This window comes from Salinivibrio sp. ES.052, from assembly GCF_900141775.1.
GTDB lineage: Bacteria > Pseudomonadota > Gammaproteobacteria > Enterobacterales > Vibrionaceae > Salinivibrio.
The window spans coordinates 308,346-423,688 of record NZ_FSRI01000002.1; the positions used below are offsets into that span (position 1 = coordinate 308,346).

The following is a 115,343-nucleotide window of genomic DNA, read 5'->3' on the forward strand; positions in this document are numbered from 1 at the left end:
GGCGCTCTGTAAGCTCTGCGATATTGGAAAGCATGCGAACACGGGGTTCGGTTTTACCGTTTTCGATATCCAGATAAGTTTGGCGTGCAACATTGAGCAATTTAGCCATTTTTACCTGGGTAATCCCTTTCCACTCACGCGCTTCTTTAATGCGTTTTGCTACTTGGGTCTTGTTATCAATCATTGCTTCCTCTCTACAACTGGTCGATGTTTGTGTCTATACCCTAGGTATGCACAATGTAGGCCAGGTTATTAGGCAACCAACAATTACATATAAATCAATTATTTATAACAAAGAATAGCGTTCTGTTTAAAATTCCGTACGAGATGTCTGGGATCCGGTGCAAAATGATTTGCATTTTGCAACAAACATTGTGCAGATCGCATTTTTATAGCAAGAAAGACGTAACTGATAAAAGATCAACCACGCTCCTAGTCAGAGCGTGGTGAATGTTAGGCAGGCTTACTCAACTGTTACGGCTTTAGCAAGGTTACGAGGCTGGTCAACGTCAGTGCCTTTTATCAAGGCGACGTGATAAGACAACTGCTGCATCGGGATGGTGTAGAACACCGGAGCAATAATCTCATCCGCGTGTGGCATGGCAATGATATTCATCCCTTCTTCAGGGGCAAAACCGGCGTCTTGATCGGCAAACACATACAATTGGCCACCCCGTGCACGCACTTCTTCAATATTGGATTTCAGCTTCTCCAACAGCTCGTTATTCGGTGCAATCACGATGACCGGCATATCGGCGTCAATTAATGCCAATGGACCGTGTTTCAGCTCTCCCGCCGCGTAAGCTTCTGCGTGGATGTAAGAAATTTCCTTTAGTTTAAGCGCTGCTTCAACCGCTATCGGATAAAACTCACCACGCCCAAGGAAGAGCGCATGATGTTTGTCCGCGAAATCCTGAGCAAGCTGTTCGATGGCTTTATCAAACGTCAGGGCTTGCTCAATGCTAGAAGGCAGATGGTGTAAGGCATCAACAATCTCACGCTCCTTGTCACGTCCAATGGACCCCTGCATTTTGCCCAACGCGGTCACCAACATCAGCAAGGCTGAAAGCTGGGTGGTAAAGGCTTTGGTCGATGCCACACCAATTTCTGTCCCTGCGCGAGTCATAAAGGCCAAATCAGATTCACGCACCAGCGAGGAGCCTGCTACATTGCAAATCGCCATGGTGGCCATATAGCCGCGCTCTTTGGCCAAACGCAGTGCTGCTAGGGTGTCCGCGGTCTCGCCGGACTGCGATAAGGTAATCAGTACACTGTTCGGACGGGTAACAAACTGGCGATAGCGAAATTCTGACGCGATCTCCACATCACAGCTTACCCCTGCCAGCGATTCAAACCAATAACGCGCCACCATTCCCGCATTATAGGACGTGCCACACGCGATGATTTGAATATGCTGCGCTTTAGCGAGAATGTCACTGGCCCCATTGCCAATCGCCTCGACAATCACATGATCGCTGCCTAATCGTCCTTCCATGGTATTGGTGAGCGCGGTGGGTTGCTCGTAGATTTCTTTTTGCATGTAATGGCGATATTGCCCTTTATCGGCAGCGTCGTATTGAGCACTGGCTTCATGCACCTCACGCTCAACCCGTGTGCCTTCCTGGCTATAAATCGTCACGTCACGACGACTAATATCCGCCACATCCCCTTCTTCAAGGTAGATAAAGCGACGCGTCACATTCAATAGGGCCAACTGATCCGACGCGAGGAAGTTTTCCCCCACCCCCAACCCAATCACCAACGGGCTGCCTGAACGTGCCGCAATAAGACGCTCAGGCTGGTTTTTATCCATCACCACGGTACCATAAGCGCCTTCTAGCTGCTTAACGGTGCGTTGGAATGCCTCTAGCAAATCACCGCACTGTTGGAGCTCCCAGTCCACTAAGTGAGCGATCACTTCGGTATCGGTTTGCGAGTCAAATTGATAACCACGTGCCTGGAGTTGTTCACGCAATATTTGATGGTTTTCGATAATGCCATTGTGTACCACCGCAATATCATCTCCGGACATGTGTGGGTGGGCATTGGCTTCGCTGGGTTCACCGTGGGTTGCCCAACGCGTGTGTGCGATGCCGGTACCACCGATAGGATTAGATTCAGCCACCGCTTCCGATAACGCGGCTACCTTGCCTAAACGGCGTAAACGGGTTAACTGTCCCTGGTCGTCAGTGATCGCAACGCCAGCAGAATCATAACCACGGTATTCAAGCCGGCGTAAGCCCTCGACCAGAATTTCTGCCACATCACGCTGCGCCACAGCGCCTACAATTCCACACATAGTCTTTCCTTACTGGTCTTATTACTGGTCAGCACAGATCACATCTGTGCCGGTTTGTTCAATCGCACGCTTGAGTTCGTCGTCGAGTTGGCTATCGGTGATCAACGTATCGATACTGGACCACGCAAGCTCTAGATTGGGGATCCGACGGCCAATTTTGTCGGACTCAATCATCACCACCACTTCACGCGCGACCTCTGCCATCACGCGTGTGAGACCGGTCATTTCATTGAAGGTCGTGGTACCGCGTGCCACATCGATACCATCGGCACCGACAAACAATTGGTCAAAGTCGTACGCGCGCAAGGTTTGTTCGGCCACTTGGCCCTGGAAGGATTCCGAATGGGTATCCCAGGTACCCCCGGTCATCAGCAGCGTCGGCTCATGCTCCAGCTCTCGGATCGCATTGGCAACGTGCAGCGAATTAGTCATTACCACCAGCCCACGTTTTTGATCGAGAAGCGGGATTAAGGCGGCGGTGGTGGTGCCGCTATCGACCACGATGCGATTATGATCACGAATACGGGCCGCCGCGGCATCGGCAATGCTCTGCTTTTGTTTTGACACTTTAACGGCCTGCTCCGATACCATTTCTTGCGGTACAGGCACAGCTCCGCCATAACGGCGCAGTAGCAGGCCATTTTTTTCCAACTCAGCCAAGTCTTTACGAATGGTGACTTCGGAGGTTTCAAAGCGTTGCGAGAGCGTATCGACACTGACTTGCCCTTGTTCGGTCAATAAGGTGACGATAGTGTGACGACGTTGTTGGGTATTTCGTTTCGACATATAACCACTAAAGTTTCGATTCGAAACTTATAGTAGGGAAAACAAAACAAAGATCAAGTGAAAGCCAGTGAAAAATGTTGTTCTGTCACGTATCGGCGATTCGCTAGGATGCAGAAACGAAAAAAACCCACCAGCAAATGCTGATGGGTTTAATATGGTGCGGAAGGAGAGACTTGAACTCTCACACCTTGCGGCGCCAGAACCTAAATCTGGTGCGTCTACCAATTCCGCCACTTCCGCAAATTTTTATGATAGCTCGGCGGGCGGGCCGAGTATCAATTGTCTTGGTGCGGGGGGAGGGACTTGAACCCTCACGTCCTTTCGGACACTAGCACCTGAAGCTAGCGCGTCTACCAATTCCGCCACCGCCGCAAATCGGTGTGATCCACTGCGTTAGCAATAAATCGGGATAATGGTGGCTACGACGGGATTCGAACCTGTGACCCCATCATTATGAGTGATGTGCTCTAACCAACTGAGCTACGTAGCCAACCTAAAGTGGCTGGGGTACCAGGATTCGAACCTGGGAATGACGAGATCAAAACCCGTTGCCTTACCGCTTGGCGATACCCCAATTTTCCATGCCGCTTAACAGCCACATGTCTTTAATAAATGGTGCGGAAGGAGAGACTTGAACTCTCACACCTTGCGGCGCCAGAACCTAAATCTGGTGCGTCTACCAATTCCGCCACTTCCGCTTTCCAAATTGTTCATCTCACTTCATGGTAGTTGAAGAAAGATGGCGCGTCCGGGAGGATTCGAACCTCCGACCGCCTGGTTCGTAGCCAGGTACTCTATCCAGCTGAGCTACGGACGCGTTGGCTGGGGTACCAGGATTCGAACCTGGGAATGACGAGATCAAAACCCGTTGCCTTACCGCTTGGCGATACCCCAACTGAGGCGCGCATAATAGGCTGGTTTTTATCGGGAGTCAATACCTGATTTTACCAACCGCATAACTTTTAGCCGTTTAGACTAAAAAGCCGCTTTTACGCGCTCCACAGCCATTATTCTACTTTTTTTTCGGCCGTTGCCAAGCCTCAATTGTTCTTGGTTTTGCACGAGTGATGATAAGTTGACCATCGGCAACATCTTTACTGATCGTACTCCCGGCACCGACGGTCACACCTTTACCAATCACTACAGGTGCCACCAGCTGAGAGTCCGACCCAATAAAGGCATTATCTTTAATCACGGTTTTATGTTTATTGGCACCGTCATAGTTACAGGTGATTACGCCCGCACCAATATTCACATCGCGACCCACTTCGGTATCGCCCAGGTAAGTCAGATGGTTCGCTTTTGACCCTTCACCAAGACGAGACTTTTTCATTTCCACAAAGTTACCGACATGGGCGTCACAAGCCAGCTCCGCTCCTGGGCGCAAACGGGTAAACGGTCCTACCGTACAATCTTCACCAATACTCGCCCCTTCGACCACACTATACGGGCGAATGATCGTGTTATCGTCCACCTCACAATCAATCAGTACACTGCCCGCGCCAATGGTGACGTTATCGCCCAATGTCACACTGCCTTCAATGATCACGTTAGCGTCAATGGTGACATCTCGGCCACATTGCAACTGGCCACGCAAGTCGAAGCGGGCCGGATCGTTGAGCATCACTCCGCTCAGTAAAAGTTGTTCCGCCTGTATTTTTTGGTATTCACGTTCTAAACGCGATAGCTGAAGACGGTTATTCACACCTTCAACTTCCACAGGATTAACCGGATGAACAGCATGAACCGGTCGTCCCTGTTGGTGCGCCAAAGCAATGACGTCGGTTAAATAAAATTCACCTTGGGCATTATTATTATCTAACTGCGATAGCCAATGACGTAAATCCCGCCCTGTCGCCACCAACACCCCAGTATTAATCTCAGTAATCGCAAGCTGAGCGTCTGTGGCATCTTTTTGTTCAACAATCGCCACCACATCGCCATTATCACGAACGATACGGCCATAGCCGGTAGGATCGTCCTGATACACCGTTAATAACCCAATGCCGCCATCAGGCTGGCCATCCAACAAACGCTCCAGTGTCTGTGTAGAAATCAGAGGCACATCACCATAAAGGACAAGCACTTGCTCATTATCATCAAAATATGGCACGGCCTGCTGTACCGCATGACCGGTTCCCAGCTGCTCCGCTTGCAGACACCAATTCACTGGCGAGTGTGCCAACACACGTTGCATGGTGTCGCCCCCGTGGCCATAAACCAAATGGATCTGCGAGGCTCCCAAACCGTGACACGTATCGATCACGTGCTCAACCATCGGTTTCCCTGCTAATGGATGGAGTACCTTGGGTGTTTGAGAATACATGCGCGTACCTTTTCCGGCCGCAAGAATAACTGCACTGTATTGCATAACCTGTCCGTGATGAGATAAGTGGATTGACTACAAAGTTGCGCATAGTGTAGCGCGTTTTTATCGGTGAGCGAATCCTCTTGCGCACCATCCATAGGCGGCAACAATAAAAAAGCGACGCCGAAGCGTCGCTTTTATTCTCACCGTAAGCGCCTGATTAACGCTTGTGCTTGGTCAGCTCGATCACTCGAAGCTTCGCAATTGCCTTAGCCAGGTCACTGGCCGCTTGAGCAAAGTCGACGTCTTTGTGCTGATTATGGATCTTATCCTCAGCACGGCGCTTCGCTTCTTCCGCCTTGGCTTGGTCTAGCTCTTCACCACGGATTGCCGTGTCAGCCAGTACAGTGACTGTACTAGGCTGCACTTCAAGCGTGCCGCCAGAAAGATAAATAATCTCTTCGTCACCGCCTTGTTTGACGATGCGAACCATACCCGGCGTAATAGCGGTCAGCAGCGGTGTGTGTCCTGCGTGAATACCCAGTTCACCTTCGCTACCGGTCACCTGAATGTGCTCAGCACGACCAGAGAACAATTGTCGCTCTGCACTGACCACATCCAGATGGAAGGTTATCGCTGCCATATCGCCTCCTACTCAAGCCTTACAGGTTTTTCGCTTTTTCGAGCGCTTCTTCAATGCTACCGCAGTACAGGAATGCCTGCTCTGGGATATCATCGTACTCGCCACTTAGCAGGCCTTTAAAGCTTGCAATGGTGTCTTTCAGCGAAACATAAACACCTGGTTGGCCGGTGAAGACTTCGGCAACGTGGTAAGGCTGAGTCAAGAAACGCTCAATCTTACGTGCACGTGCAACCGTCAGTTTGTCTTCTTCAGACAGCTCATCCATACCCAGGATCGCAATGATATCTTTCAGCTCTTTATAGCGCTGAAGCACTGACTGTACGCCACGTGCGACATCATAGTGGTCTTGACCAACTACCAATGGATCCAACATACGTGATGTTGAGTCCAATGGGTCGATCGCTGGGTACATCCCCATTGACGCGATGTTACGTGACAATACAACCGTTGCATCCAAGTGGGCAAAGGTGGTAGCGGGTGACGGATCCGTCAAGTCATCCGCAGGAACATAAACCGCCTGTACCGAGGTAATAGAACCGGTACGGGTTGAGGTAATACGTTCTTGCAATACACCCATCTCTTCAGCCAACGTTGGCTGATAACCTACTGCCGATGGCATACGACCCAATAGGGCAGATACCTCAGTACCGGCAAGGGTATAGCGATAGATGTTATCGATGAACAGCAGAACATCACGGCCATCATCACGGAATTTTTCCGCCATGGTTAGACCGGTCAGTGCCACACGCAGGCGGTTACCTGGTGGCTCGTTCATCTGACCATAGACCATGGCCACTTTTGACTCTTCTGGTTTCTCGATGTTGACAACACCGGCTTCCTGCATTTCGTAGTAGAAGTCGTTACCCTCACGAGTACGCTCACCGACACCAGCGAAAACAGACAGACCCGAGTGTTGCAATGCGATGTTGTTGATAAGCTCCATCATGTTGACGGTTTTACCGACACCCGCACCACCGAACAGACCGATTTTACCGCCTTTCGCAAACGGGCAGATAAGGTCGATAACCTTCACGCCGGTTTCCAAAAGTTCGGTCGCGCTCGACTGCTCTTCGTAGCTTGGCGCTTCACGGTGGATAGAGTAACGCTCTTTCTCACCAAGATCGCCACGCTCATCAATCGCGTCACCCAAGACGTTGACGATACGTCCCAGTGTGGCTTCACCCACGGGCACTTCGATTGATTTACCTGTGTTTTCTACTTCGATTCCACGACGTAGACCATCAGATGAGCCCATAGCAATGGCACGGATGACGCCACCACCTAGCTGCTGCTGAACTTCCAGCACCAGACGCTCGCCTTCACGTTTCACATTCAACGCATCATATACTTTTGGTACTGCGTCTTGTGGAAACTCTACGTCGACTACCGCACCGATGATCTGAACGATCTTACCTGTAGCCATCGTTAATCCTCTAAACTAGTTCGTTAACCCTTGCCTTTACACCGCGCTTGCGCCAGAGACTATCTCTGACAGCTCTTGGGTGATCGCAGTCTGACGGGCTTTGTTGTAAACCAACTGCAGATCATCAATAAGATTGCCTGCATTGTCGGTCGCAGCTTTCATCGCCACCATACGTGCCGCTTGCTCACTGGCGAGGTTTTCAACCACACCTTGATACACTTGTGATTCCGCATAGCGGACCAATAAGGTATCGAGCAAGGGTTTTGGCTCGGGTTCATAGATATAATCCCAAGCGTGGCTGCGCTGCATATCCTCATCATCTGATTTTGGCAAAGGCAGCAATTGATCGATCACTGGGGTCTGCACCATGGTGTTTTCGAACTTATTGAAAACTAGGTACAAGCGGTCCAGCTCGCCTTCATCATATTTTCTCAGCATCACCCCAACCGTACCGATCAGGTCTTCCAAGACAGGGGTATCCCCTAAACCAGAAGTTTGTGCCACTACATTGCCGCCGTAACTGTTAAAAAAGGCGGTCGCTTTTGCCCCAACCAGTGCCATATCAATTTCAGCACCTTTTTGAGTCCAGCTTTCCATGTCATTGATGACGCTTTTGAACAAGTTAATGTTCAAACCACCACACAAGCCACGGTCTGTAGAAATAATGATGTAACCAACGCGCTTGGCTTCCCGCTCTTCCAGATAAGGATGACGGTACTCCAAGTTACCCAGTGCAAGATGACCGATCACTTTGCGCATAGTGACAGCATATGGACGTGACGATTCCCTGGCTTCTTGCGTTTTACGCATTTTGGAGGCTGCCACCATTTCCATCGCTTTAGTGATCTTCTGTGTGTTTTTCACACTTCCGATCTTATTACGAATCTCTTTTGCGCCGGCCATAGTTACTCTCCGTTAGTGGGTGACCACCAAGGTGGTCACCTACGTGTTACCAAGTCTGGGTCGCTTTGAAATCGTCCAACAGCTTTCTCAGCTGTGCATCAACGTCATCGTTGTAAGCACCAGACTCATCAATCTGAGCCGCTAAGTCAGCATACTGACTCTTCGCAAAGGCCAATAACGAGCGCTCAAAGTCGCCGATCTTGTTCAGCTCAACGTCTTCCAAGTAGCCTTTTTCAGCAGCAAAAATAACCATCGACTGCTCGAACACAGACATCGGTGCATATTGCATTTGCTTCATCAGCTCGGTCACTTTCTGACCGTGATCCAATTGCTTCTTGGTAGCATCATCCAAATCGGATGAGAACTGAGCAAACGCCGCAAGCTCACGATATTGGGCCAAGGCTGTACGAATACCGCCTGAGAGCTTTTTCATGATCTTGGTTTGCGCCGAACCACCCACACGAGAGACCGAGATCCCTGGGTCTACCGCTGGACGGATACCGGAGTTAAATAGCTCGGTTTGCAAGAAGATCTGACCGTCAGTAATCGAGATAACGTTAGTCGGTACGAACGCCGATACGTCACCGGCTTGGGTTTCAATGATAGGCAGCGCCGTCAATGAACCGGTTTTGCCTTTCACTTCACCCTTGGTGAACTCTTCCACATAGTGCGCGTTGACACGTGCCGCACGCTCTAGAAGGCGCGAGTGCAAGTAGAAAACGTCACCAGGGAAGGCTTCACGACCCGGTGGACGACGTAGTAGCAATGAAATCTGACGGTAAGCAACGGCCTGCTTAGACAGGTCATCGTAGACAATCAGTGCATCTTCACCACGGTCACGGAAGTATTCACCCATTGCACACCCGGAATAAGGCGCCAGGTATTGCAAGGCTGCTGCTTCAGAGGCTGATGCCACCACCACGATGGTGTTTTTCAATGCATCATGCTCTTCTAGCTTACGTACTACGTTGGCAATGGTAGACGCTTTTTGACCAATCGCTACGTAGATAGAGTAGATACCCGAATTTTTCTGGTTAATGATCGCATCGATTGCCAGCGCGGTTTTACCCGTTTGGCGGTCACCGATGATCAGCTCACGCTGGCCTCGGCCGATAGGGATCATTGAGTCAACCGCTTTGTAGCCCGTTTGTACAGGCTGGTCAACCGATTGACGGGCGATAACACCTGGGGCGATCACTTCAACTGGCGAAGTGGTTTTTGCCTCGATCGGCCCTTTGCCGTCAATAGGCTCACCCAGGGTATTCACCACTCGGCCCAATAATTCAGGGCCTGTTGGAACTTCAAGAATACGGCCAGTGCCGGTTACTTTCATGCCTTCTTGCAGATCCGAATACGGACCCATCACAACCGCACCCACTGAGTCACGCTCAAGGTTCAATGCTAGCGCATAGCGGTTACCAGGCAGTTCAATCATTTCCCCTTGCATCGCATCTGCAAGGCCATGGATACGAATGATACCGTCGCTGACTGACACGATAGTACCTTCGTTACGCGCTTCACTCACAACGTCGAATTTCTCAATGCGTTGTTTGATCAGATCGCTTATTTCCGTGGAATTAAGTTGCATGCTCCAATTCCCCAATCAAGACTGCAATGCATCGCTCAGGCGGCGTATACGGCCACTTACTGAGTTATCGATGACCAAGTCTCCAGCTCGAATAATAACCCCGGCAACCAGGGCTTCGTCTACACTACAGTTCAGCTTTATTTTGCGCTCAAGACGCGTCGCGAGCTTATCACTGATGGCTTGTTGTTGCTCTTCAGAAAGAGCCGTCGCTGAAATCACTTGGACCTCAACTTCTTTTTCTAGCTCCAAGCGCATGGCCAGGAACTGTTCACAAACCTCAGGAAGAGCTTTTAGGCGCTTATTTTCCGCCATCACCTTAATTAGGTTCTGACCGAAATCGTTGAGCTGATCACCGCCAACTGTGATGAATATATCGGCCAATTTCTCAGCAGAGTAAGACGCCTCCAACATATGTTGAACGCGTTCATCACGGGCAATCTCAGCAGTAAAGGCGAGCATTTCAGCCCATTGAGCCAACTCGCCCTTTTCTACCGCAAAATCAAAGGCTGCTTTCGCGTAGGGGCGAGCGAGTGTTGTCAGTTCAGACATTGCTGCCCCTCCTTGTTACAGTTCTGCAGTGATTTTATCGAGAAGATCTTTATGAGCATTCTCATCAATCGAACGCTCAATAATTTTCTCGGCACCAATAACAGCGAGCGATGCAACTTGCTTACGCAGCTCATCGCGAGCTCGATTACGCTCGGCTTCTAGCTCGGCTTTACCCTGATTTAGGATATTGTCGCGCTCAGCAGACGCTTCCGCACGTGCCTCATCAAGGATTTGTGCTTTGCGCTTATTGGCCTGCTCGATAACATCAGTTGCAGCGCGCTTCGCTTCTTTTAATTGATCAGAAGCGTTCGCCTGGGCTAAATCCAGGTCTTTGGCAGCACGATCGGCTGCCGCAAGTCCGTCAGCAATTTTTTTCTGACGCTCTTCAATCGCTTGCATCAATGGTGGCCATACATATTTCATGCAGAACCACACAAAGATAGTGAATGCGATTGCCTGGCCTAGCAGAGTTGCGTTGATATTCACAACGGCGCCTCCTTAATCATTAGCTAAAGGATCAGTTCAGCTACAAGCCAGTTTACAGTTGACCCACAAATGGGTTCGCGAAAGTGAACAGCAGTGCGATTACAATACCAATCATTGGCACTGCATCGAGAAGACCTGCGATGATGAACATCTTCACTTGCAGCATAGGAGCCATCTCAGGTTGACGTGCTGCACCTTCAAGGAATTTACCACCCAGCAGGGCGAAACCAATCGCAGTACCAAGGGAAGCAAGACCTACAATGATGCCCACGGCAATTGCAGAAAAGCTCAATAAAGTTTCCATCACTATCTCCAGTTTTCGTTGTCGGCTTTGAGCCAATAATGACTAACAAATTGCTTACTAAAAAATGTCATCAATGATCTGGGTCTTCGTGTGCCTGAGACAGGTACACGACAGTCAACATCATAAAGACAAAGGCTTGAATCGTAATGACTAGAATGTGGAAGATTGCCCACGGCACAGAACCCAGCCATTGTGCCCACCACGGCAACAAGGCCGCGATAAGAATAAATACCACCTCACCGGCAAACATATTACCGAACAAACGCATCCCGAGTGAAATAGGTTTCGCCAACAGCGAGACGATTTCCAACAGGAGGTTAAACGGAATCATGATGGGGTGATTGAACGGGTGCAGCGCCAGCTCTTTGGCAAAGCCACCAACACCTTTTATCTTGATGCTATAAAAAATCATCAAGAAGAACACGCCCAGCGCCATCGCAAGGGTGATATTTACGTCTGCAGTTGGCACCACTTTCAAGTATGGAATGCCCAACCAGTGTTCCGCCGGATAAGGAAGAAAATCGATAGGAATCAAGTCCATCGTATTCATCAGGAATATCCAGACGAAGATAGTCAGGGCCAAAGGTGCGATCAGTGGATTTCGTCCATGGAAGGTTTCGCGGACATTATCATCAACGAATTCAACCAAAATCTCGACAAAACACTGAAGCTTACCCGGAACACCTGTCGATGCTTTCTTTGCCACCGATCGGAAAATGCCTAAGAAGACGATGCCGATGAGGACAGAGAAAAACAGGCTATCAATGTGAACCGCCCAAAACCCCTCACCGCTTGACAAGTGTGTCAGGTGGTGAGTGATATAGCTAGACGGTGTAAGCGCATCACCTGACGCAGCCATAACTCATCCTATTTGTTGTTGTTAATGAATAAAACTGGCGCAAAGATATTAATCCCTAATGCCAGCAAATAGGCCAGTTTGAGGGGAACAAGTTCCACCTCGACATACAGGTAAGCAAGGACAAACAAGACGACGGTCAGTGAAATTTTTAGGACTTCACCACCAAAGAAGGACGCGACTACAAATTTTGCAGCTCTTGCCCCACTAAAAAGGAAAGCACACGACGCAAATACGGCATTGGCTATCACAAAGATACCCCCACCGATTAACGCGGATTTTCCCCAGTCGACATTGATGGCAAGTGCCATCACGATTGCCGTTGCTAATACGACGCCAGCTTGCAAAAGCACCAATTTTGTCGCGATTTCGCGACCCGGCCGCGCGAGCGTCGATACCATGTATTTGTTCCTCGATTCCGTTCCACTTAGCACTGTTGCCGTGCTGGGAAAACAGCAAAAATTATACGTTTCGCCCCAGCTAATGCAATCGCATCGATGTAAAAAAGCAGGGAAAATTTTACAACAGAGTAACCTGATCACAGTAAGCGCTTTTATGTAACAAAAAGCGAATGGCATAGGTCACATTTCTTCGTCGAAAATTGCAAGAATTTGCGCTAACTTTTCAGATTCTTCGAAATTAATCACTAATTTGCCACTACCGTTTTTCTGTTGTGTTAATGCCACACTCACCCCAAACTTGTCACTTAAGCGCTGTTGAAGCGCTTCAACTTCAGGTGATAATTTAGGCTTTTCCGTTTCAACCGGTGGCGAAAGCATCTTTTTTACTAGTTTTTCTATCTGGCGAACCGTCATCTTTTTATTGACAGCGGTCAGAGCGGCATCAATTTGCGTGTCGCCTTCCAGTGCTAATAGGGCACGTGCGTGACCCATCTCGAGTTGTTTATTAAGCAGCAATTGCCGCACGCCGGACTCCAATCCATTTAACCGAAGTAGGTTACTGATGGTGGCCCGGGACTTACCCAACGACTCAGCTAATTGTTGATGGGTAAGTTCAAATTCATCCACTAAACGCGCCAATGCTTGCGCTTCTTCCATCGCATTGAGGTTCTCGCGTTGAATGTTTTCAATCAAAGCAACCGCACTGGCGACTTTATCGGTCATCTCACGCACCAAACAAGGCACACTTTTTAGCCCTGCCTGTTTGGCGGCTCGCCAACGGCGTTCCCCAGCAATGATTTCGTAACGCCCAGAAGCGATTTGACGCACCACTAAGGGTTGAATCACCCCTTGGGCTCGGATCGACTCTGTCAGTTCCTCAAGCGCCTCTTCAGCCATGCCTTGTCGAGGCTGATACTGACCCGGTTCCAGCGCAGTGACCGGCAACTGCTGTAATTCACTGTTGCTGGTATCGGTGGATTCAGGGGCCGCTGTTTGTGAAGACTGTGCTTGTGCACTGGTCGCCAGCAAGGCATCCAGGCCCTTTCCAAGACCGCGTTTCGCTGAATTCATTGTATTCCTCAGGCATTGGCAGCGTCTGGCGAGGAGCGAGCTTGCTCTTCGCGACGCAGAATTTCACCCGCAAGGGCGAGGTAGGCTTTGGCACCGCTCGATAGTTTGTCGTAGTACATGGCGGGTCGGCCATGACTTGGCGCTTCCGCGAGCCGCACGTTGCGGGGAATCACTGTACGATACACCTTATCACCGAAGTGTTTTTTGATCTGATCCGATACTTCGGTCGCTAATCGGTTACGCGGGTCATACATCGTACGTAACACCCCCTCCACATGTAGCTCCGCGTTGACCACACTGGCGAGCTTGCTAATGGTATCCATCAATGCGGTTAAGCCTTCTAAGGCGAAGTACTCACACTGCATTGGCACCAAGACGGAATTAGCCGCTGTCATCGCATTGATGGTGAGCAAGTTTAGTGAGGGAGGGCAGTCAATAAAGATATAGTCGTAGCGATCGATCACAGGTTCAAGCATGGTCCGCAAGCGAACCTCTCGGGCAAACACTTCCATCAACTTGATTTCAGCGGCGGTCACGTCACCATTGGCTGCAATTAAGTGGTAGCTGCCGGTTGTGTCATCAACCACCACTTGTTCGAACGGGGTTTCTTCAATGAGCAGATCGTAGGTCGTGGCATGAACATCATATTTGTCGACGCCACTGGCCATGGTCGCATTGCCTTGTGGGTCCAGATCGATCAGTAGCACCTTGCGATTGGTGGCAGCCAGTGATGCTGCGAGATTGACACTCGTGGTGGTTTTACCCACGCCGCCCTTTTGGTTTGCTACCGCGATAACTTTACCCACGTGCTGTTGACCTCTACTCGTTACTCTTGGCTCTCAAGATTACTAGATGACGCGCCCCTTCCAATCCCGGTACCTTCAAAGCTTTGATATCGGTCACAGAACAATCAGCCGGGAGTGCATCGATTTCTTGCTGGTCGACTTGGCCTTTCAACGCATAAAAACGCCCTTGTGCATGCGGTAAGTGGTGGCACCAGCTCACCATGTCGCTCATCGATGCAAAGGCGCGACTGAGTACAGCATCAAATCCGTGGTCAGGGGTAAAGTCTTCTACGCGACTTTGAACCGGTATCACGTTTGTTAGACCAAGTTCATGCAGGACCTGACGAATAAAGCGGATCCGTTTGCCCAAACTGTCTAATAACGTGAAATGCTTATCTGGGTTAGCAATGGCTAACGGGATCCCCGGCAAGCCAGGCCCTGTCCCAACATCGATAAAATGATCGCCATGAAGATGCGGGGATACAACGAGGCTATCGAGAATATGTTTCACCACCATGTCATCAGGGCGACGGACAGAGGTTAAGTTATAGGCTTTATTCCACTTGTGCAGCAAGCGTACATAATCAATTAATTGTTGCTGTTGAAGCGTCGACAGGCTTAGGCCAGCTTTCGCTAGCCCCTGTTGTAGTTGTTGTTCCATTTTATGCCCCTTTTTTCAGCATGCCTTGCTTTTTCAAGTGGACGAGTAAAATGGAGATCGCCGCAGGCGTTATCCCAGAAATTCGAGAGGCTTTCCCTACTGTTTCAGGACGAGCATCGGTCAACTTGCCTTTCACTTCGTTAGACAACCCTTTGATTTGATCGTAATTCAGATCAATGGGTAACTCGGTATTTTCATGACGTTGAGATTTCGCTATTTCATCTTGTTGGCGATCGATATAACCGGCATATTTGACCTGTATTTCGACCTGTTCACTCGCTTGTTGATCGGCGTGAGCCGGTTCAAAGCTCGGTAATGAAACGATATCTTGATAACGTAGCTCAGGGCGACGCAACAGATCCTCACCATTGGCTTCACGTGTCAGGGGCGTTTTGAGCATCGTGTTGAGCGCGGCCACGTCGTCAGAGTGTGGATGGATCCAAGTGCCGCGCAGGCGCTGACGCTCTTGCTCCATGTTTTCCATCTTCTGGTTAAATCGCGCCCAACGCACATCATCAACAAGACCCAATTCACGGCCTTTTTCGGTCAAACGCATGTCGGCGTTATCTTCCCGCAGTAATAAGCGATATTCAGCACGAGAAGTAAACATACGGTAGGGTTCTTGCGTCCCCATGGTAGAGAGATCGTCAATCAATACTCCCATATAGGCTTGATCACGACGAGGACTCCAACCTTCTTTGCCTTGCGCTTGTAGCGCTGCGTTACATCCAGCCAGTAAGCCTTGTGCCCCCGCTTCTTCATAGCCGGTGGTACCGTTAATTTGTCCCGCGAAGAATAGTCCGCTAATAAATTTGGTTTCTAAGGTGTGCTTGAGATCGCGCGGATCGAAGAAATCATATTCAATCGCATAGCCTGGGCGGATCACTTTGGCGTTTTCAAACCCTTTGATCGATTGAATGATCCCCATTTGCACATCAAACGGCAAGCTGGTGGAAATACCATTAGGATAGAGCTCATTACTGGTAAGCCCTTCAGGCTCAACAAATATCTGGTGCTTGTCTTTGTCGGCAAAGCGCATCACTTTGTCTTCAATTGATGGGCAGTAACGCGGCCCTATTCCTTCAATAACACCAGCATACATGGGGCTACGAGATAAATTATCTCGAATCACATCATGAGTTTTTTCATTGGTATAGGTGATATAACACGGCATTTGTTTAGGGTGATGGCTGACATCGCCTAGAAACGAAAACACGGGACAAGGGGTGTCACCATGTTGCGTTTGCATCACCGAAAAATCGACCGAGCGCGCATCAATGCGCGGTGGCGTCCCGGTTTTAAGTCGATCCACCCGGAAAGGCAGGGCGCGTAAACGATCCGCTAACTTATTTGAGGGGGGATCACCAGCACGGCCGCCTGAATAGTTATCCATGCCGATATGGATTTTTCCACCTAAGAATGTGCCTACGGTAAGCACTACCGTGGTAGCACTGAATTTTAGCCCCATTTCCGTTTCGACTCCAGTGACACGATCTTGATCAACGATCACATCAACAACGGCCTGCTGGAACAGAGATAAGTTGGGCGTATTTTCTAATACGTGGCGAATAGCGGCTTTGTATAATACTCGATCAGCTTGAGCTCGCGTAGCTCGAACCGCCGGTCCTTTCGATGCGTTTAACGTTCGAAACTGGATCCCGCCTTTGTCGATGGCTTGCGCCATTGCGCCGCCTAGAGCATCAATTTCTTTTACCAGGTGTCCTTTCCCGATCCCACCAATCGCTGGGTTACACGACATTTGTCCCAATGTGTCGATATTATGGGTGAGCAACAGCGTTCTTTGATTCATCCGTGCCGCTGCCAATGCCGCTTCGGTACCAGCATGGCCACCACCGACAATGATGACGTCAAAGTGATCCTGGTAAAACATGATTAAAGCCTCAACCTGGTTAAGTGTTTGCGCATGAACTAAGCAAAAGGGGCGACATTCTAGCGCTTTTTCTCTCAACTGGGAACCAAACCTTGATCCTGATCTTCTTTATGCTTTCGCTCTATATATATAAGATCTTTATATAGATCCTTTATTAGATCTACTACTAAGGAAGAGGATCTTAGTGGATAAGTGGAAAAAGATCATTGAGATCAGGGATCTTGATAGGATCACTTTCTGTGGGCGGCCTTGGATCGGATCCTGTATCACCTGGGATCAAAACGACACTTTATCCACAAGGAGGGGGAGGGGGTAAAACTATCAAATGGATAACTAAAGGAAGATCACTGGGTTATTCCTTAGTTATCCACAGATTGATTGGTTAATTATTGCTCAGTTAGACGCGTTGAGTAACGGCATCCAGTCTGTTAACCAGCGTTCAGCTTCATCTTCTGGAACGGGATGCGCTTGTATATCGATGTCTATACGCTCGCCAATTTTAATGGCTCCTAGATCTTGTAATAGGGCATCAGCTTTTGCCCCAGCTTCACAGAAAGTATCGTAGCTGGAATCACCGATCCCGACGACGCCATATTGCACATCACGCAGCATAGGCCGCTCAGAAAGTAACTGATCGATTAATGGAGCAATGTTTTCCGGGAAATCACCAGCACCGTGGGTTGAGGTGATAATCAGCAAGGTGCTAGCACTGAGCACATCGTCCATGATCCCTTCATTAATTACGTTGGTTTGGTGGCCTTTCGCTTGGAGTAATTCTGATAGGTGATCGCCAACGTATTCTGCGCCGCCTAAAGTGCTGCCTGTGATAATGGTTATATTTGCCATATTATCCTCGTCATTAAGGGTCTCGCGTCTAGTATTTAGACCTTACTTCAAGGAGTCAATTGCTGCTTAAACTGCGTGAGTTTCTACGGGTTGACTTAACTGGCATACACATTGATTACCTCCTGCTTGCTTGGCTTCTGCCATGGCTTTGCAGGCTTGATCGATTAGGTTGATGAATGGGCAGATCCCTGAAAAGTGCTGGACGATACCAATAGATACGCTAAACGCATGGGCACCCGCATTGAATGTAAAGGGGGTGTCGGCGATGGCTCGCTGACATTGGACGGCCCACTTGGGAGCGCAGGAACAGTCATTATCTACCAGCATCACCAAAAATTGGTCCGCGTGAGTTCGGCTAAGGATGGCGTTATCTGGAAGGTGGCGTTTTAACACACGGGCAATGAACTGTAAGCTTTCATCGCCTATTTTATGTCCATAGTTAGCATTGAATTGATGAAAGTGATCAAGGTTTATACAGAGCAGCGCCATGGGCTTATTGGGCGAAGAGTGCTGTCGAGCGTTCACTTGGCGATAAAACTGTGTGGCATTCCACGTCTGAGCTAACGGCTCGCGTTGAGCCGATTGGCGAGCTTGTTGGTTGATGGTATAGAGATCATGGAGGTAAAAATCCATCAGAATCACTGATAGTGCAATGAATACTAACACGACACTTAAATAGATTGTTTTTGCGTTTAAACTGGATAAAACAGCCAAAGGATCAGGGGACGGCAGTACCTGTATCGAGAACATCAAGACAATGGCTGTGATGGATAAACCATAGCGAGCAATGCGGTCATGAGGCTCAAAAAGCAGTAAAACGATGGTGGGTGAGACTAACAATAAAAGCTCATTTTGGCTTTGTGCCGCAAACACCCAGTAAGACATGATGAATTGTTGGGCGAAGAATACAAAAAAGAGATAGTAGCGCGCAATATACCAACGTCCTGCTTTCATGAGTCCCCATGTCAACGCATAAAGTGCACCATATACCAGGTTATGCCAGGCTGCCAGTGGGGTCTGAAAAGCCAGCCAATACATGGTGGAAAAGATCAGGGTTCCTACTACGCAAATGAGCGTCAGCAAATTGGTCATCCGGATCTGATGCCGCATTAATTGATTATGGTCGGTCAGTCCAATCGATAATATTGGGTTTAAACTTGCTAGCATTTCACCTCCGTCTACATCTCGTTATAGCGTAGCCGATCGTGGTGAAAACTATGGGGATAACTTATGATCTAATCATGAGGATAAGGACGATCAATGCAGTTATGAGCAGGGATCCTTTGAAAAAGGATCCCGTGATCAGGCTGGGGATAATTATTTACCGATACAAAATGAGGAGAAGATTTTCCCCAATAAATCATCGGCACTAAACTCGCCGGTAATGGTATTGAGATACTGTTGGGTGAGACGTAATTCTTCAGCCAGAATTTCCCCCGCCATATAGCCCTCGAGCTGAGCTTGACCAATATCGAGGTGCTGTGCAGCGCTGGCAAGGGCATCCAAGTGACGGCGACGCGCCATGAAACCACCCTCACTGCCCCCTGCGTAACCCATGCAGGCTTTTAAGTGCTGACGCAATGCATCGACACCCTGACCAGTTTTGGCGCTAAGACGGATAAGGCTTGGTTCGCTGATATCGCATTGTCCCATAGACTCGCCGGTCATATCGGCTTTGTTACGAATGACCGTCATCCCCATTTCTTGCGGTAAGCGGGAGACAAAGTCTGGCCAGATCTCAGCAGGATGAGTGGCGTCGGTTGTCGTACCATCGACCATAAACAAGACACGGTCAGCTTGTTCTATTTCTTCCCATGCCCGCTCGACGCCGATGCGTTCCACTTCATCAGATGCTTCGCGTAAGCCGGCAGTATCAATAATGTGGAGCGGCATACCTTCAATATGAATATGCTCGCGCAGGACATCGCGTGTTGTCCCTGCAATGTCGGTAACAATCGCACTGTCTTTACCTGATAACGCATTGAGCAAACTAGATTTTCCGGCGTTGGGGCGGCCTGCGATCACCACTTTCATTCCCTCACGCATAATTGTCCCTTGGTTGGCTTCTTTGCGCAGTGTGGCGAGGTGCTCGATAATCTGCGTGAGATCGCTGGCGACTTTGCCATCGGAGAGAAAGTCGATTTCTTCATCGGGAAAGTCAATCGCGGCTTCAACGTAAATACGCAAGTGAATGACTTTTTCCACCAGCGCGTTCACCTGACGAGAGAAGGCGCCTTGCAGCGATTGCAAGGCCGAGCGGGCGGCCTGCTCGGAGCTGGCATCAATTAAGTCGGCAATGGCTTCAGCTTGTGCAAGATCTAACTTATCGTTTAAAAACGCCCGTTCAGAAAACTCACCGGGCCGAGCGGCACGCACCCCTGAAAAGGCACTGATACGCTGAATAAGCATGTCCATGATCACTGGGCCTCCATGGCCTTGCAGTTCAAGCACATCCTCGCCTGTGAACGAATGAGGGCCTTTAAAGAATAAAGCAATGCCCTGATCGATAGGTTGACCCTCTTGGTCGAGAAAGGGCAAATAATCTGCACGACGGGGTGCCAGATCACGTCCCGTCATGTTGGTACCAATCTCATGGGCGAGCGGGCCAGACACGCGGACAATTCCTACGCCGCCGCGGCCAGTTGCCGTGGCTTGTGCCACGATAGTGTCGGTTTGAGCCATAGTGCACACTCTTTATTTCAATAACAGGCCCGAAGGCGATAAACGACAAAAAAGGCGACCGCCGGGTCGCCTTTTTATTATTGCTTGACGCGGCCTCAGTTACGAGCGGGAATGCAGGCCTTTTTTCTCCAGCGACTTGTAAATTAAGGTTTGCTGGATCAGCGTAACGATATTCGACACCAACCAGTATAGAACCAAGCCGGATGGGAAGAACAAGAAGAAGACGGTAAAGACCACGGGCATAAAGGTCATGATCTTCTGCTGCATCGGATCCGTGACTGTCGTTGGGCTCATCTTCTGGATAAGGAACATCGATGCCCCCATCAGCAATGGCAACACATAGAAAGGGTCTTGTGCTGACAAGTCTTGAATCCAACCAAAGAAAGGCGCGTGACGCAGCTCTACCGATTCCATCAATGCCCAATAGAGTGCAATGAATATCGGCATTTGCAGGACAAGCGGAAGACAGCCACCCAGCGGGTTCACTTTTTCACGCTTGTACAGCTCCATCATTTCTTGGCTCATGCGCTGACGGTCGTCACCAATGCGCTCTTTCATTTCTTGCAGTTTAGGCTGCAGCATCCGCATTTTGGCCATGGAGGTATACTGCGCTTTGGTCAGCGGGTACATGGCACCACGAACGATGAAGGTCAGCATGATGATGGCCAGACCCCAGTTACCCACAAAGGTCTGGATGGTTGAAAGTAACCAGTGCAGCGGTTTAGCGATAAACCACAGCCAGCCGTAGTCGACCACTAAATCTAAGCTTGGTGCTACCGCGGCCATCTGCTCTTGTAGCTTAGGGCCTACCCACAAGGTTGCTGTCAGCGTCTTGCTGGTGCCAGCGGTAATGGTATCGCTGGTTTTAGTTTGAATATAACCGTATTGTGACGTAGTACGCGTGCTCAACACATTATTGTCCGCACGTGGGATCCACGCGGTAGCAAAATAGTGTTGAATCATTGCGGCCCAACCTTGATCAAAGGTCACGTTGAGATTTTTGCTTTCCATATCATCAAAGCTGTATTTCTCGTAACGCTTGTCGTCGGTTGAGTACGCCCCGCCGCGGTAAGTCGGCATGGTTAAACTACCCCCATCATCAAGCAGGTTTTGCTTGAGCTGGGTGTACATGGTGACACTGGCGTTGGCATCGGTTTGGTTATCGATAGTGTGCTCAACATCCACCGCATAACTACCACGCTTAAACACAAAGGTCTTGGTGTAAGTTATCCCGTCCTTTTCGACTGTCATTGGCACACGTAAGGTGTCTTCTGAGTCTGAAAGAGAGAAGTCGCTTTGCGCCACCTGGTATTGAGCGCGCCCTTCGGCGGTATCAATGCCATTGGCACCAATCAATCCACTTTGAGCCACGAAGGTGTGATCAGGTTTGCTATGCAGCAGGGTGAAGGCATTGTCAGAGTCCAACTCAGCGTCATATTGTGGAAGCTCTGCATGGACAACATCACCGCCTTGCGTATCAATTTTAAGCGTTAATACGTCGGTTTTAATGGTGACGAGCTTGTCAGAGACAGGCTGTGCATCAAGAGACGTGGTATCACTGTCACTGCTGCTTGGCACGTCACTGTGAGTGGTTTGCTGCTGCTCAACGCCCTGTCCCTGCGGCTGCGGGGATTCTGGTTTGCTCCATTCCATGTATAGCATGAAAGAAACGAACAATAGGGCAATCAACAGGATATTGCGTTGGGAATCCATTGTTAATTGTCTCTGTTATGGTGGTCGCAAGGCGGCACAGGATCGTAACCGCCATCATTCATAGGGTGGCATTTTAATAGACGTTTGCCTGCCAACCAACACCCTTTTATCACACCATGGGATTGAATCGCCATGATGGCGTACTGGGAGCAAGTCGGTGTGAACCGGCATCGTGGTCCAATTAATGGACTAATAACCAGTTGGTATCCCCGAATCAGCGCGATGAGCGCTTTTTGCGCGGCGGTCGCGACAAACGTTGCCATAACTTGTCCAATTCGTCTCGTAGCGCTTGATTACTCAGGTTGTTGGCACTTTTTTTCGCGATAACCACAAAATCTTTCGCCGGCAGTTGATGCTGACGTAAACGAAAGCTCTCGCGAACCGTGCGTTTAAAGCGGTTACGATCAACGGCAAGTTTGATTTGCTTTTTCGGTACAGCTTGACCGAGACGTGGGTGGTCGAGCGCGTTATTTCTGGCGAGAATAGTTAAGTGCGGCGAACCTGCGCGATGCGGTTGCTGGAAGACGGCACTGAAATGTTCGGGAGTTAGCAGACGTAACTCCCGAGGATAAGCGAGCTTATTCACAAATCACTGCGGATTATTTAGAAAGCTGCTTGCGGCCTTTCGCACGGCGAGCGGCAATGACCTTACGGCCGTTCTTAGTCGCCATGCGCGCACGGAAACCGTGAGTGCGCTTACGCTTTAGAACTGAAGGTTGAAAAGTGCGTTTCATGGTTTCTACCTTATTACTGATCAGTGTTAGGTTTGTTAACCCGACGTGGGAGGGTAGCAGTATGCTAGTTTCCGACGCCTCTCAACAAAGAGGGCGGATTGTAGCCATTGACTAACGATTAGTCAATCACTAACCAACGCCATTCCGGGGCGTGAATTATAAGCGCTTGGGTGGAGATCGCAAGGATCCTTGTGCATCGTTTACAAATTAAGGCGCAATCCCGACTTGATTCAGAAACTTATGCAAACGAGGATCGTCGCAATGGTTAAATAACCAATCTGGTGACCCTTCCGCGATCACATGGCCGTTATTCATAAATACCACCCGATCGGCCACATCTCTTGCAAACTGCATCTCATGAGTCACCACCAGCATGGTTTGGTGCCGTGTCGCGAGCTTTTTCATTAGCGCCAAGACTTCGCCGACCCATTCAGGATCAAGCGCTGATGTGGGTTCATCAAATAGTAGGAGTTCCGCTTCTAGTGCCATGGCTCGCCCTATTCCAACTCGTTGTTGTTGGCCACCTGAGAGCGAGGCAGGGTAGTGATCCCCTTTATCGCCAAGACCAATATCATCCAAAATTTGCTGGGCGCGTTGGCGAGCCTTATCTTTTGCCCATCCTTTAACGGTGCGTAGTCCTTCGGCTATATTATCGCGCGCATTGAGGTGGGCAAACAAAGCATAGTTTTGAAACACAAAGCCGGTTTGACGGCGTAAGGCTAAAATATCTTGCTTGCGGGTCGCGGTGTTGCCGCTGTCGATACGCTGATCGCCGATTTCAATCACCCCTTGTTCCGCACGCTCTAAAAAGTTAATGCAGCGCAATAACGTGGACTTACCTGTGCCACTGGGGCCGATAATGCAGACAATTTCGCCGCGCTCGATAGTGAGATCGATGCCATCAAGCACCGCGATCCCTTGATAGATTTTTTTCAGGTTTTCTATCTTTATCATCGTTGATACGCCTTGTTCAGGTGTGCCTCGGCCCAATATTGGACACGGGTAAGTGCAACCACGACAGCCCAATAAATCAGGGCAACAGCCAAGTAAGCTTCAAAGAACTTAAAGCTAGAAGACGCTTCCATTTGAGCTTGCGCCATGATTTCTGCGACCCCGAGTGTGAAGGCAAGCGACGTGGCTTTAATCATATCGATGAAATAATTCATTAAAGAAGGCAAAGCAATGCGCACGGCCTGCGGCAAGATAATACGCTGCATCGCCTGACGAGTGGTCATTCCCACGGCGAGACTGGCTTCCATCTGACTGCGGTCGACGCCCGTAATCGCGGCTCGAATAGACTCTGCCATATACGAGGAAAAATGAAGGCTGATGCCAATGACCGCTGCCGTAAACGCTTCCATTCCTACTAAACTAGGGATGACCTGCGGTAAGCCATAATAGAGCAGGAACAGTTGTACCAATAAAGGTGTACCACGGAAGAAGCTGATAAAAACTTGCGCTAAACCGTTAAGCACCGGCACGCGAAAGACGCGGATTAAAGCTATTGCGACCGCTAACGCAAGGGCGAATATCAGTCCTAATATGGCCATTTCCATGGTGATCCCCAAATAGCGAAGCAATAGGGGGAACAAGGAGGCCATGTAATCGAAATCAAACGCCATGAGTGTCCTTTAAACCAAAAAAGCCCGCCAGCGCGGGCTTATAAGTGTTAGTAAATACTTACTTCTGAGTGACGTTACCGCCAAACCACTTGGTTGAGATTTCAGCCAAGGTGCCGTCTTCACGCATTGCCTCTAGTGCGGTGTTAACGTCATTACGCAAGCGTAGCCCACGTTCTGAGTCAACAAACGGCCAAGCGTTAGCAATGGTTTCAAAAGGTTGACCCGCTAATTGTAGGGGCAAGCCCGACTCTTTGATCAATTGTAGTGCGGAGAGGCGGTCCATAATAAAGGCGTCGGCACGGCCCAGAGCCACATCGTGTTCAATCCCGGTTTCATAGGTTTTAATATTGATATTATCAGCCGCTGGGTGCTCGCGTAATAGCTGCTCAAAGTTCGACCCCAAGTTAACGGCAACGGTTTTGCCTTTTAGATCGGACACGGCGTTAATGGCATCATTACCTTTACGTACCGTGATTTGCGCGCCGTCAACCACATAAGGGTCGGTGAACAGATACTTTGCCTGGCGTTCATCGGTAATGGTAATTTGATTAGAGATGGTGTCGATACGACCGGTTTGTAAAAGACCAAATAGGCCGGAGAAGTTAGCGGTCACATACTCCACCTGATAGTCATTACGACGGCCTATCTCATCCCACAGGTCGACTTCAAACCCTTGTAGTTGGTCTTGCTTGACAAAGGTGAAGGGAAAATAGCGGCCAGACATGCCCACTTTTACCGTTTCAGAGGCAAAAGCGGGAACCGAAATAACCATGCTCAGGCTGAGCAGGGTGTTGATAATCCATTTACTCATGAAATGCTCCGTAATAACCACATCAATATTGATAATATGCGTAATATAGAGTGATATCGCGGTCTGCGAGAAATACCTTGTTGTTATGAGTAATAACGTATTAACAGGCTTTCCCTCGATCCGATGAATGCGCACTGTTTTGTGGAAACATCGTGGATTGATGGATGCGAGCGGGATCTCTTGTCGGGTATTATGTGGGCAATATTGTGAGTAAAAAGCGAGTAGGCTGTGGTGATCTCGACGATATCTGTGGGATCTATGTGAATAAGTCGGATCTTATTCACTGATTTCGGGATCTTGTGGGTGGCGATCTGAGTGCGACAGGAGTACCATTATGACCTTTTCCTTTTCGGTATAACTGCGTGGAGTCAAACGTGTCATCATCGCTTTGGTTGCAGTGTCTTGAACGTCTTCAAGATGATTTACCTGCAACAGAATTCAGTATGTGGGTGCGGCCACTTCAAGCCGAGCTCAATGACAATACGTTGACCCTGTTTGCCCCTAACCGTTTTGTGCTTGATTGGGTGCGAGATAAATATTTGCATCAGATAAATCAACTACTGAATGAGTTTTGTGGCGTCGACGTGCCCATGCTGCGCTTTGAAGTGGGCAGCAAACCCGTCGCGGCCGCTCCGCAAGCAGCGCCTGCAGGGCCGGCTTCTGCCCCTGCTCCTCAGCAAATGGCCCCGGCGCCCAACCGAGGACGTGTGTGGGAGCCTGCGCCATCACCTGTCCAATCGGATGTGAACCATCGTTCTAACGTTAACCCAAAGCATCAGTTTAATAACTTTGTGGAAGGTAAATCGAACCAGCTCGCGCTGGCGGCTGCGCGCCAGGTCTCGGGAAATCCGGGAGCAGCGTATAATCCGCTGTTTTTGTATGGTGGGACCGGCCTGGGTAAAACGCACTTACTGCATGCCGTAGGCAATGCCATCTCTGATCGAAAAGCGGATGCACGCGTGGTGTATATGCACTCCGAGCGCTTTGTGCAAGATATGGTTAAGGCGCTGCAAAATAATGCTATCGAAGAATTTAAACGTTACTACCGCAGCGTCGATGCTTTGTTGATCGATGACATTCAATTTTTTGCCAATAAAGAGCGCTCGCAGGAAGAGTTTTTCCATACCTTTAATGCGTTGCTAGAAGGCAATCAGCAAATCATCCTGACATCTGATCGTTATCCGAAAGAAATTAACGGGGTGGAAGACCGATTGAAGTCGCGCTTTGGTTGGGGGTTAACGGTCGCAATAGAGCCACCTGAATTGGAAACGCGTGTGGCGATCTTGATGAAAAAAGCCGAAGACCACGCGATTCGTCTGCCGGATGAAGTCGCCTTCTTTATTGCTAAGCGGTTGCGCTCGAATGTCCGTGAGCTAGAAGGGGCGCTTAACCGTGTCATCGCCAATGCCAACTTTACCGGCCGTGCGATCACTATTGATTTTGTCCGCGAGGCATTACGCGATTTGCTCGCGTTGCAAGAAAAGCTGGTCACCATCGATAATATTCAGAAAACCGTCGCTGAATATTATAAAATCAAGATGGCGGATTTGTTATCCAAGCGTCGGTCTCGCTCGGTGGCACGCCCACGGCAAATGGCGATGGCGCTGTCGAAAGAGCTGACCAACCACAGCTTACCGGAAATTGGTGATGCATTTGGCGGTCGTGACCATACCACGGTGTTGCACGCGTGCCGTAAGATTGAGCAGCTGCGTGAAGAAAGTCACGATATTAAAGAAGATTACTCTAACCTGATTCGAACATTGTCGTCCTAATTATGAAATTTATTCTTACGCGTGAGCAGCTACTTCAACCGCTGCAACAAGTCTCTGGGGCTTTAGGTGGGCGCAGTACCTTACCGATCTTAAGCAATCTTTTGATTGAAGTCGCCGACCAGCAACTGAAGCTAACCGCCACTGATATGGAGGTGGAGCTGAATGCAACGGCACCGTTGGAAGGGGAGCATCTAAATGGTGCTGTCACCGTGCCTTCGCGTAAGTTCATGGACATTATTAAAGGGCTACACAGCGAAGCCCGTATCACGGTGACTCAAGAAAGCGATCGCGTGGTGGTCCGTGCGGGACGAAGCCGCTTTACCTTGTCAACGCTGCCTGCCAGTGACTATCCCAATATTGAGGACTGGCAAGCTGAAGTCAGTCTACAGCTTGCGCAAAACAAGCTCGGTCATTTGATCGATGCAACGCAATTTTCCATGGCCAACCAAGATGTTCGCTATTACCTGAACGGTTTGTTGTTTGAAACCGATGGCCAGACACTACGCACCGTGGGGACGGATGGTCACCGGATGGCAGTCTGTCATCTGATGATGGAAGACAGTGTTCCCGCACAACAAGTGATTGTTCCGCGTAAAGGGGTGAGCGAGCTGGCGCGTTTGCTCGATGATAGCGATTACCCGGTTAATATTCAGATTGGGTCATCTAATATTCGCGCGGTGGTCGGTAATGTCACCTTCACGTCTAAGCTGGTGGATGGGCGATTCCCTGATTACCGTCGGGTGCTTCCCCAGTCAACATCACGAACATTGGAGGTTGATTGCGCGGAGATCAAACAAGCCCTTTCCTTGGCGGCCGTGTTATCCAATGAGAAGTTTCGTGGTGTGCGGATGAACATCGACGGCAGTGAGCTTCGGATTTCCGCCAATAATCCAGAGCAAGAAGAAGCGGAAGAGTTCTTAGAAGTCGATTATCAAGGGGAACCGATTGAAATCGGCTTTAACGTCAGTTATGTCCTCGATGTGCTCAATGTCTTGCGCTGTGACAAAGTGCGCTTTTCGATGACCGATGCCGTGGGCAGTACCTTGATTGAGGATTGTGATCGCGATGACGCCATGTATGTCGTGATGCCAATTCGCCTCTAGGTTATGGCGCTCACCCGATTGGTCATTCATGACTTTAGAAATATTGAAGCCTGCGATATCGAACTGTCGTCAGGCTTTAACTTTTTAATTGGTGCCAATGGCAGCGGTAAAACCAGTGTTTTGGAAGCCATTCACTTTCTAGGCCACGGTCGCTCGTTTCGTAGTGCCCTCAACAGCCGCGTCATTCGTCATCAACAGCCTAGCTTAACCGTGCATGGACGGGTAAGAACCCAAGATGGGATCTTGCTTCCGGTCGGCATTCAAAAGCGCCGAGATGGCAGTACCGATGTTAAAATAGGCCAAGAAAAAGGGCAAAAGCTGGTGGCCTTGGCCAAAGTGCTGCCGTTACAGTTGATTACCCCTGAAGGATTTGAACTGTTAACCGATGGGCCAAAGTTTCGCCGATCCTTTATCGATTGGGGCGTTTTTCACTCCCAACCAGGCTTTTTTGATGCTTGGACGCGGGTGAAGCGGCTCACTAAGCAGCGGAACGCTGCGCTAAAAACCGCACGTCACTACCGTGATATTCAAGTCTGGGATACAGAGCTTGCTAGCCTTGCTGAGCAGATTAGTCAATGGCGGGAAGCCTATGTGGAGGCCGTTTCCGCGCGTGCCACCGCACTATGCCAGGCGTTTTTGCCGGAGTTTTCCATTCAGTTTCGGTTTTATCAGGGCTGGGAGCGAGGCGCAGATTACCAAGCGTTGTTGGCTGCGAATTTTGAGCGTGACCAACAAATGGGCTACACGGTATCGGGGCCACACAAAGCAGATTTACGCATTAAAGTCGCGGGAACTCCGGTCGACGATGTGCTCTCTCGGGGGCAATTAAAATTGATGGTCTGTGCGCTTCGGCTCGCACAAGGCCAGTTATATAGTGAAGAGCAAGGCATCGCCTGTATCTACCTGATCGATGACTTTGCGTCTGAATTAGACAGTCGCCGTCGGGCACTGCTGGCTAGCGAACTCACCCGTATCGGGGCCCAGGTCTTTGTCAGCGCCATTAGTGCCGATCAAGTCGCGGAAATTTGCGACGAAAAGAGTAAGATGTTTCATGTGGAACATGGCAAAATTAACGCAGGATAAATAAGCGAGAGTAACTCAATGTCCAACGAATACGATTCATCGAGTATCAAGGTACTGAAGGGCTTGGATGCCGTCCGTAAGCGTCCGGGAATGTATATCGGCGACACCGACGACGGTACCGGCCTACACCATATGGTGTTTGAGGTGGTCGATAACTCGATCGATGAAGCACTGGCCGGACATTGTAACGATATCGTGACCACCATTCACGAAGACGGCTCTGTGTCGGTCCGCGATGATGGTCGTGGTATCCCTGTTGATATCCATGAAGAAGAGGGGGTGTCGGCCGCCCAAGTTATCATGACCGTGCTGCACGCCGGGGGGAAATTTGATGATAACTCTTATAAAGTCTCTGGTGGGTTACACGGTGTGGGTGTCTCGGTAGTTAACGCTCTGTCAGAAAAGCTTGAGTTAACGATTTGGCGTAATGGCCACGCCCACCAACTCAATTTCTCTCACGGTGAGCCACTTGGTCCCTTGGTGGAAATGGGAGAAACTGAGCAAACCGGTACCCGCATTCGCTTTTGGCCGAGTGAAGAAACTTTCACGGATATTAACTTCAACTACGAGATTTTAGCCAAGCGTTTACGTGAACTGTCCTTCCTTAACTCGGGTGTGTCGATTCGATTGGTCGACGAGCGAGAAGAAGACAAATCAGATCACTTTAAATATGAAGGCGGTATTCGAGCATTTGTTGAGCATCTTAACAACAAAAAAACATCAATCCACCCCTCTGTTTTTCATTTTGAGCACATGCGCGAAGACGGTGTGAGCGTCGAAGTGGCTATGCAGTGGAATGATGGCTATCAAGAAAACATCTACTGCTTTACCAACAATATACCTCAGCGCGATGGGGGGACGCACTTGGCGGGGTTCCGTGGGGCACTGACGCGTACCTTGAACAGCTTTATGGATAAAGAAGGTTATTCAAAGAAAGCCAAAGCTGCGACCTCGGGCGATGACGCGCGAGAGGGGCTGACCGCCGTGGTATCGGTTAAGGTTCCGGACCCTAAATTCTCGAGCCAAACCAAAGACAAGTTGGTGTCATCCGAAGTGAAGTCAGCGGTCGAGTCGGCGATGAGCAGCCACCTTTCTGACTTCTTGATTGAGCATCCAGCGGATGCCAAAGTGGTTTGCACCAAGATTATTGATGCAGCACGTGCACGTGATGCAGCACGTAAAGCACGCGAAATGACTCGCCGTAAAGGCGCGTTGGATTTAGCGGGCCTTCCCGGCAAGCTTGCTGATTGCCAGGAAAAAGATCCGGCGCTATCTGAACTCTACATTGTGGAGGGTGACTCTGCAGGCGGCTCAGCCAAGCAGGGGCGCAACCGTAAGAACCAAGCTATTTTGCCGCTCAAAGGTAAGATCCTCAACGTCGAGAAAGCCCGCTTTGATAAAATGCTCTCTTCACAAGAAGTCGCAACACTTATCACGGCTATGGGGTGTGGTATTGGTCGCGAAGAGTACGATCCCGATAAACTGCGCTATCACAGCATTATCATCATGACCGATGCTGACGTCGATGGCTCGCACATTCGTACGTTGTTATTGACCTTCTTCTATCGTCAAATGCCTGAGTTGATCGAACGCGGCTATATCTATATTGCCCAGCCACCGCTTTATAAAGTGAAAAAGGGCAAGCAAGAGCAATACATCAAAGATGATGAAGCGATGGAGCAATACCAAGTCGCATTAGCATTAGAAAATGCGTCCTTGTTTGTTCACCCAGAAGCGCCTGCGATGCATGGCGAATCGCTTGAAAAACTGGTCAAGGAATACAACGGTGTGCTGAAGCTTATCCAGCGGATGAAGCGTCGTTATCCAGCCTCCTTGCTGAATGAACTCCTTTATCAACCACGCTTGTCAGTCGATGGTTTACGTGATGAATGGGCAGCCAAACAATGGGTCGAAAACATTGTCGGAATTCTAAACCGCAAGTCGACAGGGGAGAGCCACTACCAAGCATCATGCCGGTTGGATGAAGAACACCAAGTGTGGGTGCCTGAGCTGGTGGTTCGGACCCATGGTGTCGATTATAAATACCTGGTTAGCTACGACTTCCTCAATTCGAAAGAGTACGGCCGCATCGCCAGCCTGTCGGAAACGCTGAATGATTTACTGAATGAAGGTGCTTACGTGAAACGTGGCGAGCGCACGCAGTCGGTTGAAACATTTGAGCAGGCGTTAAATTGGTTGATCAAAGAGTCGACGCGTGGTGTATCACGTCAACGCTATAAAGGTTTGGGTGAAATGAACCCTGACCAACTATGGGAAACCACCATGGATCCTGAAGGGCGTCGAATGATGCAGGTCACCATTCATGATGCGGTTGCCGCTGACGAGCTCTTTACTACTTTGATGGGTGATCAAGTAGAGCCACGTCGTGCCTTTATTGAGAATAATGCACTGAAAGTGGAAAATCTCGACGTTTAGATCGACTAATCAATCGTTTATACCTCTATTAAGGCCAGCTTTGCTGGCCTTTTTCATGCTTGTTTGCGACTAAATTCTCATATTGTTACTGTTTTTATATACAGTTGTTATGGGGCGAGTAAACTCATCATTCCCTTAACGGCAAAGTGATAGGAAGCCTTATGTCTATTAAAACACGCGCTAATCTCCAATTGGTTTATGTTTCTGATATTGACCGCTCTGTAGGTTTCTACCAGCAACTCTTTCAATGTGAGCCTGTCTTTACCAGTCCCAGGTATGTGGCCTTTTCTGCCTCTGAACAGGGAGATGCCTTGTTTGCATTGTGGACAGGCGGCGAGCAGCCATCACCATCAATCACGCGTCTGAGTGAAATCGGTATTATGGTGCCCACCAATAATGACGTTGATGCGGTTTTTGACCAATGGTCGAACAACTTAACCATCGATGTTGTACAACCTCCTTACGATGATGTGTTTGGCCGAACCTTCGTGATTCAAGATCCTGATGGGCATCTCGTGCGTGTTGCACCGCTTGATTAGTCTGATAGGAGGGATGTGTTTGAGAGGCTCGCTATCGAATAGTACGCCTTCCCCGAGAGCAAAAAATGTTAAAGCTGCTATTGAAATCAAATTACGCAACCCTATATAGAGTAATGAGGCGATGCCATTGGGTCGCCGGGGGCTTGTCCAAGTAGGAAAGCCGTTCGTTAAAGACATTTTATTGCTTCATAAGAAGGGTAAGATTATGCGTAATTTTGATTTCTCTCCACTCTATCGTACTGCTATTGGCTTCGACCGTTTATTTGATCTAGTCGAAAACAGCAACACCAATAATGCGGGTGGGTTTCCTCCTTACAATATTGAGCAGAGTAAGGAAAACCAGTACCGTATCACTATGGCCGTAGCTGGGTTTGGCCAAAACGAAGTAGACATTACTCAGCAGAAAAACAGCCTGACGGTTGCCGGCAAGAAATCAAGCCGTAGCCAAGAGACGAAGTTCTTGTATCAGGGCATTGCCGAGCGTGATTTCGAGCGCAAGTTCCAGCTCGACGATCACATTAAAGTGACCGGTGCGGAAATGGAAAACGGCATGCTTCATATTGATTTAGTGCGTGAGGTGCCTGAAGAGGAAAAACCTCGTCGCATCGAGATTGGCAGCCGACTACTCGAAAACGCGGAGTAAACCGGGAACGGTAGATACCCAACCAGATGGGTAAGGAGAGGGCAGCGTTGCTGCCCTTTTTGTTCCTGCCAGCCATCACTCTTTTAAACCTTCTATCAAGTCTAAGTGTGTGCCTCTAAACACACCTGATATAAGTTTTTTCATTACAGTCTTACCGTCTTGGGTGACTTAATATGGCTTTTTCTTCCTCTATTAGTCAGGTATAAGCTCTGCATTACGAGGTGGGTGCGTTGTCGATATCTTGTATTCGGAGGTGTGGGAGTGTTCCACGTGAAACATCATGCGCAAGTGTTCCACGTGAAACTAAGGCTTATTCCTCGTTGTAGGCGCGCGCGACTTCTTCAGCAATCACCTTAATGCCTTGTTGCATGGCGTCATCATCTTGGACATAGTTCATGCGAATACATTGTTTAGCATGATCCCAGCCTTCGTGCTCCACACCAATAAAGAAGTACTCTCCGGGTACAACCAGTACACCGCGTGCTTTGAGGCGCTTATATAATGTTTGCGTGGAAATGGGGAGATCGTTAAACCAGAGCCATAGGAAGATGGCCCCCTCTGGTTTATGAACACGAACACGCTCATCATTAATGGTTTCAAGCACCATATTTAAGGTGCGTTGTGACTTTTGGTGGTAGAAGGGGCGCACGACGTCTTTGCTTAAACGTAATAGGTCGCCACGCTCTATCATCGCTAGCGCCATGGCCGGTCCCACACTGTTTGGTGACAGGCTGACGATACCGTTGATATTGGACATCGCACTGATCACCGTTTCATTGGCAATCACAATCCCACAACGCACACCAGGCAACCCAAGCTTACTCAGGCTTGAGCAAAGTATGGTGTTGTCATTCCAGAACGGGGCGACGTCCTCAAAAATAATATCCGGGAAGGGCGTGCCATAGGCATTGTCTATGATCAGTGGAATATTGTTGTCGCGAGCGAGTTGGTCAAGTTGTTGGATTTCGTTATCGGTTAGCACATTGCCGGTTGGGTTGGTCGGGCGTGAGGCACAGATGGCGCCAATACTTTCATCAATTGTTAGGCGGCTAAAGTCGACGTGGTATTTAAACTGTCGGTTTTCTAGCAACTCAATGTCAGGTTGATAGCTAACAAAGATATCGTCATTGATGCCGGCGTCGCCATAACCGATATATTCAGGTGCGAGGGGCAGCAAGATTTTTTTGTGGCTGCCATCGGAGTAGCGCCCAGCTAATAGGTTAAATAGATAAAAGAAAGCACTTTGGCTGCCATTGGTTAGCATGATGTTTTTGCTTGAGAGCTGCCAGCCATAAGTCTGATTAAGCAGCTCGGCGAGGGCATTCAGTAATGCCGATTTTCCTTGTGGACCATCGTAGTTTGCCATGGCGTGAACGAGACTACCGTCGTCGAGCATTGATTGGCTTAGCGTCTTAAAGTAGTTGAGCATTTCCGGGATCGCAGCGGGGTTGCCGCCCCCCAACATAATGGCGTCTGGATTACGTAAGCCGTCATTAAGATCGTCCATTAACTGTGTGATGCCCGAGTGATTTGCGAACTTCTCGCCAAAGTGAGTGACTTCCATGATTACTGCCTTTAGATATCTGTATCGATGTTGTGGTTAAGCTGCAATCAACATACAACAATCTATTGTGTAAAAGAAAGCATGGTAAGTTTGTTATCTAGTCGTCATTAAAGGGTATGGTTGACGGGGTTGTTACGTTATCGGTACACACTAGGGGAAAGTCGCTTAGAGGGATAGAAATCCAAGTGTTCCACGTGAAACCAACTCGGCTTGGCTCGACAAACAGGGTGATTAGCGTCATTGAATTGGGTAGCCAACGAGGCTGAGACCTGGTAGTAAGGTAGATGAATGTTGGTAGCGAAGAGGGGCGTACGGGTATAAACACCCAAAAAAAGCCCCGCGCAATGGCGGGGCTGGGTAGCGTATTGTCGATGATTACTTCTGTAGAACAGAGATATCTGCCACGTTGAGGAACTGCTCACGGATAAGGTGAAGCATCGCTAAACGGTTGGCTTTCAGTGCGGGATCATCTGCCATAACCATCACGTTATCAAAGAAGGTATCAACTGGGGTGCGTAATTGCGCCAGTTCTGTCAGGGCTCCTTGATAATCGCTGTTAGCAAACAAAGGTTTAACCGCTGCAACTTTCTCAGCGACCATGTCCGCCAATGCTTTTTCAGCGTCTTCTTGCAGCAGGCTTGCATCGACGCTGCTAGGGAGCTCGCCGTCATATTTGGCCAAGATATTGCCTACACGCTTGTTGGCCGCGGCGAGTGCTTCGGCTTCTTCAAGACTACGGAAGTGCGATACCGCTTTAACGCGGCTGTCAAAGTCAGCCGGCTTGGTTGGACGACGTGCCAATACGGCTTGGATGATATCAACGCTATAGCCCATATCTTGGTACCAGGCGCGGAAACGACCTAACATAAAGTCGAGGACATCCGCCTCTACCTCTTTGTGAGTCAGACGGTCATCGTACTGAGCTTTGGCATCACGGATAAGGTCGACAAGATCAAGCTGATAGCCGTTCTCGACGATAATACGCAGAACGCCTAACGCGGCACGACGCAGGGCGAAGGGGTCACTCCCTTTAGGCGCTTGACCAATACCAAAGATGCCCACGATGGTATCCATTTTGTCAGCCATTGAAAGTGCTGAGGAGACAGGTGTCGTAGGTAGCTTATCACCGGCAAAGCGCGGCCAGTATTGCTCGTTCAGCGCCAGTGCTACGGCTTCGGGCTCGCCATCATGACGCGCATAGTGCATGCCCATCACGCCTTGGGTTTCGGTGAACTCAAACACCATCGAGGTCATGAGATCACACTTAGCCAGTTGCCCCGCGCGCTCCGTGTGTGTCTTGTCGGCACCGATACGCTCTGCAATCTGTCCTGCGAGTGCAGTAATGCGGTCGGTTTTATCTTTGATGGTACCTAATTGCTTTTGGAATACCGCGCTATCAAGCTCTGGCAGGCGCTCAATCAATGGGCGCTTGCGGTCAGTATCAAAGAAGAACTCCGCATCCGCGAGGCGAGGGCGCACGACCTTCTCATTCCCTGAGATAACCTGCGCCGGATCTTTCGATTCGATGTTAGACACGAAGATGAACTTCGGCAGTAGCTCGCCGTTAGCGTCATAGACAGGGAAGTACTTTTGGTCGCCTTTCATGGTGTACACCAGCGCTTCTGATGGCACCTTAAGGAACTTGTTCTCAAACGAGGCCGTCAGTACCACTGGCCACTCCACCAGAGAGGTGACTTCTTCAACCAAGTCTTCATCAAGCTCAGCAATCCCGCCAACCGCGTCAGCCGCTGCTTTGGCATCTTTAATAATCAACGCCTTACGCTTTTCATAATCGGCCATGACTTTACCTTCACGCTCAAGGCGCTCTGGGTATTGGTCAGCATGATCCAGCGTTAAGATCGATTCACCCATAAAGCGGTGACCACGAACCACGCGATCGGACGCCACGCCTAGGATAGTGCCTTCAATCAAGGTGTCCCCATACAGCATCACCAAGGTTTTCACTGGGCGGATAAACTGGGTGTCTTTGTCACCCCAGCGCATGGGTTTAGGAATAGGCAGCTTGCTTAGAGCGTTATCGGCCAGTACCGGCAGTAAGGCGTCAATGGCTTGGCCTGGTACGTGTTGACGATACAGCAACCACTCACCTTTATCGGTTTTTAGACGCTCGGCCTCGCTCACGTCAATCCCGTTACCGCGCGCCCAACCCATAGCCGCTTTGGTGGGGTTGCCGTCTGCGTCAAAGGCGGCGCTGACCGCAGGACCACGTTTTTCAACCACTTTGTCTGGCTGGCGATCGCTCAATGCAGCGACTTTAAGTGCCAAGCGACGCGGGGAGGCGTACCAAGTGACACCTTGGTGGCTCAGATCAGCGTCTTTCAATTGTACGTCGAATTGGCTGGCAAAAGCTTCAGCCAAGGTGCGTAAGGCTGTGGGTGGTAGCTCTTCAGTGCCGAGTTCAATCAGGAAATTTTGCGTTGCCATGATGCTCCCTTATTTGGTGTGTCGGCACATCGGGAAGCCCAGCGCTTCGCGAGATGCGTAGTAGGCTTCGGCGACACGTTTAGTCAGTGTGCGAATGCGCAGAATATAGCGTTGACGTTCAGTCACTGAGATGGCTTTGCGCGCATCCAGCAGGTTGAACGCATGACCGGCTTTTAGGATCTGTTCGTAAGCAGGCAAAGGGAGCGGCTGCTCGAGATCCAGTAGCTTGGTACTTTCAGCTTCGCACTGATCAAAGTAGCGGAACAGAAAATCCACATCGGCATGTTCAAAGTTATAGGTCGACTGTTCCACTTCGTTTTGGTGGAAGATATCGCCATAGGTGACTGTACCAAACGGGCCATTCGTCCAGACAAGGTCGTACACAGAGTCGACTTCTTGGATATACATGGCGAGACGCTCGATACCGTAGGTGATCTCACCGGTGACCGGTTTGCATTCCAACCCGCCTACTTGCTGGAAATAGGTAAACTGGGTGATCTCCATCCCGTTCAGCCAGACTTCCCAGCCTAGGCCCCAAGCGCCAAGCGTTGGGTTTTCCCAGTTATCTTCCACAAAGCGAATGTCGTGGACTTCTGGATCAATCCCCAGCACACGCAGCGAGCCTAAATACAGCTCTTGAATGTTATCGGGTGACGGTTTCAGGATGGTTTGAAACTGGTAGTAGTGCTGCAGACGGTTCGGGTTCTCGCCATAACGCCCATCGGTAGGACGACGAGAAGGTTGAACGTAAGCCGCTGCAATGGGCTCTGGACCAAGTGCACGCAAGCATGTCATTGGGTGGGAGGTACCTGCACCCACTTCCATGTCTAGCGGCTGAACAATGGTACAGCCTTGCTGGGCCCAATAATCCTGCAGCGCGAGGATCATACCCTGAAAGGTTTTGATATCGAATTTATGCATTGTCAGGTTCGCGCGAGTTGATGAATGGAGAAAATAGCTGGCAATTATAACTCGCAGCGCGCTCAAGCAGTAGGGGGCTGGCGGATTTTTGTGCGACTTTGATTCGCTTATTTTCTGCGTGTAGGGGGAGGAGGAATAGAAGTTGCCAAGCGATTGTTCAAATCGTACACTAGCGCCGTCTTGGGGAGTAGTCGACCACTGCACAGTCAGTGGGGCAATCATCAACATAGTTGAAGCAAAATCTTCATGGTGATTGTAAGCCTGCCATTAGGTGCTCTGGGCTTGACGAGACCAACGACAATCGCACGAACCGGGGTGGGGCGTGTGTGTTGTCGTGGTTGAATCATAATAAGCCCTGCCCCAGATGAGCAATGTCATGAGCGTTCTTGCTATTTCTATCTCCACCGTTACCTTGGCGGAAATCGGGGATAAAACCCAATTACTATCGCTGGCGTTAGCGACACGTTTTCGTAAACCCGCGGTGATTATCTTTGCCATTTTCGTGGCGACGTTAGTCAATCACGCCATTGCCGCCTGGCTCGGCGTGGTTGCAGCCGATATTCTGACTGATACCGTATTGCATATTGTTTTAATCATCAGTTTTAGTGTGATGGCGGTATGGATGCTGATCCCTGACAAGCTTGAGGAAGAAGGTATTCAGGGTAAAAGCGCTTTCTGGGCGAGCTTCAGTGCCTTTTTTATCGCAGAAATTGGCGATAAAACTCAGATCGCTACGACCGCATTGGGCGCCCAATTTAATGATGCGCTATGGGTGGTGGTGATAGGATCAACCATTGGCATGTTGTTAGCCAATGTCCCCGTGGTGCTGGCCGGTGATAGAATTCAGCGTCATGTGCCATTTGCGGTGGTACGCGCGCTCGCCGCAGCCATGTTTGCGGCATTGGCTGTACTCGATACCTGGTATCTACTGAGTTAACGCAGGGAAATGATGAATCGATAAGGGTTGGCGTTATGCCAGCCCTTTTTTGATCAAAAATTGAAACGGCACGCTCTCTGTTTGGGCTGCGATAAGGGTGTGATCCATAAAACGACAAAAGCTGGGAATATCACGCGTGGTTGAGGGATCATCGGCGGTAATAAGCAAGGTCTGACCGTCATCCATGTGGCGGATACGTTTACGTACCATCATTACAGGCTCCGGGCAGCGCAGGCCTAAGGCATCAAGTTGAAGATCGGCGTGGTCAAAAGCGAGTGTCATTGTTTTTACCTCAAAAAGTGTCGACCTGATCATACTTATGGCGACAAATTATTCAAACAGGGTTGCGGTTGTAAATGAGTTGTGTAAATTATTTAACAAGTCGTTAACTAAGGGCGGGATCATGAGAAAAGCACAAACGAGCACATTGGGCTTGGCTTATCGACACCGCATCGCTGCTTACACAGGGCTCAGCGGACTCGCTTTTTGGGGATTAACGCATAGTCATGAGCACACTCTCTTGGCAACACTAGCAATCTGCGCCGCAGCTTTGGGGTTATGGGTAGAAGCCTTATCGACCTCAACGCCACGCTCGCAGCCTGACTAGGCTAACTCACTCAACAGCTACACTCACTCCCAGTTTTCTTGGGCTTCCCCGCTCTTCGAGCGGGATTTTTTTGTCCACTGTTTGCTGATCGAAAGTCAAGAAACGGTCCACCCACAATAGAAGGCAGACCGTCAGTTGTGTCCCCCCTTTAACTGGCCATATCAATGACCACGCGGCCTTTCACCTCGCCTTGTATGATTTTGTCCGCATACTCTGGAGTCTGCGCAAGCGTAATCGTGTGGCAGGCCTGTTCAAAGTAACTGGCGGGTAATAGCTTGGTCAGTGACTGCCACGCCGCTTGACGCGGTGCTTTCGGGCAAGAGACTGAATCGATACCTTGCAATCGCACATTGCGCAGAATAAATGGCATTACAGTCGCAGGTAAGTCGAAACCGCCCGCCAGGCCACATGCGGCAACTGTGCCACCGTACTGGATTTGTGAAAGGACATTGGCGAGCATTTGACTACCCACAGTATCAATCGCGCCAGACCACTGCTGTTTATCCAGCGGACGACCGGGTGCGCTAAAGGACTCGCGCGGTAGTACTTCGTCAGCCCCCAGTTGCTTAAGCCACGCTTGATTGGCTTCAAGTCGGCCTGTAACGGCACTCACGCGATACCCTAATGCATGTAATAAGGTAACTGCGACAGAGCCAACACCGCCACTGGCGCCAGTGACTAACACAGGACCATCTTCAGGTTTCACGCCGCCATCGATTAAGGCTTGCACACATAACATTGCGGTAAACCCAGCGGTGCCTACCATCATTGCCTGTTGCTCAGTGAGTCCTTCTGGGAGAGGAACGAGCCAGTCGCCATTCACACGCGCTTTTTCGGCCATGCCACCCCAGTGTGACTCTCCGACGCCCCAGCCGGTCAGCACCACTTTATCTCCGGGCTGATAATTTAGGTGCTGGCTGTCCGCCACTGTGCCCGCAAAATCGATACCCGGTACCATGGGGAATTGGCGAACAATTTTGCCTTTGCCGGTGATGGCCAAGCCGTCTTTATAATTAAGGGAGCTAAAATCGACATTGATGGTGACATTACCATCAGGTAGCAAGTCGTCATCGAGTGAGGTGATTTTGGTGAGGATTTGTTGTTCGTGTTGTTCGAGGACAAGCGCGTTAAACATGGCATTCTCCCGGTTGAAGTCAGTGAGCGGCCATACTAGGCCAGATGATGTTACCACCACATGCGTTACATCAATCACTATGCGATTGTGCACGGGATGACGCATGTCCCGTCCTAATATAGGTTGACAGTTTTTAGGCCAGCTCCAGTAGCTGGCCTTTTTTATTATGCACCTGATTGGGGGTTGCCATACTTAAACTTAGGTGCGGTCTCATTTCGTTGTATATCGCTATCGATTCTTTTACCAGTATTTTAAGCTCTGTCAGTGTCTTACACCGGTACAGTAAAAACTCATGCTTCAGTATGCCATTGACTCTTTCCGCTAACGCGTTTTGGTAGCAATCATAACCATCCGTCATCGACGGCTGGATTTGACTCTCCTGTAGCGCACTCTGATAAACGGCTGAGCAGTATTGCGAACCTCGGTCTGAGTGATGTACCGCATTGCCGATATAGCGCTTATCTTTGACGGCCATTTTCAGCGCTTTCACTACATTGTCGACTTTCATATCTTCGCTAACGTGATGACCCACTATCTTGCGTGAGTTGGCATCGGTCACCAGTGACAGATAGTGCACACCTTGGTCTGATTCAACATAAGTGATGTCGCTGACCAGTACATGCGCAGCATCATGCAGTCCGTCTTCTTTTAGCAGGTTAGGATGCTTCTTCATCCAGTGCTTACTACACGTAGTTTTTGTGTAGCTTTTCTTGGGTTTAACCAGTAAGCCTTCGCTTCTCAGATAGCTAAAAAACCCGTCTCGCCCTAGCTTAATTTCGTGTTCAACTAGCTTGGGCTTTACCAACGCGTAGAGCTTACGCGCCCCTAACCTCGGCATATACTTACGCCAGTATTGGACCCAGTCTCTGATGATTGATAGTTCAGCTCTTCGGCTTTCCATTCGAGCAACGGCTTGATAGACACCTTGCCGAGAAATGCCTGTGGCACGACATGCCGCCGCTAACTTTATTTTACTTTTGGCTTTGGCTTGCCAGATGTACCGGATAAGTACTTTTTTCTGAGGCCGGCTCCGTACTCATTGTCCATGATATCGACCATACCATTGAGGATTTGGTTACGCAGTTTCTCTTCGGCTAACTCACGCTCAAGGCGCTTGATAGTTTCGGATGGGGTTTCTTTTGAATGTGGCATAAGGGGATGCTGAAATGGCTTCGACCAATCGAGTCTACCATGTTTTCTGAGCCAGACGAGTACCGTTGAGCGGCCCTGAATGCCAAAACGGGCTTGAGCTTGTTTGTACGTCATTTCGCCTTTTTCAACACGCTCTACAACGCCTAATTTAAAGGCTAAGGTGTAATCACGTTGCGTGCGCTTACGGCTTGAATTACTTGATGTTGTCATAAAGAAGTCCTCTTTATGTCAACGTATTTCAGGACGGGACAGCAAGCCAAAAAAAAGAGCGGACTCAGCCGCTCTTTATTAACGAAAGATCGCCTTATGGTTAGACGCGTTCGAACACAGTCGCAATCCCTTGGCCTAAACCAATGCACATGGTGGCTAAGCCTAAGGTGGCATCTTGGCGCTCCATTTGATGCAGCAAGGTGGTCGAGATGCGTGCACCGGAACAGCCTAATGGATGACCTAGTGCAATTGCACCACCGTTGAGGTTAACTTTGTCATCCACTTTATCCATCAGGCCAAGATCTTTGACACAAGGCAGAGACTGGGCGGCAAATGCCTCATTCAGTTCGACCAAGTCAATGTCATCGATGCTTAAACCAGCACGTTTTAGCGCTTTTTTGGTCGCAGGAACCGGGCCGTATCCCATAATCGATGGATCGCAACCCGCCACGCTCATGGCGCGGATACGCGCACGGATCGGTAAGCCAAGCGACTTGGCTTTTTCCTCACTCATCACCAACATTGCAGAAGCGCCATCCGATAATGCCGACGACGTGCCAGCGGTTACTGTGCCATTGGCAGGGTCAAAGGCGGGGCGTAAACCGGCGAGGCTCTCTACGGTGGTTTCTGGACGAATCACTTCATCGTCTTCCACCAAGGTGAGTAGGCCATCGGCATCATGGCCTTCGATAGGGGCAATTTCTTCTCTAAAGCGGCCTTCCACGGTGGCGGCATGTGCACGGGCATGAGAACGAGCGGCAAACTGGTCTTGCATTTCACGGCTGATGCCATGCATGCGACCGAGCATTTCAGCGGTAAGCCCCATCATGCCAGCGGCTTTAGCTACCGACTTAGATAAGCCAGGGTGGAAGTCGACACCATGGTTCATCGGCACGTGACCCATGTGTTCGACACCACCAATCAAGAAGGTGTCGCCATCACCGACCATGATTGCGCGAGCCGCATCATGGAGCGCTTGCATCGACGAGCCACACAGACGGTTGACCGTGGTGGCACCCACGCTATGTGGAATGCCAGCAAGGAGCGCCGCATTACGGGCAATGTTAAAACCTTGCTCGAGCGTTTGTTGTACACAGCCCCAGTAGATGTCTTCAATGCTGGTGCTTTCTACCGCAGGATTACGTGCCAATAGAGACTTCATCAGGTGCGCGGATAGATCTTCAGCGCGGACGTTGCGAAACACACCGCCTTTCGAACGGCCCATTGGGGTGCGGATACAGTCAACGATCACTACATTGTTCATTGTTCTCTCCTTAAACTTAGGCTGATTGCGGTGCGTTGACCGGTGTGACATCAAAGTAAGCCTGTTTATCGCCGGCACGACGTTTCATATCCGCTGGGACATGATACAAAGCACCGAGGTCAGAGAATTTGTCTGCCATGGCGACGTAGTTATCAACACCCAAAGTGTCGACATAACGGAAAGCACCGCCACGGAATGGCGGGAAGCCAATGCCATAAACCAAGGCGATGTCTGCCTCAGCCGGAGAGGCGATAATGTCTTCTTCCAAGCAGCGGGCGACTTCGTTGATCATCGGCACCATCATGCGAGCGATAATATCTTCGTCACTGATCTCAGCCTGTCCACCTTGGATGACGGGGGCGAGCAGTTCAGAGACGGCTTCATCGGCCTCTTTTTTCGGCTTGCCTTTTTTATCCGTGGTGTAGCGATAGAAACCTTTGCCGTTTTTCTGACCGAATCGCTCGGCTTCAAACATCACGTCAATGGCATCGCGGCCAGATTTGCTCATGCGATCAGGGAAACCTTCTGCCATCACTGCCTGTGCGTGGTGCGCGGTATCGATACCAACCACATCAAGCAAATAAGCAGGGCCCATCGGCCAGCCAAATTGTTTTTCCATGATTTTATCAATGCGCTGGAAGTCCACGCCGTCACGCAGTAGCAAGCTAAAGGCATGGAAGTAGGGGAACAATACACGGTTGACGAAAAAGCCGGGGCAGTCGTTGACGACCACGGGCGACTTACCCATCTTGGCGGCGTAAGCGACCACGCGTGCGATGGTTTCATCAGAGGTTTTCTCGCCACGAATGACTTCCACTAATGGCATGCGATGAACCGGGTTAAAGAAGTGCATGCCACAGAAGTTTTCTGGGCGGGCCAATGACTTCGCCAGTGTATTGATAGGAATGGTAGAGGTGTTGGACGCAATGACGGTGTCGTCACTGACCTGGGCTTCCACTTCTTTGAGGACGCTGGTTTTCACTTTCGGGTTCTCGACCACGGCCTCGACGATCACGTCACTTTGCTCAATGCCCGCATAGTGAAGACTTGGGGTGATTGACGACAATACTTGGCCCATTTTAAAACCATCGACACGACCACGCTCTAGCTGCTTGTTCAGTAGCTTGGTCGCTTCTTTCATGCCGAGGTCTAGCGAGGCTTGGGCGATGTCTTTCATCATCACCGGAACGCCTTTGAGCGCCGATTGGTAGGCAATACCGCCGCCCATGATGCCCGCGCCTAATACCGCACCACGTTGGGTGTCTTTACCTTGTTTGGCGGCTTTTTTGGCGTTGCCTTTAATGACCTGGTCATTAAGGAAAATACCGACCAAGGCTTGTGCGACATCGGTTTTAGCCAGCTTAACGAAGTAGCGGTTTTCGACTTTGAGCGCGTCGTCGCGTGTCATCCCTGCAGCTTCTTCAATGGCGGTCACGGCGGTCATTGGCGCGGGGTAGTGTTTACCGGCGACCTGCGCCACCATGCCTTTGGCCATGGTGAAGCTCATCGCCGCTTCAGTGCGGTTAAGCTTGAGAGGTTGCTTTTTCTGTTGGCGACGGCTTTGCCAATCAATTTTTTCGTCGATCGCTTGGCCAAGCATTCGAATCGCCGCGTCGCGCAGGTTATCGTTATCGACGACCGCATCTATCAGTCCTTCCTTTAATGCTGCAGACGCGCGCTTTTCTTTCCCTGCGGTGATGATCTCCATTGCCGTATCGGCACCGATCAAACGGGGCAGGCGAACTGTCCCTCCAAACCCTGGCATGATACCTAGCTTGGTTTCAGGTAGACCAATTCGGGCGTCAGTGCTGGCAACTCGTAAATCGGTGGCAAGAATGCACTCGCAGCCGCCCCCTAATGCATGACCGTTAACGGCGCTGATGGTTGGGTAGGGTAAATCTTCAAGACGATTAAAGATTGCGTTGGCGCGAGATACCCAATCAGAGAGCTCTTGGTCGGGCTTGGCGAACAAGCCGAGGAACTCGGTAATGTCTGCGCCGACAATAAAGGCCGATTTAGCAGAAGTGAGTAATAGCCCCTTCACGTCATCCCGGCCAGCCAATGCGTCTAGTGCTTGGTCTAAGCTTTCTAGCGTTGCCAGATCCAATTTGTTGACAGAACCTTGGCTGTCTAAGGTCAGTTCTGCAATGCCGTTATCCAAAGCACGAACTGAAAGGTTATCTCCTTGGTAGATCATGGTTGTTCTCCACGTTGGCAGTACCATCCTGGTTGAATAGTGTTCTGGTTAGACCAGATGCGACCTAGTGTGGATCATTGTTATAATAAATGACAACCAAAAGTTAAACGAATGTTTAAAATATGTGGTGTGAGTTGTTTTTACTGTGGCCGAGTCCCTGTTGTGCTTAGGGGAATATGGTACAGTGCGTCGCTGAGACACAAAGGTTGTACCATGATGCCGATCACCCCATACGCAGTGCCTGCCGAAACCGTAAGGCACGAAATTGAAATTAAAAAGAGCCGGTTTATTACCTATCTCGCCCATACGCCGGGTGAGGAAGAGGCGAAGCAATTTATTCAGTCACTGCGATCGGCGTATCCTGATGCACGCCATCACTGCTGGGCATTTGTCGCAGGCCGGCCTGAATCTTCCGTGCAATGGGGGTGTGGCGATGATGGTGAGCCAGCGGGAACGGCAGGCAAGCCGATGCTTGCGCAGTTATCAGGTGCGAACGTCGGTGAGATTTGTGCCGTGGTAGTACGCTATTTTGGCGGGATTAAACTGGGTACTGGGGGCTTGGTCAAAGCGTATGGCAGTAGTGTGCAGCAAGCCCTGGGCCTTTTGACCACGCGAGAAGTGGCAGTGACAGTCCCTTACACGATAAGCTGTGAATATGCTCACATTGATACGATAGAATCGCTACTCAAGCAGTACGATGGCGTTCAGCTCGATGCAGAATTCAGCCATAATGTGCGATTGAGTGTGCGTATCGATGCGCGCTATATCGATGTGTTTCTTGAGGCACTTAAAAATCAAACCCGCGGGCAAGCACATGCACTCCCGCTGGAGAATAAGATAACGTCAGGCACCTAGCCTGCTTTACGTGTAACGACGAGACGGTAGTAAGCGCTACCGCCGATAAGAGGGCCACGTCAGGCTATGCAATTTCGTTCCATCACCCGCATTGTCGGACTTCTGCTGGCCCTGTTCAGCATTACTATGCTTGCTCCCGCGTTGGTCGCCTTTATCTATCGCGACGGCGCTGGCTATCCCTTTGTATTGACCTTCTTCCTCTTACTTGCTGGTGGCGGGTTGCTGTGGTTCCCAAACCGAGATTATCGGCATGAGCTCAAAGCGCGTGATGGCTTTTTAATTGTCGTCTTGTTCTGGACGGTGATCGGGAGTGCTGGGTCGGTGCCTCTGATGCTGTCTGAACAACCTGATCTTTCCGTGAGTGAGGCGTTTTTTGAGTCCTTTTCTGGCTTGACCACCACAGGCGCAACGGTGATTGTGGGGCTGGATGAACTCCCCAAGGCCATTCTCTTCTATCGCCAGCTTCTTCAATGGTTGGGCGGGATGGGGATCATTGTCTTAGCGGTAGCGATTCTTCCCGTGCTTGGCATTGGAGGCATGCAGCTTTATCGCGCAGAGATCCCTGGACCAGTCAAAGATACCAAAATGACGCCCAGGATCGCCGAAACAGCAAAAGTGCTCTGGTATATCTATCTGACTTTAACCGTGAGTTGTGCTCTAGCCTATTGGTTGGCCGGTATGTCAGCCTTCGATGCGATTGGGCATAGTTTTTCAACCGTCGCGATTGGCGGGTTTTCTACTCATGATGCCAGCATTGGTCACTTTGATAGCACCGCCGTTAATCTCATCACTGTGGTATTTTTATTGATATCTGCGTGTAACTTTTCCCTCCATTTCGCCGCCTTCGCCAATAATGGGCTCAATCTAAAGTTTTACTTGCGCGACCCAGAGTTTCGCGCGTTTTTGGTGATTCAATTCCTGCTGTGGCTGGTGGTGTTTACCATGCTGAGTGGACATCAAGTCTATAACAGCCCTACAGAAACCTTCACCCAAGCGCTATTTCAGTCAGTATCTATCTCAACGACCGCAGGGTATACCACCACCACATTTGCGCACTGGCCACTGTTCTTGCCTGTGTTGTTATTGTTTTCATCATTTATTGGTGGTTGTGCAGGCTCGACCGGTGGAGGGATGAAGGTCATTCGGATCCTGCTGCTGTCACTGCAAGGCACGCGTGAGCTCAAACGTTTAGTTCACCCCCGCGCGGTATACACCATTAAAGTCGGTAATAAAGCGTTGCGCCAACAAGTGGTTGATGCCGTATGGGGGTTCTTCTCCGCCTACGCGCTGGTATTTGTCATTTGTATGTTGGCCTTGATAGCAACGGGCATTGAAGAGCTAACGGCGTTTTCAGCCGTGGCTGCGACGCTCAACAACCTAGGCCCAGGGCTAGGCGAAGTGGCTGCTCACTTTGGCGATATTAATGATACAGCGAAGTGGGTATTGATCCTTGCCATGCTATTCGGCCGTTTAGAAATATTCACATTATTGGTTTTATTTACTCCCACATTCTGGCGGAGCTAGCCGTATGGGGAAGGAGAGGACATGAGCGAGCAAAGCAACGCAACGCAAAAAGTCTTACTGCTACATTCCAGCCGAGAAGGGCAGACCAAGAAAATCCTACACTTTATCGAGCAACAGCTTGGTGCGTCGGCGCGGTGTGAGGTGAAAGATATTCATCAGCGGCCAGACATCGATCTCAACCAATACGATCGGATACTGATTGGTGCGTCTATTCGCTATGGTCATTTTAATAAAAAGCTGTATCAATTTATTGATGCGCATGCAGATCAGCTTAAAACCGTGAAAGCAGCATTCTTTAGCGTCAATCTCACCGCGCGTAAACCGGGAAAAGATACGCCAGAAACCAGCGCCTATAGCCGTAAGTTTATCGATAAGTCACCTTGGACCCCCGAGCTGCATGGTGTCTTTGCCGGCGCACTCTACTATCCACGCTATAAATGGTTCGATCGAGTGATGATTCGCTTCATCATGCACATCACGGGAGGGGAGACGGATACGACCAAAGAGGTGGAATACACGGATTGGCGTAAAGTGGCAGAATTCGGCGAGCAATTTGCCCGCTTTTAGGCCATAACGCTGATTGTTTGACCGAACGGCGGCTTTTTCTAAAAAAAGTCGCTTTTTAGTCTTGCGATGGTGAGTGACTTCTCTATAATGCGCCTCCATCGACACGGCAGGCAGGGCAAGCGCTCATCGGCCATGTCGGGGCAAAAAATCGAATGAAAATAAACGCTTGACGTGAGTGTTCAAACGATTAAGATAGCCCACCTACTTAACGCAGACAACGCGTTAGGGAAGTCAATAAGAGGTTTTGTTTTGGCCGGTTGGCTAAAAAGAAAAGATAAAATTTCTTCTTGACTTTAACGGTAAGGCGCGTAAGATACGCAGCCCTGACCAAGCGAAGCGCAGCTTCGCACAGTCAACGCTCTTTAACAATTTGACCTATGCAATCTGTGTGGGCACTCGTTGAGAATAGACAAAAAGATTTATTCGATGAACTGAGTGACCAAACGATAACTTTTAGTTATTCGGCACAGTCAATTCGTTTGTCTCTTAGGAGACGAACAAAACAGTATTTATCGAGCCGTTTGTCTTTCCTTTTAGGAAAGCGAACAAAAGAACTTTAATTGAAGAGTTTGATCATGGCTCAGATTGAACGCTGGCGGCAGGCCTAACACATGCAAGTCGAGCGGAAACGGCAGTATTGAAGCTTCGGTGGATTTACTGGACGTCGAGCGGCGGACGGGTGAGTAACGGCTGGGAACCTGCCCTGACGAGGGGGATAACCGTTGGAAACGACGGCTAATACCGCATAATGTCTACGGACCAAAGGTGGCCACTACATGTAAGCTATCGCGTTGGGATGGGCCCAGTTAGGATTAGCTAGTTGGTAAGGTAAAGGCTTACCAAGGCGACGATCCTTAGCTGGTTTGAGAGGATGATCAGCCACACTGGGACTGAGACACGGCCCAGACTCCTACGGGAGGCAGCAGTGGGGAATATTGCACAATGGGGGAGACCCTGATGCAGCCATGCCGCGTGTGTGAAGAAGGCCTTCGGGTTGTAAAGCACTTTCAGCAGTGAGGAAGGTAATGTACTTAATACGTGCATTGCTTGACGTTAGCTGCAGAAGAAGCACCGGCTAACTCCGTGCCAGCAGCCGCGGTAATACGGAGGGTGCAAGCGTTAATCGGAATTACTGGGCGTAAAGCGCATGCAGGCGGTTTGTTAAGTCAGATGTGAAAGCCCGGGGCTCAACCTCGGAACCGCATTTGAAACTGGCAGGCTAGAGTCTTGTAGAGGGGGGTAGAATTTCAGGTGTAGCGGTGAAATGCGTAGAGATCTGAAGGAATACCAGTGGCGAAGGCGGCCCCCTGGACAAAGACTGACGCTCAGATGCGAAAGCGTGGGTAGCAAACAGGATTAGATACCCTGGTAGTCCACGCTGTAAACGATGTCTACTTGGAGGTTGAGGTTTTAGACTTTGGCTTTCGGCGCTAACGCATTAAGTAGACCGCCTGGGGAGTACGGCCGCAAGGTTAAAACTCAAATGAATTGACGGGGGCCCGCACAAGCGGTGGAGCATGTGGTTTAATTCGATGCAACGCGAAGAACCTTACCTACTCTTGACATCCAGTGAACTTTCCAGAGATGGATTGGTGCCTTCGGGAACACTGAGACAGGTGCTGCATGGCTGTCGTCAGCTCGTGTTGTGAAATGTTGGGTTAAGTCCCGCAACGAGCGCAACCCTTATCCTTGTTTGCCAGCACGTAATGGTGGGAACTCCAGGGAGACTGCCGGTGATAAACCGGAGGAAGGTGGGGACGACGTCAAGTCATCATGGCCCTTACGAGTAGGGCTACACACGTGCTACAATGGCAGATACAGAGGGCAGCGAGACAGCGATGTTAAGCGAATCCCTTAAAGTTTGTCGTAGTCCGGATTGGAGTCTGCAACTCGACTCCATGAAGTCGGAATCGCTAGTAATCGTGGATCAGAATGCCACGGTGAATACGTTCCCGGGCCTTGTACACACCGCCCGTCACACCATGGGAGTGGGCTGCACCAGAAGTAGATAGCTTAACCTTCGGGAGGGCGTTTACCACGGTGTGGTTCATGACTGGGGTGAAGTCGTAACAAGGTAGCCCTAGGGGAACCTGGGGCTGGATCACCTCCTTACTGACGCTATTCTTGCGAGTGTTCACACAGATTGTATAGGTTGAAGTTGAAAGAGAGCACATCATTGCTTTGATGGGTCTGTAGCTCAGCTGGTTAGAGCGCACCCCTGATAAGGGTGAGGTCGGTGGTTCAAGTCCACTCAGACCCACCAACACATCCCCAAATGTGTTGGTTAACAAAGTAATCAATGTGGGGCTATAGCTCAGCTGGGAGAGCGCCTGCCTTGCACGCAGGAGGTCAGCAGTTCGATCCTGCTTAGCTCCACCACTTTTTAAGTGCATTTATGATGATAAGTGTCTTTAAAAAGTGGTTTGTCGTATTGATAGAATCACATGCTCTTTAACAATCTGGAAAGCTGACAAAGTCATTCTTTAATGAATGACAGTAAAGTTCTCAATCAGTGACATGTAATGTCACTCACACAATCAAGTGTGCTTGGGCTTTGTCTTAGTGATAAGCAAAGTCTCTATTTTGAGTCCGGCAAAAACAAAACCTTAGTTGTTTTCATACAAGACCTTTTGGGGTTGTATGGTTAAGTGACTAAGCGTAGACGGTGGATGCCTTGGCAGTCAGAGGCGATGAAGGACGTATTAACTTGCGAAAAGCCCAGATAAGGCAGTAAAAGCCATTTGAATCTGGGATGTCCGAATGGGGAAACCCACCTGCATAAGCAGGTATCTTAGCGTGAATACATAGCGCTAAGAGGCGAACTCGGGGAACTGAAACATCTAAGTACCCGAAGGAAAAGAAATCAATTGAGATTCCGGCAGTAGCGGCGAGCGACCCCGGAGCAGCCCTTAAGCAGACTTGGCGTTAGGTGAACAGGTTGGAAAACCTGGCAACAAAGGGTGATAGCCCCGTAACCGACGGCGCCATATCTGTGAAAACGAGTAGGACGGGACACGTGATATCTTGTCTGAACATGGGGGGACCATCCTCCAAGGCTAAATACTCCTGACTGACCGATAGTGAACCAGTACCGTGAGGGAAAGGCGAAAAGAACCCCTGTGAGGGGAGTGAAATAGAACCTGAAACCGTCTACGTACAAGCAGTGGGAGCCTCCTTCGTGGGGTGACCGCGTACCTTTTGTATAATGGGTCAGCGACTTAATGTAAGTAGCAAGGTTAACCGCATAGGGGAGCCGTAGGGAAACCGAGTCTTAACTGGGCGCACAGTTGCTTGCATTAGACCCGAAACCGAGTGATCTAGCCATGGGCAGGTTGAAGGTTGAGTAACATCAACTGGAGGACCGAACTCACTAACGTTGAAAAGTTAGGAGATGACCTGTGGCTAGGGGTGAAAGGCCAATCAAACTCGGAGATAGCTGGTTCTCCCCGAAAGCTATTTAGGTAGCGCCTCGGACGAACACTACTGGGGGTAGAGCACTGTTAAGGCTAGGGGGTCATCCCGACTTACCAACCCTTTGCAAACTCCGAATACCAGTAAGTGCTATCCGGGAGACACACGGCGGGTGCTAACGTCCGTCGTGGAGAGGGAAACAACCCAGACCGCCAGCTAAGGTCCCAAAGTTATCGCTAAGTGGGAAACGATGTGGGAAGGCTCAGACAGCCAGGATGTTGGCTTAGAAGCAGCCATCATTTAAAGAAAGCGTAATAGCTCACTGGTCGAGTCGGCCTGCGCGGAAGATGTAACGGGGCTAAGCGATACACCGAAGCTGCGGCAATGCGATTTATCGTATTGGGTAGGGGAGCGTTGTGTAAGCCGTTGAAGGTGTGCTGAGAGGCATGCTGGAGGTATCACAAGTGCGAATGCTGACATGAGTAACGATAATGGGGGTGAAAAACCTCCACGCCGGAAGACCAAGGGTTCCTGTCCAACGTTAATCGGGGCAGGGTAAGTCGGCCCCTAAGGCGAGGCCGAAAGGCGTAGTCGATGGGAAACGGGTTAATATTCCCGTACTGCTGCTTACTGCGATGGGGGGACGGAGAAGGCTAGGTGGGCCTGGCGATGGTAGTCCAGGTTCAAGGGTGTAGGCTGTAATCTTAGGCAAATCCGGGATTACACACGGTCGAGACCCGATGTCGAGCCACCAAGGTGGTGAAGTCATTGATGCCATGCTTCCGGGAAAAGCCTCTAAGCTTCAGGTAAGTAGGAACCGTACTCCAAACCGACACAGGTGGTCGGGTAGAGAATACCAAGGCGCTTGAGAGAACTCGGGTGAAGGAACTAGGCAAAATGGTACCGTAACTTCGGGAGAAGGTACGCTGCCCACGGTGAAGTCCCTTGCGGATGGAGCTATGGGCAGTCGCAGATACCAGGTGGCTGCAACTGTTTATTAAAAACACAGCACTGTGCAAAATCGAAAGATGACGTATACGGTGTGACGCCTGCCCGGTGCCGGAAGGTTAATTGATGTGGTTATCGCAAGAGAAGCCATTGATCGAAGCCCCGGTAAACGGCGGCCGTAACTATAACGGTCCTAAGGTAGCGAAATTCCTTGTCGGGTAAGTTCCGACCTGCACGAATGGCGTAATGATGGCCACGCTGTCTCCACCCGAGACTCAGTGAAATTGAAATCGCAGTGAAGATGCTGTGTACCCGCGGCTAGACGGAAAGACCCCGTGAACCTTTACTACAGCTTGGCACTGAACATTGAGCCTACATGTGTAGGATAGGTGGGAGGCTTTGAAACGGCGACGCCAGTTGTCGCGGAGCCAACCTTGAAATACCACCCTTGTATGTTTGATGTTCTAACTTAGCCCCCTTATCGGGGGTGAGGACAGTGCCTGGTGGGTAGTTTGACTGGGGCGGTCTCCTCCCAAAGAGTAACGGAGGAGCACGAAGGTGGGCTAATCACGGTCGGACATCGTGAGGTTAGTGCAATGGCATAAGCCCGCTTAACTGCGAGAGTGACGGCTCGAGCAGGTACGAAAGTAGGTCATAGTGATCCGGTGGTTCTGAATGGAAGGGCCATCGCTCAACGGATAAAAGGTACTCCGGGGATAACAGGCTGATACCGCCCAAGAGTTCATATCGACGGCGGTGTTTGGCACCTCGATGTCGGCTCATCACATCCTGGGGCTGAAGTCGGTCCCAAGGGTATGGCTGTTCGCCATTTAAAGTGGTACGCGAGCTGGGTTTAGAACGTCGTGAGACAGTTCGGTCCCTATCTGCCGTGGGCGTTGGATGATTGAGGGGAGCTGCTCCTAGTACGAGAGGACCGGAGTGGACGAACCGCTGGTGTTCGGGTTGTGTCGCCAGACGCATTGCCCGGTAGCTAAGTTCGGCACAGATAAGCGCTGAAAGCATCTAAGCGCGAAGCTGGCCCCGAGATGAGTCATCCCTAGAGCTTCGAGCTCTCTAAAGGGTTGTCGTAGACTACGACGTTGATAGGCAGGGTGTGTAAGCGCTGTGAGGCGTTGAGCTAACCTGTACTAATTGCCCGTGCGGCTTAACCATACAACACCCAAGAGGTTTTGGGTTGGACTCGAAATAAGCCAGTTGATTGTGGCGAGAACGAACAGCTTTCTAGATTACCGAATTTGCTTGGCGACCATAGCGCTTTGGACCCACCTGACTCCATGCCGAACTCAGTAGTGAAACGAAGCAGCGCCGATGGTAGTGTGGGGTCTCCCCATGTGAGAGTAGGACATCGCCAGGCTTGCTTTCTTGTTTTCAGATTTTTGGAAAAATCTGAAGGCAAAAACGGATTTAAGCATCAAAGCAGATATGCGTAAGACTTTGATGAGACAGAATTGGTGCGGAGTGGTAGTTCAGTTGGTTAGAATACCGGCCTGTCACGCCGGGGGTCGCGGGTTCGAGTCCCGTCCACTCCGCCACTACTTAGAAACCCTAGCTGAAAAGCTGGGGTTTTTTGTTATTGGCCAGGTTCGCCCTGCGGGCGAATGAGTCCCGCAGGATGGCCTGCCCGTTGTCCGCAACCCCGGCCCTCCGCCACTACTTAGAAACCCTAGCTGAAAAGCTGGGTTTTTTTGCGTTTAGTCATAACTGTTCATCTAGTTTTGAATACTTAAAGCCCCAGCATAGATATGCTGGGGCTTTTCTGTTGTTATCGCATCACATCGAGTAGGGCGTTGAGCAAGGGCTCTTTGGCGCGGGATACTTTGCAACAAAGGCCCAGTTCGAGAGGTTGAACGATTTCTTGACGCAAGCGCTCAACCTTGTCTTTTACTGGGCTGTTATCAATCACCACATCGGGTGCCACGCCAATACCACAGCCCAATGCCACCATACTGACAATCGCCTCGTGCCCTGCAATTTGTGCGTAGACGTTTGGCTCTATGCCTTTGCTGGCCAACCATTGGTCAGCGAGTTCGCGTGCTGTTCCTGCTTCAGGCAAGATTAAAGGCGTCTGTTGCCAGTCAATAGCTTGCAGATCAATGCCGCTACTGGCCATTGCTGGCGCGATAACCGACAAACTCACTGTATCTATCGGTTGAAACACCAAGCTGGATGACAAGCGCTTGGGTTTAGCGGCAATAGCAATGTCGGCGCTGTTATCTTGCACCTTCTCTTCAGCTTGAGCAGGATCGCCGGTAAGGAGTTGTAATTCAATATTAGGATATTGCTGACGAAACCGCGCGAGTAGCTCTGGTAAATGGCTATAGCTTGCAGTGACTGAACAAAAGAGCGTGAGCTTACCGCCTAGCAAAGAGGCATGCTCATTGATGCTGGCTTTGGTGGTGTGCCAAAGCTGCAGAATATCGCGTGCGACGGGAAGAAGTGTTTTACCTGCCGGAGTGAGATCGACCGCTTTATTGGTACGAATAAACAGTGGCTGACCGATATCGTCTTCAAGACGTTGGATGATTCGGCTCAACGCAGATGGGCTGACGTGCATCGCCTGGGCCGCTCGGGTATAGTTTTTGGTGTCACAGAGGTGAAGAAAGCCCGTGAGTTGCTTTGCATTCATGATTTATTGTTGCTGTAATTGCAATGTCATGTTGTGAATATATCACTTTAGGCAATATAGTGGTTAGGGTAGTATCAAAATACGCGGTGAAAATACACCCAATCACGGATTTGAATCAATGGAGCACCCCATGGCGAACTACTTTAATACCCTGAATTTGCGTCAACAATTGGAACAATTAGGCGTATGCCGATTTATGGATCGTGACGAATTTGCCACCGAGGCCGAATTTCTCAAAGGTAAAAAAGTGGTGATTGTGGGCTGTGGTGCGCAAGGGCTCAACCAAGGCTTAAACATGCGCGACTCGGGTCTTGATGTGGCTTATGCACTACGTCAGGCTGCCATTGATGAAAAGCGCCCTTCTTATCAGAACGCGGTTGAGAATGGATTTGAAGTGGGTAGCTACCAAGATTTGATCCCACAGGCAGACTTGGTGATTAACCTCACGCCAGATAAACAGCACTCTAACGTCGTCGAAACCGTGATGCCGCTGATGAAAGAGGGTGCCGCACTCGGTTACTCACATGGCTTTAATATCGTCGAAGTCGGTCAGCGTATCCGTGAAGATATTACTGTGGTTATGGTGGCGCCTAAGTGTCCGGGTACCGAGGTGCGTGAAGAATATAAACGCGGCTTTGGTGTGCCGACGCTGATCGCTGTCCATCCAGAAAATGATCCTAAAGGTGACGGCTTTGAGGTTGCGAAAGCGTGGGCAGCTGCAACCGGTGGCCACCGTGCTGGCGTACTTGCCTCTTCATTCGTGGCAGAAGTGAAATCCGATCTGATGGGCGAACAAACCATCCTGTGTGGGATGCTGCAGGCAGGCTCGGTCGTTTGCTATGAGAAAATGATCGCAGAAGGTGTTGATCCAGGTTATGCGGGTAAACTGATTCAGTATGGTTGGGAAACCATTACTGAAGCGCTAAAGTTCGGTGGCATCACTCATATGATGGATCGCTTATCCAACCCAGCGAAAATCAAAGCCTTTGAGTTGTCGGAGTCGCTTAAAGAACTGATGCGCCCCCTATATAACAAACACATGGATGACATCATCGCTGGCCATTTCTCCGCGACCATGATGGCCGATTGGGAAAACGGTGATAAAGACTTGTTCACATGGCGTGAAGAAACCGCACAGACCGCGTTTGAAAACTATCCCGAGTCGGATGTAAGCATCAGTGAGCAAGCGTTCTTTGATAACGGCATTTTGATGGTTGCCATGGTGCGTGCAGGGGTCGAGCTTGCTTTTGAAGTGATGGTGTCATCCGGCATTATCGAAGAGTCAGCGTATTACGAGTCATTGCATGAATTGCCATTGATTGCCAATACCATTGCACGTAAGCGCTTGTACGAAATGAACGTGGTCATTTCGGATACGGCTGAGTACGGCAACTACTTGTTCGCAAACGTGGCGACACCGCTGCTGCGCGAACACTTTATGCCAACAGTGAGCGCAGATGTGATTGGTAAAGGGCTCGGAGAAACCTCTAATCAGGTAGACAACGGCACCTTAATCGAGGTCAATGACCGTATCCGTAACCACCCGATTGAGTATATCGGTGAGGAATTGCGCGGCTATATGACAGACATGAAGCAAATCGCGCTCGATAACTAATAGCGCGGCGCGCGTTTAAGATAAAGCGACATGTCCCGTCCTAATATAGGTTGACAGTTTTTAGGCCAGCTCCAGTAGCTGGCCTTTTTTATTATGCACCTGATTGGGGGTTGCCATACTTAAACTTAGGTGCGGTCTCATTTCGTTGTATATCGCTATCGATTCTTTTACCAATATTTTAAGCTCTGTCAGTGTCTTACACCGGTACAGTAAAAACTCATGCTTCAGTATGCCATTGACTCTTTCCGCTAACGCGTTTTGGTAGCAATCATAACCATCCGTCATCGACGGCTGGATTTGACTCTCCTGTAGCGCACTCTGATAAACGGCTGAGCAGTATTGCGAACCTCGGTCTGAGTGATGTACCGCATTGCCGATATAGCGCTTATCTTTGACGGCCATTTTCAGCGCTTTCACTACATTGTCGACTTTCATATCTTCGCTAACGTGATGACCCACTATCTTGCGTGAGTTGGCATCGGTCACCAGTGACAGATAGTGCACACCTTGGTCTGATTCAACATAAGTGATGTCGCTGACCAGTATATGCGCAGCATCATGCAGTCCGTCTTCTTTTAGCAGGTTAGGATGCTTCTTCATCCAGTGCTTACTACACGTAGTTTTTGTGTAGCTTTTCTTGGGTTTAACCAGTAAGCCTTCGCTTCTCAGATAGCTAAAAAACCCGTCTCGCCCTAGCTTAATTTCGTGTTCAACTAGCTTGGGCTTTACCAACGCGTAGAGCTTACGCGCCCCTAACCTCGGCATATACTTACGCCAGTATTGGACCCAGTCTCTGATGATTGATAGTTCAGCTCTTCGGCTTTCCATTCGAGCAACGGCTTGATAGACACCTTGCCGAGAAATGCCTGTGGCACGACATGCCGCCGCTAACTTTATTTTACTTTTGGCTTTGGCTTGCCAGATGTACCGGATAAGTACTTTTTTCTGAGGCCGGCTCCGTACTCATTGTCCATGATATCGACCATACCATTGAGGATTTGGTTACGCAGTTTCTCTTCGGCTAACTCACGCTCAAGGCGCTTGATAGTTTCGGATGGGGTTTCTTTTGAATGTGGCATAAGGGGATGCTGAAATGGCTTCGACCAATCGAGTCTACCATGTTTTCTGAGCCAGACGAGTACCGTTGAGCGGCCCTGAATGCCAAAACGGGCTTGAGCTTGTTTGTACGTCATTTCGCCTTTTTCAACACGCTCTACAACGCCTAATTTAAAGGCTAAGGTGTAATCACGTTGCGTGCGCTTACGGCTTGAATTACTTGATGTTGTCATAAAGAAGTCCTCTTTATGTCAACGTATTTCAGGACGGGACAACAAGACAAGATAAGCCTGGCCTGAGGGTCAGGCTTTTATATGTCTGCGAGGGTTACTCTTGGCTGCCTGTTGACTGAACTTTAGCTTCCACTTCTTCAAGTTTCGCCTCGAGCTCAGTGAGCTTTTGACGAGTGCGTAAAAGTACCTGAGTTTGCACATCGAATTCTTCACGGCTAACCACGTCTAGCTTGGTGAGCTGCCCTTGGATGGCTTGGCGCACACGGCTTTCCATATCCGTGCCTAACTCTTTAACAGGCTGAGGCATAGCGTCGTGAATTTGCTTGGCCATTTGCTCAAGTTTTTTGGGGTCAAACATGGAATACTCCTTTATTAACTGTCTTTATTCTATGTAAATACGCACAGCTTGTCGAAAGGATGATAAAAGAAAAGGGCCCGAAGGCCCTTTGGGTTAGTGTGATGCGCGATAGTCTTCATCGAGCTTATCAAGTTCATCGTCCTCAACAAACACCGGCAGTGGTTGGTGCTTGCTGGCCAGATAGGTATAAATCACTGGCAGAACGAATAGCGTGAATAGTGTGCCGATGGCGAGACCCGCCACGATCACAATCCCGATGCTAAAGCGTTGCTCGGCACCGGCGCCGGTGGCAAACATTAGCGGGATCAGGCCAGCAATCATCGCCGCTGTTGTCATCAAGATCGGACGCAAACGAATTTTGGCCGCTTCTTTCACCGCATCCATTCGACTGGCTTGATGGTGAAGCTGCTGCTCCTTGGCTACCTCACAGATCAGAATACCGTGTTTAGTAATCAGACCTATCAAGGTTATCAGCCCGACTTGTGAGTAGATGTTCATCGATGACAGCCCCCACGCGAGTGAAATCAAGGCACCCGAAATAGCCAGCGGTACAGAGACCAGGATCACGAGTGGATCGAGTAGGGATTCGAATTGAATCGCCAGCACGAGGTAAATGATCGCCAATGCAAAGAGGAAGGTGGCATATAATGCGCTCCCCTCTGTGACATACTGACGTGATTCACCTAAGTAATCATGCTGGTACCCTTTAGGGAGATCAGCCGCTTTGCTCTCAAACCAATCGACAGCCGTTCCCATGGTGACACCGGGCGCGGAAACCGCACTAATGGTGGCCGCGTTCAGCTGGTTAAAGTGCGGCAATGAGCGAGGCTCAGCCGTGACCTCAATGTCGATCAAGGAGCCCAGCGGAATGGAGTCACCATTGGCGGCTCGGACGTAATAGCTTTCGATTGATTCTGGATTGAGGCGATACTTTCGCTCAACTTGCGGGATCACCTCATAGGAGCGGCCGTCAAAATCGATACGATTAACATACCCATCCGACATCATGGTGCCGATGGTGGCACCTATATCACGCATGGTTACACCATATGACCCCGCTTTGTCCTTATCAATGTTGATATTCATAGTGGCAGAGTCGAAGTTGAGGTTCAGTTCCGAATAGACAAAGTTCGGGCTGGATTGCACTTCGGCCATGATTTCAGCTGTTACTTGATACAAACTTTCGAAGTTGTTAGGGGTGGTGACCACGAACTGGATTGGCAAGCCTGACGATGCCCCTGGGAGCTCAGGCATTTCAAAAGTGGTCACCTTCATGCCTGGGATATCTTTCACTTCATTAGCCATGCGTTTGACGACGTCAGACTGACTGGCTTCCCGCTCACTCCAGGGTACTAATGACGCGATACCAAAGGCTTGGTTCGATTTAGGCACCCCAGAGAAGACCTGTGAGAAGGCGACTTCGGGCTGATCGTCCAGTTTTTGGTTCACTTCCGCCATGCTATTTTGGATGTAATCCAAGTTGGCAGTGGAGGGAGCCGTCCCCATCATCACCACCACGCCTTTATCTTCTGATGGCGCAAGCTCACTGGGAATAATGTTAAACAGCACTGGCAGTGAAGCGAACACAATCACCGCAAAGGTCACGATCACCGGACGACGATCCATCACTTTGCTGAGCAGATGCGCATACTTATCCGTCATCCCATCGAGGAAGCGGTGCACCGCCAACTCAAAGCGACTCGGTTTAGCGTTCGCTTTCAGCATCGTAGAGCACATCACCGGTGACAGCGTCAGTGCAACAATCCCGGAGACAAAGACTGCCCCTGCAAGGGTGAGCGCAAATTCCTTAAACAGCGACCCGGTTATCCCGCCCATCATGGCAATTGGGGCATACACCGCTGCTAGCGTAAGCGTCATGGAAATGACGGGAACGGCAATCTCGCGGGTACCAATGATCGCTGCACGGAAGGGGGACTCCCCAAGCTTAATATGTCGGTCAATGTTTTCTAGCACCACAATGGCGTCATCGACCACCAAGCCGATAGCCAACACCATCGCCAACAGGGTCATTAAGTTGAGTGAGAAACCAATCATCTCCATCACCAGCGCCACACCAATCAGCGACAGTGGGATGGTAATGATGGGGATAATCACCGCGCGGAACGAGCCCAAGAACAGGGTGATGACCACCAAAACGATCAGCGCGGCTTCGATGATGGTTTTTATTACCTCATTGATCGACTCATTGATCGCATTCGACGAATCATAAAGCACATTCATCTCGATATTGCTTGGCATGTTGCGCTCTACTTCGGGCAACATATCCATGACGTCGGCAGCAATATTGATGGGGTTAGCCGATGGTGTCGCATTGATGGCTGCGACAACTGCTTCTGAGCCATTGGCAAGCGCACGGACTCGGTCGTGACTTTTCTCCAGCGAGACCTTCGCGATATCGCCTAAGCGCACCACACGACCATCTTGCGTCTCAACCACTAGGTTGCTTAACTCTTCCGGCGTGGATACCTGCGTATCGGCACTGCCGTTATAGACCATGAAGGTACCGATCGCTTGACCAGTGGCCGACTGAAAGTTATTGGCATCGAGCACTGACATGACATCGGTGGCGCTTAACTTAAAGGCTGCCATTTTTTCAGGGTCGAGCCACACGCGTAAGCCGTATTTTACCCCGCCATATAAGTCGATTTTTGACACGCCATCAACGGTAAACAGTTGAGGTTTTACCACGCGTTCGAGGTAATCAGTCATCTGGCTAGAGTCGAGCTCTGGCGAGGTAAAACCGATATACATGACCGCAGTAGTTGAGCCGGTCGACATCGAAACCGAGGGATCTTCCGATTCAGCGGGAAGCTGAGATCGCACCGAGTTTACTTTGGCCAATATATCGGCCAAGGCGGCGTTCGGATCGGTATTGAGTTTCATATTGACGGTGATCGTCGAGGAACCAAGCACCGACTCAGACGTCATAAAATCAATATTATCAGCTTGGGCCACGGCTTGTTCGAGCGGCGTCGTAATGAAGCCCTGAATCAAGTCGGCACTGGCACCATAATAGCTGGTTGTGATGGAGACCACGGTATTGGTCATTTCTGGGTATTCCCTGACCTGCATCTTAAATAAAGACTGCAAGCCCAGCAGTGCAATCAGAATACTGATTGAAACCGCCAGTACAGGGCGCCGGATAAAAATATCAGTAAAGCGCATCACATCCTCGTCTTACAATTGAGGTAATTGTTCTGGTGGAGTGAGAGCGTCATTTTCGACGATTTTCACTTTTGAGCCATTGCTTAAACGCACTTGGCCAGAGGTCACAACCTGGTCGCCAGGTTGCAGACCTTCGATAATGCGTGCTTGATGACCACGACGCTCGCCGACTTTGAGTACCTGCTGATAAGCGCGTTTCTCACCCTCTTCTTCTCGGATGAGATAGACACTTTCACCATACAAATTGAAGTTAATCGCGGTTTGATCAATCACGATTTGCTCTTCAATTGTTGGCAAAATGATGTCGGCGCGGGCAAACATGCCTGACCGCAACTGACCATCATTGTTAGGGATGTTGGCTTCCACTTTAATCAGACCGCTCTGACTGTTTACCGCAGGTTCGATAGCGCTAATGGAACCAATGAACTCCTTTTCAGGATAGGCATCGACGGTAATACGTAACGGCTGGCTAAGGCGGATTTTAGAGATATCCGTTTGTGGCACAGTAAAGCGGAGCTTCATCACCGACGTATCTTCTAAACGAGCGATATCGGTACCTGGCTGTAAATACTCACCCATGAAGATATTACGTAGGCCAATCACCCCATCGAACGGTGCTTGGAGGTTACGACGGGCGATGGTGGCTTTCAGCGCATTGATATCGGCTTGTAATGAGCGATAATTGGCCTCGGCTTCGTCTAGCGCTTCTTTAGAGATGGAGCCTTTGGTAAATAGGCCTTGATAGCGCTTGAACTTAGCCTCTGCGGCGGGCAACCGTGCTTGAGTACTGGCCAAATTGGCTTTTTCGACGCTAGAGTCGAGTTCAACCAGGTTTTGTCCACGTTCAACGGTTTGGCCTGACTCAAAGTTGATCACATCCACCACACCTGCAATTTGTGTCGTTAACGTAATCCCTTGGTTCGGCTCAACAAACCCAATTGCATCCATGGTGGGTGTCCAAGGCTCGGCGTTAACGGTGACAGCTGTCACAGGGTGCGTCGGCTCTGGGGTGTTCGCCATGTATTCGGCAATCTTTTGCTGCTTGAACAGGTTAAAACCAATCACACTACCAAACAGCAGTAGTGCGAGGATAACCATAAAGAAAAACCATTTTTTCATCGAAGTAAGCTCCGAGCGTCGTTAGTGAAGAGAAATTGCATCCCAGCAAGCGTGGATCGCATCTGCAATAGTATAATGATCCAGGGTTATAACACCCCGAACCTGTTTGCGAGCTAAACAAAAGGCCGGTTCAAGACCTAAGGTGATCAACACCTCATCGTCCAATGGCTTAAACACCCCTTGTCGCTTACCTTCCTGAAAGACCTGATAAAGATCGGAGAAGGCTTCTCGTTCTCGCTGAGTTTGTAATTGGTTATCACGTGGCAGCGCATCAAACTGGTCACGAGATAAGAGTAGATGATCGCGTTGCAGCATCATGGTCCAAGTATTGCGCCATAATCGCTCAAACTGATCATTGAGGGTGGGTTCATCCTGTACTCCTTGCTGGATATGAGTCGCACACTGCATCATCAAGTGTTCGGATAGTTGGCGAAGCAAATCATCCTTGTCGTCAAAATAGCGATAAATTGTCCCTGCCGCGACCTGCGCATTTTTTGCGACCTGCTGCATGGACACTTTATCGAGCCCACGAGTGGCAATCAGTTGCTCTGTCGCGGCTAAAATTTGCGTACGTTTGTCCATGAATAATCAATTCAACAGTGAATGAACATTCATTCATTTTAGAGTGAATTTTACCCGCTTGACAAGCATAAAGTGTAGCAAGCGAAGTGGACCTTGCTTGAGTGAGATAGACATCAGCAAGATTCCTCCTACAATGCTTTCTCAGCCATTAAAGAGGTGTCGTCACCATGAAACTCAATCCTGCACAATCCGATGCTGTTCGCCATATATCCGGACCCTGTCTGGTTTTGGCCGGTGCGGGGTCGGGTAAAACACGCGTCATTACGCACAAGATCGCCTATTTGGTTCAACAATGTGGCTATAAAGCGCGGCATATTGCAGCCGTCACGTTTACCAACAAAGCGGCTCGGGAGATGAAAGAGCGCGTGGCGCAAAGTTTAGGCAAACAAGAATCGCGTGGCTTAATGATCTCAACGTTCCATACCTTAGGGCTGAATATTATTCGTCGTGAATATAAAACCCTTGGGCTGAAAGCAGGGTTTTCGTTGTTTGATGATCAAGACCAACTTGCGTTGCTTAAGGCGTTGACCGAGCAAGAGCTGGATAATGATAAAGATCTGCTGCGTCAGTTGGTGCATACCATTTCTAATTGGAAAAATGCCATGCTGGGGCCGGATGAAGCGCTGGCGCAAGCACAAGGTGAGCGGGACCAGCTATTCGCGGCCTGTTATGCGCGTTACCAAAAGCAAATGCGGGCTTATAATGCGCTCGATTTTGATGATCTTATTCTGATGCCTGTGGCGCTGTTAAGCCAAGATCAAGCGGTGCGGGAACGTTGGCAGGCACGGATCCGCTATTTGCTCGTCGATGAATATCAAGATACCAACACCAGTCAATATCAGTTGGTCAAGCTGCTGGTGGGTGAGCGTGCGCGTTTTACCGTGGTGGGTGATGATGACCAGTCCATCTACTCATGGCGAGGCGCCCAGCCCAAAAACCTGGTCTACTTACAGCAAGACTTTCCGCGTTTGCATGTGGTGAAGTTGGAGCAAAACTACCGCTCAACCAGCCGCATTTTAAGGGCCGCGAATATATTGATCGCCAACAATCCTCATGTGTTTGAGAAAACCTTATTCTCGTCATTGCCCGATGGTGACATGCTTAAAGTGCTGACTGCTAATAACGAAGAGCATGAGGCAGAGCGCGTGGTCGGAGAGCTGATCGGCCATCGCTTTTTAGGCCGTACGCAATACAAAGATTATGCAATTCTATATCGCGGTAATCACCAATCGCGTTTGATCGAAAAGGCCCTGATACAAAACCGTATTCCTTACAAGATCTCCGGTGGTACCTCGTTTTTCTCGCGCGCGGAAATCAAAGACATCATGGCGTATTTGCGTTTGCTCACCAACCCAGATGACGATAACGCCTTTTTGCGCGTGGTGAATACACCGCGCCGTGAAATTGGCCCGGTGACGCTGGAAAAATTGGGCAGTTATGCTAATCAACGCGGAAAAAGCTTATTTGCGGCCAGCTTTGAATTAGGCTTGACCCAACATCTATCTGGGAGGGGCTTGGCGGCGTTACAAGCGTTTACGCGTTGGGTGGTAGAACTATCCGATCAGGCTGAGCGAGGTGATACGGTGGCCGCAGTTAGGGCGCTACTGCGTGATATTCACTATGAAGACTGGCTTTACGAGAGCTCATCTAGCCCTAAAGTAGCAGAGATGCGGATGAAAAACGTCTCACAGCTTTATAGTTGGATTGTGGCTGATTTAGAGGGTGACAACCCCGATCAGGTGGAGCGAAATCTACGAGAAGTGGTTCAGCGCCTCACACTGCGTGACATGATGGAGCGGGGCGAAGATGATGATGAAGCAGACCAAGTACAGTTGATGACCCTGCATGCCTCCAAAGGACTCGAGTTTCCTTACGTCTATTTGATTGGTATGGAAGAGGGCTTGTTACCTCATCAATCAAGCATCGATGAAGACAACATCGATGAAGAGCGACGCTTGGCATATGTCGGGCTAACCCGTGCGCAAAAAGCGCTGACCTTTGTTGTGTGCAAAGAAAGGCGCCAATTTGGTGAAATACTTAAACCACAGCAAAGCCGTTTTCTTGATGAATTGCCGTTTGATGATCTTGAGTGGGAGTCGCAGAAAAAGCCGGTGTCTCAAGAAGAGCGGATGGAAAAAGGTCAAGCGGCGATTGCTAACTTAAAAGCGATGCTGGATAAAAATAAATAGCGCCGCCAGAGGCGGCGCTGATGGCACCATGGTTCAATGCCTGATTATAGTGCATCCAACATATGATCGATGGCCGCGACAATTTCATCATCAGAACAATCCATACAGGTGCCTTTAGCTGGCATGGCATTAAAACCGTTGATAGCGTGCTTGGTCAGGGTTTCCATGCCTTTATCAACCCTTGGCCCCCAAGCGGCCGCATCTCCGATTTTAGGTGCGCCTGCTGCCCCTGTGCTATGGCAGGCCGTACAATATGTATTATACACCTGATCCCCACTGCGAGGGCCGGCTGGTTCCGCAGCCGCGGTTTGTGTAGGGGCTTCACCGTCGATGTAAACCTCTCCAACGGGGGCAATGCGTTCTGCAATGGCAGCTTTCTCTTGCTCAGATACTTCTAATGCTTGTGCAGTAGAAGCCAATAATAGGGCTGCCACAGAGGCAACCATAATACGACCTAGACTCTTTCCCTTTGCGCTCACAATGACACTCCCACATTACTGGTGGCTTACGCCTTTTTTATCTTATTTGCCGCCAACCTTAAGGGGATGAATCAATCAAGGGTGATTCGGTTGCGGCCTGTCAGTCTCGTCTCAACGGATTTGCCAACGTTGCTGGGTTAACTCCGTGTAAAGATTAGGTGATTATAGCGCTTTAGATTGTTACGTTAAACCGTTATAGTAGAGACCTTACTGACGATTTCTACGCAATTTGCTGAAAAAGAGACCAGTCAGTAAAAAAATTAAAAAAAGTGCTAGACGGCTGGTGGTGATATCCGTAATATTCGTCACCGCCAACGGGGCAAGCGCCCGTAGCTCAGTTGGATAGAGTGTTGGCCTCCGAAGCCAAAGGTCACAGGTTCAAATCCTGTCGGGCGCGCCATTTCGGGATAAGAAAATGGCAGAAAATCAGTGGTGGCTGTAGCTCAGTTGGTAGAGCCCTGGATTGTGATTCCAGTTGTCGCGGGTTCAAGTCCCGTCAGCCACCCCACTATTTCGCAGTTGCGAATTTGTCGGTGAATAGCGCAGTTTGGTAGCGCATCTGGTTTGGGACCAGAGGGTCGGGGGTTCGAATCCCTCTTCACCGACCACCATTATAAACCCTAGCCTAACGGCTGGGGTTTTTTCGTTTTTTCTCTCCCTCGATCCCGCTTCTCTGATCATCAAAGTGTCCCCGCTGTTTCTGTTGTGGCTCCGGCTTCATGTACGCCGTCGAGTCGGTCTTGGTCATTATTGTCTCTACGTGGCGACGTTAAGAGAGGATAAAATGCAGAAATTAGAGCTCTATCAAGATTCTGATAGATAAAAAGTCACCAATTAGCAATAAAAGCGACACCTTTTAATGTGACTGCTATACCTACCCTTAAGCAGTGAAAGTGACTGGATTTTATTTATTAACTAATCAATTAATATGCTTAGTGACTACTTATAGGTATTTATTGCTGCCATTGTTTACGCACTGTTAAATAACTTTGCTTTATTCTATGCGCGATTTGCTTTAAAACGGAGGGAAGAGTAATACCTTATATCTTTATGATATGAAGTATGTTTTATGCTTCGCCCTTGGATAAGTGTTGGTATCCAAGTGAATGAATATTCGAGCGGACTGTGCCATTATGGTGTTTTCTGCTGTGATGTTGATTTTTTGTGAAATGTTTGCCAGATTAAATCCGCATCTCTCCAAGACAAGATCACATCACCTTGTTTTGGTCAGGAAGTCGATCGTCACCTAGGACGATATCAAGGATGAAAAATGTCACTGCTAGAAGTAAATAACCTACGAATTGAGTATCCGTCTCGCCATGGCGTACACGCTGCTGTGTCCTCGTTGTCATTGACGATTGAGCGCGGTGAGATTGTGGGCGTGGTCGGTGAATCGGGCGCGGGGAAGTCAACAGTCGGTAATGCCGTGATTGATTTGCTCAGTCCACCTGGACGTATTGCCAGTGGCGATGTTTACCTTGATGGTAAAAAAATCTCGGGTCTAACGCCAAATCAAATGCGTAAAGTGCGCGGTGATAAAATAGGATTTATCTTCCAGGATCCGATGACGTCTCTGAATCCGCTATTCACGGTAGAGCAGCAACTGACCGAAACCATTTTGACCAATCTCCATGTGACACAGCAACATGCTTATCAGCGTGCTCTAAATCTGATGGAACAAGTGGGGATCCCGGATCCGGAAATTCGAATTAAACAATACCCCCATCAGTTTTCTGGTGGAATGCGTCAGCGGGTCGTTATTGCTGTCGCTTTGGCGGGTGAGCCAGACTTAATCATCGCCGATGAGCCAACAACGGCATTGGATGTCTCGATTCAAGATCAGATTCTTAACTTGATCCGTGAATTGTGCCAGAAGAAAAACGTTGGCTGTATGTTAGTGACCCACGACATGGGAGTCGTGGCGAATGTGACCGACCGCGTCGCGGTGATGTATCGCGGTGATTTAGTCGAGTTGGGGACAACTCAGCAGGTGTTAGGAGAGCCTCAGCACCCCTATACGCAGAGTCTCATATCAGCGGTACCACGCTCTGATATCAAGCTCGATCGCTTCCCCTTAGTGAATTATATCGAGGAAGCCGGCGAAACGCTGGAGCTGGATGTGAAGAACCATTGGTTAGGGCAAAGCCAAGACCAGCGCGCGTATACGGGGCCTCTGTTGCAAGTGAAAGATGTGTCGTTACGATTTATCACCAAGGACTCGCTCTTTGCCAGTCGTCGTGAATATGTCCAAGCCTCCGATCATGTCAGTTTTGATATTGTGGAGGGGGAAACCTTTGGTCTTGTTGGTGAGTCAGGCTCAGGAAAATCGACCATTGCTCGGGCGATCACCGGTCTTTATCCGCCTAACACGGGGCAAATTATCTTTGAAGATATCGATCTGACGGCGATAAAAAGTGAGCGCGCCCGTCGCCCTATCCGTCGCCAGATGCAGATGGTATTCCAAAACCCATATTCGTCCATGAACCCGCGGATGAAAATTTATGACATTATTGCTGAACCGATCCGTTTCCACCGTTTGGCGGACAACGAATCGCATATCCGCCAGATAGTGGGTGATTTGCTGGACCATGTTGGACTTGGTCGTGGCGCGGGGATCAAATACCCGCACGAGTTTTCTGGTGGCCAGCGCCAGCGCATTTCTATCGCCCGCGCCCTCGCAACACGGCCTCGCTTGTTGATTTGTGACGAACCAACATCAGCCTTGGATGTGTCAGTGCAGGCTCAGATCTTGAACCTGCTTAAAGATCTTCAAGACGAGCTCAACCTTACCATGCTGTTTATCAGCCATGATTTACCGGTAATTCGCCAAATGTGCGATCTGATCGGCGTGATGCGTAAAGGCCAGCTACTTGAAGTTGCCCCGACTGAGCAATTGTTTACCGATCCACAACATGAATACAGCCGTCAGCTTATCTCATTGATGCCAGAGTTTAAGGGAATGAGCACGGAAGGTTTGCAACCGGCATAGAGGGTTATGCCGACACGGCCTTGGGCCGCACCTAACCAATGATGCAAACACAGCAGGGGATCCCCCCTACGCATAAAGGAGCTATGCAATGAAAACAATGAAGAGCAAGATTGCCGTGGCGTTGATGGCCGCAGGCCTGAGCTTTAGTGCCGCGGCGGCGGATATCACCATTGCTTATGACGCTGATCCCGTCTCTTTGGATCCGCATGAGCAACTATCAGGTGGTACGCTACAGCTATCACATATGGTCTTCGACCCTTTAGTCCGTTTCACCCAAGATATGGACTTTGAGCCTCGCCTCGCCACATCGTGGGAGCGTATTGATAATGAAACTGTTCGTTTTAATTTACGTGAAGGCGTGACGTTCCATTCTGGTAACCCGTTTACTGCTGATGACGTTGTTTGGACGTTTGACCGTTTGAAGTCATCGCCAGACTTCAAAGGGATCTTTACGCCCATTGTCGATATCAAAAAAGTGGACGAACATACCGTCGACATAAAAACAGACGGCACCTATCCGCTGGTAGAAAATGTGATGACTTACGTTTTTCCGATGGACAGCAAGTTTTATAGCGGAGAGACCGACGATGGCCGCGATAAAGCGGAACTGAAGAAAAACGGCTCGACCTATGCTTCAACGCACCTTTCTGGTACTGGCGCTTATGTTGTGGCTGAGCGCGAGCAAGGTGTGGTCGTCGAATTTGAGCGTAATGATGATTACTGGGATAAAGACAGCGAAGGTAACGTTGATAACATCACCTTACGTCCGATTAAAAAAGACGCCACCCGTGTTGCGGCCCTGCTGTCGGGTGATGTCGACATGATTGCCCCAGTCTCACCCAACGACTATCGCCGTATCGAGCGCGCCGAAGAGTTACAGCTGGTGACGATGCCAGGTACGCGAGTGATCACCTTCCAGATGAACCAAAGCGTGGTCGATGAATTTAAAGACCCACGTGTTCGTCAAGCGGTTGCCTATGCGGTCAATAATGAAGGGATCGCACAGAAAATCATGAAAGGAGCGGCGACGCCTGCCAGTCAGCAAAGCCCTGTGGGTTATGCGGGCTACAACCCTGATCTTGAGCCACGCTATGATTTGGCAAAAGCCAAACAACTGATGGAAGACGCTGGTTATCCAGATGGCTTTTCTGTCACCATGATCGCGCCGAATAATCGTTATGTGAATGATGAGAAAATCGCACAAGCGGTGTCCGCGATGATGGCGAAAATTGGTATCAAGGTTGATTTGCAAACCATGCCTAAAGCGCAATATTGGCCTGAGTTTGATAAGTGTGAAGCCGGGATGCAGATGATCGGCTGGCACCCAGATACGGAAGATTCCGCCAACTTTACTGAATTCCTCACCATGACCCGTGATGCGGATACGGGTAAAGGCCAGTATAACTGCGGTCATTACTCTAACAGTGAAGTGGATAAACTGGTCACCGAAGCGAACTCAGAAACGGATCTTGAAAAGCGCAGTGCGATGCTGCAAAAGGTTGAGAAGATCCTGTATGACGATGCCGCTTTCCTTCCGTTGCACTGGCAAGATCCCTCATGGGCCGCGCAGAACAACGTTAACATCAAGCCGATTGTTAACGGCATGAACTTCCCTTATTTCGACAAATTGGTTGTTGAGTAAGATAAGGCATCAATATGGGCCCCTTCCCTGGGGCCCTTTATTAAGAGGCACACATGGTAACGTTTTTAGCCAAACGTCTGGTACAGGCACTGATTGTGATGTTTGTCATCAGTCTGGTGGCGTTTGCTATCCAGGATAACCTCGGTGACCCCCTGCGGGAGCTGGTCGGACAGTCAGTATCAGAAGCGGAGCGTGATGCGCTACGCGACGAAATGGGGCTCAATGATCCCTTTATCACCAAATACACGCGCTTTGTAGGGAAAGCTATACAGGGCGATTTAGGGAACTCTTACTTTTTTAAGCGTCCCGTCGTGGACGTCATTATGGATAAATTGGTGGCGACCCTCGAGCTGGTGGCTGGGGCGGCATTGATTATCGTCGTGGTGTCGATTCCGCTTGGGGTTTACTCTGCGATCCACCCCAATAGTTTTCTTACCAAGATCATTATGGGCTTCAGCATTGTGGGGATCTCTATCCCTGTCTTCCTGACCGCGATCATGCTGATGTATGTTTTTTCGATTGAGCTTGGCTGGTTACCGTCCTATGGGCGAGGAGAAACGGCCAATTGGCTGGGTTGGGAGTCTGGCTTCTTTACGTTGGATGGGCTCGCTCACTTGGTTTTACCGGCGGTGTCATTGGCATCGATTATGCTGCCTTTGTTTATTCGCTTAGTGCGTTCAGAAATGCTGGAAGCGTTAGGTACGGAGTACGTGAAGTTTGCGCGTGCCAAAGGGTTACCTGAAAATAAGGTTTATTATCAGCACGCATTGAAAAACACCATGCTACCGGTTGTGACTGTGGGTGGGGTACAAATCGGAACCATGATTGCTTATACCATCCTCACTGAAACCGTCTTTCAATGGCCGGGGACCGGCTTTTTGTTTCTCGAAGCAATCAACCGTGTCGATACGCCCCTCATAACCGCGTACGTCATTTTTGTTGGGCTGATCTTTGTGGTCACCAACACCATTGTGGATTTGCTGTATGGCTTGATTAACCCCACGGTTAACATTACAGGCAAGGAGGCGTAAGCGATGACACAAGCAAACACGACCCCAAGTCGCTGGCAACGTTTCTTGGCCTCAGATTTTCTTTATCACTTTAAACGTGACAAAGTTGCGATGGCCAGTTTTGCCATATTTATGGTTTTCCTATTACTGGCTGTCTTTGCGCCTCTATTTGCGCCAACGAATCCCTATGACTTAATGGGGATTGATATCATGGACTCTGAACTGCCTCCCGCGTGGATGGAGTGGAGTGATCCGCGTTTCTTATTAGGCACGGATAATCAGGGCCGTGATATTCTATCGACCATGATCTATGGTCTGCGTATTTCGTTGACCATTGGCTTGTGTGCGGTCGGCCTTCAGCTTATCCTCGGCACCGTGATTGGCCTGAGCGCCGGGTATTTTGGTGGCCGAATAGATAGCTTCTTTATGCGGATTGCTGATATTCAGTTGTCATTCTCCACCATGATGGTCGCCATTATTGTTTCTGCAATATTTAAAGCGAGTTTTGGCAGTGAGTTTTACAGCCAATATGCGATTTTGATGCTGGTCGTGATTATCGGTATCGCCGAGTGGCCACAGTATGCGCGGACTATTCGTGCCTCCGTGCTGGCGGAGAAGAAAAAAGAATATGTGGAAGCAGCTCGTGTTATGGGCTTTCGTTCACCACGAATCATGTTCCGGCATATTCTCCCCAACTGTCTGTCGCCTATCCTGGTGATTTCGACTGTCCAAGTCGCGAACGCGATTATGTCTGAAGCGGCACTGTCCTTCCTAGGCTTGGGAATGCCGGTCGATCAGCCCTCTCTGGGCTCGTTGATCAGTATTGGCTTTAACTACATCTTCTCTGGGTCATGGTGGATCACCGCCTTCCCTGGTGTAGCATTGGTGTTGCTGGTGCTAGTAATCAACCTATTGGGTGATTGGCTCAGGGACGTGTTTAACCCCAAAATTTATAAAGGGTGAAGAAAATGGCTGCTGATGCAGCCATTTTTGTTGGTGCGTAGCAGGTTCGTGATAGCCGGCTTGAGTCGTCGTGCGACTTTGCTTAAGCTGAGTCAATTAAGTGACTAAGGGAGCAGATCATGGGGCGGTGGCGAGGTCTGGTTATCAGCCTGGTGGTAACATGGGGAATGAGCACCTCGGTGAATGCAGCGCAAACACCCTGTGCCATCATCGACAATCAGCAAGGCTGGCCGATTATTGGCGAAACGTGCGACATTGGGAACGGGTTGTGGGGTAACGAGTCTCCGGATCCGCAGAGTTCGGCTTTTTGGGTTCAGTGTGGTGCCACAAAAGGCGTACCATCGCGTCAATTTTACCAATCACTGCGTCAAGGCTTGCCAGACTTACCCTTTCAAGTCCAGGTGCGTGAAGGGCGGGGTCGTTGCTTGATTGGTCCTTATCAGAATCTAGACGTGGCGAGCTTAGTGCTTAAACGTGTCCGGCAGTTTGGTCCGACACAGCAAGCCGTGCTTCGTCAAACGCGTCAACCTCTTTCTGAGCCAGCGGTGATACGGCTTCCCCCCTTGGCGGAAACCGCTTCATCCGAGCGTTCAACCATGAAGGCCAATACGGTGAATCTGAATCACTTTGGTTTACCTGAGCCTGAAGCGGGGGATAAGCAATATACCGAAAAGGCAATGAACTGGTTACGGGTCCCTTATGCGGAAGCGGCGCCACGTTGTCAGCAAGAAGGGATGGTATTAGCGTCTCAGCAGGATTTAACCCAAGTCGCTAAAGCGACGGATCAGTTACCCATGCGGCTACCTTATTGGGTGCAAGGGGCGCTAGGCGTCGATGCGAAAACGGGCGCGGTCGTGACGCGCAATCAAGATGCCGCCTTAAATGTGTTGTGCAAAAAGCGGTGATCAAGGTAGTTAAATTCGAGGCATGCTTTACCCTAAATCGTTAAGGCCAAGTCTGACCGCGTTATGTGTCGATGAAGAGAGCCCAAAACGCCCCATTTATGGGGCGTTTTCGTTTTACCGGGACAGGTTTATGCGGCGGGAGGACGTTCAGGCAATGCCAGCTTTAATGCGGTGCGTGAGACATCGCTGGCGGCTTTGCCTTGATTGAGCTTGTCCAGCACGTCTGCCAAGTAGGCATAATCGCCGACATCGGTACGGTACTCGAGCGCTTGTTCAAAGTGGCCGCGTGCTTCTTGCCATTTTCCAGCTTTCATCAATAGCTGTCCGAGTGCGCTATGAATGACCGGGTTACGGGGTTCGCGGGTGAGTAGCTCTTCCAACATCACCACAGCAGGGTAGCTATCTGGTAAGTTCAATGTCGGCAACAGTGCCACCAAGCGGTCATCGGTGTGTTTCTTCAAGGTTTCGCGTAATAGGATATAGGCTTCAGAATCGGCATCGCGCTCAGCCAAATGGTGGACCAATCCGGCAAGTAGAGCGGGCTGGCTTCGTTTGGCTTTAGGTAGCTGATTCCAGTGCGCAAGTAGCCCCTCTGTGCCTTGCTGACTGGCAACGTGGGCCATGACGCCGAGTTCGGCACGCTCATACAGCGCATTCAACGGCTCACTGTCAAGTAACTGTGCCTTTTTAAGTGTAGGCAATAGATTCAGTAAGGCTGACCAGTCTTCAAGTTGAATGTAGGTCTCTTTTAATAGAGCAAGCATGACGGGGTTGCGCGGATGCTGACGCTTGATCGCACGCAGTGACGCTAGGGCTTCTTCATATTGACCACTTTGGCTGTGTAGTTGGGCTCGGGTAAGCGCTAGCGCTAAGCTGTTGGCATTGAGGTCCGCCGCGTGTTGTAGGTACTGATCACGGGCCTGCAAGTCTTGGCGTTGTTGCGCTGCTTCTGCTGCCGCGAGCAAGTTATGCATGGGAGCATCACTGTGAGAACGAGCTTTGGCGAGGAGTTTTTCGGCTTTTTTCCACTCCCCTTCGCGTAGTTTCATTAAGCCGGTTTGGGTTTGCTGGCGAGCCTTACGCTGCTTACGGCCCGATAACCAACCACTGGCGGTACTGCTCATCGAAAACAACTTTCGGAGTAACCATTCCAGCACCCATAGCACCGCAATCAATGCGGCAATGACCACCAGTAAGGTTGTCACACTCATTTCGATAGTTTGCTGGGCGGCTGAAATCAGCACATAGCCTTGATGGCCAGCCAATTGTGGGCCAACCACTAAACCTGCTGCTAAGACGAGGACCAGTAATAGCAATCGTATCATGATTGGCCTCCTGTCAGCGGCGCGATATCTCGGCGCAAGCGAGTGTCGATTTCATCACTAACGAGCGATTGGCTCTTCAGTTTATTGGGAAGGTCGACGCCAATGGTGTGTTTATTTAACGCATCAAGCTGCTCGATAAAGCGGGTCGTCGCATTGGCGTCTTGATTGTAAAAGCGTAATGCCCAGTCTTTTGCCATGCCAATGGCTTCGTGGTAAAGCGTATCGTTTCCTTGGTAAACGGCGCGCATTGCTTGATCGAGTTTGTTTTTTAAGTTCTCTTGCAGGTAATAACTTTGGTTTGGCGACAGAAGCGGGACCACATTGCCATCGCGTTTACGGTACGTGATGAAGTTATCAACAAACCCTTTGACGGAGGTGGTGAGGTTGGCCTGCCAATCGTTAACCGATTCGCTGACGACTGGCTCTTGTGTGTTTTCAACCTCTGGGATCACGGCACTCGCGAGTGGTAGATTTTCGACGCGCTGCTGCATGCTGGTCAAGCGCAGTACGATCCCGTCTCTATCGACTCGTTTCACCGCTTTTAATGCACTGATATCGTCAGCCATTGCCTGGCGAATGGGCATCAAAGAAGGATCGTTGAGCTGAGCAATGCGATGATCCGCGGCTTCCATCAGGGCGGTGGCGCTTTGCGCATCATGCTCGAGCCAAACCTTGCGTCCTGCCATCCGGATCAGGTAATCGGCTTCTGCCAATAGCCAGTCGTTGGGGCGCCGACCTTTCACTTCAGCCACTGCTTTTTGCAGGCTGGCTAAACTGCTGTCCTGTTGATTTAAGCGTGTTTGGGTGGTGTCTTTAAGTTGCTCCCTGGCGGTTTTGGTGGCTTGCTGTTGTTGGGTCAGCGCTTGGTCGAGGTGAGCAATTTGAGATTGTTGTGCCGACAGGGTGTTCTGCAAAACAGTGGCTTGCTGATGCCCGTGATAAAACACCCACCCGCTGGAGCTGATCGCAATCGCGATGGCAATCGCACCAAGAACAATACCGCTACGCCCCCCAGATGATGAGGTTTTTTTCGATGCCTTATCTGATGATGGCACATCGGTAGCGTGTGTCTTGGGTGACGATGGCGTGGTGGCCTTGCTTTGTTTGGTGTCGGTATTTTTGTTGTCAGTCATCCGAAAGTCCCGTTTTACTTAACCTGAGCAGCGTCGTCACCAGTGTAGAATTGGCTACGCTGTCAACGGTCGTAATCGTGTCAAAACCAAGCGCAGTGGCTTGATCTTGAATCCTTTTACTGGGCACCAGTATACGACATTGGCGTAGCCAGTGCTGTTGGCTCAGTGTGATAAGTTGATCAAAGTAGGCTAATTGTTGGCCGCTGGTGACAACCACGGTTGTTACAGTGTCTTTTGGCCAGCTTACTACTTGCGATACTAAAGGCTCAATGGCCCATTGTCGCCGATAGGCCTCGCAATAGTGAACTTGTGCGCCCTGAGACTGCAACGTGCGCCCCATCATATCGCGACCACTTTCTCCACGCAGAATCACCACCTGTGTCCCTTCCACGGCAGAAAAAGGGGTCAGTGCTAACATACCCTCACTGTCTTCCTGTACTGGGTATTGGACTGGCTGGCCGCAGACCGCTTGCCATTCGGTGGCGGTGCGCTGCCCAACGGCCACATAGTGACAATGTGCTGGCCAAGCCTGATGGGCATTTTGCAGGGCATGATGTGTAAATGCCACTGCGCGCGGACTTACTGCGACCAAGATACTGCCAGCGGGCAATGCACCGAGCAAAGTGGCCAGTGCTGGCAAGTCTCGCCCCGGAGAAAAACTCACCAGCGGGCAGGGGAGCGCAGCCAGTCCTTGGTGTGCAAGTTGGTGAACTAACTGGCTGCAATCAGGCTCGGGGCGAACAACAACCGTGGTCATGCGTCTTGATAAAGCTTATCTAAGATTTGACGTGCGCCTTGGGCGAGTAACTGTTCGGCCAGGTCGGTGCCGAGCGCGTCGCCTTTTTCCAACGGACCAGTGATTTCTCCACGCAGAATGGTAGACCCGTCAGGCTCACCGACTAAGGCGCGTAACCAAATTTTGTCACCTTGGATTTCAGAGTAACTACCGATAGGTACCTGACAGCCGCCTTCAAGACGGTTATTCATCGCGCGTTCACATAACACGCGTTGCGTGGTGCTGGCGTCAGACAGTGGTGCGAGTAAAGTACGAATTCGGTCATCGTCTAACCGGCATTCGATACCTACGGCACCTTGTCCGACAGCGGGCAGGATCACTTCCGGTGGGATTTCATTACGAATGCGTTCATTGAGCCCTAGGCGCTTAAGTCCTGCGGCGGCGAGTACGATCGCATCATACTGACCATCGTCGAGTTTACCGAGGCGAGTACCGACATTGCCTCGCAAGGTGTTGATCACCAAGTCAGGACGACGTTCGCGTAATTGGCATTCGCGGCGCAGGCTGGACGTCCCGACCACAGCGCCTTTTGGCAAGTCATCAATGCTGTTGTAGTGGTTAGAGACAAAGGCATCACGGGGGTCACCTCGTTCACAGATAGTGACAAGCCCCAGCCCTTCAGGAAACTCGACGGGAACATCTTTCATCGAGTGGACGGCAATGTCCGCACGGCCATCAAGCATGGCTTGCTCAAGCTCTTTAATAAACAAGCCTTTACCACCGATTTTTGCCAGTGGCGTGTCCAGAATCACGTCACCTTTCGTTACCATCGGCACCAGTTCGACAGTCAGTCCAGGGTGGGAGTGCTCTAATGCGTCTTTAACAAATTCCGCTTGCCAGAGTGCCAAAGGGCTTTTGCGCGTGGCAATGCGTACGGGCGTTGAGTACATGGTTTGCTTCCCTTTTTGATTCATGGCACCCATCGTACCATTGGCGCGGGGCGACTCGTAATCTCAGCCAATAGGTTTGAAGATTTATGATGGGCTTATCGTCATATAGGTGAGAAATTGTGATCAATAGCGTATTATTTGCGCAAATAATGAGATTTAAAGGCGGCAAGATGGCTAACTTACGACTAAGGTAGTAGGGCGTAAAAGTTGATATTGGTCTCAAAAAGCACTTATAGTGCGACACAGATACCACCACACAGGCATCGGGGTTATTGGCTTTACCCGAGTTGTCGAGAGTGTTACATTGATCACGTTTTGTTATCTGCAATTGGGCGGATACGGTGAAGACAGTAACGTCGACCTGTTGACCAGGATGTCAACGAATCTGGATGATTGCCTTGCAAACATACGTAAAACAGCAAACTGAGCGCATAGAAGCGTTTAACCGTGTGAGAATGGATCGCGCGCGGTCAGCGATGAGTCGTCAGGCTCAATCTATCTTTGATGTGTTGCCAGTGCTTTTACATCTCAACCACCCTGCTTTACCTGGGTTTTGCGGTGACAGTGTGCCCTTTGGCATTGCTGATTATCAACTTGATGAGACACAACGTCAGTTTGTCTCAGATTGTCTGATCCACTCAGATACCCGTTTCTCATCTCTCACCGCATGTGTGGCCGAACGCCAGCGCCTCCCGATCAAAGGCATGTATACCATGGGCAGTACCGGCTCGATGGGGCAAAGCCTAACCAGTGATCTCGATATTTGGGTGTGTGTCGATGCCTCAGTGACAGCGGCGCAGCGCGACAAGCTGGATGCGAAATGCATGACCATTTCTGAATGGGCGCTTAGCCAAGGGGTTGAGGCGAATTTCTTTGTGGTGTGTGAAGGACGGTTTCGTCATCACTTAAGCCAGGCAATGACCAGTGATAACTGTGGTACCAGCCAACATTTTCTATTGCTGGATGAGTTTTATCGCTCCTCAATGCGACTCGCTGGGCAAAAACTGTTGTGGTACATGGTGCCACCAGAGATGGAAGACTGTTACGAAGAGTATGTCGACACCTTGGTGGCGGATCATGGACTTAATCGGTGCGACTGGGTCGATTTTGGCGGCCTCCCGACCATTCCTGCGGAAGAATACTTTGGGTCGAGCTTATGGCAGCTGTATAAAAGTATTGATTCACCGTATAAGTCAGTGCTGAAGGCGATTTTGCTCGAAGCCTATTCGTGGCAATATCCTGGCACCCAGCTTCTGAGTGTGGATGGTAAACGCCGTTTCTATGCCGGTTGGGTCGATGTGTATCAGTCTGATGCGTATTATCTGATGTTGGAAAAAGTCACCCGTTATCTGGAATCGATCGGAGATACCCGCCGGTTGGATTTGGTCCGTCGTTGCTTTTACCTCAAAACCCATGAAAAGTTGACCCAGTCACCTGCGACAGGCTCGGTAGCGTGGCGCCGTGATGTGTTGCGCTTGTTGGCTCGTGAATGGGGCTGGGATGAACAGGCTCTGGCTTATCTCGATAATCGCCGCAACTGGAAAGTCGAGGAAGTGCAATACGCGCACAATGAGTTGCTTGATGCCTTAATGCAAAGTTATCGCAACCTGATTCGCTTTGCGCGCCGCAATGACATTACGTCTGCGATTAGCCCGCAAGAAATCAGTATATTAGCGCGTAAGCTTTATGCTGCGTTTGAAGAGCTTCCGGGTAAAGTGACACTTCTGAACCCTCAGATCTCGCCGGATTTACACGAACCCGACCTCACTTTTATCCAAGTGCCGGAAGGGCGTACCAATCGCCCGGGTTGGTACTTGTATAAGCATTCACTTGCACCTGCCGATATCATTGGTCGTGCACCGCTTGAGCATAATAGCTATCTTTCCAAGCTGGTGGCGTGGGCGTTTTTTAATGGGCTGCTGACTGAGTCCACGCGCCTTGATTCCGTAGTGCGTGATGCCGATGTCGACATTGACACCCTGTATCAGCTGGTCAGCGATATTCGCAATACCTTCTCGCTCACCCCGCCGCGTCCGACGCTGGATGCGTTATCGAGTCCGTGTGAAATTCGCCAGTTGGCGCTGTTTATTAATTTGGAACACGATCCGACCTCTGCGTATAAAAAGCCATCAATGCGCTTTGATTTTAAAAACAGTGACATCTTTAGTTATGGACCAGAACAGACTTGCTTGGTTGGCAGCGTTGATCTCGTCTATCGCAACTCCTGGAATGAGGTCCGTACTCTTAACTACCGCGGTGATGATGCCATTTTGGAAGCGTTAAAAACCATGTTAGGTAAGATGCACCAAGATGCGGTGCCGCCAGAGTCGGTCGATGTCTTCTGCTATTCAAGTAAAATGCGTGGTTTGATCCGTAACCTAGTCTATCAATTGGTCGCCGAGTGTATTGAGCTGAGATTGAAACCCGTCGAGAAGGAAAAGCGTCGTCGCTTTAAAGCGCTTCGGATCGGGTCGCAAACCCACGGCTTATTCTTTGAACGCCGGGGGGTCTCAGTACAGAGGCTAGAAAACTCGGTTGATTTTTATCGCTGTATTTCGACCAACAAGGTTAATGGTACACCCGTGATGGTAGTGGACAACCCGCAAGACGTACACCCGCCAGAGGTAGTAGATGCGTATGCGAGTGAAGGACTGGTGCAATTTTTCTTTGAAGATTGTACCAACGGCTACAACCTTTATATTCTCGACGAAAACAATCGGGTGGAAGTGTATCGCCAGTGTAGCGGCGACAAAACTGAAATGGTGCAGGGCGTAAACCGCTTCTATACTTCATCGCACGATCGGTATAGTTACAGCGCGAATTTTATTAACTTCAACCTGCCGCAGTTTTATCAAATTGTCACCGATGGTCGCGGTGATACCCAGGCATTACCCTTTAAATGCGATACGCAATGGCAACCGCCTCGTCAGCCTCCCCATGATGGCTTTGCCGGACAAGTGGCCTCGTTTAAATAACCCAGAGAGTCGCCATACGGCGACTCTCTTCATGTTGGCTCTTTTCACCGAGGCGTGATTACCAAGACACTGGCTCACCGGCATGTTTGCTGCATTCTTGTTGCACCAAATCCATTAGCACTAAGCCGGTCTTGCTGCAGGTCCATTCACCGTCTTTAAGGGCGAAGTGGAAACCTCCGCTTTTTGATGCCACCCAAATTTCTTGCATCGGCTCTTGACGGTTAATGATGATTTGGCTGCCATCATCAAATTCCAGCGTCATCACGTTGCCGACGCTCTCATAATCGATGTCGGCGCCTGAGTCATCGATACCTTCTTCGATGGTCTGCATTTGTAAATCGACCAGCTGATGATATTCCGTTGTGTTCATCCCGTTACATCCTATTGCTTTTCATGGTTGTGATGCGATTATAGAGGGCATTGACTCGATAATCACTGGCATTCACTATGCGAAAACTCGTCATTTTACTGATGCTCACTGGCATCATGACACTGACCGGCTGTGGCCAACAAGGGCCCCTGTACTATCCGGACCAACAACCGACACAAAATCAATAATCAACGACAACAGGGAAGAACACCTTGGACTATTTCAATTATCAGGACGACGGACAGCTGTGGGCCGAATCACTGCCCTTGACCCAACTTGCTAACGACTATGGCACTCCTTTATACGTGTATTCGCGGGCAACGTTCGAGCGCCACTGGCACGCGTTTGACCGTGCGGTGGGCGATCACCCGCATTTGGTGTGTTATGCCGTCAAAGCCAACTCGAATATTGGTGTGTTGAATGTGCTGGCACGCTTGGGATCAGGGTTTGATATTGTTTCTCAAGGTGAACTGGAGCGGGTGCTCGTCGCCGGTGGTGATCCCGAGAAAGTGGTTTTTTCTGGTGTCGGAAAAACTGCTGCAGAGATGCGTCGCGCGCTGGAAGTGGGCATTAAATGCTTTAATGTCGAATCGCATTCTGAACTCGACCGCTTAAACCTGGTGGCGGGCAGTCTCGGTGTGCAAGCGCCAATATCGTTGCGTATTAACCCTGATGTCGACGCCAACACCCACCCTTATATCTCCACGGGCCTTAAGGAAAACAAATTTGGCATTGCCTTTGGTGAAGCACTCAATAGTTTTCGTTATGCCGCGAGCTTGCCGCATTTGAAGATAGAAGGCATTGACTGCCATATCGGCTCGCAGCTGACCGAATTAGCGCCCTTTATTGAATCAACCGACCGTTTATTGGCGCTGATTGATACCTTGGCGGATGAAGGCATTGCTATTCGTCACTTGGATGTGGGGGGCGGGCTGGGGGTGACCTACAGTGATGAAAAACCACCTCAGCCGTCTGAATATGCGAAAGCTTTACTGGATCGATTAGATAACCACAGTCACTTGGAGTTGATTTTTGAGCCAGGTCGGGCCATTGCAGCCAATGCCGGAGTATTATTGACGAAGGTCGAGTTTCTCAAGCATAGCGAACACAAAAACTTCGCCATTATTGATGCCGGCATGAACGACTTGATCCGCCCCTCTTTGTATCAAGCGTATCAAGAGATCATTCCTGTCGCGCCCCGTCAGGGAGAGAGAAAAACGTACGATTTAGTTGGCCCCGTATGTGAAACTGGCGACTACTTGGGCAAAAACCGCTCGCTGGTGTTAGAAGAAGGCGATTTGCTGGCCGTGCGTTCAGCGGGCGCGTATGGCTTTGTGATGGCGTCAAACTATAATTCACGCTGCCGTCCTGCCGAAGTGATGGTCGATGGCGACCAGGCACACCTTGTGCGCGAGCGCGAGAATTTAGCGTCGCTATGGCAGCTTGAACAGCGCCTACCAGAATAAGGATTGGCATGCAGGTACAGTTTGCAAAAATGCACGGGCTCGGTAACGACTTTATGGTGGTTGACTGTGTCACGCAAAACGCGTTTTTCTCCCCGGATCTGATTCGGCGTTTAGCCGATCGTCATCGAGGTATTGGCTTTGATCAATTATTAGTGGTTGAGCCACCTTATGATCCCGAAACCGATTTCCACTACCGTATTTTTAATCCAGATGCATCAGAAGTGTCTCAGTGTGGCAATGGCGCGCGTTGTTTTGCGCGTTTTGTGCGAATGAAAGGGTTGACCAATAAGCATCAGATCAGTGTGAGCACCCAAGCCGGTAAAATGATGCTGCACATTGAAAATGATAACCAAGTGCGGGTGAATATGGGTGAGCCTATCTTTACTCCCGGGAAAATCCCGTTTCGCGCCAACTCGCAAGAAAAGACCTATTTGATGCGTGTGGCAGAGCAAACCTTGTTTGTCGGTGCCGTGAGCATGGGTAATCCGCATGTCGTCACCGTGGTCGAGGATATCGACCACACCGACGTTGAAACACTGGGACCGTTACTTGAAAGTCACGAACGTTTTCCAGAACGCGTCAATGCTGGCTTTATGCAGATCCTATCTCGTAATGCGATTAAGCTTAGAGTGTACGAACGCGGCGCGGGCGAAACCCAAGCCTGTGGCAGTGGTGCCTGTGCGGCAGTTGCCGTTGGGATTGATCAAGGTTTGCTTGATGAACATGTTACCGTGACGTTACCGGGTGGTGATTTACGTATTCGCTGGCGCGGGCCGGGCCAGCCTCTGTCGATGACAGGCCCAGCGACACATGTATTTGATGGACAATTACAATTATGAATAACGGGGTAGAAGCCACCATGCTGGAAACCATGCCGTTGAGCGAAGAAGCGGTGGCTGCGTATTTAAAAGAAAATCCGGACTTTTTTGTTCGTCAGCGTGATTTGCTCACGCAGCTAACCGTGCCACACGGCGAGCAAGGGGCCGTATCGCTGGTGGAAATACAGCTCAAACGCTTGCGTGAGCGAGTCACTGAGCTGGAAGAAGACATCACTCAGCTGATGAGCTTAGGCGCCAAGAATGATGCCTTGTTTCGTGCTTTTTCTGATGCACACCAAGCTCTACTTCGTGCCGTCGATCCACTTGCGGTTCATCAGGCCTTGCGGACGTTGAGTGAGCAATTACAGCTTAAAGTCAGTGTGTGTGTGTTCAGCCAGATTGATGGAATGACGACCATCCAACGTCAAGTGGTCGAGCAGTTAAAAAGCCATCATTTTGCTGGGCGTCGTTGCTATCTTGGGCGCTTACGCCGCGTCGATGCCGAAGTGGTGATGGCACAGCCACCAGAGCTTGGCTCCTTTGCTCTGGTGCCGATTAAAGGTGAAGGCAAAGAGTGGGGGCTGCTGAGTTTTGCCAGCGCAGATGGCGGGCATTTTCAGCCAGAAATGGACACCCTCTTTCTTGAGCAACTGGCCTCGCACTTGGCTATCTTATGCAGCCAGTGGGCGCAAAAGGCAGATAGCCAGTGACAGAGGTGACGGCCAGCGAGCCAGCCTGTGCACCGCGATCGCTCACGGTACCCTTGGATCGTTTTTATCAATATCAGCTCAGCGAACGGGGCCTCAGTGCGCATACCCAACGTAATTACCAGCGCCAGTTAGATAAGATTGTCGACTTTCTGACCGTGCGTGGTCTTGCACATTGGCAAGACGTCGACGCTGACTGGGTGCGACAAATATCGAGTCAAGCCAAACGCGATGGCCTCAAACCGGGCAGTATTGCGCTGCGGCTGTCCGCACTGCGCAGCTTTTTCGACTACCTCGTTCTCACCGATCAGCTCGCGGCGAATCCGGCCAAAGGGGTCGCCGCGCCCAAGCAAGGGCGCCAGTTGCCGAAAAATCTTGATGTGGATGAAATGAATCAGCTGCTCGAGGTGGATCAAGACGACCCGCTGTCGGTGCGGGATCGGGCAATGATGGAGCTGATGTATGGCGCAGGATTGCGTTTAGCCGAGCTGGTTGATTTAAACGTGCGTGATGTCTCGGTACGTAAAGGGGACTTGCGTGTCACCGGTAAAGGGGAAAAAGAGCGCATCGTGCCTTTTTCCGGCATGGCGAAAACTTGGGTGATGAACTGGCTGAAAGTGCGCAACCAGCTCCTCAAAGGGCCAGAAGAGGCACTGTTTATCTCTAAACTTGGCCAGCGAATCTCTCACCGTAGCGTGCAAAAACGTATGGCGGAGTGGGGACAAAAGCAGGCGGTGAATAGCCACATTAATCCTCACAAACTGCGTCATAGTTTTGCCACTCACATGCTGGAGTCGTCCGGGGATTTGCGCGCAGTGCAAGAGCTTCTCGGCCATGCCGATTTAAGTACCACACAAATCTATACCCATTTGGACTTTCAACACTTGGCGAAAGTGTATGACGCGGCGCATCCTCGCGCCCGCAGCACAGGGGCTAGCAAACCTCGCGCAGGTAAAAAAAACAACTCGGAGTCGTGATATGAAATTTTATCGTCGCTTAAACGCGTTTGATGCGGTGAGTTTTGACTTGGATGATACCTTGTACGATAACTGGCCGGTGATCGCACGTGCGGAGGCGGCGCTAACCGACTACTTGGGCGAGCACTGCCCGCCGCTCGCCGCGCTTGATAAAGCTACCCTTGCGGGATTTCGCCGCCAAGCCCGTGATGAGAACCCTGCCCAACGCTTTGATGTTACCGCGATGCGGGTTGCCCAGCTGACGCTTGCCGGTGAACATGTTGGTTTAACTGCGGAGAAGGCGCGCGCACAAGCCCAAGCGGCGACCACCTTCTTTTGCGGATATCGCAGTGATTTTACCCCGCCGGCGCACAGTTTGGCTTACTTAAAAGCCTGGTCCGAGAAACTGCCATTGGTGGCCATCACCAACGGTAACGTCGACACCGATGCGATTGGCCTGTCGCCGTTTTTCCAGCATATTTTCCGTGCCGGTGAACACGGGGCGGCCAAACCGAGCCCAGAGATGTTTGATAAAGCCGCGCAGGCCTTAGGCATCGCCCCGGCGCGTATTTTACATGTGGGCGATCACTTAAGTTCGGATGTAGCTGGGGCGCGCCAAGCGGGCATGCAAGCCTGTTGGATCCGCCCAGACCGCCAATCCCCGATGATGCATAAAGGACGCACCTTACCGGATGTGGCGATCGACGATTTATCTGAGCTCGATACCCTTATTCAGCAACGGCACCGCTAATGGGTGCCGCTTGGTTTGCGGGCTAGCCAGTTATCGAGGTTAAGCCAACCCGGCCCCCACACACTGACCACTAACAAGATCACGCCCCACATAATGTGGTCATCATAGCCACGCTCCCATAGCAGTGGGTAGGAGGCGACCGCGACAATGTTGAACATAAATAACGCCAACGTCATGGGACGCGCGAGCAGGCCCAAAGCAACAAATACTGGCAAAATCAGCTCCGCCGCGGTCCCTAAATAAGCGGCCAGCTGCCACGGCAGCAACGGCACCTGATACTCATACTCGAACAGGTATAGGGTGCTGTCCCAATTTTGGTATTTGATCAGCCCGGATTGAAAAAAAATCCACGCTACATAGACGCGACCCATTAGCAGAAGTAACGGCTGCAGTGGGGTAAGCGCGCGGGCGAAGGTGTGATTGATTGTGGTTAGCCACATGGCTTACTCCTTAGCATTGCAGGCAGTCGTTGGGTGGTAAATGCATTCATGGCCGCGAGCTCAGACACACACGCAAGTTGCGTCTCTGACAGCGCGCCTAATGGAGTGTGTGGGCAGGCGTTGAGCACACTGACATGATGGGCACTGAGCGCGTACCAATGCACCTTGTCTTGGTTAGCAACCAGTAATAAAGCTTGCGGCTTCTCGACCACCAACCCTTCGAACTGCTCGGTGGCGATCGCTTGCCACACGTCACTCACCGCGTAGTCGCTTTCAAATAAACGGGCTTGATGGTTGAGCGGTAAACAAACCTGCACTTGTTGCTCAGGGCTTAGCAACGCGAGCGCGCTGCCTTCAAACGCCGGAGAGGGAGGGGTGAGAGTGAGCACCACTTGCGCCCACTCAAAACGGGCAAGTTCGGCGCAACACGGCACGGGCTCGATAATATTGGGTAGGGCGCGCAAGGTCGCATCGAACTGTGCGCCATAGTCTTCCATCACCCCGGTTTGTGGGGGATGCACCATCGCATGATGACGCGCTACCGCGTCAAAACACGCCTCACCCAGTAGTGCACAGGTCTTGGGATACACGCATTTTAAGGTGTCGGTCAGGGTGACCACATAATGGTTGCGATAAATCTGCAACCGCTTGTCAGCGGCAACGCGACCGTCTTTTATCGGCAGCGGCTGGGGGTCATCCCGTAATGTGGCAGCAAAGGCTTGCTGCAGGGTTGCCAGCGTCATACCGCCTCCTTGTGTCGAGCCAGTCGGTGGTGGGCTTTGGCCGCTTCTGCTAACAATCGCTCGGGTGCGGGCAAGTCAGTATCCCACTCAATGAGGGTGTGGCGCGGGCCGTGGCGGTCAATCCACTGTTGATAGAGCATCCATACTGCCTCGCTAACCGGCTGGTTATGGGTGTCTATCCAAATTTCTCCTGCGGGGGTGTGTTTGACGGTAAACCCAGCAAGGTGAATTTCTTTCACCGCATGGGCGGGAATCGCGTCAAGGTAGGTGCTGGCGCTGAAATGATGGTTAAACGCGCTGACATGAACGTTGTTTAAATCGAGCAGTAAATCGCAGCCCGTGCGAGCGTGTACTTCGGCGAGAAATTCCCATTCGTGGTAGTCACCCTGAGTAAAGCTTAAATAGCTCGATGGATTTTCAATCAGCAGGGGGCGCTGTAGCGCATCTTGAACCTGTTGCACATTGGCGCAAAATACTCGCAATGCCTGCTCGGTATAGGGGAGGGGGAGTAAATCGTGAAAGTGTTGCCCGTCTATCCGGCTCCAACTTAAATGGTCAGACACAAACAGTGGCTCGACGTGTTTGACCAGTGTACACAGTTTGTCTAAATGGGCCCGATCCAGCGGCTCGTCGCTCCCCAGCGATAATCCCACGCCATGACAGCTGATGGCGTAATCCTCACGTAATCGCATCAGGGTTGAAAAAGCAGGACGGTGAGGGCGGAAATAGTTTTCACTGTGAATTTCTAGCCAGCCAAGCTTTGGGCGATATTGGTCGAAGTAGGCGAGATGTGGTTGTCTGAGCCCCACGCCGGTCAAAACGGTTGCCTCATCCATGGTCGCTCCTTGTGATCAAGTGACAAAGCCCGGGGCAAGCCCGGGCGCGCCATATCAGGATGACGAGGTACTGCCGCCAGCTAAGCGATCGCACAACCCTTCAGGCACCATGACAAAAGCATCTTTTTGGCCGTCTTCGGTGGAGGTGCCCGCGCAGGAGCTGGTATTGGTGGCGCAGTCATTTTGTCCGGCTTTGGCGACGCCATAGCATTTTTCTTTTTCTGCCGCATGGGCCGGTGCGCTAGTAAGTGTGGTAGCGCCTACAGCCAGTAATCCTGTCACTGCGGCGGTAACCGCTAGGTTAGTGTGTTTCATCATGCTACCTCTTCTTGTTCCGTGTTGGTGTTATCAGCTCACTGATTGGTGGTGAGCATATAAACCAAGATAGGAAAACACTGCGCAATCTTTCACCGCTTAAGCGGTTTTTTTGCATACTGGTGGCTAACTTGCTGAATTATTGTTTAAAAAAGTTGCCTCGGGATCGGGCGCGCAATTTAGTGGTGAGCTGGTATAATCGCTAACCAGTGTATAAATACCCAGTGAAATGGCAGGTGGCGATGGACGTATCAACCCTTCTTGACGGACTCAACGACAAACAGCGTGAAGCCGTGGCCGCGCCACTGGGTCATCATCTGATATTGGCCGGCGCAGGCAGTGGTAAAACGCGGGTTCTGGTTCATCGTATGGCGTGGCTAATGCGGGTGGAAGAGGCATCGCCGTTCTCGGTGATGGCGGTGACTTTTACCAATAAAGCGGCAGCGGAAATGCGCGGCCGTATTGAGCAATTAATGCAGGGCACCGCCTCTGGCATGTGGTGTGGCACCTTCCACGGCATTTGCCATCGTATTCTCCGTGCCCACTATTTGGATGCCAACCTGCCGCAAGATTTCCAAATTCTTGACTCAGACGATCAGAAGCGTTTGTTACGCCGGTTGATTAAAGCGCAAAATTTGGATGAAAAACACTGGCCTGCCAAACAAGCGAGTTGGTACATCAATGGCAAAAAAGACGAAGGCTTGCGTCCCAAGCACATTGATACCCGTCATGATCCAGTCGAAAGCACTTGGCTGCGGATTTATCAGGCTTATCAAGAAGCCTGTGATCGCGCCGGTTTGGTGGATTTTGCGGAGATCTTGCTGAGAACCTTAGAGTTATTGCGCGATAAAGCGGTGATCCGCGAACACTACCAAGCGCGTTTCCAGCACATTTTGGTGGATGAGTTCCAAGATACCAACAACATCCAATATGCGTGGCTGCGTATGATGGCCGGCCAACAGGCGCATGTGATGATTGTCGGTGACGACGACCAATCCATTTACGGCTGGCGTGGCGCGAAAGTCGAAAATATTCAGCGTTTTCTGGATGATTTCACCACCCCGCAGACCATTCGTTTGGAGCAAAACTACCGCTCAACCAGTACGATTTTGCAAGCGGCTAACACCCTGATTGAAAACAATGCCGACCGGATGGGCAAAAGCCTGTGGACCGAGGGCAAAGAGGGTGAACCGATCTCGGTGTATGCCGGTTTTAATGAGCTGGATGAAGCGCGTTTTGTGGTTGGGAAAATCAAAACCTGGCAAGACGAGGGCGGTGCGCTTACCGACAGTGCGATTTTATACCGCAACAACGCCCAATCTCGGGTGCTGGAAGAAGCCTTAATTCAAGCCGGCCTGCCTTATCGTATCTACGGCGGCATGCGCTTTTTCGAACGTCAGGAAATCAAAGACGCACTGGCCTATTTGCGTTTGATGGCTAACCGTAATGACGATGCGGCGTTTGAGCGGGTGGTGAACACGCCCACTCGTGGGATTGGTGATCGCACCCTTGAGACGCTTCGTGGCGCGGCGCGCGATCGTGGCCAAACCTTATGGCACACGGCCGAGCAAATCTTGGCAGAAAAAGCACTGGCAGGACGGGCGGCCAATGCGTTGGGCCGGTTTATCGAGCTGGTCAATGCGCTAGAAGATGACACCCGTGACATGGCACTGTATCAACAAACCGATGCGGTGATCCGTCACTCCGGCTTGCGCGCCATGTACGAGCAAGAAAAAGGCGAAAAAGCGCAAGCGCGCGTCGATAACCTGGAAGAGTTGGTGACGGCCACGCGCCAATTTACCCCTCCCGAAGAGGCGGAAGCCGAAGGGATGACTCCGCTGTCGGCGTTCTTGGCCCATGCCGCCCTTGAGGCCGGTGAAGGCCAAGCGGACGAGTTTGATGATGCGGTCCAATTGATGACCTTGCACAGTGCCAAAGGCCTCGAGTTCCCCTTAGTCTTTATGGTCGGAGTGGAAGAGGGCATGTTCCCCAGCCAGATGTCAGCCGAAGAAGCAGGCCGCTTAGAAGAAGAGCGTCGCCTTTGCTATGTCGGCATGACGCGAGCGATGGAAAAACTCTATCTGACCTACGCAGAAATGCGCCGTGTGTACGGCAAAGACATGTTCCACAAGATCTCGCGCTTTATACGTGAACTGCCCGAGGCTTGCTTGGAAGAAGTGCGGATGCGTGCCAATGTCTCACGCCCAGCCGCAAGCGGTGGCCGTTTCTCCAAAACGCAGACCCAAGAGAACTTTAACCAAACCGGATTTAGTTTGGGTCAGCGGGTTCAACACCCTAAGTTTGGTGAAGGCACCATCATCAACTTTGAAGGTAGTGGCGGACAAAGCCGCGTACAAGTTGCCTTTAATGGGGAAGGGATTAAGTGGTTGGTGACTCAGTACGCCAAACTGGAAGCGCTTTAATCCCGACCGCTTCCCGCAAAGTCATGCAACACACGCCCAGCCTCGGTTGGGCGTGTTGGTGTTTATCCCATCGCCTGCATTTTTTCAGCCGCGGCATTAGCCGAACACGCCGGCTTGCCAAACGACCGCGCCACCTAACAGCAAAAACAACAGCGCACACAGGCCATCGATAACTGGGGCGACTTTGGTGAGCACCTGCTGTACGCGACTGCCTGACAGCAGCCAGGCGAGCGAAGAAAACCACCCTAATGAGAGAAAGAACACCACCGCCACGGCCATCGCTTTGCCACTGGCAGACATGCTGGCCGGCACCAAGGTACTCATCAACGAAATAAAAAACACCAAGGCTTTCGGGTTAAAAAGGTTGGTCAGTACTCCTTTCCAAAAGGCCTGTTTTTGGCCGCGTACCGCAGGCGCATCATTGTCGGGTTGCGCCGGCGCTGTGGTGGCGGCGAGCAAGCCTTTAATGGCGCTAAGGCCTAAATACATTAGCACACTGCCCCCCGCTACCTGCACCCACATAAACAGTTGCGGGTGCTGATGTACCAACAGGCTGATGCCGGTAATGCTCAGTATTGTGTGCGCCAAAATACTGAGCGATAACCCCAGCGCAATCGCCAAGCCAGTGGCACGGCCATAACGGGTCGCATTTTGGAGCACCAAGGCAAAGTCGGGCCCGGGGCTGAGCAGCGCAACCATATGTACCCCCGCCAGCGTGGCGAGAATAGCGAACTCATTCATCCTGATTTTCCTGCTGACAAAGGTGTGGTCTCTATCTTGGCCTCTTGCTGTCGCTTCGCCCGATAGGCATCAAAGCTAAATATCGCCAAAGCGGCCCAAATAAAGCCGAACGTCGTGGCCTTGTCGGGGGTGAAAGGTTCGTCATACAAGCCGACGGCGAGTAAAAACATTAAGCTGGGGCCGATGTATTGGAAAAAGCCCAATACCGTCAAGGGTAAGCGGGTCGCGGCACCGGTAAAGCACAATAACGGTACCGTAGTGATCAAACCGGCCGCCGCCAGCAGCATATTGAGGCTAATCGTGTTGTCGAGCAGGTTGGCGGTAGGGGTATCGGCAAATTGCCAAAGATAAATCAAAGCCACGGGGAGCAGAGTGCAAGTCTCTACAAACAGACCCGGGACGGCAGGCAGGTTGATTTTTTTACGCAGTAAGCCGTAAATCGCAAAGCTGGTGGCAAGTATGAGTGCGATCAATGGTAATGAACCAAAGGTGATCAACTGTACCAATACGCCGACCAACGCCAGCGCGGCCGCAAGCCACTGCAGACGGCGAAAACGTTCGCCAAGAAAGATTATCCCCAGTGCCACGTTAACCAGTGGATTAATGTAATAGCCAAGGCTGGCATCCAACATGCGGTTATTGACAATCGCCCAGATAAAAATCAGCCAGTTACAGCCGATAAAGCAAGAAGTGAGCATCAGCATCAACAGTTTTTTCGGCTCGCGGATAATCGGCTTGAGCTGATAAAAGCGGCGGGTGAAAAAAAGAAGCAATGCCAAAAAAATAAATGACCAAATAACCCGATGCGATAAGATCTCGGGTGCCGGGATATGATTGACCGTTTTAAAATACATGGGGGCAATGCCCCACATAATGTACGCGGCGAGGGCTAATAGCACGCCTTGACGTGTGCGTTTCGGATCAGGAGTCACAGAGCTTTCTCATTATTGATATCGGTCAGGGATGAACATGAATCCATGCATGTTGCCTAGGTGTAACAAGTTGTAAGCGCGGGCGCAAGCACCTTTCTCGGTGCTCAGGGTTTCATCGCCTAGAGGGTGTCGGTAGAATGATCGCCAGTTTGAGTAACGAGCTTGATTATGTCCTCCACCCCCGCCCATGTTGATGCGCTAACGGCTGTTGAAACATCTACTTCTGCTGTTGACCATAGTCCAGCCCTTAAGATGCTTAAAGAGGTGTTTGGTTATCACCAGTTCCGCGAGGGCCAGCAAGCGGTGATTGATGCGGCGATTGCGGGGCGTGATGCCTTGGTGATTATGCCGACGGGTGGCGGGAAGTCGTTGTGCTATCAGATCCCCGCTTTGGTGCGTACTGGCTTGACCGTGGTGATTTCACCCTTGATTTCATTGATGAAAGATCAGGTTGACCAGCTTAATGCCAATGGTGTCGCGGCCGCTTGCTTAAACTCGGCGATGACGCCAGAGGCACAAGCTGAGACGTTACGCGCGTTAAACCACGGTGAGATGAAGCTGCTGTACGTGTCGCCCGAACGCGCCTTAGGTCGCGACTTTATTCATCGCTTAACGGAGTGGCAACTGGCGTTGATTGCGGTCGATGAAGCGCACTGTATTTCCCAGTGGGGGCATGACTTTCGTCGTGAATATGCTTCTTTGGGCCAGCTCAAGCAGTACTTCCCTGATGTGCCGGTGATGGCGTTGACGGCCACCGCGGATGCCACCACGCGTGAAGACATTTTATCGCGCCTCGCCCTGCATAATCCCCTGGTGCACCTGGGCAGCTTTGATCGTCCCAATATTCGCTATACCTTGTTAGAAAAGCACAAGCCCTTGGCGCAATTGGTGCATTTTTTAACTGGCCTGCGTGGTCAGTCGGGGATTGTCTATTGTAATAGCCGAAAGCGGGTGGAGCAGGTCACTCAAAAGCTGTGTGACAACAATATGCTGGCGGCGGCTTACCATGCAGGAATGACCACAGAGGCGCGCGGGTCAGTGCAAGAGGCGTTTCAACGTGACGATGTTAATATTGTGGTGGCCACGGTGGCGTTTGGGATGGGGATCAATAAGCCCAATGTCCGCTTTGTGGTGCACTATGATGTGCCGCGCAATATTGAATCTTACTACCAAGAAACCGGCCGTGCCGGACGAGACGGGCTACCGGCTGAAGCGGTGTTGTTGTACGACCCCTCCGACATGGGATGGCTCCATCGCTGCTTGGAAGAAAAGCCGGATGGGCCCCAAAAGCAGGTCGAAAGCCATAAACTGACCGCGATGGGCGCGTTTGCCGAAGCGCAAACCTGTCGCCGTTTAGTGCTCCTAAACTACTTTGGCGAGAACCGCCAAACCCCCTGTGGTAACTGTGATATTTGCCTCGATCCACCCACGCATTTTGATGGTACCGAGCAGGCGCAAAAGGCGCTCTCTTGTGTTTACCGTGTCAATCAGGGCTTTGGGGTCGGGTATGTGGTAGAAGTACTGCGCGGCATGCAAAATCAGCGCATTAAAGATCATGGCCATGACAAGCTTTCTACCTATGGCATCGGGCGAGAGTGGAGCCATGAGTATTGGGTGAGCATCATTCGCCAGCTGATCCACCGTGGCTACTTGATGCAAAACATTGCCCGTAGCTCGGTGCTGCAGTTGACCGAACAAGCACGACCATTGCTGCGCAGTGAAATTGCCCTCGAGCTTGCGGTGCCGCGGATTGGCCTCAGCCCACGCACCAAAGCCAACAAGCTGAGCCAGCGCCATTATGACAAAAAGCTGTTTGCCAAGTTACGCAAGTTACGGAAAGCCATTGCCGATGAAGAAGATATTCCACCTTATGTCGTGTTTAACGACGCAACCTTGATGGAGATGGCCGAAATGCTGCCTTCTTCACACGCTGAACTTCTGGCTGTCAGCGGTGTGGGGCAACGCAAACTGGAAAAATTTGGCGATGCGTTTTTGGACTTGATTGATGATCACCTCGGAATCAGTGAGTACGGATATGGCACTGAGTAATTGGCAACCACTGGCGTCAGACAAGACTTTAGCGTTTTATCAGCCAGCACTCGATGCCGACAATGCGAGGGCAGTGTGTCAGCCTTTGCTTGAGACGCTTGAGGCACGTGTGCTAGAAAGCCAACAAGACGCTGATATGGTCACCTGGCTGATTGACTTTGAAGGCACGCGCTTGATGCTCAAGGCGGCCCATTACACCCAGAGTGTATGGCTAGAGCCGCTGGATGCTGACGGTGAAGAGGTGATTGCTTTTTTACGCCGCTGGTGGACGCGTCATCCGCCTCTCTAAATTGCACTGGCACCATCGTTTGATTGCTGTATAATTCGCCACCTCGCGCTGCCTGTCGACAGGTAGCTAAGTATTTTGGGTTCCCTCGCCCCCAATAACAAAAAGGTGCACTATGAGCCACTTTTCTCTTGCTCAGCAGCGTAAAGCGCTGGGCTATCTCGTTATTTTCCATCTTTTGATCATCGCATCCAGTAACTACTTGGTGCAGATCCCCTTTACGGTTTGGGGTTTCCATACCACGTGGGGCGCATTTACCTTTCCGTTCATCTTTCTGGCGACCGATCTCACGGTGAGAATATATGGTCCGGCGTTGGCGCGCCGCATTATTTTATTCGTGATGATGCCCGCGTTGCTGATTTCCTATGTGCTATCGGTTTTGTTTTATCAAGGTAGCTATCAAGGCTTTGCTGAGTTGGGCACGTTCAATATCACCGTCGCCCGAATTGCGATAGCCAGCTTTATGGCTTATCTGCTCGGCCAGATCTTAGATATTCACGTATTCAACCGCTTGCGCCAGCAGCGCCAATGGTGGGTCGCGCCGAGTTGTTCCACCTTGTTTGGTAATGCCTCAGACACGCTCGCCTTTTTCGCGATTGCATTTTACCAAAGCCAAGATGCGTTTATGGCGGAGCACTGGGTCGAGATTGCTTTTGTCGACTATGCCTTTAAGCTGATTATTAGCTTGGGGCTGTTTATTCCTATGTATGGGGTGTTACTCAACTTGATTATTCGGCGCATCACACAGGTGACGCCGTCGGCGACGGTACAGCAAACGTCCTAATTAGTAGCAGAATAAAGAGTCGCATCGCGGCTCTTTTTTTACATCAGCTTACCGACTACCGCCTTTATTTTGAGAAGCAGATCAATAAATGTACAGCGAATAAAAAATAAACGTATTTTCTTCTTGATTAACGATAATGAGAATGGTTATTATTAGCTTGCAATCAGGGACACGACACGACGTCCCCTGAAGGCACGACATTGCTCACATTGCTTCCAGTGTATTAGCGGGGCGCTTATCAGACAGTGATTAAGTTAGTCCGTTTTTGCTAGGCGACACCTTTCGGGGTGTCGCTTTTTTCTTTTTTGGGCAATGGCCTTTGCTTTTCGAACGATGGTTATTGGCGTGCTGGCTGTGGGTGCAATGAAAGTTTGATGACAGCGAGCGAGTCTGAGCACAAGATCAACAAATGAAAAAGATTCTCAATTAAGTGTTGAAAACGGTAATGAGAATGGTTATTGTTAACTTGTCTTCAGGGCCAAGCCCACATGCTCAGCGCTGAAGGCACGACATTGCTCACATTGCTTCCAGTGTATTGGGGCCAGCAAACTGTTACTAAGACAGCTTTGATTTTGCGCTCACTTGTTATAGCGACGCCCATCTCGGCGTCGCTTTTTTCTTTTCTCTTCTTTGTCTCTTTGTGGATGAGCGTGGCTTAGGCGAGCTCAACCAATTTTTTTACCATACGATTGATGCCAACGGCCGCATCAGTGACGGATGTCGCGAGCATATAGGCGGGGGTGGAAAGCAGATGGTGGCGTTGGTCGAGAACATAATCCGACACCGGACAGTCGATATGTTCACCGCCCATACGATTAAAGGCGGCGGCGATGTCAGGTTCATTGCCGATGGTGCCTTTGACGCCTTTGGGGTAGATCTGTGGGATCATGATCGGTGCGATACACATATAGCCGGCGGGCTTTTCTGCACGAGAAAAGGCTTGGCAGACGGCGAGCATATCTTGGTGTACCTGAACCGGATCGCCATTGTAAGCAAAGTCTGATAAGTTCTTGGCAGCGCCAAAGCCACCGGGAACGAGCAAGGCGTCGAAGTGATCGACGTTCAGCTCAGTCAGTGGAAGAATATCTCCACGTACAATGCGGCTGGCTTCAGTGAGCACATTACGCGTTTCGCTCATCGGCTCGCCAGTGCGATGATCGATCACATGGTGCTGATCGATATCTGGGGCGAAACACTGCCATTGTGCATCGTTTTGTTCGAGTGCTAGCAGGGATAACACGGTTTCTTGGATCTCTGCGCCGTCAAAGACGCCACAGCCAGATAAGATCACAGCCACCTTTTTCATCACGCTCTCCTTGTATCGATATTTAAACATCGTGATCCGTGTGGGCAATACACAACGATCAACGATGCTTGTTGACGGTCATGTTTATCAGTGTCGCATTGGCGTTGAGTTATGCGAAAGCTTAACCAAGTTCGACAATGAAATTGGTGATTATCTCCGCAGTTTATGATGACTTTCTCTGCAACCTTTAGCAGAGAGATCAATTTCTTTTTCCACATCACAAGATCCTTTATCGATCAAGATCAGGATCCTGTTATTAAATTCAAGATATTGTTTTTATTGAATAAAAACTTCAATTTTTGTTTAAATTTAGACGGGATCAAAATCCTATAAAATATTTACCAACAAAGTTATCCACAAACAGTCCGTCTTGGGAGAAAAACCATGGTTAACAGGGGTCACGACTCGTGGCATGCTTAGCGACTAACGTGTTTAACTGGCAATCAAGATACTGATATGGCAACTCTTCCCGATAACCCTCTTATCCTGGTCGATGGCTCCTCTTACCTTTACCGGGCCTACCATGCATCACCAAGTCTAACCAATAGTGACGGTGAGCCGACGGGAGCTGTATATGGTGTAGTGAATATGCTGCGAAGCCTATTACGTCAATACCCGCACTCACATGTCGCGGTGATTTTTGATGCCAAAGGGAAGACGTTCCGTGATGACATGTATGAACAGTACAAAGCGAATCGCCCCCCGATGCCCGATGATTTACGCGGGCAAATTGCGCCGTTACACAAAATCATCAAAGCTATGGGCTTGCCATTATTAGCCGTTGAAGGGGTTGAAGCTGATGATGTGATTGGCACACTGGCCACCCAAGCCTCGAAAGCGGGTATGCCGGTATTGATCAGCACGGGTGATAAAGACATGGCCCAGCTTGTGGATCAGCATGTCACCCTCATTAATACCATGACCAATGTGGTGATGGACCCGGATGCGGTCCGCGAAAAATATGGTTTCGGCCCTGAACATATCATTGATTATCTCGCGCTGATGGGTGACAAGGTCGATAACATTCCTGGTGTACCGGGCGTGGGCGATAAAACCGCGACGGCGCTGATTGCCAACCTTGGCGGCTTGGATGATATCTACGCCAATCTGGATAAAATTGCTGATCTGAGCTTCCGCGGCGCCAAGAGCATGGCAAAAAAGCTGACAGAGAATAAAGAAGGCGCCTATCTTTCTTATCAATTAGCCACCATCAAATTGGATGTGGCACTTGATTTCACGCCGCAACAACTGATTAAGCAAGCGCCAGATAATGACACCTTGGTGACCATGTATCGTGATTTACAGTTTCGTCGTTGGCTCAAAGAGCTCGATGAGGGGGATGCGCCAGAGGAAGCAACCTCCGATGAGCCCCTCTCGCAGGCTGTCAATATTGAGCGTGATAATTACCAAACCGTGTTCACCCTTGAGGAGTTAGAGGCGTGGCTAGAGAAAATTCACCAAGCCGATGTGGTCGCGGTCGATACGGAAACGGATAGCCTTAATTACATGGAAGCCAATTTGGTCGGCATTTCGTTTGCCGTTGCCCCTGGCGAGGCGGCTTATGTGCCGGTTTCACATGATTATTTGGAAGCACCTGCACAGTTATCCCTGGAGGAAGTGTTGAGCGTGTTGCGTCCTTGGTTGGAAGACCCTTCAGCGGTGAAAGTCGGCCAGAATCTGAAATATGATGCCAGTGTGTTTGCGCGTCATAACGTGACGCTAAAAGGGATTGCCTATGACACCATGCTGGAGTCGTACGTCTACAACAGTGTGGCGGGACGCCATGACATGGGCAGCCTCGCTGAGCGCTATTTGCAGCACACCTGCATCAGTTTTGAAGACATTGCCGGGAAAGGCAAGAAACAACTGACCTTTAACCAAATCCCTTTAGAGCAAGCCGCTCCTTATGCCGCGGAAGACGCCGATGTCACCTTGCGTTTGCATCACTACTTAATTGGTCGCGTCACCAGCGATGAGAAACTGAAAACCATTTTTGAGTTTTATGAAATGCCATTGGTGAATGTGCTCTCGAGGATGGAAAGGCATGGCGTACGCATCGATAAAGACAAACTGGCCACCCAATCAGAGACGTTGCATACGCGTTTGATTGAACTGGAACGCGAGGCTTTTGAGATTGCTGGCGAAGAATTTAACTTAAGCTCGCCTAAGCAATTACAGGCGATCTTGTTTGAGAAAATGGGTCTGCCCGTGGTGAAGAAGACCCCATCCGGCAGCCCCTCGACCAATGAAGAGGTGCTTCAAGAGCTCTCGCTCGATTACCCGCTGCCTGCACGGATTTTGGAATACCGTGGGCTGGCAAAACTCAAGTCAACCTACACGGACAAGTTGCCGCGCATGATCAATGCGCAAACGGGCCGCGTGCATACCTCGTATCATCAAGCTGTCACTGCGACCGGGCGGTTATCGTCAACCGATCCAAACTTACAGAATATCCCGATTCGGAACGAGCAGGGCCGCCGTATTCGTGAAGCCTTCACCGCGGAACCGGATCATACGATTTTGGCGGTGGATTACTCGCAAATCGAATTGCGGATTATGGCGCACCTATCCGGTGATAAAGCCTTGCTAGAAGCGTTCCGTGACGGCAAAGATATTCACGCCGCCACCGCAGCGGAAGTGATGGGGGTGAGTCTTGATGAGGTCACCAGTGAGCAGCGTCGCCGCGCCAAAGCGATCAACTTTGGTCTGATTTATGGTATGAGTGCCTTTGGCCTCTCGCGCCAGCTCGGCATTGGTCGCCATGAAGCGCAAACCTACATGGACACCTACTTTGAGCGTTATCCGGGCGTGAAAGCGTATATGGATAGCACTCGTGAGCAAGCGGCAGAAAAAGGCTATGTTGAAACCATCTTTGGCCGCCGCTTGTACTTGCCTGAAATAAAATCACGCAATGGCATGCGCCGTAAAGGGGCGGAGCGGGCCGCAATTAACGCGCCGATGCAAGGTACCGCGGCGGATATTATTAAGCGCGCGATGATTTTGGTCGATCAGTGGATCCAAGCGAATGCGGCTGATGACGCTCGTTTGGTGATGCAGGTACATGATGAGTTAGTGCTGGAAGTAAAAACGTCATCAATGTCCAAAGTTGAAAGCCAAGTACGGAAATTGATGGAGTCTGCCGCTGACCTGGATGTGCCTTTGATCGCTGAGGCGGGATCCGGGGATAACTGGGGAGAAGCCCACTAAATTCAGGGTTTTCATTGACCTTTCTGTCTTTTTATACCAAAAGCCGATATTTACATCGGCTTTTTTTGTTGACTATGTCCCGTCCTGAAATACGTTGACATAAAGAGGACTTCTTTATGACAACATCAAGTAATTCAAGCCGTAAGCGCACGCAACGTGATTACACCTTAGCCTTTAAATTAGGCGTTGTAGAGCGTGTTGAAAAAGGCGAAATGACGTACAAACAAGCTCAAGCCCGTTTTGGCATTCAGGGCCGCTCAACGGTACTCGTCTGGCTCAGAAAACATGGTAGACTCGATTGGTCGAAGCCATTTCAGCATCCCCTTATGCCACATTCAAAAGAAACCCCATCCGAAACTATCAAGCGCCTTGAGCGTGAGTTAGCCGAAGAGAAACTGCGTAACCAAATCCTCAATGGTATGGTCGATATCATGGACAATGAGTACGGAGCCGGCCTCAGAAAAAAGTACTTATCCGGTACATCTGGCAAGCCAAAGCCAAAAGTAAAATAAAGTTAGCGGCGGCATGTCGTGCCACAGGCATTTCTCGGCAAGGTGTCTATCAAGCCGTTGCTCGAATGGAAAGCCGAAGAGCTGAACTATCAATCATCAGAGACTGGGTCCAATACTGGCGTAAGTATATGCCGAGGTTAGGGGCGCGTAAGCTCTACGCGTTGGTAAAGCCCAAGCTAGTTGAACACGAAATTAAGCTAGGGCGAGACGGGTTTTTTAGCTATCTGAGAAGCGAAGGCTTACTGGTTAAACCCAAGAAAAGCTACACAAAAACTACGTGTAGTAAGCACTGGATGAAGAAGCATCCTAACCTGCTAAAAGAAGACGGACTGCATGATGCTGCGCATGTACTGGTCAGCGACATCACTTATGTTGAATCAGACCAAGGTGTGCACTATCTGTCACTGGTGACCGATGCCAACTCACGCAAGATAGTGGGTCATCACGTTAGCGAAGATATGAAAGTCGACAATGTAGTGAAAGCGCTGAAAATGGCCGTCAAAGATAAGCGCTATATCGGCAATGCGGTACATCACTCAGACCGAGGTTCGCAATACTGCTCAGCCGTTTATCAGAGTGCGCTACAGGAGAGTCAAATCCAGCCGTCGATGACGGATGGTTATGATTGCTACCAAAACGCGTTAGCGGAAAGAGTCAATGGCATACTGAAGCATGAGTTTTTACTGTACCGGTGTAAGACACTGACAGAGCTTAAAATACTGGTAAAAGAATCGATAGCGATATACAACGAAATGAGACCGCACCTAAGTTTAAGTATGGCAACCCCCAATCAGGTGCATAATAAAAAAGGCCAGCTACTGGAGCTGGCCTAAAAACTGTCAACCTATATTAGGACGGGACACTATCCACCTGATCTTTCGTGTTTTTACGCTAAACAGTCCCATTTTTATGAAAAAAAATTACGTAAGATACTTTTCAACACTGAGTGATTGATATACAGTTAACAACGTAGGGTACAGAGGTAAGATGTTCTATCTTTCAGACCTTTTGTTTCACGTTATTGGATTTGGCTGATTCAGCAGCCCCAGTCAGAATACTGACTGGGGCTTTTTTTATTGGTTGATATGCGGCGACGTGAGCGGCCCTGCCACTGCCTTTTTAACCATTTGCTAGTGTATTCACTTTGTTTTCCAAAAAAATTAGAGTAATTACTTTAATTTAATGGGGGAACTTGGCTATAATACGCACAGCTTCTTGTTCTTTATGTGTCTACAGGGTCTGATTTAGATCGCTCAAGCACAAAGATTCGCCGATCCTCAATGAGGGTCGGCTTTTTTTTTGTCTATGCCGGCGTGTCTGGGGGCTTTTGGTGCAGTCTTTTGCTGCCGGTGTTGTACGCTTAGCTCAATTCGCGGGTTAATCCTCGGGGAGTGGCTCAGCCTCCGCCTCGGCCTCCAACGGTGGGGTGGGTTGGTACCAAGTATCAAGCTTATGTCGCAGTTTATCGACGCCCATCCCCTTGAGAGAGGAATACAGCTCAACGTCCACATCGCCACAAAAGGCGAGTGATGCTTCTCGAATCTTCATCAATTGTTGCTTGCGGGCGCCAGATTTGAGCTTATCGGCTTTGGTCAGTAGCACTAATACAGATAAATTGGATTCGACCGCCCAATAGATTAATTGCTGATCCAGGTCTTTCATGGGATGACGAATGTCCATCAGGATCACTAATCCGCCAAGTTGATCACGTTTTTGTAAATATTCTCCCAGCGATCGTTGCCATTTTTCTTTCAATTCCAGCGGGACTTGGGCATAACCATAACCTGGTAAGTCGACAATGTGGCAACCTTCATCCACTTTAAAAAGGTTAATCAATTGTGTCCGGCCGGGAGTCTTACTGGTCTTTGCTAGGCTCTTTTGGTCGCATAAACGGTTAAGGGAGCTAGATTTACCGGCGTTGGAGCGGCCAGCAAAAGCGATTTCTATCCCCGTATTATCAGGTAGATGGCGAATGTCTGGTGCGCTGGTAACAAATTGGGTGTTACGGTAATTAAGCGATTGCTCCACTGTTAACTCCGTCTCGTCTTGGTGTAGTAGACTGATTACTTTTGTGTGAATTTGTGTAAAATAACCGTGCTCGGTTTTTGATCGGTAATTGTACCATGACGGTAACTAAGTAGTGGTACTGGAAGCTTGATAATTATAAACGGAATGTCATGAAGAAATTAGCGCTAATATTGACTCTCCTCGCCAGCACTTCAGTCTGGGCGCAAGGAGATGCTGAAGCGGGCAAAGCAAAATCCAATACCTGTGTCGCCTGTCACGGTGCTGACGGTAACAGTGTTTTGCCTGATTACCCAAACTTGGCGGGTCAGCACGCCAACTACCTCGAAAAACAATTGAAGGAATTTAAGCTTGGCGCTCAAAGTGGCGGTGAGCAAGGGCGTTACAACGCCGTCATGGCTGGTATGGTTGCTCCTTTATCAGAGCAAGACATGGCAGACCTGGCCGCCTATTATGCGACACTGACGCCTAAGCCCGGCACCACCCCTGAAGGCGCCATCGAAATGGGTCGTCAGTTGTATATGGCCGGTGATGCTGAGCGAGGCATTGCGGCCTGCACAGCCTGCCATGGTCCTCGCGGTAACGGCACCCCATCTTCTGGTTTTCCTAAAATTTCGGGCCAATCTGCGAACTACGTGGCGAGTCAGTTGAAGATGTTCCGTGCTGAGGAGCGTCACAACGACATGAACCAAATGATGCGGTCGGTGGCGGCGAAGCTCACCGACAAGGAAATTGATGCACTGTCGAATTACCTCGGCGGATTACACTGATTGACTGAGCTTGATAAGAAAGCGGCAGCGTGAATAACGTCGCCGCTTTTTTTATCTTCGCCCTCCCTGCGGTACAGGGGCATGCCTTGATTCTCGACGATGGCCTAACGGTATCGGTAACGACAAATGCGACACAATGTGTAAGAGATTGCCTATTCGCTGGCAAGAAAAGTGCGGTTTTATCTGAAGGATATATTTTTAAATTTTTTTAAATCAAAGATTTATGATGCTTTCTCTATTTCAGGAAGATTTTTTTTGGCTGGGATTCTAGGCAAGCGCTCTCACTACGATATGCTATCAACATCAACATCAACATCAACATCAACATCAACATCAACAGGACGTTGACCTTAAGGACAAGTCATCCAGCAAGGAATGCGTGTCAGGAACCAGGATGGTTCACCACAGGATGTGGACATCGCCAGGATAGGCGCTCAAGGAATACGTTGCACAGGATGTGATGTGGTGGTCATGATGACAAGGACGCAGGATGCGACGGATAGGCAGGTAACGCCAACCACAGTAACAGGATGTTGATACTAAGGCGTTAAGCGCCATTTATCAGGGATGAGCGACGGACCAGGACGGACACAATCCGCTTATTATCGCAAGCGCGATACGCGACAGGCTTGATGCCTGTCGCTTTTTTATTGACCCACTTTCTGCTACATTCGCGCCAGCTTTTGGCATAGACGAATGACATGCAACACTGCCCTTTATGTGAGCACACAAAGACTCACCCCTACCACACCGACAAACGCCGTGCGTACCATCAATGTGCACGTTGTATGTTGGTGTTTGTTGATCGCCATGCCTTATTGGCGGCCGAGGATGAGAAAGCTATCTATGACTTACACCAAAACCATCCAGAAGATGAGGGGTATCAGCGTTTTTTGTCACGTTTAGTTACGCCTTTGCTGGCTCGATTGCCGGTGCCACTCACCGGTCTTGATTTTGGTTGTGGTCCGGGACCAGTACTGGCACAAATGCTGCGTGACGCAGGACATTCAATGGCCTGCTATGATCCCTTTTACGCCCCAGAGACAGACGTGCTGGACGAAGCATATGACTTTATTACTTGCACTGAAGCCATTGAGCACTTTCACCGACCAGGCGAACAGTGGGCACAGTGGCAATGGATGCTGAAGCCGGGTGGCTACTTGGGGATAATGACCAAGCTGGTTCGGGATCCGGTCGCATTTTCACGCTGGCACTATAAGAATGACCTTACTCATGTCAGCTTTTTTAGCGGCCAAACGTTTCAGTTTTTGGCTGAGCAAGCCGGCTTTGAACTGACCTTTTTGGGCAACGATGTAATATTAATGAGGAAACCATTGTCATGACGCGTAAAAAGAAAACGCGCCGCACAGGATCGGAAGGCCCGGCGCAATACGTAGATAAGAATCATACCGAGCAAGACAGAATTGCTCGCATGCTGAAAAAGCAGAAAAAACGCAAAGGGAAGAAAGCAGGATCGCGTCATTCCGAAGAAAGTAAGGCTCAAGCTCATCGTAGCAGTGGTAAAAAAGATCCTCGGGTTGGAAGCAAAAAACCGATCCCACTAGGATCTGAAGCGGCAAAACCGAAAAAGGCAGCCATGACGCCAGCGCAAGAGCTTGAAAAGCTGGAGCAGGATCCGCAACTGAATGTCTTGCTCGATAGAATAGAGAATGGCGAAAAGTTAGGGTCTGGATTGCAAGCTTATGTCGATGAAAAACTGGATCGGATTGAAGTGCTGATGGAGAAACTTGGCTTACTGACTGATGATGCGTCGGATAATGAAGACGAGCTGCTTGATAAATTCGAGCAACAGGACGATTAACAAGGAGTAACAGGTGCAGGACGGGATCTGGATACTGGCTGGGCTAGGTGCCCTGATTATTTTGGCATTATCCGTTTATGCGGGAATATTGCTAGCGAAGTTGAAACGGCAAAGTACGCTGCAAGCGCAGCAAAAAGAAGCGGCAATCACTAAACGCAACGACAAAATTGTTGAGAGCGTTGACGTGATTGCATTTGCTGCGTTAAAAGATCAGTGTGATTTGTCTGAAGCGGCGATTCGTCTCTATATGATCATGGATCATTTGCAAGGGGAGCAGCGTGTTGAGTTTGATAGTCGCTACCCTGCGCTATTTGAGCTTTATGAGGCAGTGAAAGATACCCCGAGAGGCGATGCGCGCAAGACACTGAAAAAGAAAGAGCGAATGCGGCTCGATCTTGAGCGCGCCAAGCACGAGGCGCGCCTGGAAGAGGCAATCAAAGCTGAGTTTGCAGAAATTTTAGCGTTTACCGGTGGCCGCCATATTCCTGATCATATCCTGACGCACTGAGTACACCTGATTGGAATGCGGTCCATACTGACCGCATTCCTCTGTCATTTTGCCCCAATACCCTTATAATTATTGGGCGAACATCGATCTCATCGACACTTTCGCAACACTGGCGTGGGTTAGTGCTAAACACTGTACCAACAGCTATGGCACACTAGACGCTGTAATTCCTTTCCTAAGCGCTGTTGCGGAATGTAAGCCATGTCATCACCACAAATCATTTGGGATCAAGCCCTCATCAATAAGTATAATTATTCAGGGCCCCGCTATACCTCGTATCCGACCGCGCTTGAGTTCCATGAGGCATTCACGCCTGCGGAATTTGATATGGCGTGCAGCCAATATCCCGATCGGCCTTTGTCGTTGTATGTGCACATCCCATTTTGCCATAAACTTTGCTATTACTGTGGCTGTAATAAGGTGGTGACTCGGCATCAACACAAAGCGGATGAGTACCTGGATGCGCTAGAGCATGAAATTCGTCAGCGGGCGTTTTTGCTGGGGGATCGACGAATTACGCAACTGCATTGGGGCGGTGGTACGCCGACCTTTCTGACCAAGCCTCAGATCTCGCGCTTAATGGGGTTGCTGCGTCAAGAGTTCCGCTTTGAAGAAGATGCCGAAATCAGTATTGAGGTGGATCCGCGTGAAATTCCACTGGATATGCTGGATCACCTCCGAAATGAAGGGTTTAACCGCATCAGTATCGGCGTGCAGGATTTCGATAAAAAGGTGCAGCAGTTAGTGAATCGTGAGCAAGATGAAGGCTTTATCCATGCCCTCGTCGCACATGCACGGGAACTCGGTTTTCGTTCCACCAATCTGGACTTGATTTATGGTTTGCCTAGCCAAAGCCCAGAAGGGTTTGCCAAAACGCTAGAACAAGTATTGACCATGCGCCCGGGCCGACTCTCGGTGTTTAACTATGCCCACTTGCCTAATTTGTTCGCTGCGCAGCGTAAAATAAAAGAAGACGCCTTACCGTCACCCGATGCCAAACTCACCATGCTACAAGAAACGATCGCAACCTTAACAGAGGCGGGCTATCAATTTATCGGTATGGACCATTTTGCGCTACCCGATGATGAGCTGGCGGTGGCACAGCGGGAAGGACGTTTACACCGCAACTTCCAAGGCTATACCACTCAAGGCAATTGTGACCTGCTCGGGCTCGGGGTCTCGGCGATTTCGATGATTGGTGATTGCTACGCGCAGAATCAAAAAGAGATGAAAGCGTATTATCAGCAGGTGGATGCTGAGCGTCATGCTTTGTTCAAAGGGGTGATGCTGGAGCAGGATGATCGTATTCGTCGCGATGTGATCAAAGCGTTGATGTGTAATTTTACTTTAGAGAAAGCTGAGATTGCGACGCGCTACCAGTTAGATTTTGATCAGTACTTTGCGGAAGACTTGTCATTACTGCAGTGCTTTATCGATGATGATTTGGTGCGTTTGGCGGACAAAACGATTAGCGTGACCAAAACGGGTCGGATGTTGATCCGCAATATTTGTATGAGCTTTGATGTCTATTTGCGGGATAGGGCACGACAACAGCAATTTTCTCGCGTCATTTGAGCAAAAAACCGCCAGTTGGCGGTTTTTTTTAATCGCATGCTCGTTGGACGAATTAGCGCTTCGCGGCCTGAGCTTTGAGTGCCGCTTTTTCATTATCAGACAAGAACGCAATGTCTAGGCCATTTTCTTGCAATGTGGTGATTTGCGCTGGACTCAAGCCAGCCGCTGGAGCAGCGACTTCATATTCATAGGGTAGCTCAATGCCTTCAACGGCCGGATCGTCGGTATTTAACGATGCCAAAATACCGTGATCAAGGAACTGGCGCACGGGGTGCTGTGCGAGATCGGCAATGGTACTGGTTTGAATATTCGAGGTTAGGCACGTCTCAATACCAATTTGTTGTTTCGCGAGATAGTCCATCAACGCTGGGTCTTCAATCGCTTTGACGCCATGACCAATACGGGTGGCGCCAAGGTCATTGATTGCTTGCCACATACTTTCTGCGCCGGCGGCTTCACCCGCATGCACGGTGACTTGCAGATCGCTGGCGCGCACTTTAGCAAAGTGGTCGGTAAATTGATCGCCGGGCTGACCGAGTTCGTCACCGGCGAGATCCATGGCGACCAAGTGTGATTTTTGCGTCAGTAGCGCCTCCAACTCTGCCATGCATGCCTGAGTACCGAAGGTGCGGCTCATAATGCCAATTAAGTTGGTTTTGACGCCAAAATCACGGCTACCTGCGTGGACGCCATCCACCACGGCCTCAACCACACCTTCAAGTGGCAGTTGGTGCTTGAGTGCCATGTAATAGGGTGAAAACCGCAGTTCGGTATAATCAATTTGCGCGTGTAATGCATCTTCTACGTTCTCATACGCGACGCGACGTACTGCATCAAGGTCACCGAGTACGGCGACCCCCCAATCAAGCTTCGACAGAAATGCGACTAAATCAGGCGCTGTCTCAACGACCTGTACATGGGGTCGTAGGCGCTCAATATCATGGGCGGGCAGCGGCATTGAAAACTGCTGACCTAGCTCTAAAATGGTGTTGATACGGATGTTGCCATCCAGATGACGGTGTAGATCCGTCAACGGAAAATCTTTTCTCATCATCGTTGGTTCCCAGCCGGTGAGTTGGTGCTCAGTATAGCGACTGTTCCTGGGCGCGTCAGCCGTCAAGACATTCAGGACGTGAGCCCTATCGTGTTGGCAGTTTATCCGTTACCCGTTCTGTTGGTTGCTCAGCTAAAGGTAATGGTTTGGCAAATAAAAACCCTTGGGCATAATGACAACCAATATCTCGCAGCCGTTCGGCTTCTTCCTGGGTTTCAATGCCTTCCGCAACTAGGTGGACATCCATACCACGAGTCATTGCAACGACGGCTTCAATGATGCGCTGGTTGGTGCTGTTCTCTGTCATTGAGTGGACGAAACTGCGATCGATCTTGAGACTATCAAAAGCCATTTGGTGTAGATAGGCTAACGATGAATAGCCAGTACCAAAGTCGTCAATCGCAATTTTGATGCCCAGCGCGCGGATCCTGGTGAGTCCGGAGGTGGCAAGGTGCTCATGACTCATCAACTGTGACTCAGTGATTTCTAACGTCAGGTTACCGGTGGGGAGTTGTGTTTTATCGAGAACACTTTTGAGTTTGTCGATAAAATCTGCAGACAACAGCTGGCGCGCGGATAAGTTAACATGCAGTTGGAAATTCGCCGGCCAGAGCCCTTTCTGTATTTGTGCCACGGTATCATAGGCTGCTTGCTCTAACACCTGCATACCAATTTGATTGATCAGACCACTGTGCTCTGCCACCGGAATAAACTCAGCGGGTGAGACCATGCCTCGGGTTGGGCTTTTCCAACGCACTAGAGCCTCTGCGCCGCAGAAGTAGCCGTCAATAAGACGAACAAATGGCTGATAATAAACAACAAATTCATGGTGCTGCACGGCATGGTGGAGCTCGAGCAATAACCGAGATTGTTCTTGGATCCTGGCTTGCATACTGGCTTCAAAATACACATACATATTCGTTTCGCTGCGTTTTGCTTCACTTAACGCCAGACCAGCATGGTGAAGGCTCTCATTGATGGCATCTCCATAGGTATAGCCAAACACCACGCCAGCGCAGGCATCAACGAGGACATCATCATTGCCTATCGTCACGGGACGGTTGAATAAGATCAGTAATTGGTCCACCAGCGCTTCAGACTGCGTTCGATTCGTGGTGTGGGGGGCGAGTATCGCAAACTCATCACCACGCACACGTGCGAGTAGCATCCCTGAATCTTCGGCCAGATCGGTTAATCGCTGGGCAATCGCGCGTAAAAGCGCATCGCCCCCTTCTTGTCCTAAGCTGTCGTTGATATTGCGAAAACCATTAATGCCGACGATAACCAAGGTGTTAGGGGTCTGGTACCGCAATCCTGCCGCTTGTTCGACCAAACCTTCTCGAGTGTACAATTGGGTTAAGTTATCTTGGCGTACTTGTTGGCGTAATGCGTTGAATGACTCCTGCATTTTGCCCGACATATTATTAAAGGCTTCTTTCAATATCGCAATTTCTCGTAGGCTTGCAGGGGTATTGATGCGGTATGTCAGGTTACCTGATGCCAGCTTTGCGGCTGCCTCTGCTGTATCTCGTAATGGGCGAGTGAGCTGGCGAATAATAAAATAGACAACCAGCAGTCCAATCACAGACATGGCCACGACCAAATAAATACTGATCTCTTGTTGGCTTAATAAGTTCTTTAATAACAGCTGATCGGGTAGGGCGACCACGACATACCACTCATGCTGGAAGGGGGCAGGCAGGGAGATTTTTTTGACGGTACCGTAAAAATGCCCTTGGTCGGCAATATCGAAGTGAAACGGTGAGCCGAGCTTATCTGGTTCGGGTGGCCAGGCGTCCGATACTTCACTGATGGTGCTGTCGAGTACCGGGTTATTGGTGATGTCTGGAAAATGCAAAATATTGGTTGGGCTATCTTGGCCGCTATGGGCGACCATCCTGCCATCTTTATCGACAATAAATAACGCACCGCCCAGTTTTTCCTGTCGTTCGCTGAGAAAGTGATTGAACGCATTCAGTTTGATATCGCTTGCGACGACGCCCCATACATTGCCATTAACCATGACAGGCGCGATAGCAGATAAGGAGACGTTACCGACCTCATCGGCATCACGGTAAATATCCGTCCAACGAGGCTGTTCACGGTTAAACGCGGGAATGTACCAAGGCCGGATTCGTGGGTCATAATGGCTATCTTGGTAGACAATATTTGCGTTGGGGGTGCGGCCATCAAAGATACGCAACGTGTTCTGTGTTGCATCACTTTGCTCCATCAAAATATATTGGCCCGCTTCACTTTTTCGAAAGCCGAAATAATCGCCCTTGGCATCGACGCCAATGCTGAGTACTTGCATGTAGGGCATCGCTTGATAGAGAGATGTATAGCTGTTTAACAGGTAGTCACGCAGGCCGACATCTGTCATGGCGGAGTCTTGAATCCGTGCTGCCAAGCTATCGGCGACAAATATGTTGGCGTTGAAAGGGTGTACCAGATATTGGCGTAAATCTAATTCAATTCCTTGAGAATAATCCTCAAGCAGTAACTTACCCACAAACTGTGAGCTAGAACGATAATGATTGTTAATGGTGATAATGATCACCACCAGTGTAAGCGTGAGTACGAGAAACACGGGAAGCATCACAGCGGTTCGAATGGATAGTGGGCGCATGTTCCTCATTAGTACAACAACTTCACTCTGCTTTGAAACCTAACATGATTGGCGCAGTCTAGCCCAATCTCCCTCTTTAAATTTAGCAGAGGTTCAAAGTGTTTCCGTTTTAATAATGAGTCAGGTCTCAATGTCTAGCTCTTTTAGCTTTCGCGTCAGCGTATTTCGTCCCCATCCTAAAATCTTAGCGGCCTCTTGCTTGTGTCCATGAGTATGCTTCAACGCCGACTGTAAGAGTATTCTTTCAACGTTAGGGAGGGCTTGTTGCAAGATGCCATGTTGCCCTTGAGTGATGGCATCTTGTGCCCACTGAGTGAGGGCATATTGCCAGTCATGAGCTTCACTCTCGGTCACCGATGAGGGTTGGTTGAGTAATTCGCGCGGTAAATCATTGGGGAGAACCTCTTTACTGCTTGCCATCACGGTCAGCCAGCGGCACGTGTTTTCTAACTGGCGCACATTACCTGGCCAAGGAAGCTGGCTCATCATGGCTTCCGTCTCGGGGTGAAGCTGTTTAGCCTCCACACCAAGCTCTTTGGCGGCGCGGGCCAAAAAGTGTTGGCAAAGTTGAGGAATGTCTTGGCGCCGGTCTTTTAGTGATGGAAGGTGGACACGAATAACATTTAAACGGTGGAACAAATCTTCACGGAAACTTCCCTCTGTGACGAGGCGTTCGAGGTCTTGGTGCGTTGCCGCAATAATACGGACATCCACATCTATCGCTGCGTGGCCGCCAACGCGATAAAACTGGCCATCAGCGAGCACGCGTAGCAAGCGGGTTTGGACATCCAGCGGCATGTCACCAATTTCATCCAAGAATAAGGTGCCGCCATTGGCTTGTTCAAACCGGCCTTGTCGGACGGCATTGGCTCCGGTAAATGCGCCTTTTTCATGGCCAAAGAGTTCAGACTCAATCAAATCTTTGGGAATCGCAGCCATATTGAGGGCAATAAAGGCTTGTGTTGAACGTGGGCTATGGCGATGAAGCGCCTGTGCGACGAGTTCTTTACCGGTGCCGGACTCGCCGTTGATCAATACAGAAATGGAAGAATGTGATAACCGGCCAATGGCACGAAAGACCTCTTGCATGGCAGGCGCTTCACCTATTATTTCTGGCGTTTGCGCTTGGGGCGGTTGTGTTGTTTGCTGTTTCTGCTGTTCTCGGTAATGCGCCAGCGCTCGTTCCACCAGGGCAAGGGCTTCATCAATATCAAACGGCTTGGGGAGATATTCGAAAGCGCCTTTTTGGTAGGCATTGACCGCTGCATCTAAATCCGAGTGGGCCGTCATAATGATCACGGGTAAATGGGGATGTTGCTCTTGCACCTTTGTTAATAGCGTGAGTCCATCACTGCCTGGCATACGAATGTCTGAGACTAAAACGTCTGGCGACCGCTTGTGCAGTGCACTGATAACGCTTTCAGCATCGCAAAAGGTATCGCATGTGAGCCCAGCGGCGCTGAGAGTGCGCTCCATCACCCAACGAATTGAGCTATCATCATCAACAATCCAAATGGTCCCTTTACGCATGTGATGTGTCCTTTTCAATGATTGGTAGTTGGATGGTAAAGCAGGTATGGCCTGGCCAGCTATTTACTTCAATTTTACCTTGGTGTTGGTCGATTAAGTGGTGGGTAATGGCTAACCCGAGCCCGTTGCCATCCGCCTTGCTGGTGACCATTGGGTAAAATAAAGTGTCTTGTAAGTGGGGGGCGATACCTGGGCCATTATCGATAATTTCAATCTGTGCCACCACGCGATGGCGCTTACCGTGAATGACCGTTTGAAAGCCGGTCCGTGTGCGTAGCGTGAGGCGCGCGTCTTCTTGTCCTCTCACTGCGTCAGCCGCATTGGTCACCACGTTGAGGATCGCTTGCTCGAGCTGCTCAGGATCCATGTCGAAATCAGGCAGGCTGGGATCATAATCTCGAAGGATACGGACGCCATCATGATTATCGAGACTGACCAGCTGACGGACTTTTTCCAACACGACATGAATATTTTGTCGCTGGCGCAACCCTGGACGCTGAGGCCCCAATAAGCGGTCAACCAAGTTTCTTAATCGATCGGCCTGTTCAATAATGATTTGGGTGTATTCCGCCAAACTGGCATCGGGCAGCATCTTTTCCAACAATTGGGCCGCCCCACGCAACCCACCGAGCGGGTTTTTAATTTCATGGGCGAGCCCTCTCACTAATTCCTTAGCGGCTTGTTGCTGGGCTTGTTGGGTCAGCTCTTTGCTAATCCTTTGTTGCTGACTGACTACATTGACTTCCAGTAATAGTTGACCTTCATCTTCTTGATCAAATAAGGGGCTGGCGCTGAGTTGTACTTTTTGTGGTTGGCCATCCACCACCCAAGTGACATCGCTGTCAGTAAGGCTTTGTCCTGCCTTTGTGGTACTGGCGATTTGCGCCCAGTCGACACTTGCGTGTTGAATTTGTTGGGTAAGCGGTTGTTGAAGCAAGCGTCGGGCACTTTGGTGCATGAGCTGCTCTGCTGCGGCATTGACGTAATGAATACGCCATTGGCTATCTACCACAATGATGGCGGTGAGTAGGTGATCAAACAGTTGCCCTGGCGTCATCAGCGTCGCGTCCTTGTTTGCACTAAATTGGTGCATTGAGTGTAACCGAGTTCCTTGCGTGATGCAGCTTGTACTGCAGTGTCTGTGACCCTATCACCGCTGCTGAGATGTTTTCTGGAGCCGGTGCGGTTGATTCACGTGTGCACGGTGTAAATACACCTGATATATGGGGGTAGATGCAATTACCTTGCCGTTTTCTAGATATTGGACTTGAAGCTGGTGGGTGCCCCTGTCAATTGGGCCAAGAGACCATTGAAGCTGCTGATGTGCGGCTTTTACCGTCTTTACGGGTGAGCGCGCAACAGGCTCGTTATCAAAGAGAAGTTGCACCTGACTTGCTATTACTGAGCGAGGTGAGAGCTTGGCAGTAACGAATAGCGTTCCAGGGTTGCTACGTAACGTTGCACCTTGTTTGGGATGAATCAGTGTTATTGCAACCGGAGTCGGGGTAGAAGTAGAGGGGATCGGAGCAGAGTGTGTCGCTTTGGCTAGCGGTGAGGAGACAGAGGTTGAAGGTTGAGTCGGGGCGGAGATCGAATAATGACGAATTTGGTGCGCCTGGGAGGGAAGTTGGTCGCTAAAGTGTACGTTGCCGTTTTTATCTGTCCACTGATAGAAGGTACCAGCCTGACAGATGAGCGTTATTCCCAGCCACAGAACCCATAACCACCGCATCGTTACTTCCTCTTAATGAACGACCCACTGCCGTCATTCTAAGCGGGATATGAGAGACGCAAAGTATAAAAAAGCCCACCTGCGAGGTGGGCTGCAATTTAAAGTGTGTCCCGTCCTGAAATACGTTGACATAAAGAGGACTTCTTTATGACAACATCAAGTAATTCAAGCCGTAAGCGCACGCAACGTGATTACACCTTAGCCTTTAAATTAGGCGTTGTAGAGCGTGTTGAAAAAGGCGAAATGACGTACAAACAAGCTCAAGCCCGTTTTGGCATTCAGGGCCGCTCAACGGTACTCGTCTGGCTCAGAAAACATGGTAGACTCGATTGGTCGAAGCCATTTCAGCATCCCCTTATGCCACATTCAAAAGAAACCCCATCCGAAACTATCAAGCGCCTTGAGCGTGAGTTAGCCGAAGAGAAACTGCGTAACCAAATCCTCAATGGTATGGTCGATATCATGGACAATGAGTACGGAGCCGGCCTCAGAAAAAAGTACTTATCCGGTACATCTGGCAAGCCAAAGCCAAAAGTAAAATAAAGTTAGCGGCGGCATGTCGTGCCACAGGCATTTCTCGGCAAGGTGTCTATCAAGCCGTTGCTCGAATGGAAAGCCGAAGAGCTGAACTATCAATCATCAGAGACTGGGTCCAATACTGGCGTAAGTATATGCCGAGGTTAGGGGCGCGTAAGCTCTACGCGTTGGTAAAGCCCAAGCTAGTTGAACACGAAATTAAGCTAGGGCGAGACGGGTTTTTTAGCTATCTGAGAAGCGAAGGCTTACTGGTTAAACCCAAGAAAAGCTACACAAAAACTACGTGTAGTAAGCACTGGATGAAGAAGCATCCTAACCTGCTAAAAGAAGACGGACTGCATGATGCTGCGCATGTACTGGTCAGCGACATCACTTATGTTGAATCAGACCAAGGTGTGCACTATCTGTCACTGGTGACCGATGCCAACTCACGCAAGATAGTGGGTCATCACGTTAGCGAAGATATGAAAGTCGACAATGTAGTGAAAGCGCTGAAAATGGCCGTCAAAGATAAGCGCTATATCGGCAATGCGGTACATCACTCAGACCGAGGTTCGCAATACTGCTCAGCCGTTTATCAGAGTGCGCTACAGGAGAGTCAAATCCAGCCGTCGATGACGGATGGTTATGATTGCTACCAAAACGCGTTAGCGGAAAGAGTCAATGGCATACTGAAGCATGAGTTTTTACTGTACCGGTGTAAGACACTGACAGAGCTTAAAATACTGGTAAAAGAATCGATAGCGATATAC

The 115,343-nt window shown here is 50.1% G+C and carries 97 protein-coding genes, 13 tRNA genes and 3 rRNA genes (2 of these 113 cut by a window edge); 46 read left to right on the plus strand and 67 right to left on the minus strand.

Translation table 11 applies throughout. The features are described from left to right. From BUQ98_RS11035 to BUQ98_RS11200, 34 genes are all read right to left on the minus strand, one after another. A protein-coding gene (locus tag BUQ98_RS11035; RefSeq protein WP_074213887.1) for a helix-turn-helix transcriptional regulator crosses the window boundary here: on the minus strand, positions 1-184 show its beginning. Its footprint begins 188 nt before the window's first position; 184 of the gene's 372 nt are visible here — the first part of the coding sequence; the start codon lies at positions 182-184; its stop codon lies beyond the left edge, outside the window. Positions 185-463: 279 nt separating this feature from the next. Continuing rightward, on the minus strand, positions 464-2,299 hold the full coding sequence (glmS, locus tag BUQ98_RS11040; protein WP_074213888.1) for a glutamine--fructose-6-phosphate transaminase (isomerizing): 1,836 nt from the start codon (positions 2,297-2,299) through the stop codon (positions 464-466). Positions 2,300-2,320: 21 nt separating this feature from the next. Next, positions 2,321-3,085: a DeoR/GlpR family DNA-binding transcription regulator gene (locus BUQ98_RS11045; RefSeq protein ID WP_074213889.1), complete on the minus strand. Its 765-nt coding sequence runs from the start codon at positions 3,083-3,085 to the stop codon at positions 2,321-2,323. A 155-nt stretch (positions 3,086-3,240) separates the two neighbouring features. Further along, positions 3,241-3,325 (minus strand) — tRNA-Leu (locus tag BUQ98_RS11050). A 45-nt stretch (positions 3,326-3,370) separates the two neighbouring features. After that, positions 3,371-3,457, minus strand: a tRNA-Leu gene (locus tag BUQ98_RS11055). Positions 3,458-3,498: 41 nt separating this feature from the next. After that, a tRNA-Met gene (locus BUQ98_RS11060) sits at positions 3,499-3,575 on the minus strand. 9 nt (positions 3,576-3,584) lie between these two features. Beyond that, positions 3,585-3,659: transfer RNA gene (locus tag BUQ98_RS11065), tRNA-Gln, on the minus strand. A 39-nt stretch (positions 3,660-3,698) separates the two neighbouring features. Continuing rightward, positions 3,699-3,783 (minus strand) — tRNA-Leu (locus BUQ98_RS11070). 42 nt (positions 3,784-3,825) lie between these two features. Beyond that, a tRNA-Arg gene (locus BUQ98_RS11075) sits at positions 3,826-3,902 on the minus strand. Positions 3,903-3,904: 2 nt separating this feature from the next. After that, positions 3,905-3,979, minus strand: a tRNA-Gln gene (locus BUQ98_RS11080). Between the two features lie 118 nt (positions 3,980-4,097). Further along, a complete protein-coding gene (glmU, locus tag BUQ98_RS11085; RefSeq protein ID WP_074213890.1) occupies positions 4,098-5,456 on the minus strand; it encodes a bifunctional UDP-N-acetylglucosamine diphosphorylase/glucosamine-1-phosphate N-acetyltransferase GlmU in 1,359 nt (452 codons plus the stop codon). Positions 5,457-5,613: 157 nt separating this feature from the next. Next, on the minus strand, positions 5,614-6,036 hold the full coding sequence (locus tag BUQ98_RS11090) for a F0F1 ATP synthase subunit epsilon (RefSeq protein WP_074213891.1): 423 nt from the start codon (positions 6,034-6,036) through the stop codon (positions 5,614-5,616). A 19-nt stretch (positions 6,037-6,055) separates the two neighbouring features. After that, entirely contained in the window at positions 6,056-7,459 is a 1,404-nt protein-coding gene (atpD, locus tag BUQ98_RS11095; RefSeq protein ID WP_074213892.1) for a F0F1 ATP synthase subunit beta, read from the minus strand. Positions 7,460-7,495: 36 nt separating this feature from the next. Continuing rightward, positions 7,496-8,362: a F0F1 ATP synthase subunit gamma gene (gene atpG / locus BUQ98_RS11100; RefSeq protein WP_074213893.1), complete on the minus strand. Its 867-nt coding sequence runs from the start codon at positions 8,360-8,362 to the stop codon at positions 7,496-7,498. Between the two features lie 46 nt (positions 8,363-8,408). Further along, positions 8,409-9,950, minus strand: coding sequence for a F0F1 ATP synthase subunit alpha (atpA, locus tag BUQ98_RS11105; RefSeq protein WP_074213894.1), 1,542 nt, complete (start codon positions 9,948-9,950; stop codon positions 8,409-8,411). A gap of 15 nt (positions 9,951-9,965) precedes the next feature. After that, the gene (gene atpH, locus BUQ98_RS11110; protein WP_074213895.1) at positions 9,966-10,499 is read right to left on the minus strand and encodes a F0F1 ATP synthase subunit delta; all 534 of its coding nucleotides are present in this window, start codon (positions 10,497-10,499) and stop codon (positions 9,966-9,968) included. 15 nt (positions 10,500-10,514) lie between these two features. Next, positions 10,515-10,985 (minus strand): F0F1 ATP synthase subunit B, encoded by a 471-nt coding sequence (gene atpF, locus BUQ98_RS11115; protein WP_074213896.1) that lies wholly within the window; start codon positions 10,983-10,985, stop codon positions 10,515-10,517. Positions 10,986-11,037: 52 nt separating this feature from the next. Next, entirely contained in the window at positions 11,038-11,289 is a 252-nt protein-coding gene (gene atpE / locus BUQ98_RS11120) for a F0F1 ATP synthase subunit C (RefSeq protein ID WP_025672872.1), read from the minus strand. Between the two features lie 70 nt (positions 11,290-11,359). After that, the gene (gene atpB / locus BUQ98_RS11125) at positions 11,360-12,148 is read right to left on the minus strand and encodes a F0F1 ATP synthase subunit A (protein WP_074213897.1); all 789 of its coding nucleotides are present in this window, start codon (positions 12,146-12,148) and stop codon (positions 11,360-11,362) included. Between the two features lie 8 nt (positions 12,149-12,156). Continuing rightward, positions 12,157-12,546, minus strand: coding sequence for a F0F1 ATP synthase subunit I (locus BUQ98_RS11130; RefSeq protein WP_074213898.1), 390 nt, complete (start codon positions 12,544-12,546; stop codon positions 12,157-12,159). A 180-nt stretch (positions 12,547-12,726) separates the two neighbouring features. Beyond that, positions 12,727-13,617, minus strand: a complete 891-nt coding sequence (locus BUQ98_RS11135) for a ParB/RepB/Spo0J family partition protein (protein WP_074213899.1) — start codon at positions 13,615-13,617, stop codon at positions 12,727-12,729. A gap of 8 nt (positions 13,618-13,625) precedes the next feature. After that, the gene (locus BUQ98_RS11140) at positions 13,626-14,423 is read right to left on the minus strand and encodes a ParA family protein (protein WP_074213900.1); all 798 of its coding nucleotides are present in this window, start codon (positions 14,421-14,423) and stop codon (positions 13,626-13,628) included. A gap of 13 nt (positions 14,424-14,436) precedes the next feature. Then, positions 14,437-15,063: a 16S rRNA (guanine(527)-N(7))-methyltransferase RsmG gene (gene rsmG, locus BUQ98_RS11145; RefSeq protein WP_074213901.1), complete on the minus strand. Its 627-nt coding sequence runs from the start codon at positions 15,061-15,063 to the stop codon at positions 14,437-14,439. Position 15,064: 1 nt separating this feature from the next. Next, a complete protein-coding gene (mnmG, locus tag BUQ98_RS11150; RefSeq protein WP_074214217.1) occupies positions 15,065-16,954 on the minus strand; it encodes a tRNA uridine-5-carboxymethylaminomethyl(34) synthesis enzyme MnmG in 1,890 nt (629 codons plus the stop codon). A 393-nt stretch (positions 16,955-17,347) separates the two neighbouring features. Then, entirely contained in the window at positions 17,348-17,800 is a 453-nt protein-coding gene (mioC, locus tag BUQ98_RS11155; protein ID WP_074213902.1) for an FMN-binding protein MioC, read from the minus strand. Positions 17,801-17,866: 66 nt separating this feature from the next. Continuing rightward, complete coding sequence (locus tag BUQ98_RS11160) at positions 17,867-18,967, minus strand: GGDEF domain-containing protein (RefSeq protein WP_074213903.1); 1,101 nt, start codon at positions 18,965-18,967, stop codon at positions 17,867-17,869. A 150-nt stretch (positions 18,968-19,117) separates the two neighbouring features. Next, on the minus strand, positions 19,118-20,482 hold the full coding sequence (mnmE, locus tag BUQ98_RS11165) for a tRNA uridine-5-carboxymethylaminomethyl(34) synthesis GTPase MnmE (protein WP_074213904.1): 1,365 nt from the start codon (positions 20,480-20,482) through the stop codon (positions 19,118-19,120). Between the two features lie 99 nt (positions 20,483-20,581). Further along, entirely contained in the window at positions 20,582-22,195 is a 1,614-nt protein-coding gene (yidC, locus tag BUQ98_RS11170) for a membrane protein insertase YidC (RefSeq protein WP_074213905.1), read from the minus strand. A gap of 2 nt (positions 22,196-22,197) precedes the next feature. After that, positions 22,198-22,458 (minus strand): membrane protein insertion efficiency factor YidD, encoded by a 261-nt coding sequence (gene yidD, locus BUQ98_RS11175; RefSeq protein ID WP_074213906.1) that lies wholly within the window; start codon positions 22,456-22,458, stop codon positions 22,198-22,200. Then, the gene (gene rnpA / locus BUQ98_RS11180; RefSeq protein WP_074213907.1) at positions 22,410-22,781 is read right to left on the minus strand and encodes a ribonuclease P protein component; all 372 of its coding nucleotides are present in this window, start codon (positions 22,779-22,781) and stop codon (positions 22,410-22,412) included. The genes yidD and rnpA overlap by 49 nt, the downstream gene beginning before the upstream one ends. Before the next feature lie 13 nt (positions 22,782-22,794). After that, complete coding sequence (gene rpmH / locus BUQ98_RS11185; protein ID WP_025672864.1) at positions 22,795-22,929, minus strand: 50S ribosomal protein L34; 135 nt, start codon at positions 22,927-22,929, stop codon at positions 22,795-22,797. A 207-nt stretch (positions 22,930-23,136) separates the two neighbouring features. After that, on the minus strand, positions 23,137-23,883 hold the full coding sequence (locus BUQ98_RS11190) for an amino acid ABC transporter ATP-binding protein (protein ID WP_074213908.1): 747 nt from the start codon (positions 23,881-23,883) through the stop codon (positions 23,137-23,139). Then, positions 23,880-24,551 (minus strand): amino acid ABC transporter permease, encoded by a 672-nt coding sequence (locus BUQ98_RS11195; protein WP_074213909.1) that lies wholly within the window; start codon positions 24,549-24,551, stop codon positions 23,880-23,882. Before BUQ98_RS11195 ends, BUQ98_RS11190 begins: the two co-directional genes overlap by 4 nt. A 58-nt stretch (positions 24,552-24,609) precedes the next feature. After that, positions 24,610-25,323: an amino acid ABC transporter substrate-binding protein gene (locus BUQ98_RS11200; protein WP_371515119.1), complete on the minus strand. Its 714-nt coding sequence runs from the start codon at positions 25,321-25,323 to the stop codon at positions 24,610-24,612. A 413-nt stretch (positions 25,324-25,736) separates the two neighbouring features. On the opposite strand from BUQ98_RS11200, the gene dnaA reads away from it, so the two are divergent. From dnaA to BUQ98_RS11230, 6 genes are all read left to right on the plus strand, one after another. After that, positions 25,737-27,134 carry a chromosomal replication initiator protein DnaA gene (gene dnaA, locus BUQ98_RS11205; RefSeq protein WP_074213911.1) on the plus strand — a complete coding sequence of 466 codons (1,398 nt, stop codon included), beginning with the start codon at positions 25,737-25,739 and terminating at the stop codon, positions 27,132-27,134. A 2-nt stretch (positions 27,135-27,136) separates the two neighbouring features. Beyond that, a complete protein-coding gene (gene dnaN / locus BUQ98_RS11210) occupies positions 27,137-28,237 on the plus strand; it encodes a DNA polymerase III subunit beta (RefSeq protein WP_074213912.1) in 1,101 nt (366 codons plus the stop codon). Positions 28,238-28,240: 3 nt separating this feature from the next. After that, positions 28,241-29,320 (plus strand): DNA replication/repair protein RecF, encoded by a 1,080-nt coding sequence (gene recF, locus BUQ98_RS11215; RefSeq protein WP_074213913.1) that lies wholly within the window; start codon positions 28,241-28,243, stop codon positions 29,318-29,320. An 18-nt stretch (positions 29,321-29,338) separates the two neighbouring features. After that, on the plus strand, positions 29,339-31,756 hold the full coding sequence (gene gyrB / locus BUQ98_RS11220; protein WP_074213914.1) for a DNA topoisomerase (ATP-hydrolyzing) subunit B: 2,418 nt from the start codon (positions 29,339-29,341) through the stop codon (positions 31,754-31,756). A 161-nt stretch (positions 31,757-31,917) separates the two neighbouring features. Then, entirely contained in the window at positions 31,918-32,295 is a 378-nt protein-coding gene (locus BUQ98_RS11225) for a VOC family protein (protein ID WP_074213915.1), read from the plus strand. A gap of 205 nt (positions 32,296-32,500) precedes the next feature. Beyond that, positions 32,501-32,938 (plus strand): Hsp20 family protein, encoded by a 438-nt coding sequence (locus BUQ98_RS11230; protein ID WP_074214218.1) that lies wholly within the window; start codon positions 32,501-32,503, stop codon positions 32,936-32,938. Positions 32,939-33,248: 310 nt separating this feature from the next. Here the strand turns inward: BUQ98_RS11230 and BUQ98_RS11235 are convergent, their stop codons facing one another. The 3 genes from BUQ98_RS11235 to glyQ all read right to left on the minus strand — a co-directional run bounded on the left by BUQ98_RS11235 (position 33,249) and on the right by glyQ (position 37,868). After that, on the minus strand, positions 33,249-34,502 hold the full coding sequence (locus BUQ98_RS11235; protein ID WP_074213916.1) for a valine--pyruvate transaminase: 1,254 nt from the start codon (positions 34,500-34,502) through the stop codon (positions 33,249-33,251). Between the two features lie 375 nt (positions 34,503-34,877). Continuing rightward, positions 34,878-36,947 carry a glycine--tRNA ligase subunit beta gene (gene glyS / locus BUQ98_RS11240; protein WP_074213917.1) on the minus strand — a complete coding sequence of 690 codons (2,070 nt, stop codon included), beginning with the start codon at positions 36,945-36,947 and terminating at the stop codon, positions 34,878-34,880. A gap of 9 nt (positions 36,948-36,956) precedes the next feature. Further along, positions 36,957-37,868 (minus strand): glycine--tRNA ligase subunit alpha, encoded by a 912-nt coding sequence (gene glyQ, locus BUQ98_RS11245; RefSeq protein ID WP_074213918.1) that lies wholly within the window; start codon positions 37,866-37,868, stop codon positions 36,957-36,959. A 376-nt stretch (positions 37,869-38,244) separates the two neighbouring features. Between glyQ and BUQ98_RS11250 the strand changes: the two genes are divergently transcribed. Next, a complete protein-coding gene (locus BUQ98_RS11250) occupies positions 38,245-38,805 on the plus strand; it encodes a TMEM165/GDT1 family protein (protein ID WP_074213919.1) in 561 nt (186 codons plus the stop codon). Positions 38,806-38,838: 33 nt separating this feature from the next. On the opposite strand, the gene tusA is transcribed toward BUQ98_RS11250, so the two are convergent. Beyond that, the gene (gene tusA, locus BUQ98_RS11255) at positions 38,839-39,087 is read right to left on the minus strand and encodes a sulfurtransferase TusA (protein WP_074213920.1); all 249 of its coding nucleotides are present in this window, start codon (positions 39,085-39,087) and stop codon (positions 38,839-38,841) included. 121 nt (positions 39,088-39,208) lie between these two features. On the opposite strand from tusA, the gene BUQ98_RS16945 reads away from it, so the two are divergent. Further along, positions 39,209-39,412 (plus strand): hypothetical protein, encoded by a 204-nt coding sequence (locus BUQ98_RS16945; RefSeq protein ID WP_139294736.1) that lies wholly within the window; start codon positions 39,209-39,211, stop codon positions 39,410-39,412. A gap of 148 nt (positions 39,413-39,560) precedes the next feature. Here the strand turns inward: BUQ98_RS16945 and BUQ98_RS11260 are convergent, their stop codons facing one another. From BUQ98_RS11260 to fadB, 4 genes are all read right to left on the minus strand, one after another. After that, on the minus strand, positions 39,561-40,547 hold the full coding sequence (locus BUQ98_RS11260) for an acrylyl-CoA reductase (NADPH) (RefSeq protein WP_074214219.1): 987 nt from the start codon (positions 40,545-40,547) through the stop codon (positions 39,561-39,563). A 133-nt stretch (positions 40,548-40,680) separates the two neighbouring features. Continuing rightward, positions 40,681-41,909 (minus strand): IS3 family transposase gene (locus BUQ98_RS16815; RefSeq protein WP_139294610.1). Its coding sequence is split into 2 segments (ribosomal slippage): positions 40,681-41,558 and positions 41,558-41,909, totalling 1,230 coding nucleotides; the frame shifts between segments, so codons are not numbered across the junction. Between the two features lie 100 nt (positions 41,910-42,009). Next, positions 42,010-43,173, minus strand: a complete 1,164-nt coding sequence (gene fadA / locus BUQ98_RS11275) for an acetyl-CoA C-acyltransferase FadA (protein WP_074213921.1) — start codon at positions 43,171-43,173, stop codon at positions 42,010-42,012. Positions 43,174-43,189: 16 nt separating this feature from the next. Next, positions 43,190-45,370, minus strand: a complete 2,181-nt coding sequence (gene fadB, locus BUQ98_RS11280; RefSeq protein ID WP_074213922.1) for a fatty acid oxidation complex subunit alpha FadB — start codon at positions 45,368-45,370, stop codon at positions 43,190-43,192. A 216-nt stretch (positions 45,371-45,586) separates the two neighbouring features. Between fadB and BUQ98_RS11285 the strand changes: the two genes are divergently transcribed. The 9 genes from BUQ98_RS11285 (at position 45,587) to BUQ98_RS11325 (ending at position 54,228) form a co-directional block, all read left to right on the plus strand. After that, positions 45,587-46,225 (plus strand): YigZ family protein, encoded by a 639-nt coding sequence (locus BUQ98_RS11285; RefSeq protein WP_074214220.1) that lies wholly within the window; start codon positions 45,587-45,589, stop codon positions 46,223-46,225. 66 nt (positions 46,226-46,291) lie between these two features. Then, positions 46,292-47,749, plus strand: a complete 1,458-nt coding sequence (locus BUQ98_RS11290; RefSeq protein ID WP_074213923.1) for a TrkH family potassium uptake protein — start codon at positions 46,292-46,294, stop codon at positions 47,747-47,749. A 21-nt stretch (positions 47,750-47,770) separates the two neighbouring features. Next, positions 47,771-48,316 (plus strand): menaquinone-dependent protoporphyrinogen IX dehydrogenase, encoded by a 546-nt coding sequence (gene hemG / locus BUQ98_RS11295; RefSeq protein ID WP_074213924.1) that lies wholly within the window; start codon positions 47,771-47,773, stop codon positions 48,314-48,316. 557 nt (positions 48,317-48,873) lie between these two features. After that, positions 48,874-50,428: ribosomal RNA gene (locus tag BUQ98_RS11300) — 16S ribosomal RNA — on the plus strand. Between the two features lie 74 nt (positions 50,429-50,502). Then, positions 50,503-50,579: transfer RNA gene (locus tag BUQ98_RS11305), tRNA-Ile, on the plus strand. A gap of 40 nt (positions 50,580-50,619) precedes the next feature. Then, positions 50,620-50,695 (plus strand) — tRNA-Ala (locus BUQ98_RS11310). Positions 50,696-50,958: 263 nt separating this feature from the next. After that, positions 50,959-53,848 (plus strand): 23S ribosomal RNA (locus BUQ98_RS11315). 86 nt (positions 53,849-53,934) lie between these two features. Then, positions 53,935-54,050, plus strand: a 5S ribosomal RNA gene (gene rrf / locus BUQ98_RS11320). Together the 16S, 23S and 5S rRNA genes with 3 tRNA genes alongside form the textbook arrangement of a ribosomal RNA operon. 101 nt (positions 54,051-54,151) lie before the next feature. Beyond that, positions 54,152-54,228: transfer RNA gene (locus tag BUQ98_RS11325), tRNA-Asp, on the plus strand. A gap of 230 nt (positions 54,229-54,458) precedes the next feature. Here BUQ98_RS11325 and ilvY read toward each other — a convergent pair. Further along, positions 54,459-55,322 carry an HTH-type transcriptional activator IlvY gene (gene ilvY / locus BUQ98_RS11330; protein ID WP_074213925.1) on the minus strand — a complete coding sequence of 288 codons (864 nt, stop codon included), beginning with the start codon at positions 55,320-55,322 and terminating at the stop codon, positions 54,459-54,461. A gap of 130 nt (positions 55,323-55,452) precedes the next feature. Between ilvY and ilvC the strand changes: the two genes are divergently transcribed. Continuing rightward, complete coding sequence (ilvC, locus tag BUQ98_RS11335; protein WP_074213926.1) at positions 55,453-56,937, plus strand: ketol-acid reductoisomerase; 1,485 nt, start codon at positions 55,453-55,455, stop codon at positions 56,935-56,937. 60 nt (positions 56,938-56,997) lie between these two features. Here ilvC and BUQ98_RS16820 read toward each other — a convergent pair. The 5 genes from BUQ98_RS16820 to BUQ98_RS11365 all read right to left on the minus strand — a co-directional run bounded on the left by BUQ98_RS16820 (position 56,998) and on the right by BUQ98_RS11365 (position 63,471). Next, positions 56,998-58,226, minus strand: a protein-coding gene (locus BUQ98_RS16820; protein ID WP_139294628.1) for an IS3 family transposase whose coding sequence is annotated in 2 segments (ribosomal slippage) — positions 56,998-57,875 and positions 57,875-58,226 — 1,230 coding nt in all. Because the reading frame shifts where the segments join, the coding sequence is not laid out codon by codon here. Between the two features lie 94 nt (positions 58,227-58,320). After that, positions 58,321-58,584 carry a ubiquinone biosynthesis accessory factor UbiK gene (locus tag BUQ98_RS11350; RefSeq protein ID WP_074213927.1) on the minus strand — a complete coding sequence of 88 codons (264 nt, stop codon included), beginning with the start codon at positions 58,582-58,584 and terminating at the stop codon, positions 58,321-58,323. A gap of 93 nt (positions 58,585-58,677) precedes the next feature. Then, a complete protein-coding gene (locus BUQ98_RS11355; protein WP_074213928.1) occupies positions 58,678-61,770 on the minus strand; it encodes a multidrug efflux RND transporter permease subunit in 3,093 nt (1,030 codons plus the stop codon). Between the two features lie 12 nt (positions 61,771-61,782). After that, positions 61,783-62,889 carry an efflux RND transporter periplasmic adaptor subunit gene (locus BUQ98_RS11360; protein ID WP_074213929.1) on the minus strand — a complete coding sequence of 369 codons (1,107 nt, stop codon included), beginning with the start codon at positions 62,887-62,889 and terminating at the stop codon, positions 61,783-61,785. A gap of 21 nt (positions 62,890-62,910) precedes the next feature. Beyond that, on the minus strand, positions 62,911-63,471 hold the full coding sequence (locus tag BUQ98_RS11365) for a TetR/AcrR family transcriptional regulator (protein ID WP_074213930.1): 561 nt from the start codon (positions 63,469-63,471) through the stop codon (positions 62,911-62,913). 167 nt (positions 63,472-63,638) lie between these two features. On the opposite strand from BUQ98_RS11365, the gene rep reads away from it, so the two are divergent. After that, a complete protein-coding gene (gene rep, locus BUQ98_RS11370) occupies positions 63,639-65,660 on the plus strand; it encodes a DNA helicase Rep (RefSeq protein WP_074213931.1) in 2,022 nt (673 codons plus the stop codon). Positions 65,661-65,704: 44 nt separating this feature from the next. Here the strand turns inward: rep and BUQ98_RS11375 are convergent, their stop codons facing one another. After that, positions 65,705-66,139, minus strand: coding sequence for a c-type cytochrome (locus tag BUQ98_RS11375; protein WP_074213932.1), 435 nt, complete (start codon positions 66,137-66,139; stop codon positions 65,705-65,707). Positions 66,140-66,462: 323 nt separating this feature from the next. Between BUQ98_RS11375 and BUQ98_RS11380 the strand changes: the two genes are divergently transcribed. From BUQ98_RS11380 to BUQ98_RS11415, 8 genes are all read left to right on the plus strand, one after another. Further along, positions 66,463-66,539 (plus strand) — tRNA-Arg (locus BUQ98_RS11380). Positions 66,540-66,571: 32 nt separating this feature from the next. After that, positions 66,572-66,647, plus strand: a tRNA-His gene (locus tag BUQ98_RS11385). 23 nt (positions 66,648-66,670) lie between these two features. Then, a tRNA-Pro gene (locus tag BUQ98_RS11390) sits at positions 66,671-66,747 on the plus strand. A gap of 662 nt (positions 66,748-67,409) precedes the next feature. After that, the gene (locus BUQ98_RS11395) at positions 67,410-69,128 is read left to right on the plus strand and encodes a dipeptide ABC transporter ATP-binding protein (protein ID WP_074213933.1); all 1,719 of its coding nucleotides are present in this window, start codon (positions 67,410-67,412) and stop codon (positions 69,126-69,128) included. 88 nt (positions 69,129-69,216) lie between these two features. Beyond that, the gene (locus tag BUQ98_RS11400; protein WP_074213934.1) at positions 69,217-70,770 is read left to right on the plus strand and encodes an ABC transporter substrate-binding protein; all 1,554 of its coding nucleotides are present in this window, start codon (positions 69,217-69,219) and stop codon (positions 70,768-70,770) included. A gap of 53 nt (positions 70,771-70,823) precedes the next feature. After that, complete coding sequence (locus BUQ98_RS11405; RefSeq protein WP_074213935.1) at positions 70,824-71,801, plus strand: ABC transporter permease; 978 nt, start codon at positions 70,824-70,826, stop codon at positions 71,799-71,801. Positions 71,802-71,804: 3 nt separating this feature from the next. Beyond that, the gene (locus tag BUQ98_RS11410; protein ID WP_074213936.1) at positions 71,805-72,743 is read left to right on the plus strand and encodes an ABC transporter permease; all 939 of its coding nucleotides are present in this window, start codon (positions 71,805-71,807) and stop codon (positions 72,741-72,743) included. A 119-nt stretch (positions 72,744-72,862) separates the two neighbouring features. After that, positions 72,863-73,648: an SPOR domain-containing protein gene (locus tag BUQ98_RS11415; protein WP_074213937.1), complete on the plus strand. Its 786-nt coding sequence runs from the start codon at positions 72,863-72,865 to the stop codon at positions 73,646-73,648. A 128-nt stretch (positions 73,649-73,776) separates the two neighbouring features. Here the strand turns inward: BUQ98_RS11415 and BUQ98_RS11420 are convergent, their stop codons facing one another. Genes BUQ98_RS11420 through hemC form a run of 4 tightly spaced genes read right to left on the minus strand, consistent with a single transcriptional unit; the run spans position 73,777 to position 77,792 of the window. Continuing rightward, complete coding sequence (locus BUQ98_RS11420; protein WP_074213938.1) at positions 73,777-74,973, minus strand: heme biosynthesis HemY N-terminal domain-containing protein; 1,197 nt, start codon at positions 74,971-74,973, stop codon at positions 73,777-73,779. Then, the gene (locus tag BUQ98_RS11425) at positions 74,970-76,106 is read right to left on the minus strand and encodes a uroporphyrinogen-III C-methyltransferase (protein WP_074213939.1); all 1,137 of its coding nucleotides are present in this window, start codon (positions 76,104-76,106) and stop codon (positions 74,970-74,972) included. The genes BUQ98_RS11420 and BUQ98_RS11425 overlap by 4 nt, the downstream gene beginning before the upstream one ends. Next, positions 76,099-76,863, minus strand: coding sequence for a uroporphyrinogen-III synthase (locus BUQ98_RS11430; RefSeq protein WP_074213940.1), 765 nt, complete (start codon positions 76,861-76,863; stop codon positions 76,099-76,101). Before BUQ98_RS11430 ends, BUQ98_RS11425 begins: the two co-directional genes overlap by 8 nt. Then, on the minus strand, positions 76,860-77,792 hold the full coding sequence (hemC, locus tag BUQ98_RS11435; protein WP_074214221.1) for a hydroxymethylbilane synthase: 933 nt from the start codon (positions 77,790-77,792) through the stop codon (positions 76,860-76,862). Before hemC ends, BUQ98_RS11430 begins: the two co-directional genes overlap by 4 nt. 389 nt (positions 77,793-78,181) lie before the next feature. Here hemC and BUQ98_RS11440 point away from each other — a divergent pair, with 389 nt between their 5' ends. Then, positions 78,182-80,767: a class I adenylate cyclase gene (locus BUQ98_RS11440; protein ID WP_074213941.1), complete on the plus strand. Its 2,586-nt coding sequence runs from the start codon at positions 78,182-78,184 to the stop codon at positions 80,765-80,767. Between the two features lie 58 nt (positions 80,768-80,825). Here BUQ98_RS11440 and cyaY read toward each other — a convergent pair whose 3' ends face one another. After that, the gene (gene cyaY / locus BUQ98_RS11445; RefSeq protein WP_074213942.1) at positions 80,826-81,137 is read right to left on the minus strand and encodes an iron donor protein CyaY; all 312 of its coding nucleotides are present in this window, start codon (positions 81,135-81,137) and stop codon (positions 80,826-80,828) included. Positions 81,138-81,214: 77 nt separating this feature from the next. On the opposite strand from cyaY, the gene BUQ98_RS16950 reads away from it, so the two are divergent. From BUQ98_RS16950 to BUQ98_RS11475, 6 genes are read left to right on the plus strand one after another with little or no spacing between them, the layout of a single operon-like run. Then, entirely contained in the window at positions 81,215-81,325 is a 111-nt protein-coding gene (locus tag BUQ98_RS16950; protein ID WP_101494787.1) for an LPS translocon maturation chaperone LptM, read from the plus strand. Between the two features lie 24 nt (positions 81,326-81,349). Next, positions 81,350-82,603, plus strand: coding sequence for a diaminopimelate decarboxylase (lysA, locus tag BUQ98_RS11455; RefSeq protein WP_074213943.1), 1,254 nt, complete (start codon positions 81,350-81,352; stop codon positions 82,601-82,603). Between the two features lie 8 nt (positions 82,604-82,611). Continuing rightward, positions 82,612-83,442 carry a diaminopimelate epimerase gene (dapF, locus tag BUQ98_RS11460; RefSeq protein WP_074213944.1) on the plus strand — a complete coding sequence of 277 codons (831 nt, stop codon included), beginning with the start codon at positions 82,612-82,614 and terminating at the stop codon, positions 83,440-83,442. Continuing rightward, positions 83,439-84,131 (plus strand): DUF484 family protein, encoded by a 693-nt coding sequence (locus BUQ98_RS11465; RefSeq protein WP_074213945.1) that lies wholly within the window; start codon positions 83,439-83,441, stop codon positions 84,129-84,131. The genes dapF and BUQ98_RS11465 overlap by 4 nt, the downstream gene beginning before the upstream one ends. Then, positions 84,128-85,105 carry a tyrosine recombinase XerC gene (gene xerC, locus BUQ98_RS11470; protein ID WP_305794054.1) on the plus strand — a complete coding sequence of 326 codons (978 nt, stop codon included), beginning with the start codon at positions 84,128-84,130 and terminating at the stop codon, positions 85,103-85,105. The genes BUQ98_RS11465 and xerC overlap by 4 nt, the downstream gene beginning before the upstream one ends. A gap of 1 nt (position 85,106) precedes the next feature. Next, positions 85,107-85,835, plus strand: a complete 729-nt coding sequence (locus tag BUQ98_RS11475) for an HAD-IA family hydrolase (RefSeq protein WP_074213946.1) — start codon at positions 85,107-85,109, stop codon at positions 85,833-85,835. On the opposite strand, the gene BUQ98_RS11480 is transcribed toward BUQ98_RS11475, so the two are convergent. Genes BUQ98_RS11480 through BUQ98_RS11495 form a run of 4 tightly spaced genes read right to left on the minus strand, consistent with a single transcriptional unit; the run spans position 85,832 to position 88,169 of the window. Further along, the gene (locus BUQ98_RS11480; protein ID WP_074213947.1) at positions 85,832-86,275 is read right to left on the minus strand and encodes a DoxX family protein; all 444 of its coding nucleotides are present in this window, start codon (positions 86,273-86,275) and stop codon (positions 85,832-85,834) included. The two genes, BUQ98_RS11475 and BUQ98_RS11480, sit on opposite strands and share 4 nt — an antisense overlap. Continuing rightward, positions 86,266-87,018 carry an HvfC/BufC N-terminal domain-containing protein gene (locus BUQ98_RS11485; protein WP_074213948.1) on the minus strand — a complete coding sequence of 251 codons (753 nt, stop codon included), beginning with the start codon at positions 87,016-87,018 and terminating at the stop codon, positions 86,266-86,268. The genes BUQ98_RS11480 and BUQ98_RS11485 overlap by 10 nt, the downstream gene beginning before the upstream one ends. Next, positions 87,015-87,854, minus strand: a complete 840-nt coding sequence (locus BUQ98_RS11490) for an MNIO family bufferin maturase (RefSeq protein ID WP_074213949.1) — start codon at positions 87,852-87,854, stop codon at positions 87,015-87,017. The genes BUQ98_RS11485 and BUQ98_RS11490 overlap by 4 nt, the downstream gene beginning before the upstream one ends. Positions 87,855-87,908: 54 nt before the next feature. Then, positions 87,909-88,169, minus strand: coding sequence for a BufA1 family periplasmic bufferin-type metallophore (locus BUQ98_RS11495; RefSeq protein ID WP_074214223.1), 261 nt, complete (start codon positions 88,167-88,169; stop codon positions 87,909-87,911). 242 nt (positions 88,170-88,411) lie between these two features. Between BUQ98_RS11495 and uvrD the strand changes: the two genes are divergently transcribed. Next, positions 88,412-90,592, plus strand: coding sequence for a DNA helicase II (gene uvrD, locus BUQ98_RS11500; protein WP_074213950.1), 2,181 nt, complete (start codon positions 88,412-88,414; stop codon positions 90,590-90,592). Positions 90,593-90,688: 96 nt separating this feature from the next. On the opposite strand, the gene BUQ98_RS11505 is transcribed toward uvrD, so the two are convergent. Further along, complete coding sequence (locus BUQ98_RS11505) at positions 90,689-91,333, minus strand: LysE family translocator (protein ID WP_074213951.1); 645 nt, start codon at positions 91,331-91,333, stop codon at positions 90,689-90,691. Next, positions 91,330-92,265: an EamA family transporter RarD gene (rarD, locus tag BUQ98_RS11510; protein ID WP_074213952.1), complete on the minus strand. Its 936-nt coding sequence runs from the start codon at positions 92,263-92,265 to the stop codon at positions 91,330-91,332. Before rarD ends, BUQ98_RS11505 begins: the two co-directional genes overlap by 4 nt. Positions 92,266-92,433: 168 nt before the next feature. Here rarD and recQ point away from each other — a divergent pair, with 168 nt between their 5' ends. The 3 genes from recQ (at position 92,434) to BUQ98_RS11525 (ending at position 95,384) form a co-directional block, all read left to right on the plus strand. After that, on the plus strand, positions 92,434-94,314 hold the full coding sequence (recQ, locus tag BUQ98_RS11515; RefSeq protein ID WP_074213953.1) for an ATP-dependent DNA helicase RecQ: 1,881 nt from the start codon (positions 92,434-92,436) through the stop codon (positions 94,312-94,314). After that, positions 94,301-94,603, plus strand: a complete 303-nt coding sequence (locus BUQ98_RS11520; RefSeq protein WP_074213954.1) for a DUF3630 family protein — start codon at positions 94,301-94,303, stop codon at positions 94,601-94,603. The genes recQ and BUQ98_RS11520 overlap by 14 nt, the downstream gene beginning before the upstream one ends. Positions 94,604-94,715: 112 nt before the next feature. Then, positions 94,716-95,384, plus strand: a complete 669-nt coding sequence (locus tag BUQ98_RS11525) for a 7-cyano-7-deazaguanine/7-aminomethyl-7-deazaguanine transporter (RefSeq protein WP_074213955.1) — start codon at positions 94,716-94,718, stop codon at positions 95,382-95,384. A gap of 655 nt (positions 95,385-96,039) precedes the next feature. Here the strand turns inward: BUQ98_RS11525 and elbB are convergent. Then, on the minus strand, positions 96,040-96,690 hold the full coding sequence (gene elbB, locus BUQ98_RS11530; RefSeq protein ID WP_074213956.1) for an isoprenoid biosynthesis glyoxalase ElbB: 651 nt from the start codon (positions 96,688-96,690) through the stop codon (positions 96,040-96,042). A gap of 456 nt (positions 96,691-97,146) precedes the next feature. Between elbB and polA the strand changes: the two genes are divergently transcribed. Together polA and BUQ98_RS16825 are read left to right on the plus strand one after the other, a co-directional pair. Further along, entirely contained in the window at positions 97,147-99,897 is a 2,751-nt protein-coding gene (gene polA, locus BUQ98_RS11535; RefSeq protein WP_074213957.1) for a DNA polymerase I, read from the plus strand. Positions 99,898-100,013: 116 nt separating this feature from the next. After that, positions 100,014-101,242 (plus strand): IS3 family transposase gene (locus BUQ98_RS16825; RefSeq protein WP_139294610.1). Its coding sequence is split into 2 segments (ribosomal slippage): positions 100,014-100,365 and positions 100,365-101,242, totalling 1,230 coding nucleotides; the frame shifts between segments, so codons are not numbered across the junction. 544 nt (positions 101,243-101,786) lie between these two features. Here BUQ98_RS16825 and yihA read toward each other — a convergent pair. Further along, positions 101,787-102,437 carry a ribosome biogenesis GTP-binding protein YihA/YsxC gene (gene yihA, locus BUQ98_RS11550; protein ID WP_083605278.1) on the minus strand — a complete coding sequence of 217 codons (651 nt, stop codon included), beginning with the start codon at positions 102,435-102,437 and terminating at the stop codon, positions 101,787-101,789. A gap of 149 nt (positions 102,438-102,586) precedes the next feature. Between yihA and BUQ98_RS11555 the strand changes: the two genes are divergently transcribed. The 5 genes from BUQ98_RS11555 (at position 102,587) to hemN (ending at position 107,109) form a co-directional block, all read left to right on the plus strand. Next, entirely contained in the window at positions 102,587-103,204 is a 618-nt protein-coding gene (locus BUQ98_RS11555; RefSeq protein ID WP_074213959.1) for a c-type cytochrome, read from the plus strand. A gap of 701 nt (positions 103,205-103,905) precedes the next feature. Next, entirely contained in the window at positions 103,906-104,547 is a 642-nt protein-coding gene (locus BUQ98_RS11560; protein ID WP_074213960.1) for a class I SAM-dependent methyltransferase, read from the plus strand. Next, positions 104,544-105,026: a Der GTPase-activating protein YihI gene (gene yihI, locus BUQ98_RS11565; RefSeq protein ID WP_074213961.1), complete on the plus strand. Its 483-nt coding sequence runs from the start codon at positions 104,544-104,546 to the stop codon at positions 105,024-105,026. The genes BUQ98_RS11560 and yihI overlap by 4 nt, the downstream gene beginning before the upstream one ends. Before the next feature lie 13 nt (positions 105,027-105,039). Then, positions 105,040-105,534, plus strand: coding sequence for a DUF2489 domain-containing protein (locus BUQ98_RS11570; protein WP_074213962.1), 495 nt, complete (start codon positions 105,040-105,042; stop codon positions 105,532-105,534). A 201-nt stretch (positions 105,535-105,735) separates the two neighbouring features. Further along, complete coding sequence (hemN, locus tag BUQ98_RS11575) at positions 105,736-107,109, plus strand: oxygen-independent coproporphyrinogen III oxidase (protein WP_074213963.1); 1,374 nt, start codon at positions 105,736-105,738, stop codon at positions 107,107-107,109. 52 nt (positions 107,110-107,161) lie between these two features. Here hemN and add read toward each other — a convergent pair whose 3' ends face one another. From add to BUQ98_RS11600, 5 genes are all read right to left on the minus strand, one after another. After that, positions 107,162-108,163 (minus strand): adenosine deaminase, encoded by a 1,002-nt coding sequence (gene add / locus BUQ98_RS11580; protein ID WP_074213964.1) that lies wholly within the window; start codon positions 108,161-108,163, stop codon positions 107,162-107,164. Positions 108,164-108,248: 85 nt separating this feature from the next. Continuing rightward, complete coding sequence (locus tag BUQ98_RS11585) at positions 108,249-110,792, minus strand: bifunctional diguanylate cyclase/phosphodiesterase (protein ID WP_074213965.1); 2,544 nt, start codon at positions 110,790-110,792, stop codon at positions 108,249-108,251. A 120-nt stretch (positions 110,793-110,912) separates the two neighbouring features. Next, positions 110,913-112,322, minus strand: a complete 1,410-nt coding sequence (glnG, locus tag BUQ98_RS11590; RefSeq protein WP_074213966.1) for a nitrogen regulation protein NR(I) — start codon at positions 112,320-112,322, stop codon at positions 110,913-110,915. After that, the gene (glnL, locus tag BUQ98_RS11595; RefSeq protein ID WP_074214224.1) at positions 112,315-113,379 is read right to left on the minus strand and encodes a nitrogen regulation protein NR(II); all 1,065 of its coding nucleotides are present in this window, start codon (positions 113,377-113,379) and stop codon (positions 112,315-112,317) included. Before glnL ends, glnG begins: the two co-directional genes overlap by 8 nt. A gap of 93 nt (positions 113,380-113,472) precedes the next feature. Next, positions 113,473-114,054, minus strand: a complete 582-nt coding sequence (locus BUQ98_RS11600) for a DUF4124 domain-containing protein (protein ID WP_074213967.1) — start codon at positions 114,052-114,054, stop codon at positions 113,473-113,475. Between the two features lie 147 nt (positions 114,055-114,201). On the opposite strand from BUQ98_RS11600, the gene BUQ98_RS16830 reads away from it, so the two are divergent. Continuing rightward, positions 114,202-115,343, plus strand: a protein-coding gene (locus tag BUQ98_RS16830; protein WP_139294610.1) for an IS3 family transposase whose coding sequence is annotated in 2 segments (ribosomal slippage) — positions 114,202-114,553 and positions 114,553-115,343 — 1,230 coding nt in all (it continues 87 nt past the right edge of the window). Because the reading frame shifts where the segments join, the coding sequence is not laid out codon by codon here.

Excerpts from the sequence above, each read along its gene's own strand:
- glmS (WP_074213888.1), bottom strand. The coding sequence starts at position 2,299 with ATGTGTGGAATTGTAGGCGCTGTGGCGCAGCGTGATGTGGCAGAAATT.
- BUQ98_RS11045 (WP_074213889.1), bottom strand. The coding sequence starts at position 3,085 with ATGTCGAAACGAAATACCCAACAACGTCGTCACACTATCGTCACCTTA.
- glmU (WP_074213890.1), bottom strand. The coding sequence starts at position 5,456 with ATGCAATACAGTGCAGTTATTCTTGCGGCCGGAAAAGGTACGCGCATG.
- BUQ98_RS11090 (WP_074213891.1), bottom strand. The coding sequence starts at position 6,036 with ATGGCAGCGATAACCTTCCATCTGGATGTGGTCAGTGCAGAGCGACAA.
- atpD (WP_074213892.1), bottom strand. The coding sequence starts at position 7,459 with ATGGCTACAGGTAAGATCGTTCAGATCATCGGTGCGGTAGTCGACGTA.
- atpG (WP_074213893.1), bottom strand. The coding sequence starts at position 8,362 with ATGGCCGGCGCAAAAGAGATTCGTAATAAGATCGGAAGTGTGAAAAAC.
- atpA (WP_074213894.1), bottom strand. The coding sequence starts at position 9,950 with ATGCAACTTAATTCCACGGAAATAAGCGATCTGATCAAACAACGCATT.
- atpH (WP_074213895.1), bottom strand. The coding sequence starts at position 10,499 with ATGTCTGAACTGACAACACTCGCTCGCCCCTACGCGAAAGCAGCCTTT.
- atpE (WP_025672872.1), bottom strand. The coding sequence starts at position 11,289 with ATGGAAACTTTATTGAGCTTTTCTGCAATTGCCGTGGGCATCATTGTA.
- atpB (WP_074213897.1), bottom strand. The coding sequence starts at position 12,148 with ATGGCTGCGTCAGGTGATGCGCTTACACCGTCTAGCTATATCACTCAC.
- BUQ98_RS11130 (WP_074213898.1), bottom strand. The coding sequence starts at position 12,546 with ATGGTATCGACGCTCGCGCGGCCGGGTCGCGAAATCGCGACAAAATTG.
- BUQ98_RS11135 (WP_074213899.1), bottom strand. The coding sequence starts at position 13,617 with ATGAATTCAGCGAAACGCGGTCTTGGAAAGGGCCTGGATGCCTTGCTG.
- rsmG (WP_074213901.1), bottom strand. The coding sequence starts at position 15,063 with ATGGAACAACAACTACAACAGGGGCTAGCGAAAGCTGGCCTAAGCCTG.
- mnmG (WP_074214217.1), bottom strand. The coding sequence starts at position 16,954 with ATGTTTTACCAGGATCACTTTGACGTCATCATTGTCGGTGGTGGCCAT.
- mioC (WP_074213902.1), bottom strand. The coding sequence starts at position 17,800 with ATGGCAAATATAACCATTATCACAGGCAGCACTTTAGGCGGCGCAGAA.
- BUQ98_RS11160 (WP_074213903.1), bottom strand. The coding sequence starts at position 18,967 with ATGCTAGCAAGTTTAAACCCAATATTATCGATTGGACTGACCGACCAT.
- mnmE (WP_074213904.1), bottom strand. The coding sequence starts at position 20,482 with ATGGCTCAAACCGACACTATCGTGGCACAAGCCACGGCAACTGGCCGC.
- yidC (WP_074213905.1), bottom strand. The coding sequence starts at position 22,195 with ATGGATTCCCAACGCAATATCCTGTTGATTGCCCTATTGTTCGTTTCT.
- yidD (WP_074213906.1), bottom strand. The coding sequence starts at position 22,458 with ATGGCAACGTTTGTCGCGACCGCCGCGCAAAAAGCGCTCATCGCGCTG.
- rpmH (WP_025672864.1), bottom strand. The coding sequence starts at position 22,929 with ATGAAACGCACTTTTCAACCTTCAGTTCTAAAGCGTAAGCGCACTCAC.
- BUQ98_RS11190 (WP_074213908.1), bottom strand. The coding sequence starts at position 23,883 with ATGATAAAGATAGAAAACCTGAAAAAAATCTATCAAGGGATCGCGGTG.
- BUQ98_RS11195 (WP_074213909.1), bottom strand. The coding sequence starts at position 24,551 with ATGGCGTTTGATTTCGATTACATGGCCTCCTTGTTCCCCCTATTGCTT.
- BUQ98_RS11200 (WP_371515119.1), bottom strand. The coding sequence starts at position 25,323 with ATGGTTATTTCGGTTCCCGCTTTTGCCTCTGAAACGGTAAAAGTGGGC.
- dnaN (WP_074213912.1), top strand. The coding sequence starts at position 27,137 with ATGAAATTTATTCTTACGCGTGAGCAGCTACTTCAACCGCTGCAACAA.
- recF (WP_074213913.1), top strand. The coding sequence starts at position 28,241 with ATGGCGCTCACCCGATTGGTCATTCATGACTTTAGAAATATTGAAGCC.
- gyrB (WP_074213914.1), top strand. The coding sequence starts at position 29,339 with ATGTCCAACGAATACGATTCATCGAGTATCAAGGTACTGAAGGGCTTG.
- BUQ98_RS11225 (WP_074213915.1), top strand. The coding sequence starts at position 31,918 with ATGTCTATTAAAACACGCGCTAATCTCCAATTGGTTTATGTTTCTGAT.
- BUQ98_RS11230 (WP_074214218.1), top strand. The coding sequence starts at position 32,501 with ATGCGTAATTTTGATTTCTCTCCACTCTATCGTACTGCTATTGGCTTC.
- BUQ98_RS11235 (WP_074213916.1), bottom strand. The coding sequence starts at position 34,502 with ATGGAAGTCACTCACTTTGGCGAGAAGTTCGCAAATCACTCGGGCATC.
- glyS (WP_074213917.1), bottom strand. The coding sequence starts at position 36,947 with ATGGCAACGCAAAATTTCCTGATTGAACTCGGCACTGAAGAGCTACCA.
- glyQ (WP_074213918.1), bottom strand. The coding sequence starts at position 37,868 with ATGCATAAATTCGATATCAAAACCTTTCAGGGTATGATCCTCGCGCTG.
- BUQ98_RS11250 (WP_074213919.1), top strand. The coding sequence starts at position 38,245 with ATGAGCGTTCTTGCTATTTCTATCTCCACCGTTACCTTGGCGGAAATC.
- tusA (WP_074213920.1), bottom strand. The coding sequence starts at position 39,087 with ATGACACTCGCTTTTGACCACGCCGATCTTCAACTTGATGCCTTAGGC.
- BUQ98_RS16945 (WP_139294736.1), top strand. The coding sequence starts at position 39,209 with ATGAGAAAAGCACAAACGAGCACATTGGGCTTGGCTTATCGACACCGC.
- BUQ98_RS11260 (WP_074214219.1), bottom strand. The coding sequence starts at position 40,547 with ATGTTTAACGCGCTTGTCCTCGAACAACACGAACAACAAATCCTCACC.
- fadA (WP_074213921.1), bottom strand. The coding sequence starts at position 43,173 with ATGAACAATGTAGTGATCGTTGACTGTATCCGCACCCCAATGGGCCGT.
- fadB (WP_074213922.1), bottom strand. The coding sequence starts at position 45,370 with ATGATCTACCAAGGAGATAACCTTTCAGTTCGTGCTTTGGATAACGGC.
- BUQ98_RS11285 (WP_074214220.1), top strand. The coding sequence starts at position 45,587 with ATGCCGATCACCCCATACGCAGTGCCTGCCGAAACCGTAAGGCACGAA.
- BUQ98_RS11290 (WP_074213923.1), top strand. The coding sequence starts at position 46,292 with ATGCAATTTCGTTCCATCACCCGCATTGTCGGACTTCTGCTGGCCCTG.
- hemG (WP_074213924.1), top strand. The coding sequence starts at position 47,771 with ATGAGCGAGCAAAGCAACGCAACGCAAAAAGTCTTACTGCTACATTCC.
- ilvY (WP_074213925.1), bottom strand. The coding sequence starts at position 55,322 with ATGAATGCAAAGCAACTCACGGGCTTTCTTCACCTCTGTGACACCAAA.
- ilvC (WP_074213926.1), top strand. The coding sequence starts at position 55,453 with ATGGCGAACTACTTTAATACCCTGAATTTGCGTCAACAATTGGAACAA.
- BUQ98_RS11350 (WP_074213927.1), bottom strand. The coding sequence starts at position 58,584 with ATGTTTGACCCCAAAAAACTTGAGCAAATGGCCAAGCAAATTCACGAC.
- BUQ98_RS11355 (WP_074213928.1), bottom strand. The coding sequence starts at position 61,770 with ATGCGCTTTACTGATATTTTTATCCGGCGCCCTGTACTGGCGGTTTCA.
- BUQ98_RS11360 (WP_074213929.1), bottom strand. The coding sequence starts at position 62,889 with ATGAAAAAATGGTTTTTCTTTATGGTTATCCTCGCACTACTGCTGTTT.
- BUQ98_RS11365 (WP_074213930.1), bottom strand. The coding sequence starts at position 63,471 with ATGGACAAACGTACGCAAATTTTAGCCGCGACAGAGCAACTGATTGCC.
- rep (WP_074213931.1), top strand. The coding sequence starts at position 63,639 with ATGAAACTCAATCCTGCACAATCCGATGCTGTTCGCCATATATCCGGA.
- BUQ98_RS11395 (WP_074213933.1), top strand. The coding sequence starts at position 67,410 with ATGTCACTGCTAGAAGTAAATAACCTACGAATTGAGTATCCGTCTCGC.
- BUQ98_RS11400 (WP_074213934.1), top strand. The coding sequence starts at position 69,217 with ATGAAAACAATGAAGAGCAAGATTGCCGTGGCGTTGATGGCCGCAGGC.
- BUQ98_RS11405 (WP_074213935.1), top strand. The coding sequence starts at position 70,824 with ATGGTAACGTTTTTAGCCAAACGTCTGGTACAGGCACTGATTGTGATG.
- BUQ98_RS11410 (WP_074213936.1), top strand. The coding sequence starts at position 71,805 with ATGACACAAGCAAACACGACCCCAAGTCGCTGGCAACGTTTCTTGGCC.
- BUQ98_RS11415 (WP_074213937.1), top strand. The coding sequence starts at position 72,863 with ATGGGGCGGTGGCGAGGTCTGGTTATCAGCCTGGTGGTAACATGGGGA.
- BUQ98_RS11420 (WP_074213938.1), bottom strand. The coding sequence starts at position 74,973 with ATGATACGATTGCTATTACTGGTCCTCGTCTTAGCAGCAGGTTTAGTG.
- BUQ98_RS11425 (WP_074213939.1), bottom strand. The coding sequence starts at position 76,106 with ATGACTGACAACAAAAATACCGACACCAAACAAAGCAAGGCCACCACG.
- BUQ98_RS11430 (WP_074213940.1), bottom strand. The coding sequence starts at position 76,863 with ATGACCACGGTTGTTGTTCGCCCCGAGCCTGATTGCAGCCAGTTAGTT.
- hemC (WP_074214221.1), bottom strand. The coding sequence starts at position 77,792 with ATGTACTCAACGCCCGTACGCATTGCCACGCGCAAAAGCCCTTTGGCA.
- BUQ98_RS11440 (WP_074213941.1), top strand. The coding sequence starts at position 78,182 with ATGATTGCCTTGCAAACATACGTAAAACAGCAAACTGAGCGCATAGAA.
- cyaY (WP_074213942.1), bottom strand. The coding sequence starts at position 81,137 with ATGAACACAACGGAATATCATCAGCTGGTCGATTTACAAATGCAGACC.
- BUQ98_RS16950 (WP_101494787.1), top strand. The coding sequence starts at position 81,215 with ATGCGAAAACTCGTCATTTTACTGATGCTCACTGGCATCATGACACTG.
- dapF (WP_074213944.1), top strand. The coding sequence starts at position 82,612 with ATGCAGGTACAGTTTGCAAAAATGCACGGGCTCGGTAACGACTTTATG.
- BUQ98_RS11465 (WP_074213945.1), top strand. The coding sequence starts at position 83,439 with ATGAATAACGGGGTAGAAGCCACCATGCTGGAAACCATGCCGTTGAGC.
- BUQ98_RS11475 (WP_074213946.1), top strand. The coding sequence starts at position 85,107 with ATGAAATTTTATCGTCGCTTAAACGCGTTTGATGCGGTGAGTTTTGAC.
- BUQ98_RS11480 (WP_074213947.1), bottom strand. The coding sequence starts at position 86,275 with ATGTGGCTAACCACAATCAATCACACCTTCGCCCGCGCGCTTACCCCA.
- BUQ98_RS11485 (WP_074213948.1), bottom strand. The coding sequence starts at position 87,018 with ATGACGCTGGCAACCCTGCAGCAAGCCTTTGCTGCCACATTACGGGAT.
- BUQ98_RS11490 (WP_074213949.1), bottom strand. The coding sequence starts at position 87,854 with ATGGATGAGGCAACCGTTTTGACCGGCGTGGGGCTCAGACAACCACAT.
- BUQ98_RS11495 (WP_074214223.1), bottom strand. The coding sequence starts at position 88,169 with ATGAAACACACTAACCTAGCGGTTACCGCCGCAGTGACAGGATTACTG.
- uvrD (WP_074213950.1), top strand. The coding sequence starts at position 88,412 with ATGGACGTATCAACCCTTCTTGACGGACTCAACGACAAACAGCGTGAA.
- BUQ98_RS11505 (WP_074213951.1), bottom strand. The coding sequence starts at position 91,333 with ATGAATGAGTTCGCTATTCTCGCCACGCTGGCGGGGGTACATATGGTT.
- recQ (WP_074213953.1), top strand. The coding sequence starts at position 92,434 with ATGTCCTCCACCCCCGCCCATGTTGATGCGCTAACGGCTGTTGAAACA.
- BUQ98_RS11520 (WP_074213954.1), top strand. The coding sequence starts at position 94,301 with ATGGCACTGAGTAATTGGCAACCACTGGCGTCAGACAAGACTTTAGCG.
- BUQ98_RS11525 (WP_074213955.1), top strand. The coding sequence starts at position 94,716 with ATGAGCCACTTTTCTCTTGCTCAGCAGCGTAAAGCGCTGGGCTATCTC.
- elbB (WP_074213956.1), bottom strand. The coding sequence starts at position 96,690 with ATGAAAAAGGTGGCTGTGATCTTATCTGGCTGTGGCGTCTTTGACGGC.
- polA (WP_074213957.1), top strand. The coding sequence starts at position 97,147 with ATGGCAACTCTTCCCGATAACCCTCTTATCCTGGTCGATGGCTCCTCT.
- BUQ98_RS11555 (WP_074213959.1), top strand. The coding sequence starts at position 102,587 with ATGAAGAAATTAGCGCTAATATTGACTCTCCTCGCCAGCACTTCAGTC.
- BUQ98_RS11560 (WP_074213960.1), top strand. The coding sequence starts at position 103,906 with ATGCAACACTGCCCTTTATGTGAGCACACAAAGACTCACCCCTACCAC.
- yihI (WP_074213961.1), top strand. The coding sequence starts at position 104,544 with ATGACGCGTAAAAAGAAAACGCGCCGCACAGGATCGGAAGGCCCGGCG.
- hemN (WP_074213963.1), top strand. The coding sequence starts at position 105,736 with ATGTCATCACCACAAATCATTTGGGATCAAGCCCTCATCAATAAGTAT.
- add (WP_074213964.1), bottom strand. The coding sequence starts at position 108,163 with ATGATGAGAAAAGATTTTCCGTTGACGGATCTACACCGTCATCTGGAT.
- BUQ98_RS11585 (WP_074213965.1), bottom strand. The coding sequence starts at position 110,792 with ATGCGCCCACTATCCATTCGAACCGCTGTGATGCTTCCCGTGTTTCTC.
- glnG (WP_074213966.1), bottom strand. The coding sequence starts at position 112,322 with ATGCGTAAAGGGACCATTTGGATTGTTGATGATGATAGCTCAATTCGT.
- glnL (WP_074214224.1), bottom strand. The coding sequence starts at position 113,379 with ATGACGCCAGGGCAACTGTTTGATCACCTACTCACCGCCATCATTGTG.
- BUQ98_RS11600 (WP_074213967.1), bottom strand. The coding sequence starts at position 114,054 with ATGCGGTGGTTATGGGTTCTGTGGCTGGGAATAACGCTCATCTGTCAG.